The 110054-nt window shown below is 56.1% G+C and carries 120 protein-coding genes, 2 tRNA genes and 1 riboswitch (1 of these 123 running past the window's edge); of the genes, 60 read left to right on the top strand and 62 right to left on the bottom strand.

Features of this window, described 5'->3' with window-relative positions:
- Positions 1-301, bottom strand: partial view of a L,D-transpeptidase gene (locus ACR0CW_RS16945; protein ID WP_155146689.1) — the 5' portion only. 299 nt of this gene lie to the left of the window's left edge; 301 of the gene's 600 nt are visible here — the first part of the coding sequence; the start codon lies at positions 299-301; its stop codon lies off the left edge, out of view.
- A gap of 159 nt (positions 302-460) precedes the next feature.
- On the opposite strand from ACR0CW_RS16945, the gene dalA reads away from it, so the two are divergent.
- Entirely contained in the window at positions 461-976 is a 516-nt protein-coding gene (gene dalA / locus ACR0CW_RS16940; protein ID WP_155146690.1) for a divisome-associated lipoprotein DalA, read from the top strand.
- 72 nt (positions 977-1048) lie between these two features.
- On the opposite strand, the gene ACR0CW_RS16935 is transcribed toward dalA, so the two are convergent.
- The 7 genes from ACR0CW_RS16935 to ACR0CW_RS16905 all read right to left on the bottom strand — a co-directional run bounded on the left by ACR0CW_RS16935 (position 1049) and on the right by ACR0CW_RS16905 (position 5834).
- Positions 1049-1513 (bottom strand): PTS sugar transporter subunit IIA, encoded by a 465-nt coding sequence (locus ACR0CW_RS16935; protein ID WP_170336670.1) that lies wholly within the window; start codon positions 1511-1513, stop codon positions 1049-1051.
- A 60-nt stretch (positions 1514-1573) separates the two neighbouring features.
- Positions 1574-2137: a ribosome hibernation-promoting factor, HPF/YfiA family gene (hpf, locus tag ACR0CW_RS16930; protein WP_039541074.1), complete on the bottom strand. Its 564-nt coding sequence runs from the start codon at positions 2135-2137 to the stop codon at positions 1574-1576.
- A 252-nt stretch (positions 2138-2389) separates the two neighbouring features.
- Positions 2390-3148 (bottom strand): LPS export ABC transporter ATP-binding protein, encoded by a 759-nt coding sequence (lptB, locus tag ACR0CW_RS16925; RefSeq protein WP_155146694.1) that lies wholly within the window; start codon positions 3146-3148, stop codon positions 2390-2392.
- Positions 3148-3639 carry an LptA/OstA family protein gene (locus ACR0CW_RS16920; RefSeq protein ID WP_480788683.1) on the bottom strand — a complete coding sequence of 164 codons (492 nt, stop codon included), beginning with the start codon at positions 3637-3639 and terminating at the stop codon, positions 3148-3150. The genes lptB and ACR0CW_RS16920 overlap by 1 nt, the downstream gene beginning before the upstream one ends.
- 3 nt (positions 3640-3642) lie before the next feature.
- On the bottom strand, positions 3643-4242 hold the full coding sequence (gene lptC / locus ACR0CW_RS16915; RefSeq protein WP_170336666.1) for an LPS export ABC transporter periplasmic protein LptC: 600 nt from the start codon (positions 4240-4242) through the stop codon (positions 3643-3645).
- A gap of 12 nt (positions 4243-4254) precedes the next feature.
- Positions 4255-5223: a KpsF/GutQ family sugar-phosphate isomerase gene (locus ACR0CW_RS16910; RefSeq protein WP_480788682.1), complete on the bottom strand. Its 969-nt coding sequence runs from the start codon at positions 5221-5223 to the stop codon at positions 4255-4257.
- A complete protein-coding gene (locus tag ACR0CW_RS16905; RefSeq protein WP_368669799.1) occupies positions 5220-5834 on the bottom strand; it encodes a ribonuclease D in 615 nt (204 codons plus the stop codon). Before ACR0CW_RS16905 ends, ACR0CW_RS16910 begins: the two co-directional genes overlap by 4 nt.
- A 132-nt stretch (positions 5835-5966) precedes the next feature.
- On the opposite strand from ACR0CW_RS16905, the gene ACR0CW_RS16900 reads away from it, so the two are divergent.
- From ACR0CW_RS16900 to ACR0CW_RS16865, 8 genes are all read left to right on the top strand, one after another.
- Positions 5967-6230 (top strand): metal-sensing transcriptional repressor, encoded by a 264-nt coding sequence (locus ACR0CW_RS16900; RefSeq protein WP_155146697.1) that lies wholly within the window; start codon positions 5967-5969, stop codon positions 6228-6230.
- Positions 6231-6233: 3 nt separating this feature from the next.
- Complete coding sequence (locus ACR0CW_RS16895) at positions 6234-7553, top strand: MFS transporter (RefSeq protein ID WP_480788681.1); 1320 nt, start codon at positions 6234-6236, stop codon at positions 7551-7553.
- Positions 7554-7609: 56 nt separating this feature from the next.
- Positions 7610-8038 (top strand): Lrp/AsnC family transcriptional regulator, encoded by a 429-nt coding sequence (locus ACR0CW_RS16890; protein ID WP_155146700.1) that lies wholly within the window; start codon positions 7610-7612, stop codon positions 8036-8038.
- Positions 8039-8110: 72 nt separating this feature from the next.
- Positions 8111-8815 carry a lytic transglycosylase domain-containing protein gene (locus ACR0CW_RS16885; protein WP_480788680.1) on the top strand — a complete coding sequence of 235 codons (705 nt, stop codon included), beginning with the start codon at positions 8111-8113 and terminating at the stop codon, positions 8813-8815.
- A gap of 69 nt (positions 8816-8884) precedes the next feature.
- Entirely contained in the window at positions 8885-10912 is a 2028-nt protein-coding gene (flhA, locus tag ACR0CW_RS16880) for a flagellar biosynthesis protein FlhA (protein ID WP_480788726.1), read from the top strand.
- On the top strand, positions 10909-11679 hold the full coding sequence (locus ACR0CW_RS16875) for a flagellar biosynthetic protein FliR (RefSeq protein ID WP_480788679.1): 771 nt from the start codon (positions 10909-10911) through the stop codon (positions 11677-11679). The genes flhA and ACR0CW_RS16875 overlap by 4 nt, the downstream gene beginning before the upstream one ends.
- Positions 11676-12764, top strand: coding sequence for a flagellar type III secretion system protein FlhB (gene flhB, locus ACR0CW_RS16870; protein WP_480788678.1), 1089 nt, complete (start codon positions 11676-11678; stop codon positions 12762-12764). Before ACR0CW_RS16875 ends, flhB begins: the two co-directional genes overlap by 4 nt.
- Positions 12761-13156 (top strand): hypothetical protein, encoded by a 396-nt coding sequence (locus ACR0CW_RS16865; RefSeq protein ID WP_480788677.1) that lies wholly within the window; start codon positions 12761-12763, stop codon positions 13154-13156. The genes flhB and ACR0CW_RS16865 overlap by 4 nt, the downstream gene beginning before the upstream one ends.
- Positions 13157-13198: 42 nt before the next feature.
- Here ACR0CW_RS16865 and ACR0CW_RS16860 read toward each other — a convergent pair whose 3' ends face one another.
- From ACR0CW_RS16860 to ACR0CW_RS16820, 9 genes are read right to left on the bottom strand one after another with little or no spacing between them, the layout of a single operon-like run.
- Complete coding sequence (locus ACR0CW_RS16860; protein ID WP_170336650.1) at positions 13199-13732, bottom strand: flagellar basal body-associated protein FliL; 534 nt, start codon at positions 13730-13732, stop codon at positions 13199-13201.
- A gap of 9 nt (positions 13733-13741) precedes the next feature.
- On the bottom strand, positions 13742-14470 hold the full coding sequence (flgH, locus tag ACR0CW_RS16855) for a flagellar basal body L-ring protein FlgH (RefSeq protein ID WP_155146708.1): 729 nt from the start codon (positions 14468-14470) through the stop codon (positions 13742-13744).
- A 2-nt stretch (positions 14471-14472) separates the two neighbouring features.
- Positions 14473-14889 (bottom strand): flagellar basal body P-ring formation chaperone FlgA, encoded by a 417-nt coding sequence (flgA, locus tag ACR0CW_RS16850; protein WP_480788676.1) that lies wholly within the window; start codon positions 14887-14889, stop codon positions 14473-14475.
- Positions 14889-15674 (bottom strand): flagellar basal-body rod protein FlgG, encoded by a 786-nt coding sequence (flgG, locus tag ACR0CW_RS16845; RefSeq protein WP_480788675.1) that lies wholly within the window; start codon positions 15672-15674, stop codon positions 14889-14891. The genes flgA and flgG overlap by 1 nt, the downstream gene beginning before the upstream one ends.
- 24 nt (positions 15675-15698) lie before the next feature.
- Positions 15699-16409, bottom strand: a complete 711-nt coding sequence (locus ACR0CW_RS16840; protein WP_480788674.1) for a flagellar hook-basal body complex protein — start codon at positions 16407-16409, stop codon at positions 15699-15701.
- Complete coding sequence (locus tag ACR0CW_RS16835) at positions 16409-16681, bottom strand: flagellar biosynthetic protein FliQ (RefSeq protein WP_155146712.1); 273 nt, start codon at positions 16679-16681, stop codon at positions 16409-16411. Before ACR0CW_RS16835 ends, ACR0CW_RS16840 begins: the two co-directional genes overlap by 1 nt.
- 3 nt (positions 16682-16684) lie before the next feature.
- Entirely contained in the window at positions 16685-16975 is a 291-nt protein-coding gene (fliE, locus tag ACR0CW_RS16830; RefSeq protein ID WP_480788673.1) for a flagellar hook-basal body complex protein FliE, read from the bottom strand.
- Between the two features lie 12 nt (positions 16976-16987).
- Positions 16988-17374 carry a flagellar basal body rod protein FlgC gene (gene flgC, locus ACR0CW_RS16825; RefSeq protein WP_170336642.1) on the bottom strand — a complete coding sequence of 129 codons (387 nt, stop codon included), beginning with the start codon at positions 17372-17374 and terminating at the stop codon, positions 16988-16990.
- A 10-nt stretch (positions 17375-17384) separates the two neighbouring features.
- Positions 17385-17774 (bottom strand): FlgB family protein, encoded by a 390-nt coding sequence (locus ACR0CW_RS16820; RefSeq protein WP_480788672.1) that lies wholly within the window; start codon positions 17772-17774, stop codon positions 17385-17387.
- A gap of 86 nt (positions 17775-17860) precedes the next feature.
- On the opposite strand from ACR0CW_RS16820, the gene ACR0CW_RS16815 reads away from it, so the two are divergent.
- From ACR0CW_RS16815 to ACR0CW_RS16790, 6 genes are all read left to right on the top strand, one after another.
- On the top strand, positions 17861-19198 hold the full coding sequence (locus ACR0CW_RS16815; RefSeq protein ID WP_480788671.1) for a FliI/YscN family ATPase: 1338 nt from the start codon (positions 17861-17863) through the stop codon (positions 19196-19198).
- Positions 19199-19291: 93 nt separating this feature from the next.
- On the top strand, positions 19292-20131 hold the full coding sequence (locus ACR0CW_RS16810; protein WP_480788670.1) for a flagellar motor protein MotB: 840 nt from the start codon (positions 19292-19294) through the stop codon (positions 20129-20131).
- 97 nt (positions 20132-20228) lie between these two features.
- Positions 20229-21524, top strand: a complete 1296-nt coding sequence (locus ACR0CW_RS16805; protein WP_480788669.1) for a flagellar hook protein FlgE — start codon at positions 20229-20231, stop codon at positions 21522-21524.
- Between the two features lie 33 nt (positions 21525-21557).
- A complete protein-coding gene (gene flgK / locus ACR0CW_RS16800) occupies positions 21558-23009 on the top strand; it encodes a flagellar hook-associated protein FlgK (protein ID WP_480788668.1) in 1452 nt (483 codons plus the stop codon).
- A gap of 2 nt (positions 23010-23011) precedes the next feature.
- Positions 23012-24019 (top strand): flagellin, encoded by a 1008-nt coding sequence (locus ACR0CW_RS16795; protein ID WP_480788667.1) that lies wholly within the window; start codon positions 23012-23014, stop codon positions 24017-24019.
- Positions 24016-25110, top strand: coding sequence for a flagellar basal body P-ring protein FlgI (locus tag ACR0CW_RS16790; protein ID WP_170336630.1), 1095 nt, complete (start codon positions 24016-24018; stop codon positions 25108-25110). The genes ACR0CW_RS16795 and ACR0CW_RS16790 overlap by 4 nt, the downstream gene beginning before the upstream one ends.
- 69 nt (positions 25111-25179) lie before the next feature.
- On the opposite strand, the gene ACR0CW_RS16785 is transcribed toward ACR0CW_RS16790, so the two are convergent.
- From ACR0CW_RS16785 to ACR0CW_RS16750, 8 genes are read right to left on the bottom strand one after another with little or no spacing between them, the layout of a single operon-like run.
- On the bottom strand, positions 25180-25824 hold the full coding sequence (locus ACR0CW_RS16785; protein WP_155146729.1) for a DUF1523 family protein: 645 nt from the start codon (positions 25822-25824) through the stop codon (positions 25180-25182).
- Between the two features lie 10 nt (positions 25825-25834).
- Positions 25835-26101 carry a hypothetical protein gene (locus tag ACR0CW_RS16780; protein ID WP_155146731.1) on the bottom strand — a complete coding sequence of 89 codons (267 nt, stop codon included), beginning with the start codon at positions 26099-26101 and terminating at the stop codon, positions 25835-25837.
- Position 26102: 1 nt separating this feature from the next.
- Positions 26103-27440: a DUF6638 family protein gene (locus ACR0CW_RS16775; RefSeq protein WP_480788666.1), complete on the bottom strand. Its 1338-nt coding sequence runs from the start codon at positions 27438-27440 to the stop codon at positions 26103-26105.
- Positions 27437-28273: a hypothetical protein gene (locus ACR0CW_RS16770; protein WP_170336623.1), complete on the bottom strand. Its 837-nt coding sequence runs from the start codon at positions 28271-28273 to the stop codon at positions 27437-27439. The genes ACR0CW_RS16775 and ACR0CW_RS16770 overlap by 4 nt, the downstream gene beginning before the upstream one ends.
- Entirely contained in the window at positions 28274-30205 is a 1932-nt protein-coding gene (locus ACR0CW_RS16765; protein WP_480788665.1) for an AAA family ATPase, read from the bottom strand.
- A gap of 22 nt (positions 30206-30227) precedes the next feature.
- Positions 30228-31346, bottom strand: a complete 1119-nt coding sequence (locus ACR0CW_RS16760; RefSeq protein ID WP_170336619.1) for a hypothetical protein — start codon at positions 31344-31346, stop codon at positions 30228-30230.
- Complete coding sequence (locus ACR0CW_RS16755; RefSeq protein WP_480788664.1) at positions 31339-31620, bottom strand: hypothetical protein; 282 nt, start codon at positions 31618-31620, stop codon at positions 31339-31341. Before ACR0CW_RS16755 ends, ACR0CW_RS16760 begins: the two co-directional genes overlap by 8 nt.
- Complete coding sequence (locus ACR0CW_RS16750; protein WP_480788663.1) at positions 31617-32696, bottom strand: hypothetical protein; 1080 nt, start codon at positions 32694-32696, stop codon at positions 31617-31619. Before ACR0CW_RS16750 ends, ACR0CW_RS16755 begins: the two co-directional genes overlap by 4 nt.
- Positions 32697-32981: 285 nt before the next feature.
- Between ACR0CW_RS16750 and ACR0CW_RS16745 the strand changes: the two genes are divergently transcribed.
- The 3 genes from ACR0CW_RS16745 to ACR0CW_RS16735 all read left to right on the top strand — a co-directional run bounded on the left by ACR0CW_RS16745 (position 32982) and on the right by ACR0CW_RS16735 (position 38118).
- Positions 32982-34457 (top strand): NAD-dependent succinate-semialdehyde dehydrogenase, encoded by a 1476-nt coding sequence (locus ACR0CW_RS16745; RefSeq protein WP_480788662.1) that lies wholly within the window; start codon positions 32982-32984, stop codon positions 34455-34457.
- A gap of 128 nt (positions 34458-34585) precedes the next feature.
- On the top strand, positions 34586-36769 hold the full coding sequence (locus ACR0CW_RS16740) for an esterase-like activity of phytase family protein (protein WP_480788661.1): 2184 nt from the start codon (positions 34586-34588) through the stop codon (positions 36767-36769).
- Positions 36770-36870: 101 nt separating this feature from the next.
- Entirely contained in the window at positions 36871-38118 is a 1248-nt protein-coding gene (locus ACR0CW_RS16735) for an Hsp70 family protein (RefSeq protein ID WP_480788660.1), read from the top strand.
- A gap of 95 nt (positions 38119-38213) precedes the next feature.
- Here ACR0CW_RS16735 and ACR0CW_RS16730 read toward each other — a convergent pair whose 3' ends face one another.
- From ACR0CW_RS16730 to ACR0CW_RS16705, 6 genes are all read right to left on the bottom strand, one after another.
- The gene (locus tag ACR0CW_RS16730; protein WP_170336612.1) at positions 38214-38681 is read right to left on the bottom strand and encodes an Hsp20 family protein; all 468 of its coding nucleotides are present in this window, start codon (positions 38679-38681) and stop codon (positions 38214-38216) included.
- Positions 38682-38806: 125 nt separating this feature from the next.
- Complete coding sequence (locus tag ACR0CW_RS16725) at positions 38807-39541, bottom strand: trypsin-like serine peptidase (RefSeq protein ID WP_480788659.1); 735 nt, start codon at positions 39539-39541, stop codon at positions 38807-38809.
- An 80-nt stretch (positions 39542-39621) separates the two neighbouring features.
- Complete coding sequence (locus ACR0CW_RS16720; protein ID WP_480788658.1) at positions 39622-40413, bottom strand: trypsin-like serine peptidase; 792 nt, start codon at positions 40411-40413, stop codon at positions 39622-39624.
- 119 nt (positions 40414-40532) lie between these two features.
- Complete coding sequence (glcF, locus tag ACR0CW_RS16715) at positions 40533-41855, bottom strand: glycolate oxidase subunit GlcF (protein ID WP_480788657.1); 1323 nt, start codon at positions 41853-41855, stop codon at positions 40533-40535.
- A 4-nt stretch (positions 41856-41859) separates the two neighbouring features.
- Complete coding sequence (locus ACR0CW_RS16710) at positions 41860-42960, bottom strand: FAD-binding protein (protein WP_480788656.1); 1101 nt, start codon at positions 42958-42960, stop codon at positions 41860-41862.
- Positions 42961-43001: 41 nt separating this feature from the next.
- A complete protein-coding gene (locus ACR0CW_RS16705) occupies positions 43002-44450 on the bottom strand; it encodes an FAD-linked oxidase C-terminal domain-containing protein (RefSeq protein ID WP_480788655.1) in 1449 nt (482 codons plus the stop codon).
- 81 nt (positions 44451-44531) lie between these two features.
- Here ACR0CW_RS16705 and ACR0CW_RS16700 point away from each other — a divergent pair, with 81 nt between their 5' ends.
- Together ACR0CW_RS16700 and ACR0CW_RS16695 are read left to right on the top strand one after the other, a co-directional pair.
- A complete protein-coding gene (locus tag ACR0CW_RS16700; RefSeq protein ID WP_480788654.1) occupies positions 44532-45242 on the top strand; it encodes a DUF599 domain-containing protein in 711 nt (236 codons plus the stop codon).
- Between the two features lie 36 nt (positions 45243-45278).
- The gene (locus ACR0CW_RS16695) at positions 45279-45626 is read left to right on the top strand and encodes a hypothetical protein (RefSeq protein WP_480788653.1); all 348 of its coding nucleotides are present in this window, start codon (positions 45279-45281) and stop codon (positions 45624-45626) included.
- 3 nt (positions 45627-45629) lie between these two features.
- On the opposite strand, the gene ACR0CW_RS16690 is transcribed toward ACR0CW_RS16695, so the two are convergent.
- The 4 genes from ACR0CW_RS16690 to ACR0CW_RS16675 all read right to left on the bottom strand — a co-directional run bounded on the left by ACR0CW_RS16690 (position 45630) and on the right by ACR0CW_RS16675 (position 48508).
- Positions 45630-46115, bottom strand: coding sequence for an NAD(P)H-dependent oxidoreductase (locus ACR0CW_RS16690; protein ID WP_155146760.1), 486 nt, complete (start codon positions 46113-46115; stop codon positions 45630-45632).
- A gap of 1 nt (position 46116) precedes the next feature.
- Positions 46117-46587, bottom strand: a complete 471-nt coding sequence (gene rlmH / locus ACR0CW_RS16685) for a 23S rRNA (pseudouridine(1915)-N(3))-methyltransferase RlmH (protein ID WP_480788652.1) — start codon at positions 46585-46587, stop codon at positions 46117-46119.
- Positions 46588-46631: 44 nt separating this feature from the next.
- The gene (gene rsfS / locus ACR0CW_RS16680; protein ID WP_058276550.1) at positions 46632-46991 is read right to left on the bottom strand and encodes a ribosome silencing factor; all 360 of its coding nucleotides are present in this window, start codon (positions 46989-46991) and stop codon (positions 46632-46634) included.
- A 164-nt stretch (positions 46992-47155) separates the two neighbouring features.
- Entirely contained in the window at positions 47156-48508 is a 1353-nt protein-coding gene (locus ACR0CW_RS16675) for a mechanosensitive ion channel family protein (protein ID WP_480788651.1), read from the bottom strand.
- Positions 48509-48628: 120 nt separating this feature from the next.
- On the opposite strand from ACR0CW_RS16675, the gene ACR0CW_RS16670 reads away from it, so the two are divergent.
- The 7 genes from ACR0CW_RS16670 to ACR0CW_RS16640 all read left to right on the top strand — a co-directional run bounded on the left by ACR0CW_RS16670 (position 48629) and on the right by ACR0CW_RS16640 (position 54449).
- Positions 48629-48736 carry an isopropylmalate isomerase gene (locus tag ACR0CW_RS16670; RefSeq protein WP_155146764.1) on the top strand — a complete coding sequence of 36 codons (108 nt, stop codon included), beginning with the start codon at positions 48629-48631 and terminating at the stop codon, positions 48734-48736.
- A 43-nt stretch (positions 48737-48779) separates the two neighbouring features.
- The gene (gene leuC, locus ACR0CW_RS16665) at positions 48780-50183 is read left to right on the top strand and encodes a 3-isopropylmalate dehydratase large subunit (RefSeq protein ID WP_170336592.1); all 1404 of its coding nucleotides are present in this window, start codon (positions 48780-48782) and stop codon (positions 50181-50183) included.
- A gap of 104 nt (positions 50184-50287) precedes the next feature.
- Complete coding sequence (locus ACR0CW_RS16660) at positions 50288-50935, top strand: class I SAM-dependent methyltransferase (RefSeq protein ID WP_480788650.1); 648 nt, start codon at positions 50288-50290, stop codon at positions 50933-50935.
- A 142-nt stretch (positions 50936-51077) separates the two neighbouring features.
- A complete protein-coding gene (locus ACR0CW_RS16655) occupies positions 51078-51629 on the top strand; it encodes an HdeD family acid-resistance protein (protein WP_155146770.1) in 552 nt (183 codons plus the stop codon).
- A gap of 42 nt (positions 51630-51671) precedes the next feature.
- Positions 51672-52277, top strand: a complete 606-nt coding sequence (gene leuD, locus ACR0CW_RS16650; RefSeq protein ID WP_480788649.1) for a 3-isopropylmalate dehydratase small subunit — start codon at positions 51672-51674, stop codon at positions 52275-52277.
- Positions 52278-52587: 310 nt separating this feature from the next.
- Positions 52588-53418: a hypothetical protein gene (locus ACR0CW_RS16645; protein ID WP_480788648.1), complete on the top strand. Its 831-nt coding sequence runs from the start codon at positions 52588-52590 to the stop codon at positions 53416-53418.
- Positions 53415-54449, top strand: a complete 1035-nt coding sequence (locus ACR0CW_RS16640; protein WP_480788647.1) for an endonuclease/exonuclease/phosphatase family protein — start codon at positions 53415-53417, stop codon at positions 54447-54449. The genes ACR0CW_RS16645 and ACR0CW_RS16640 overlap by 4 nt, the downstream gene beginning before the upstream one ends.
- On the opposite strand, the gene ACR0CW_RS16635 is transcribed toward ACR0CW_RS16640, so the two are convergent.
- Positions 54446-55372 carry a Rossmann-fold NAD(P)-binding domain-containing protein gene (locus tag ACR0CW_RS16635; RefSeq protein WP_480788646.1) on the bottom strand — a complete coding sequence of 309 codons (927 nt, stop codon included), beginning with the start codon at positions 55370-55372 and terminating at the stop codon, positions 54446-54448. The genes ACR0CW_RS16640 and ACR0CW_RS16635 overlap by 4 nt on opposite strands.
- Before the next feature lie 83 nt (positions 55373-55455).
- On the opposite strand from ACR0CW_RS16635, the gene ACR0CW_RS16630 reads away from it, so the two are divergent.
- Entirely contained in the window at positions 55456-56349 is an 894-nt protein-coding gene (locus ACR0CW_RS16630) for a LysR family transcriptional regulator (protein ID WP_480788645.1), read from the top strand.
- A gap of 6 nt (positions 56350-56355) precedes the next feature.
- On the opposite strand, the gene ACR0CW_RS16625 is transcribed toward ACR0CW_RS16630, so the two are convergent.
- Positions 56356-56883 carry a redoxin domain-containing protein gene (locus ACR0CW_RS16625; RefSeq protein ID WP_155146778.1) on the bottom strand — a complete coding sequence of 176 codons (528 nt, stop codon included), beginning with the start codon at positions 56881-56883 and terminating at the stop codon, positions 56356-56358.
- Positions 56884-56974: 91 nt separating this feature from the next.
- Between ACR0CW_RS16625 and leuB the strand changes: the two genes are divergently transcribed.
- A complete protein-coding gene (gene leuB, locus ACR0CW_RS16620; protein WP_480743429.1) occupies positions 56975-58078 on the top strand; it encodes a 3-isopropylmalate dehydrogenase in 1104 nt (367 codons plus the stop codon).
- Positions 58079-58129: 51 nt separating this feature from the next.
- On the opposite strand, the gene ACR0CW_RS16615 is transcribed toward leuB, so the two are convergent.
- The gene (locus ACR0CW_RS16615) at positions 58130-60322 is read right to left on the bottom strand and encodes a transglycosylase domain-containing protein (protein WP_480788644.1); all 2193 of its coding nucleotides are present in this window, start codon (positions 60320-60322) and stop codon (positions 58130-58132) included.
- Positions 60323-60579: 257 nt separating this feature from the next.
- On the opposite strand from ACR0CW_RS16615, the gene ACR0CW_RS16610 reads away from it, so the two are divergent.
- Positions 60580-60918, top strand: a complete 339-nt coding sequence (locus tag ACR0CW_RS16610) for a P-II family nitrogen regulator (RefSeq protein WP_170336579.1) — start codon at positions 60580-60582, stop codon at positions 60916-60918.
- 32 nt (positions 60919-60950) lie between these two features.
- Positions 60951-62276 carry an ammonium transporter gene (locus ACR0CW_RS16605; RefSeq protein ID WP_170336577.1) on the top strand — a complete coding sequence of 442 codons (1326 nt, stop codon included), beginning with the start codon at positions 60951-60953 and terminating at the stop codon, positions 62274-62276.
- Positions 62277-62328: 52 nt separating this feature from the next.
- On the opposite strand, the gene ACR0CW_RS16600 is transcribed toward ACR0CW_RS16605, so the two are convergent.
- The 5 genes from ACR0CW_RS16600 to ACR0CW_RS16580 all read right to left on the bottom strand — a co-directional run bounded on the left by ACR0CW_RS16600 (position 62329) and on the right by ACR0CW_RS16580 (position 66599).
- Entirely contained in the window at positions 62329-63507 is a 1179-nt protein-coding gene (locus ACR0CW_RS16600; protein WP_480788643.1) for a patatin-like phospholipase family protein, read from the bottom strand.
- Between the two features lie 90 nt (positions 63508-63597).
- Positions 63598-64782 carry an amino acid aminotransferase gene (locus ACR0CW_RS16595; RefSeq protein WP_480788642.1) on the bottom strand — a complete coding sequence of 395 codons (1185 nt, stop codon included), beginning with the start codon at positions 64780-64782 and terminating at the stop codon, positions 63598-63600.
- A complete protein-coding gene (gene sseA / locus ACR0CW_RS16590; protein WP_480788641.1) occupies positions 64782-65636 on the bottom strand; it encodes a 3-mercaptopyruvate sulfurtransferase in 855 nt (284 codons plus the stop codon). Before sseA ends, ACR0CW_RS16595 begins: the two co-directional genes overlap by 1 nt.
- Before the next feature lie 94 nt (positions 65637-65730).
- A complete protein-coding gene (locus ACR0CW_RS16585; RefSeq protein WP_170336569.1) occupies positions 65731-66000 on the bottom strand; it encodes a CBU_0592 family membrane protein in 270 nt (89 codons plus the stop codon).
- A 35-nt stretch (positions 66001-66035) separates the two neighbouring features.
- Complete coding sequence (locus ACR0CW_RS16580; protein WP_155146794.1) at positions 66036-66599, bottom strand: helix-turn-helix domain-containing protein; 564 nt, start codon at positions 66597-66599, stop codon at positions 66036-66038.
- A gap of 106 nt (positions 66600-66705) precedes the next feature.
- Between ACR0CW_RS16580 and ilvD the strand changes: the two genes are divergently transcribed.
- Both ilvD and ACR0CW_RS16570 read left to right on the top strand, forming a co-directional pair.
- Complete coding sequence (gene ilvD, locus ACR0CW_RS16575; protein ID WP_170565237.1) at positions 66706-68538, top strand: dihydroxy-acid dehydratase; 1833 nt, start codon at positions 66706-66708, stop codon at positions 68536-68538.
- A 115-nt stretch (positions 68539-68653) separates the two neighbouring features.
- Positions 68654-69100, top strand: a complete 447-nt coding sequence (locus tag ACR0CW_RS16570) for an NUDIX hydrolase (protein ID WP_480788640.1) — start codon at positions 68654-68656, stop codon at positions 69098-69100.
- A gap of 1 nt (position 69101) precedes the next feature.
- Here ACR0CW_RS16570 and ACR0CW_RS16565 read toward each other — a convergent pair whose 3' ends face one another.
- Positions 69102-69920 carry a sulfotransferase family protein gene (locus tag ACR0CW_RS16565; protein WP_480788639.1) on the bottom strand — a complete coding sequence of 273 codons (819 nt, stop codon included), beginning with the start codon at positions 69918-69920 and terminating at the stop codon, positions 69102-69104.
- A 143-nt stretch (positions 69921-70063) separates the two neighbouring features.
- Here ACR0CW_RS16565 and ACR0CW_RS16560 point away from each other — a divergent pair, with 143 nt between their 5' ends.
- A complete protein-coding gene (locus ACR0CW_RS16560; protein WP_480788638.1) occupies positions 70064-71641 on the top strand; it encodes a DUF5928 domain-containing protein in 1578 nt (525 codons plus the stop codon).
- Between the two features lie 47 nt (positions 71642-71688).
- On the opposite strand, the gene amaB is transcribed toward ACR0CW_RS16560, so the two are convergent.
- From amaB to ACR0CW_RS16545, 3 genes are all read right to left on the bottom strand, one after another.
- Entirely contained in the window at positions 71689-73185 is a 1497-nt protein-coding gene (gene amaB, locus ACR0CW_RS16555; RefSeq protein ID WP_480788725.1) for an L-piperidine-6-carboxylate dehydrogenase, read from the bottom strand.
- A gap of 18 nt (positions 73186-73203) precedes the next feature.
- Positions 73204-74310, bottom strand: a complete 1107-nt coding sequence (locus ACR0CW_RS16550) for a saccharopine dehydrogenase family protein (RefSeq protein ID WP_480788637.1) — start codon at positions 74308-74310, stop codon at positions 73204-73206.
- Between the two features lie 253 nt (positions 74311-74563).
- Positions 74564-75676, bottom strand: coding sequence for an S-(hydroxymethyl)glutathione dehydrogenase/class III alcohol dehydrogenase (locus ACR0CW_RS16545; protein WP_480788636.1), 1113 nt, complete (start codon positions 75674-75676; stop codon positions 74564-74566).
- Between the two features lie 130 nt (positions 75677-75806).
- Here ACR0CW_RS16545 and ACR0CW_RS16540 point away from each other — a divergent pair, with 130 nt between their 5' ends.
- On the top strand, positions 75807-76094 hold the full coding sequence (locus tag ACR0CW_RS16540; protein ID WP_155146808.1) for an I78 family peptidase inhibitor: 288 nt from the start codon (positions 75807-75809) through the stop codon (positions 76092-76094).
- Between the two features lie 39 nt (positions 76095-76133).
- Here the strand turns inward: ACR0CW_RS16540 and ACR0CW_RS16535 are convergent, their stop codons facing one another.
- Positions 76134-76859 (bottom strand): SDR family NAD(P)-dependent oxidoreductase, encoded by a 726-nt coding sequence (locus ACR0CW_RS16535; RefSeq protein ID WP_480788635.1) that lies wholly within the window; start codon positions 76857-76859, stop codon positions 76134-76136.
- Between the two features lie 229 nt (positions 76860-77088).
- Here ACR0CW_RS16535 and ACR0CW_RS16530 point away from each other — a divergent pair, with 229 nt between their 5' ends.
- Genes ACR0CW_RS16530 through ACR0CW_RS16510 form a run of 5 tightly spaced genes read left to right on the top strand, consistent with a single transcriptional unit; the run spans position 77089 to position 81295 of the window.
- Complete coding sequence (locus ACR0CW_RS16530) at positions 77089-78423, top strand: NAD(P)/FAD-dependent oxidoreductase (protein ID WP_480788634.1); 1335 nt, start codon at positions 77089-77091, stop codon at positions 78421-78423.
- Positions 78374-78919: a hypothetical protein gene (locus tag ACR0CW_RS16525; RefSeq protein ID WP_480788633.1), complete on the top strand. Its 546-nt coding sequence runs from the start codon at positions 78374-78376 to the stop codon at positions 78917-78919. The genes ACR0CW_RS16530 and ACR0CW_RS16525 overlap by 50 nt, the downstream gene beginning before the upstream one ends.
- Positions 78919-80142: an MFS transporter gene (locus tag ACR0CW_RS16520; protein ID WP_480788632.1), complete on the top strand. Its 1224-nt coding sequence runs from the start codon at positions 78919-78921 to the stop codon at positions 80140-80142. Before ACR0CW_RS16525 ends, ACR0CW_RS16520 begins: the two co-directional genes overlap by 1 nt.
- The gene (locus ACR0CW_RS16515) at positions 80139-80756 is read left to right on the top strand and encodes a DUF3833 domain-containing protein (protein WP_480788631.1); all 618 of its coding nucleotides are present in this window, start codon (positions 80139-80141) and stop codon (positions 80754-80756) included. Before ACR0CW_RS16520 ends, ACR0CW_RS16515 begins: the two co-directional genes overlap by 4 nt.
- Complete coding sequence (locus ACR0CW_RS16510) at positions 80753-81295, top strand: DUF3833 domain-containing protein (RefSeq protein ID WP_480788630.1); 543 nt, start codon at positions 80753-80755, stop codon at positions 81293-81295. The genes ACR0CW_RS16515 and ACR0CW_RS16510 overlap by 4 nt, the downstream gene beginning before the upstream one ends.
- Positions 81296-81509: 214 nt before the next feature.
- Here ACR0CW_RS16510 and ACR0CW_RS16505 read toward each other — a convergent pair whose 3' ends face one another.
- Positions 81510-81998: a MarR family winged helix-turn-helix transcriptional regulator gene (locus tag ACR0CW_RS16505; protein ID WP_480788629.1), complete on the bottom strand. Its 489-nt coding sequence runs from the start codon at positions 81996-81998 to the stop codon at positions 81510-81512.
- Between the two features lie 102 nt (positions 81999-82100).
- Between ACR0CW_RS16505 and ACR0CW_RS16500 the strand changes: the two genes are divergently transcribed.
- From ACR0CW_RS16500 to ACR0CW_RS16485, 4 genes are all read left to right on the top strand, one after another.
- Complete coding sequence (locus ACR0CW_RS16500; RefSeq protein WP_480788628.1) at positions 82101-82469, top strand: antibiotic biosynthesis monooxygenase family protein; 369 nt, start codon at positions 82101-82103, stop codon at positions 82467-82469.
- A gap of 37 nt (positions 82470-82506) precedes the next feature.
- Positions 82507-82950 carry a hypothetical protein gene (locus ACR0CW_RS16495; protein ID WP_480788627.1) on the top strand — a complete coding sequence of 148 codons (444 nt, stop codon included), beginning with the start codon at positions 82507-82509 and terminating at the stop codon, positions 82948-82950.
- 2 nt (positions 82951-82952) lie between these two features.
- Positions 82953-83261, top strand: coding sequence for a GNAT family N-acetyltransferase (locus ACR0CW_RS16490; RefSeq protein ID WP_480788626.1), 309 nt, complete (start codon positions 82953-82955; stop codon positions 83259-83261).
- Between the two features lie 903 nt (positions 83262-84164).
- Complete coding sequence (locus ACR0CW_RS16485; protein WP_480788625.1) at positions 84165-84920, top strand: SDR family oxidoreductase; 756 nt, start codon at positions 84165-84167, stop codon at positions 84918-84920.
- Between the two features lie 178 nt (positions 84921-85098).
- Here the strand turns inward: ACR0CW_RS16485 and ACR0CW_RS16480 are convergent.
- A tRNA-Lys gene (locus tag ACR0CW_RS16480) sits at positions 85099-85174 on the bottom strand.
- Between the two features lie 211 nt (positions 85175-85385).
- On the opposite strand from ACR0CW_RS16480, the gene dapF reads away from it, so the two are divergent.
- Both dapF and mtaB read left to right on the top strand, forming a co-directional pair.
- Complete coding sequence (gene dapF, locus ACR0CW_RS16475; RefSeq protein ID WP_480788624.1) at positions 85386-86228, top strand: diaminopimelate epimerase; 843 nt, start codon at positions 85386-85388, stop codon at positions 86226-86228.
- Complete coding sequence (gene mtaB, locus ACR0CW_RS16470) at positions 86225-87481, top strand: tRNA (N(6)-L-threonylcarbamoyladenosine(37)-C(2))-methylthiotransferase MtaB (protein WP_480788623.1); 1257 nt, start codon at positions 86225-86227, stop codon at positions 87479-87481. Before dapF ends, mtaB begins: the two co-directional genes overlap by 4 nt.
- Before the next feature lie 167 nt (positions 87482-87648).
- Here mtaB and ACR0CW_RS16465 read toward each other — a convergent pair whose 3' ends face one another.
- Genes ACR0CW_RS16465 through petA form a run of 3 tightly spaced genes read right to left on the bottom strand, consistent with a single transcriptional unit; the run spans position 87649 to position 90383 of the window.
- Positions 87649-88437 carry a cytochrome c1 gene (locus ACR0CW_RS16465; protein ID WP_155146833.1) on the bottom strand — a complete coding sequence of 263 codons (789 nt, stop codon included), beginning with the start codon at positions 88435-88437 and terminating at the stop codon, positions 87649-87651.
- A 17-nt stretch (positions 88438-88454) separates the two neighbouring features.
- Positions 88455-89786: a cytochrome b gene (gene petB / locus ACR0CW_RS16460; protein ID WP_480743484.1), complete on the bottom strand. Its 1332-nt coding sequence runs from the start codon at positions 89784-89786 to the stop codon at positions 88455-88457.
- A gap of 12 nt (positions 89787-89798) precedes the next feature.
- Positions 89799-90383, bottom strand: coding sequence for a ubiquinol-cytochrome c reductase iron-sulfur subunit (petA, locus tag ACR0CW_RS16455; protein WP_170336531.1), 585 nt, complete (start codon positions 90381-90383; stop codon positions 89799-89801).
- 483 nt (positions 90384-90866) lie between these two features.
- Here petA and ACR0CW_RS16450 point away from each other — a divergent pair, with 483 nt between their 5' ends.
- Positions 90867-91313 carry a c-type cytochrome gene (locus ACR0CW_RS16450; RefSeq protein WP_480788622.1) on the top strand — a complete coding sequence of 149 codons (447 nt, stop codon included), beginning with the start codon at positions 90867-90869 and terminating at the stop codon, positions 91311-91313.
- 24 nt (positions 91314-91337) lie between these two features.
- Here ACR0CW_RS16450 and ACR0CW_RS16445 read toward each other — a convergent pair whose 3' ends face one another.
- Entirely contained in the window at positions 91338-91952 is a 615-nt protein-coding gene (locus ACR0CW_RS16445; protein WP_480788621.1) for an FMN-binding negative transcriptional regulator, read from the bottom strand.
- A gap of 55 nt (positions 91953-92007) precedes the next feature.
- Positions 92008-92155: riboswitch (FMN riboswitch) on the top strand.
- Positions 92156-92227: 72 nt separating this feature from the next.
- Between ACR0CW_RS16445 and ACR0CW_RS16440 the strand changes: the two genes are divergently transcribed.
- From ACR0CW_RS16440 to cobO, 5 genes are all read left to right on the top strand, one after another.
- Positions 92228-92668, top strand: coding sequence for a 6,7-dimethyl-8-ribityllumazine synthase (locus ACR0CW_RS16440; RefSeq protein WP_480788620.1), 441 nt, complete (start codon positions 92228-92230; stop codon positions 92666-92668).
- A 94-nt stretch (positions 92669-92762) separates the two neighbouring features.
- Positions 92763-93863 (top strand): chorismate synthase, encoded by a 1101-nt coding sequence (gene aroC / locus ACR0CW_RS16435; protein WP_480788619.1) that lies wholly within the window; start codon positions 92763-92765, stop codon positions 93861-93863.
- Positions 93847-94509, top strand: a complete 663-nt coding sequence (locus tag ACR0CW_RS16430) for an HD domain-containing protein (RefSeq protein WP_480788618.1) — start codon at positions 93847-93849, stop codon at positions 94507-94509. The genes aroC and ACR0CW_RS16430 overlap by 17 nt, the downstream gene beginning before the upstream one ends.
- 52 nt (positions 94510-94561) lie before the next feature.
- Positions 94562-95497 carry a DMT family transporter gene (locus ACR0CW_RS16425; protein WP_155146844.1) on the top strand — a complete coding sequence of 312 codons (936 nt, stop codon included), beginning with the start codon at positions 94562-94564 and terminating at the stop codon, positions 95495-95497.
- Positions 95498-95553: 56 nt separating this feature from the next.
- Entirely contained in the window at positions 95554-96153 is a 600-nt protein-coding gene (gene cobO, locus ACR0CW_RS16420; protein WP_155146846.1) for a cob(I)yrinic acid a,c-diamide adenosyltransferase, read from the top strand.
- Between the two features lie 21 nt (positions 96154-96174).
- On the opposite strand, the gene ACR0CW_RS16415 is transcribed toward cobO, so the two are convergent.
- From ACR0CW_RS16415 to ACR0CW_RS16400, 4 genes are all read right to left on the bottom strand, one after another.
- Positions 96175-96384: a hypothetical protein gene (locus ACR0CW_RS16415; RefSeq protein ID WP_480788617.1), complete on the bottom strand. Its 210-nt coding sequence runs from the start codon at positions 96382-96384 to the stop codon at positions 96175-96177.
- 316 nt (positions 96385-96700) lie between these two features.
- Positions 96701-97066: an SPW repeat domain-containing protein gene (locus ACR0CW_RS16410; RefSeq protein ID WP_480788616.1), complete on the bottom strand. Its 366-nt coding sequence runs from the start codon at positions 97064-97066 to the stop codon at positions 96701-96703.
- A gap of 111 nt (positions 97067-97177) precedes the next feature.
- Positions 97178-98128 (bottom strand): AraC family transcriptional regulator, encoded by a 951-nt coding sequence (locus ACR0CW_RS16405; protein ID WP_155146851.1) that lies wholly within the window; start codon positions 98126-98128, stop codon positions 97178-97180.
- A 123-nt stretch (positions 98129-98251) separates the two neighbouring features.
- Positions 98252-99118: a branched-chain amino acid aminotransferase gene (locus ACR0CW_RS16400; RefSeq protein WP_155146853.1), complete on the bottom strand. Its 867-nt coding sequence runs from the start codon at positions 99116-99118 to the stop codon at positions 98252-98254.
- A 158-nt stretch (positions 99119-99276) separates the two neighbouring features.
- Here ACR0CW_RS16400 and ACR0CW_RS16395 point away from each other — a divergent pair, with 158 nt between their 5' ends.
- Genes ACR0CW_RS16395 through dxs form a run of 6 tightly spaced genes read left to right on the top strand, consistent with a single transcriptional unit; the run spans position 99277 to position 104504 of the window.
- On the top strand, positions 99277-99789 hold the full coding sequence (locus ACR0CW_RS16395; RefSeq protein WP_480788615.1) for a MarR family winged helix-turn-helix transcriptional regulator: 513 nt from the start codon (positions 99277-99279) through the stop codon (positions 99787-99789).
- Positions 99786-100487: a response regulator gene (locus ACR0CW_RS16390; protein ID WP_155146856.1), complete on the top strand. Its 702-nt coding sequence runs from the start codon at positions 99786-99788 to the stop codon at positions 100485-100487. The genes ACR0CW_RS16395 and ACR0CW_RS16390 overlap by 4 nt, the downstream gene beginning before the upstream one ends.
- Positions 100488-100526: 39 nt before the next feature.
- A complete protein-coding gene (locus tag ACR0CW_RS16385) occupies positions 100527-101453 on the top strand; it encodes a histone deacetylase family protein (RefSeq protein WP_480788614.1) in 927 nt (308 codons plus the stop codon).
- The gene (locus ACR0CW_RS16380) at positions 101450-101692 is read left to right on the top strand and encodes an exodeoxyribonuclease VII small subunit (protein ID WP_155146860.1); all 243 of its coding nucleotides are present in this window, start codon (positions 101450-101452) and stop codon (positions 101690-101692) included. Before ACR0CW_RS16385 ends, ACR0CW_RS16380 begins: the two co-directional genes overlap by 4 nt.
- A complete protein-coding gene (locus ACR0CW_RS16375; RefSeq protein WP_480788613.1) occupies positions 101693-102559 on the top strand; it encodes a polyprenyl synthetase family protein in 867 nt (288 codons plus the stop codon). It abuts the gene before it with no gap.
- A 16-nt stretch (positions 102560-102575) separates the two neighbouring features.
- Positions 102576-104504, top strand: coding sequence for a 1-deoxy-D-xylulose-5-phosphate synthase (dxs, locus tag ACR0CW_RS16370; protein WP_155146864.1), 1929 nt, complete (start codon positions 102576-102578; stop codon positions 104502-104504).
- Positions 104505-104557: 53 nt separating this feature from the next.
- On the opposite strand, the gene ACR0CW_RS16365 is transcribed toward dxs, so the two are convergent.
- The 3 genes from ACR0CW_RS16365 to ACR0CW_RS16355 form a co-directional block, all read right to left on the bottom strand.
- Positions 104558-104633 (bottom strand) — tRNA-Thr (locus tag ACR0CW_RS16365).
- A gap of 378 nt (positions 104634-105011) precedes the next feature.
- Positions 105012-105305 (bottom strand): hypothetical protein, encoded by a 294-nt coding sequence (locus ACR0CW_RS16360; RefSeq protein ID WP_480788612.1) that lies wholly within the window; start codon positions 105303-105305, stop codon positions 105012-105014.
- A gap of 149 nt (positions 105306-105454) precedes the next feature.
- Positions 105455-106462 (bottom strand): helix-turn-helix domain-containing protein, encoded by a 1008-nt coding sequence (locus ACR0CW_RS16355; protein ID WP_155146868.1) that lies wholly within the window; start codon positions 106460-106462, stop codon positions 105455-105457.
- A 394-nt stretch (positions 106463-106856) separates the two neighbouring features.
- On the opposite strand from ACR0CW_RS16355, the gene ACR0CW_RS16350 reads away from it, so the two are divergent.
- Both ACR0CW_RS16350 and ACR0CW_RS16345 read left to right on the top strand, forming a co-directional pair.
- Positions 106857-107237, top strand: a complete 381-nt coding sequence (locus ACR0CW_RS16350) for a hypothetical protein (RefSeq protein ID WP_480743519.1) — start codon at positions 106857-106859, stop codon at positions 107235-107237.
- Entirely contained in the window at positions 107234-108451 is a 1218-nt protein-coding gene (locus tag ACR0CW_RS16345) for an HlyD family secretion protein (protein WP_480788611.1), read from the top strand. The genes ACR0CW_RS16350 and ACR0CW_RS16345 overlap by 4 nt, the downstream gene beginning before the upstream one ends.
- A gap of 314 nt (positions 108452-108765) precedes the next feature.
- Here the strand turns inward: ACR0CW_RS16345 and ACR0CW_RS16340 are convergent, their stop codons facing one another.
- On the bottom strand, positions 108766-109689 hold the full coding sequence (locus ACR0CW_RS16340) for a formylglycine-generating enzyme family protein (RefSeq protein WP_480788610.1): 924 nt from the start codon (positions 109687-109689) through the stop codon (positions 108766-108768).
- Between the last annotated feature and the right edge of the window lie 365 nt (positions 109690-110054).

The following is a 110054-nucleotide window of genomic DNA, read 5'->3' as shown; positions in this document are numbered from 1 at the left end:
CCTCGGTCAAAGGCACCGATGAAGGGTAAAGTTTATAGGTCGATTGGTCTGCTGACCAATAGTGCAGAGCCCGCGACACGGTATCGACCAGAATTGCACCATTGTTGGTGTTCGAGAAGTAAGGCTGCCAATCCAGCGCCCTGAACCCCGATACATTACGGCGAACCGCTGGCTCTGCTTCCGGCGCGGGTCGCAGAGGATCTCCGGGAATATATTGGGCTACGGCAGGCGTCGCCAGGGCGGCAGACGCGCCAGCGAGAAAACCACGGCGGGTTGTCGAACGAATATTCTTTTTGACCATGGCAAGCGGTCCTTTGTTATAAAATCTGATGTATTTTATTGCCAGAATGCTTCAGTCGCAAATCAAACCGGCAGAATCACGCACGATTCAGGCACTGCGCGTTTGCTCCGAACGTTAAGGCAGGCTATTCCCCTTGTCGAAACAATTATCAGGCCCATCATGACGCGTATCGTTTCTTTACTGTTTATTTGCTTTGTCGCGCTGGCGGCATGTACGGACACCGGAACCACCGCATTGGGGGCAGATGGTCGTCCTCTGCCCACCGTTTACAAGATTCGCGGCAACCCGGACAAAATCCAGTTCCGCATGCTCGATTCGGTCAACGCGCTACGTCAGGCCTCCGGTCTGCAGTCCGTACAGCTGAATTCACAACTGAACGCCGCCGCAGCAACCCATGCCAAAGATATGTCACGACAAAACCGGCCCTGGCACTTTGGATCGGATGGTTCATCCCCGATCGATCGCGCCGCCCGCGCCGGATATTATGGCACTTTCCTGGGTGAAGCGATTTCGGAGACTTATGAGACCGAAACCGAAACACTGGCCGCCTGGATGCAGGAGCCCGGACCGCGTGCAGTCATCATGGATCCCAAAGCCACGCAGATGGGTTTCGCATGGCATCAGGAAAGCGGCGGAAAAATCTGGTGGACGCTGGAAATGGGAAGCGGCGGCTGATCTGAATTCATATCCTAAAACAAAAAAAAGACCCCCATAAAACAGGGGGTCTTTTTTTGTATTTGGCAGTGATTAAGCAGCTTGCATAGACTGCGCGGCCGTCAGAATCGCGTAGAGCTTCACCGGATCGGGATTGGCCCTGAGTTTTGCACAAACTGCAGTATCTCTGAGTGTGCGTGATACCAATGCAAGCGCCTTCAGATGGTCCACACCCGCATCTTCGGGAGCAAACAGGGAAAATGCCAAATCAACAGGCTGGCGATCGACCGAGCCAAAATCGATTGGCTTTTCCAGCATCACGAAGACACCGGCTACCGACTCCAAACCCGGCAGACGGGCGTGCGGCAGCGCCACCCCATGCCCAACACCAGTCGGGCCGAGGCTTTCGCGCTCAAGCAGATTGTCCACAACTTCCTGTGCCTCAAGCCCAAGCGTGCCTGCTGCGACATCGCCGATTTCCTGAAACAACCGCTTCTTGCTGGAAGCGGCCGACAGAACACGCACTGCCTCGGGCTTCAGAATGCTCGAAAGCTCCATGATAACGCTCCATGGCGACGCCCCCGCTGATATGCGGGGGTTCGCCGCTATCCTTGCCTCTTAAGGATCGATCCAGCCGATGTTTCCGTCTTCCCGACGGTACACGACATTCAATCCGTCCTTATTCTCGTTCCGGAACACAAGTACAGGTGCACCTGCAAGTTCCATTTGCATGACAGCCTCACCCACACTCAGCGATGGAATCTTCGTTTCCATCTCAGCCACGATCATTGGCTGCAGGGATTCGGGTTCGTCGGCCGTCTCCGATTCGTCAGAGGCGAGGATATATGACGAGGCCCCGAAGAGTTCAACAGGCTCAGAACGATCCTTATGATGGTCCTTCAGCCGACGTTTGTAGCGCCGAAGCTGTGTTTCCATCTTGTCGCAGCACCCTTCGAAAGCTGCGTAGATTTCGGTTGCGTGAGCCTTGGCCTGAGCCGTCAGGCCAGTGGAAAGATGCACTGTGGTTTCGCATACATATTCATGCGCTGAACGGGAAAAGACGACGTTGGCGTCCGTTGGCCGCTGGGCATACTTGCCTACGACCTCGCCCAGCTCGGTCTGCACGTGGGTCTGCAGGGCCGCGCCGATGTCGATCTGTTTTCCGCTGATTTGGTAACGCATGTGATCTCCTTCACAATTCACACCCATTCTGACGTCACGTTACGTGACGAACTTGTTTTTATCGGGTGGGGGGTAGCGACATTTTTTGTGGTAGTCTCCGGACCTGCCCTTCGAAGAAGGGACATCGAGATCCAGACTGGAACCGAAAAAATGCCATGCACCAATTGAGCCAAGAGGCGAGGGAAGAGTCAATCAAAACAGGTGTGTATATACGCGATTTCCGCCATGCAACCGGCGCAATTCCGCGCAAGCCTATGAGATTCTGAAGTTTTCACCCAGATAAACTCGGCGCACATTCTCGTTTTCGACCACCTCATCCGGTGTGCCAGACATGAGAACCTGACCGTCATGCAGGATATAAGCGCGATCCACAATTTCCAGCGTTTCCCGCACGTTATGATCCGTAATCAGAACACCAATTCCGCGCTTTTTAAGATCAGCCACCAGATGCCGGATGTCGCCGACACTGATGGGATCAACACCGGCAAAAGGTTCATCCAAAAGCAGGTATTTAGGATCTGCAGCAAGACAGCGTGCAATTTCAACGCGACGGCGTTCACCACCAGACAAAGCCAGCGCCGGAGCACGACGCAGATGTTCGATTGAAAAGTCCGAAAGCAGTTCTTCCAGACGCTCTTTGCGCCGATGCGCATGATTGACCGTGATATCAAGAACCGCTGCAATGTTGTCTTCGACGCTCATGCCGCGAAAGATCGACATTTCCTGCGGCAGGTATCCGATTCCCATGCGGGCGCGACGGTACATCGGCAGGGTAGTCACATTCTGTCCGTCGATCGTGACGGTACCAGCTTCGGGAAAGACCAGGCCGGCCACGGAATAAAAGGTCGTTGTCTTGCCGGAGCCATTCGGCCCAAGCAGCGCGACGACTTCAGACCGGTCGAGCGTCATGGTCACGTCGCGGATTACCGTCTTTTTACGATAGGACTTGCGCAGCTTTTCAATGCGCAGACCGGATGATCCTTCAGCGACAGACAGTTTCGGCTGGTTCATCAATTCCCACCCGGTTGAAGAATTGTCTTCACGCGACCAGACATGGTTGCGGTTCCCGACGTCAGATTCGCAACCATCTCATCGCCACTGATTACGCTCGGCCCCTGCGTCAGCAACACGTTGCCTTTCATAACAATCACACCTGAATCGATGGTGTATTCGGCCCAGTCACCTTCAGCAGCGTCCGGTGGGCTGACCAGAACCACATTCTCGGTGGCCTCCATGCGTTCGATCGCAGATCGGCCTTCGTTGTAGATCACCAGCACCCGCTCTGCCGTCAGGCGCATTTCACCCTGAATAACGATGACGTCGCCGATGAATTCGGCTGAACCGTCTTCCTGGTTTACGTTGAGCGTCTCAGAGGTGACTTCGACCGGCAGTGTAGGGTCGGCCTTGGCCGAACCAAACGCAACCTGCGTTTCCTGGGCGGTCGCTGATACCGCGCCAAAGGCCAGGGCAATGCAAACTGGGACTACACGTAAATCAAACACAGGTTATCTTTCTGCTTTTTCCGGCTCATATACCAACTTAACGCCATCTGTAAAAAGAATATGGACCGGACCGTCTTTTTTTTCTGTCCCGAAGGTCATGCGACCTGCCGTAAAATTGCCGATCGGACCGGTTCCATCGACCTGACCCGGTGTGTCGCCGCGGATTTCATCAAGCGAAGTGTTCAGCAAATCAGTCGTCACCCGGATACCGTCGGTTGTGGTAATGACCACATCCCCGACAAAAGTAGCGGTCCCCTTGTCCGGACGGATCGAGCCGGTATTGGAATCCAGAGTGATTACTCCACCATTCAGTAACCCAAAGCGGCCGGTGAACTCAGTGGCTGTCGGAACATCACCATTGGTGCCCTGTGTTGCCTGAATAGCCTCGACCTGAATGTCCTCGCCCTTGCGGGTTGTTCCCCGATAGTGGGGGCGTGTCACCAACTGGTCCGCGAGGCGCGCGTCGATATCCTGCTGGGTGAAGGGCACAGAGACATTAGTCTCGATACTTCTGGACAGCAGAAAAACAGTGGACAGCAACAGGATTGCCGCCAGAGGCAGCAAAACCTTGAGGAGTTGCACCATACGTGAATAACGGTCCACCTCAGCCTCCCGTCAGCCCAAACCGACCCGCAGACAGTCATGGATGTGCAGGATGCCCTCAGCCCGACCACCAGACGCGGGATCAACAACAAACAGACATGTGATTTTCGGTTTTTGCATGGTCATCAATGCCACCGCACCTTCAGCCAGCTCGTCGGGACCGATTGTGCGGGGATCAGTTGTCATGACCTCATCGACAGTCAAATCCAGAAGCCCCTGCATATGGCGGCGAAGGTCCCCGTCAGTGACGATGCCCAACAAGCGGTCATTCTCGCCGGTCACACCAACAACACCAAACCCCTTCTGGCTCATGACCAACAGGGCTTCGCTCATCTGCGTACCAGCCGGAACGACAGGAATATCGGTGTGCATCAAATCACGCACTTTGCTGAGCTGTGCGCCCAGTTTGCCGCCCGGATGAAAATCCCGGAAATTCTCGGGCTTGAAGTCACGATACTTCATCAACGCGATGGCCAAGGCGTCGCCCATAGCCAACGTCAGTGTTGTCGATATGGATGGCACCATGCCAAACCCACAGGCCTCGCCCATCGATGGGATCAGCAGATGCACATCCGCCTGTTTCATCAATGTGCTTTCGGGCTTGCTGGACAATCCGATCAACGGAATTCCGAAACGCCGTGTAAAGGCCAGCAGATTTGCCAGTTCAGGCGCTTCTCCCGAATTCGAAATCGCGAGGACAACATCGCCCTTGGACAACATGCCCAAATCGCCATGGCTGGCCTCGGCCGGATGCACGAAATAGGCAGGCGTGCCGGTGCTGGCCAGCGTTGCAGCAATCTTGTGACCAATGTGGCCAGACTTGCCGATACCGCTGACGATGATGCGGCCCGTAGCCTGTAGGATCATCTGCACCGCTTCGGCAAAATCCTGATCGAGGCTGCCCGCAAGAGCATCAAGCGCGCGGGCCTCGTCAGTGACGACCTGCTTTGCGGTTTTCAGAAAAGACTCGTTGTCGGTCATGAGTGCGCAAAAATATCCGTTTCGGGCCAGCCAGCGAGATCAAGTTTCGCACGCATCGGCAGAAAATCAAAACAGGCTTGGGCCATCTCAGCCCGATCCTCGCGATCCAGACGTTTGTTCAACTCGTCCCGCAGGCGGTGCAGATAAAGAACGTCTGATGCGGCATATTCCAGCTGGGCATCTGTCAGTGTTTCAGCTCCCCAGTCGCTCATTTGCTGTTGTTTCGAGATGTCGATACCCAGCAATTCCTGACACAGGTTCTTCAAACCGTGACGGTCGGTATAGGTGCGTACAAGCCGGCTTGCGATCTTGGTGCAATAAACCGGGGCCGCCAACGCGCCGAACGCATGATACATCGCGGCGATGTCGAAACGTCCGAAATGAAACAATTTCAACACGTTGGGGTTTTCAAGCATGGCACAAAGGTTTGGTGCTGCAGCTTGCCCCTTTTCGACCTGAACGATGTGGCTGTTGCCATCACCGCCCGACATCTGGATCACACACAGGCGATCCCGATGCGGGTTCAGCCCCATGGTTTCACAATCGATCGCTACGACGGGACCCAGATCCAGCCCATCCGGCAGGTCATTCTTGTACAGGTGGTTGGCCACGAAAAATTCCTTTGTGCGGTATCGACCCCGAGATAGGAGGTTTGGCCCATAAACTCAACGCTCTCGGTACAAGCCCGCCGACTGAGCGTGCCCGAATTGACAATATCCCCATGGGGGGGATAAGGATAACCCATGACGAACCACACACACGAATCTCATCCACAGATCACGGCGCGTCTGAAACGTGCACATGGGCATCTGGCCAAGGTTATTGCCATGCTCGAAGATCACGCACCCTGTGCCGACATTGCGCAGCAGCTGTTTGCGGTCGAAAAAGCCATAACCAATGCCAAGCGTGTTCTGATCCATGATCATATCGATCACTGCCTCTCGCCCGAGACCAACAGTGACCGCTCCGGCATCGACGATTTCAAAACCATCACAAAGTACCTGTAACCAATGCTGAGCATTCTCAGAAATCGCACTTACCGCCATCTGTTCGCGGCACAGATTGTCGCCCTGACGGGAACCGGACTGGCCACGATTGCGCTGGGCCTGCTGGCTTATGATCTGGCCGGAAATGCTGCGGGTATGGTTCTAGGGACAGCTTTGACCATCAAAATGGTGGCTTATGTCACAATCGCCCCATTAGCGGCGGCTTTCGCAGAACAACTGGATCGACGTAAGATGTTGGTCGCGCTGGATCTTGTGCGTGCAGCGGTTGCTGTCTGCCTGCCGTTCGTCACTGAGGTCTGGCAGGTCTATGTTCTGATTTTCGTACTGCAATCGGCTTCTGCAGGATTTACCCCCGCCTTTCAGGCGACGATTCCCGATGTTCTGCCGGATGAGCAGGATTATACCAAAGCGCTGTCCCTGTCCCGCCTGGCCGTTGATATGGAAAGCCTGCTCAGCCCAATGCTGGCCGCTGCGCTGCTTTTGCTGGTCAGCTTTGACAGCCTGTTCTGGGGCACCAGCATTGGTTTTGTCGCCTCGGCGCTGCTGGTTGTATCGGTCACACTCCCCTCGCCAAAACCAAAAGAGCGTCGTGGGATATACGACCGCACGACGCGCGGCATTCGCATTTATCTGAAAACGCCGCGGCTGCGCGGTTTGCTGGCCCTCAGCTGGAGTGCTGCAGCGCTGAGTTCGATGGTCATCGTCAACACAGTCGTGATCGTGCGCACTGATCTAGGCCTCTCCGAAAGCGCCGTCGCCGTCGCACTTGCCGGATTTGGTGGAGGTTCCATGTTGGCGGCCTTTGCACTGCCCCCACTGCTGCAAAAAATCGAAGATCGCAAGGTTATGCTGACCGGTGCAGCTCTGGGAACTGCGGCGATGGCAATTGCGGCCCTGCTTGCGGCTGCAATTCCTGTTTCTTTGATGCTGCTAACGTTGATCTGGGCCTTTGTGGGCTTCGGATACTCTACAACCCTGACACCATCTGGGCGTTTGCTTACCCGCTCGGCCCATGCAGAAGATCGTCCGGCGGTGTTTGCCGCGCAGTTCACCCTGTCTCACGCCTGCTGGCTGGTGCTCTATCCGATGGCTGGGTGGCTCATGACCAGTTATGGCGCAACTGTTGCTTTGGCCTGGATGGCGACCGCCGCAGTCTTTGGGGTTCTTGGCGCGCTGATCGCGTGGCCGCGCACTGATCATGGTCCGGTCCAGCATGACCACCCCGATCTTCCAAAGGATCACCCACATGTGGCCGGTTCAGCCACCCACGAACACCCTATCATTATCGATGATCTGCACCCCAGCTATCCGCGCAAATCTTGAGCATGGGCGCCAAACTGCCATAAACCGGGTTACGCCCTGCCCGACTCGGAGCTTTCATGGATCAGCTAGACCGTCGCATCATTGCCGCCCTGCAACATAACGCGCGCGACTCGACCACCCGCATCGCCGCGACGCTTGGGGTTGCCCGAACAACCGTTCATGAGCGCATCAGCCGTATGGAAGAGCGCGGCGTGATCGCTGGCTATTCGGTAAAGCTGCGTCAGGCCGAGGATACACCAAAGGTTCAGGTCATCGTTTTGCTGGAAGTCCAGCAGAAAGAAACCACCCGCATCATCAAACGGCTTGAGGCCTACCCGGAAGTCAAGCTGTGCCTCTCGATCAATGGCGAGTTTGACCTGCTGCTGTCGGCAGAAGCGCCTCGGATCGAAGATCTGGACATTCTGGTCGACGACCTGGCCAAAATCCCAGGCGTCCTGCGCACGAATACCAGCGTCGTATTCGGTCGTCGCATCGATCGAAGCTGAGACGCGATAACCGTCTGTAAACCGATAGTTTGCTAGTTTGTTCGGGATCGATCAGAATCCCGGACCGGCAGAATGCCAGATATCAAATTCCCACTTCTCCTGATTTTCTCGCAAGCGTTGGTGGCACATGTGGCCTTTGCCATGCCAGATGCCCGAACTGGCGGGATCTGTGATCAGGCCGCCCAGCGCGCTGCACGCTCAGAAGGTGTACCACTCGAAATCCTGCAGGCGATCACCCGGGTCGAAACCGGGCGTATGCGGGATGATCATCTGCAACCCTGGCCCTGGACAATCAATCTGAACGGCAGGGGCTTCTGGTTCAACTCCGAGATCGAAGCCAAGTCCTATCTCTTTGAGGTCTTCAAATCCGGTGCGCGCAGTTTCGATGTTGGTTGCTTCCAGATCAACTACCGCTGGCATGGCAAAGCATTCCGTTCGATTGATGCGATGTTCGATCCGGATAAGAATGCAACTTATGCAGCGCGGTTCCTCAAGGAGCTTTATATCGAGCTTGGATCTTGGCCCGCCGCTGCAGGAGCCTATCACTCCCGAACACCAGAACTTGCCGATGCATATTCGGCCCGTTTTCAGACTATTCTGGCGCAATTGGATGGCACGTTGCCAACGTACGTTAGGGGCAGCAGTCGCGATCCGTTCACGGCTGCTGCTGCACCCCTGATCCCTCTTCACCCAGTGCAGTCTCAATCACAGCAGCGCCCGCTTGGGTCTTTGGTACCGACCGCCGGATCGACCTCCGCCTTTATCGCTTTCAACTAGGAGCTTTACGTGCCTCGCATCGACGCCCGTTCCCTGTTCTCGCCCACTGTTTTATTGGCACTGGCATTGATGACGATCATCGTCATGATGATTCTGCCGATGCCCGCCTGGGTTCTGGACGTTGGCCTTGCGGCCTCATTCGCGCTGGCAATCCTGATCTTTACGCTGACCTTGTTCATTGAACGGCCACTGGATTTTTCCTCCTTTCCGACGATCCTGTTGGCGTCCCTGATGCTGCGTCTGTCGTTGAATGTTTCTTCTACCAAACTGATCATAGGTCAGGGACATACCGGACCAAATGCAGCTGGCGACGTCATCGAAGGTTTTGCTCAGTTTGTCATGAGCGGCAGCATCTTTCTGGGGCTGGTTGTATTCGGCGTGCTGCTGATCGTGAATTTCATGGTCATAACCAAGGGCGCGGCCCGTATGGCCGAGGTTGGTGCCCGTTTTGCGCTGGATGGTATGCCCGGCAAACAGCTGGCCATCGACAGCGATATGTCTGCGGGGGCCATTGACCATCAACAGGCCAAGGAACGTCGGGAACGCGAGCAGCAGGAAACCACGTTCTTCGGCTCATTGGATGGCGCATCGAAATTTGTCAAAGGTGATGCAATCGCAGGACTGTTGATCACGCTGCTCAATCTGGTGATGGGGCTGGTGATGGGCGTGATCGCGCACGGAATGCCGGTCACTTCAGCCTTTGAAACCTACGCTATTCTAACAGTGGGTGACGGTCTGGTTTCTCAAATTCCGGCGGTGATTATATCAATCGCATCCGCATTGCTGCTGGCGCGAGGTGGCACCCAGGGGGCAACAGACAATGCCATCTTTTCGCAACTGGGCAAACATCCCGCTGCGCTGGGGACTGTTGCGGTCCTGATGGTGCTGTTTGCGCTGGTACCCGGTTTGCCGTTTCTGCCGTTCATCCTTGGCGCAAGCGTATTGGGATACGCTGCCTATAACGTCTATCAGAAACAGAGAACCGCTCAGGCTATGGCCGAGACCCCGTCGCCGGAAGCGGACGCGCCCGTCTCTCAGGCGATAGGTGACATTCTGGATCTGGATGATGTGCATCTGGAATTCGCACCTGATCTGGTCAGCATGGTTCTGAATCCCGGCACCGGTCTGGACGCACGTATCGCCAACATGCGCACCTATGTTGCCTCAAGTTTTGGCCTGATCCTGCCCGAGATACGCCTGACGGATCGCGCGGATCTGCCAATGGGCACTTATGTGGTCCGGGTGCAGGGAGTTGAACAGGCACGAGGAGTTCTGAATCCTGATCTTGTGTTGGCGCTGGTTCAGGATGATCTGGATCTGTTGCCGGAAGGAAATGATGTAACTGAACCGGTCTACGGCGCCCCCGCCCGCTGGATTCTGCCCAAAGACCAAGAGGCGGCAGCAATGAGCGGTGCAACCATTGTCACCCCGCCCGAGATATTGGCCACCCACCTGCTTGAGATCATCAAACAGAATTTCCCGCGTCTGCTAACCCTGAAATCGTTGCGCAAGCTTTTGTCGGAAATGACACGTCTCAGTGACCCGATCCGCGCCGAGGCCAATCGCAAACTTCTGGATGAACTTATCCCGGACAAGGTTCCAATCGATACCCTGCACGCGGTTCTGCGACTGCTGCTTGAGGAGAGGGTGTCCATACGAAACATGGCGCTGATTCTGGAAAGCATCGCCGAAGCCCGCCTGACTGCAACGCAACCCGAAGCAATCTGTGAATTGGTGAGGCAACGACTGGGCTTTCAGTTGGTGTCTGACATGAAGCGCGAAGATGGATCGATCCCCCTGATCCAGCTGGCCCCGGAATGGGAGGATACATTTGCCAGTTATCAGATCGATGCGCCAAATGCCGGGCTGGACGTAGCCCTGCCGCCGAACCTGTTTAACAAACTCGCAGATGGCGTTGTTAGCAGCGTCGCTCAATCGGCTGACAACGGGCTGTTTCCTGCGCTGGTGACGTCGACCCGACGCCGAAGATTGCTACGCACTATCATGCACGCTCGGGGTGTTTCAAACCCGGTCCTCTCATTTGAAGAGATCGGCCTCGAAGCGCGACCCGCCCTGGTTGGAACCGTTCCTGCATGATCGCCATACCACCTGAGTTACTTGCGCATTTGGGCGAAGGTTTATGGCAGATGTTTGCCGTTTTTCTGCGCGTCTCGGCTCTGGTTTCGCTCCTGCCGACATTTGGCGAACGAAGCATCCCTGTGCGCGTCAAACTCGGCATCGCTGCGGCTTTTACCATTATCGTTGCGCCTGCTCTGCAGACCCCAGAGATCGCGCCTGCATTTTGGTCCATGATCACTTTGATCGGGAGCGAGATATTGACCGGTCTGGCATTAGGCATGGGTTTGCGGCTGTTCGTTCTGGCCCTGCAAACCGCCGGCTCCATTGCAGCTCAGGCAACATCTCTGTCCCAGATCCTTGGTGGGGCGGCAGTCGAACCCGTACCAGCCATGGGATATCTGTTGACGATCGCGGGACTGGCGCTGGCAGCTTTGCTGGGTATACATATTCGCGCAGCTCAGTTCCTGATCCATAGCTATACGCTGTTCCCCATGGGCACAGTGCTACCTGCACCCGATCTGTCTGGTTGGGGAGTGATGCAAGTTTCGCGCAGCTTCGGACTGGCCTTTGCTCTGGCAACACCATTTGTCATCGCTTCGCTGATCTACAATCTTGCGCTCGGCGTGATTAACCGGGCCATGCCACAACTCATGGTCGCCTTTGTCGGTGCTCCAGCAATTACGTTCGCGGGACTGTTTTTGCTGTTTGCCGGAACACCGCTGATCCTTTCAGTCTGGTCCCATGCCTTGTTCGACTTTTTGGGCAACCCAATAGGTGTTCCATGAGCGATGCAGACGACGACAGCGACAAGTCATTCGAACCCACCCCGCAAAAGCTGCAGAAAGCCCGCGAAAAGGGTGAGGTTGCCAAATCCAATGACCTGTCTGTTGTTGCCAGCTATGCTGGATTGCTGATTGCCCTGCTGACCGCCGGATCATATGCAGCCCAGGAATTGGGCACGGTGTTTGTGGTCTTAATTGATCAATCGCATCAAATATCATCGCTCATCACGACGGGTCCTGCAGCAGGGCCCGTCGCTGGACTGTTGTCGGCGGCTCTGCTTCCGGTTTCGGTGTTGTTCGCCCTACCGGCCACCGCAGTTTTACTAAGCCTGATCGCACAGCGCGCCCTGATCTTCGCGCCGAGCAAACTCAAACCACGTCTGTCCCGCATATCAATCACCTCGAATGCCAAAAACAAATTTGGACGCGGCGGTCTTTTCGAATTCACCAAGAGTTTCGTCAAACTGCTTATCTACGGCACCTGCCTGACGCTTTTTCTTCGATCCAACCTTACGGACATATTGTCTGCCTCTGCCGCACCGGCAAAATCCTCGATCCTGCTGATGATGAACCTGCTGTTCCGGTTCTTATTCATTGTGATTGCAGTCGCTCTGATTATCGGTGTGGTAGATTATCTATGGCAATACTCGGAACACATGCGGAAGAACCGTATGTCCCGAAAAGAGCTTCAGGATGAATCCAAGGATGCCGAAGGTGATCCGCATATGAAGCAACAACGACGCCAACGAGCCCAGGACATCGCGACGAACCAGATGATGGCCGATGTGCCAAAGGCCGATGTGATTATCGTCAATCCAATTCACTACGCGGTCGCGCTGAAATGGTCACGAGCAACTGGGTCTGCGCCTGTTTGTGTAGCCAAGGGCGTAGACGAAGTCGCGGCATCGATACGTGCTGTGGCCGGAGAAGCGGGTGTTCCGATCCATTCCGATCCCCCTACCGCGCGGGCGATACACGCGACCGTCGAGATCGGGCAAGAGATCGCGGAGGAGCACTATCGCCCAGTCGCTGCCGCCATTCGGTTTGCCGAAGCGATGCGTAAACGGGCCAAAGGTCAAATCAGATGACACAGGTGCACATCACGAACCTTGCAGCCGTGACGGATGCTGCGTTTCAGAGAGAATATCAGAAGCTTCGACCGCTTTTCGAAGCCGAAGCTCACATACAGAAACAGCTCTCGAATCTAGACGCTCAGGTAGCAGAGGTGCGCGCAGGCAGCTCTGACACTGATGGTTACCGGGTCACAGGAACTGATGTTCTTTGGGGTAGTTGGGAGTCCGCCACACGGCGGCAGCTCAATATGGAGTTGGCCCGAATCCGTTCCCAAAAAATTACAGCAATGGAGGAACTAAAACTGGCGTTTGGTAAGAAGCAGGCGGTTGCCAGCCTTTCCCAGCGGCTTCGAAAGAAACACCAGAGCCTGCAACAGAGGGCTCTATTGGAGCAACTGGACCTCTGAAATCTGCAGTCGGCGCATTATGATAATCCGCCAACTATAGTTTCATGTGTCCTGCCGACTAACACTCATGATCAGAACACGTGACACGTCATCGCCCAAGTCCTTTTGCGCGACTTCCAGCAAGGATTTTCGCAGAACAGACAGATTGTCCGAATGGGTGAAATTGCCGTCAAACCCGCCCGTATTTGCATGATCAAACAGCACCTGCAGAAAGCTGTCCCGCAATTTTGGTTCCACGGCATAAAACGCTTCGGAAATACCCGGACGAGTTTCCAGGCTGACCGACATTGTCACAAGAGCCGATATCTCTTCGCTGTTCACCACCGGGACAACAAACTGCTTGGTAAGCTTTAGATACTCAAAATCCTCAGTCTTTGACTTTTCCATCGATTTTTTGGGGTCGGAATCCAGCTTTTTGGCGTTGGACTTATCTTCGCCCTTGGCCTCTTTGTACTCTGAATCTTGTGACCCTTTTTCAGCATCGGCTTTCTGAGCAGGCGTTAAAAACACTCCGACCCCAACACCAACGGCCAAACCAACCAGAAGGAAAGCTACGGGAACTAGTTTCTTGATCACATCAGCACCTTAGAACGGCAACACGGTATCAAGTATCTGCTGCCCATAGCGCGGTTGCTGGACATCTGTGATCTGTCCACGACCGCCATAGGACACCCGGGCAGACGCGATCTTGTCATAGGTGATTTCATTTTGACGCGAGATGTCCTCGGGCCGGACGTAACCCGAGACCAACAACTCCCTAAGCTCGAAATTCACTCGCAACTCCTGCGATCCGGCGATCGACAGGACCCCATTGGGCAGTACATCAATCACAGTGGCTGCCACTCGGAGCGTCAGCTTTTCTTTGCGTTTGACTGATCCCTTGCCCTTGCTGACCGAAGCAGAATCAATCGAAACCGCCTCGTCCAGTGATGCCCCGTTTGGTAACTGATCAGCCGCACGTTGCGGCAAACCAAACAGCTCAGGTACAGCGAGGCTTTCTGACCCGGTGCGCGACCGGTTTGTATCATTCGTGATCTCAGCCTTTTCATCCAACTCGATCACGACCGTCATGATGTCCCCTTTTTTGATTGCCCTCTGATCACCAAGGAGCGAGTGTTGCCCCCCACTCCAAAGCGATGACCGGTCGACTGTACGCTGAGGTTGCGTGTGCAATGGCAGCCCGGGCCAGAGCATTGCAACATGTTCGGGTGAATCCGTGTTCGGCGTCAGGCTGGGGGGTTTGCCAAGGTGATCCAGACGACCACAAGCAGAGACAGCTAGCACGGCGCATATCGTAAGTTTGGTAAATCTCATTTTCAGTTAACCTCAATTTGCCCGTCAGGCCGAATGCGACCTGTGATTGTAGTTCGGGATGAAAGATTCATGACCCGGATACGATCGCCCACTGCGCCGCGACCAAGGGCGCGACCTTCGGCCGTGATCGATAGCGCCGCCCGGCCAAAAACAAGAGTGACCAGATCGTTGCGATCCACGATTGCTGGCGGACCGACATCCGCTGCCCGAATGGGCCGACCGGGATACAAAGCAATCCGGGCCTCCTTCCCTACCAAGATGCCCGGATCCGCCACCGCCCCCTCTACATCTATTGATTTGATTTCCAGATCAGACGCCAAAATCACTTCCTTGGCGCGAATGGTACGGACCGAGACGACTATGTCAGCGTGAGCCATCATCGGTACAAGAAGCAGAGCTATCAGGAACAGGATTCGCATCATCTTACCTGCGTTGTGGCACCCATCATCTGGTCGACGGCTGAAATGATCTTTGAGTTCATTTCGTAACCGCGCTGCGCTTCGATCAGCTCTGTCAATTCGCGCACAGCATCAACGGAACTGCCTTCCAGGTAACCCTGTCGCAACGTACCCAACCCGTCCTCACCCGGAGTACCGACCACCGGCGCACCGGATGCCTCGGTCTCTTTGAACAGATTGCTGCCGACCGCCTCCAGACCCTTGGCGTTCGAGAAACTGGCCAGTGTCAGCTCGCCCAACAGCTGTCCTTCAGCGGCGTCGGCGAAATATGCGTAGACCTCACCCGAGGCATTGATCGAGATGGATCGGGCGTCATCCGGAATCGTGATTTCCGGTGCAACAGCATATCCATCGGACGTCACGATCAACCCCTCAGCTGATCGTTTCAGACTGCCATCGCGGGTATATCCGGGCTGCCCATTGGGCATACTGACCTCCAGATATCCACGGCCTTCGATCGCAATGTCCAGATCGCTCCCGGTCGCGGTCAGCGCACCCTGAGCCAGCTGTACCGTTACCGCAGCAGGCCGGACGCCAAGCCCCAATTGAATGCCCGTCGGCAAAACCGTCCCGTCGTTGGCGTTGACAGTTCCGGCTCGGGACATCTGCTGATAGTGCAGATCTGCAAATTCAGCGCGCCGGGCGTTGTAGCCTGTGGTGCTCATATTCGCGAGGTTGTTCGAGATGGTTTCGACCTGCATCTGCTGCGCGGTCATGCCGGTCGCGGCAATTTTCAAGGCACGCATATGGTGTACTCCTGTGTTTTCTGATCAGCGCATCAGGGCCTTGAATGCTCCCCGAACCCGGTCGTCTTCGGATTTCAGAAAGCTCTGCCCCAGTTCGTAGGCGCGCTGTATTTCGACGAGGCGGGTCACTTGCTCGATGGCGTTGACGTTCGATCCTTCGAGGAACCGGTGAAGAACGACCGGCTGCTCGACAGGCTCCACATCACCCTGCGGCCGAAACAGGGTGCTGCCTTCACGCACCAGTTCGTTGAGATTGGCCACTTGGTACACACCGATTTGGCCCAACAACTGGCCGTCCACACTCAACGTCCCATCGCTGCCGACATCGATTGATGCCGCATCAGGTGGAATGAAAACCGGGGCTCCATTGCTGTCCAGCACACGGTGACCGTCCATTGTCACCAGATCGCCCTCGGCGTTCGGGGAAAAGCTGCCGGCCCGCGACAGGCGGTTCCCAGAGGGTGTTTCGATCATGAAGAAACCATCTCCTTCGATCGCGAAATCGAATTGTCCGCCGGTCTCGGTCAAAACGCCCTGCTGAAACGAAGTATTGCGCGCCTCTGCTCGGCTCATGGACAGTGAGGGGTTATCGGGCATGTCCCGGATAAATTCCGAGAAAACCAGCCCCTGCTGCCGGTAACCGGTCGTATTTGCGTTGGCGATGTTGTTCGCCACCAGCCGCATTTCATTCATGAGACCCGATTGTCGGGACAAGGTGACATAGGCGGTGTCCATCAGCGCCCTCCTGCGATGAGTGGGATGATTGTCGATGTGAAGAAAGTGACGAGGGTCTGGGTCATGAAGCCCATCGAAATCCAGAACACGATCACGATGGCGATCAGCTTTGGCACGAAGGTCAGTGTCATTTCCTGAACTGAGGTCAGAGCCTGAAACAGACCCACGACCAATCCCGAGACCAGTGCGACCGCCAGGATCGGGACCGACGTTATAACCGCAACCCACAACGCCTGGCGCACGATGTCATAGAACAGACCCTCGCTCAGCATTGATCAGACCGGCATCCTCAGGATTTCCTGATAGGCCTCGACCACTTTGTTGCGGACTATGACGGCTGTTTCGACTGCCAGTTCCGTCTGCGCCAAGGCCTGCACCAGCGCATGCGGATCTGCCTGACCCACCATAGAAGACTGTGCGACTTGTTCGCCGTGCTTCAATGTTGCTGCAAAATCCTGAAACGTGGATCGCAGTCCCTGCGCGATGTCGCCGTGATCGGGGTCGGCCTGTGTAGCGGGGCGCGCAAATGCATAGCTTTGCGCGGCATTCAGTGATCGGATATCCATTCTGGCTTTCCTTTATTTACGTAACAGATCCATCAGACTCGCCGACATCTGACGGGTCTGGTCGAACATCTTGAGATTGGCTTCGTAGCTGCGCTGCGCCTCGCGTGCGTCCGCGATCTCGATCATCAGATCGACATTCGAACCACGATAATGGCCGGTATCATCTGCCATCGGATGGCTGGGGTCATAGATGCGGCTCAGGTCCCGGCGATCGAGTTTGACGCGCCCAGCCTGCACCAACTGCTTGCCATCCTGATCAATCGCTTCGAAGGGGACCGTCTTGCGGCGGTACCCGGGCGTATCGGCGTTAGAGATGTTTTCGGACACGTGCCGCAACCTTGCGGCTTGTGCACGCAAGGCACTGGCCGAAGCACTGAGGGAATGCGAAAAATCACTCATGATCTACCCCTCAGGCCCGGCCAAGACTGGTGCGCAGAACGCCGATGGATGAACGGTATATGGCCAGGGCGCGATCATGTTGCCGTTTGACCTCGACCGCCTTCAGCATCTCTGCCTCCAACGAAACGCCGTTGCCGTTGGGATCAGACGATGCCTTCGCCGTGTGTTCGGCCCATGTTTGTCCGACCAGGCCACCACCGTGCAGATGGCTGGGCCGGGTTGCGGCCATTGCGGTTTCGCGACCGGAGTTTTCAAAAGCTGTCTGAAAGGCCTCGATATCGCGTGGCTGGTAGCCCGGCGTATCCGCATTAGCCATGTTGCGTGAGATGACAGCCTGCCGTTGCCCTGCATGGGTTGCCATAGCGTACGCTGTTTTAAAGACGTTCAGGTCATAGAACATCGGGGCTTCTCCCTCGATCGATTTCAACCAAGGCTTAACTCCGATTCCTTTAGAAACCGTTTTCAACAAACGTTGGAGAATCCACGATGACCGATCTCGACCCGATACTTCTGAAACATGAGTTCGACAGAATGACAGCTGTCCGACATGTCGGGCTCGTTTCAGGCGTTGCGAACGGAGTGATCGAGGTCGCTGGCCTGAACAAGCAGGCCCGAACAGGAGATCGCCTGACATTGCAGCGGCGTGAGGGACCAGATCTTTCTGGCGAAGTTCTCCACGTCGCTTCCGACCAAATTCATATGCTGCCGGGCGCCGCACCCGATGGGGTCAGCCTCGGTGACCGGGTTTGTCTGGAGCAATCACCAGCCTTCGCCCCGGGACTGCACTGGCTGGGCCGGGTGATCGACCCGTTTGGTAAGCCACTGGACGGAAAACCGCTGCTGGCCGGGGTGCACAGTCGCGACATCATGCAATCACCACCACCTGCTGTCGCGCGTAAACCACTTGGAGAACGGATGGCGACCGGACTGGCAATACTCAACACGGTTCTTCCAATTGTTCAGGGTCAGCGAGTCGGATTGTTTGCGGGATCGGGCGTTGGAAAATCTTCGTTACTGGCAGCGCTGGCCCGCTCGATGCAGGCAGATGCGGTGGTTATCGCGCTGGTGGGCGAGCGTGGGCGCGAAATCAACGAATTTGTAGGTTCTGCTCTGGGGCCTGACGCGATGAAGCGGTCAGTTGTCGTCGCGGCCACATCCGATCAGTCGGCTTTGGCGCGCAGACGTTGTGCCTGGTCAGCGATGTCTGTCGCAGAGTTTCTGCGCGATCAGGGGCTGAATGTTCTGTTCCTGGCAGACTCGGTTACCCGATTCGCTGAAGCCCACCGTGAAATCGCAGTCGCAATGGGCGAATCCCCTTCTCTGCGCGGATACCCCCCATCCGTAACCCCTCTGATCGCCAACCTGTGTGAGCGCGCCGGACCCGGAACGTCGGACCAGGGTGATATCACAGCTGTCTTCAGTGTTCTGGTCGCCGGGTCGGACATGGATGAACCAGTCGCCGATATTCTGCGCGGCGTGCTGGATGGGCATGTCGTCCTCAGCCGCGAAATAGCGGAGCGTGGCCGATTCCCCGCAATCGATCTCAGTCGGTCAGTCTCGCGCAGTCTGCCAAGGGCAGCCACTGATGAGGAGAACCAACTCATCTCGGAAACGCGAAAACTTGTCGGCAGCTACGAACAGTCCGAGGTTATGATCAAGGCAGGTCTCTATGCCGAAGGCGCCGACCCGCTGTTGGACCAGGCTGTTCGGGTCCATGAAGAACTGGATGGTTTTTTCGCAAAGACCGATCCGGATGGTATAAATAACAGCTTTAATCGGCTGGCTCTGATCCTGCGGCGCGCCACAGCAGGTCTTCCCAGATAGGGATCGGCTCAAATCCAGACAGTTTTAAGTGTTAAGTCCACCTTAAGACCTGCGCTGCTACCTCGGAAGCGGGTGATAAAAAAGGTGGTGGAGATGGGTGCGCAATCCAATGCGGCGCCAATCATCATCAAGAAGAAACGTGTGTCCGGTGGCGATGGTCACCATGGTGGCGCGTGGAAAGTCGCATATGCCGACTTTGTCACGGCCATGATGGCGTTCTTCATGTTGATGTGGCTGTTGAACGCAACGACTGAAAAACAACGCAAGGGGCTGGCGGACTATTTCTCGCCGACGATCCCGGTCAATCCGGTTTCAGGCGGAGGTGACGGGGCCTTTGGCGGCAACAACATGTTCTCTGAGAAGACTATGGTCATGGATGGCTCGGGCGCGAGCAATCGCAATCCGACCGAGGCCAAACAGGCACGCGGGTCTACTGGCGTTGATGCCAAAGGGGGCGGCAAAGGCGCATTCGAAGATTTCTCTTCGCTTGAGGCGCAATTGCTGGGTCGTACGGGCGAAAGCTTGGTGTCAGATAAGGTTCTCAAGCACATAGTTACGCGCGTCACTGATGAAGGGCTGGTCGTGGAGCTGTTCGATACCGACGATCAACCGCTGTTCGAATCGGGAACGGATGATCCTACCGACATGATGCGGGCGCTGGCTCTATTGGTTGCCCGATCCTCGGATCTTGTGACCAACGCGGTCGCCGTGGATGGGCATGTTCGTTCATCCCCGATCGTTTTGGCGCGTAATCCGGTATGGGATCTGTCCACATCACGGGCACAGGTCGTGCGTCAGCTGCTGCAGGATAAAGGCGTTGATACAGAACGATTAAACCGCGTCACGGGCCATGCGGATCGAAAACTCGTGGCTGAGAATCCCATGGCAACCCGAAACAACAGGATCGAAATCATCTTCCTGCGGAACATTTAGTCGATCAGGATAGGGCGCATTTTACATGTTAGCGCGGTGTTAAGGGCTGGCACGTTACCAGTTGCTGCGACGATTGACGCAACAGAAGGGCGTGCCGATGACAATTTCCTCTTCGCTGAATGCTGGTGTGGCGGCTCTGAAAGCCAACGCCAACAGGTTGGCCACCATTTCCGATAACATCGCCAACTCATCGACATTTGGCTACAAGCGGGTCGAGACGGATTTCCACTCGATGGTCAATTCCGGTCAGGGCGGCGCCTATTCGGCCGGGGGAGTTCGGGCCACCAGCCAGCGTCTGATAGATCAACGTGGCTCGCTGATTACCACCAACAATTCAACGGATCTGGCCGTACGCGGGCGCGGGATGCTCCCGGTTATGTCCAGCTCTCAGATCGGTTCAAGTTCCAAAGAAATGTTGCTGACGACCACAGGCTCGTTCCGCGCCAATTCCGAAGGGTATCTGGTGACTGAATCCGGGCTAGTGCTGCTTGGCTGGCCTGCGGCCCCAGACGGATCGTTCCCAAGTGTCCCGCGTGACACTCCGGCAGCGTTGGAGCCCGTTCAGTTCAGCCGCAACAAACTCTCAGGCTCTCCGACGACCAAGATGGATCTGCGCTTCAACCTGCCCGCAACAGCAACTGATGCGGGTGCACCAGGTGACAACCAACCTTTGTCAGTCGAGTATTTTGACAATCTTGGTAAGTCAGAAAGTGTAAACATTGAGCTGAGCCCAACTGTCCCTGCAACCGGGTCGAGCAACGAATGGACCATGACCCTTCGCGATTCAGCATCGGGCGGGACGATCATCGGAGAATACACGTTGACCTTCACCGACAGCCGCACGGCGGGGGGAACACTGGCAAGCGTTACCACGGTGTCCGGTGGTGCATATGATCCAGCCACCGGCAGTCTCGTCGTGAATGTGGATGGCGGGCCGATGGAGATCAATATTGGTCAGATCGGTGATTCCAACGGCATCACCCAACTGTCGGACACTTTTGCCCCGGTATCCATCACCCGTGACGGCTCTGCCGTGGGAACGATGACAAGCGTGAAGGTCGACGAAAGCGGCTATGTTTATGCGCTTTATGACACAGGCGAAAGCCGACGCATGTTCCAGATCCCGCTTGCGGACGTGCCCAATCCCAACGGCCTGAACGCCCTGGACAGCCAGACATATTCCCCATCGCGGGACAGCGGCAAATTCTTCCTGTGGGACGCTGGCAAAGGCCCGACCGGAGACCTTGTTTCATTTGCACGCGAGGAATCGACGACCGACGTGGCAACTGAACTGACATCGATGATCCAGACACAGCGCGCCTATTCTTCGAGCGCCAAAGTCATACAGACAGTCGATGAAATGCTGCAGGAAACCACCAACATCAAACGCTGATCAGCTTAGCGATCAACCGAAAGGAATTGTTCCATGAGCATGTCAACGGCCCTGAACAACGCGTTAAGTGGTCTGACTGCGGCCAGCCGGGGCGCGGCAGTCGTTTCCGGAAACATCGCCAATGCACTGACACCGGGATACGCCCGCAGATCGCTGGAACTGGCAACCAGCCCGATTTCCGGAAATGGGGTAAGGGTCGTTGGCGTGACCCGACATCAGAATCCGGTTTTGATGGCCAATCTCCGAACCGCTGATGCAGAACTGGCTGCCAATTCTGCGACCTCGGATTTTTACAATCGCTTTGAGAAACTTGTTGGAACCGCTGATGATGCCGCGTCTCTCGCCTCCCGCCTCGCCAAATTCGAAAGCAGCCTGACCACAGCCGCCAGTCTTCCGGAATCGGTTGAACGGCTTGATCAGGCAGCGCGCAGCGCTCGAGATCTGGCTGCCAAGCTGAATTCTGCCTCCGAAGGGTTGCGGCAGATGCGGTCAGATGCAGACAGAACGATCGGCAAACAGGTTCAAACACTGAACACCACCTTAAAAGACATCGAGGCGCTGAATGCACGTATCCCATCGATACGCAATTCAGGAGGTGACATAGGTGCCCTGCTGGATCAAAGGCAGGAACTGATCAGTCAGGTCAACGATCTTGTACCGGTCAACGTCGTTGAACGAGAAAACGACCGCGTTTCACTTTATGCCGATGGCGGGTTGATCCTGCTCGAAGGGCAGGCGGTAGAGTTTTCCTTTTCGACCACCGGTGAAACAAAACCCCACATGACCATCGGGAACGGTCTGCTGTCCGGCCTTGAGGCCAATGGGCAACCTGTCAGAACCAGTGGGAGTTCTGCGCAGATACGCGGCGGCGCCTTGATGGCTCAGTTTGAAATCCGGGATGAGCTTGCTGTTGAAGCTCAGACGAACCTCGACATCGTCGCGCGTGACCTTATCGAGCGGTATGAAACCGTGGGCCTGGATCCGACGGCCACCGCAACAGATCCCGGTCTTTTCACGGATGAAGGCAACCGGTTCGATCCAACTGCTCCAGCCGGCCTGGCCTCTCGTATCGGTTTGAACACTGTTGTGGATCCTGACGCGGGCGGCGATAGCTGGAAACTTCGCACTGGATTGGGTGCAGCAGCACCCGGAGAACCGGGTGACGCAGCCCAAATCAAAGCCTTTCGCGCGGCTCTCACCAATGCTCGCCCGGTCTCAGGATCAGTTTTCGGGACCGGTGACATGCGCGCGGCAGAAATCACCGAGGCACTGCTGTCGAAAGCAGGTGCAAATGCGCATACCGCAGATGAGCGAAAGGTATTTGCCGCCAGTGCACAGCTAGAGATGGAGAAGCTCGTTGCCGAGCAGGGCGTGGACAGCGATGCAGAACTGCAGCGGATGATGCAGATCGAAAAAGTCTATGCCGCAAATGCCCGGATCATTTCGGTTGTTGACGAACTGATGGACACTTTGCTGAGGCTTTGATCATGACCCTGACCTCTATTGGTGACCTCGCACGCGGTCTGACCCTGCGGACGCGGAGCACCGAAATCAAATCACAGATTGAAACGCTGTCATATGAGATGTCCACCGGCAAGGTGCAGGATGTCTCTGGCCGGCTCGACGGAGATTATTCTCACCTACTGGATTTGGATCACAAGCTGTCGCAGCTAGACGCTTATTCAGTTGTCACGAGCGAGGCGCGTTTGTTTACGGACACGATGCAGTTGAGTCTCGAAACCTTCAACAGCTCGATCAGCAATTTGTCTACGTCACTGCTTTCCTTTGGGACCGCAAATCAGGCTGTCACACACGACCAAGCTTCGGTTCAGGCACGCAATGAGCTGGACACGATGATTTCCGCGCTAAACACGCGGGCAGGCGGACGTAGCCTGTATTCGGGAACGGCGACCGATGTTTCACCTCTGGCATCCGCTGAAACTTTGCTGACGGCATTGAAGGCCGAATTGACCGGTCTGACCACCCCAACAGATATCCGCAACGCAGCCAGAGATTGGTTTAATGACCCAACCGGGTTCGAGGCCGTAATCTATCAGGGATCGGACAAGACACTCGCGCCAATGGAAATTGCCGAGAATGAAAACATCTCGGTCCCGATAACCGCAAATGACCCTGCGCTTCGATCTGCCCTGCGAGATGTCGCGGTTGCCGCATTGGCAACGGATAGCGCCCTTGGCCTGACGCCTGATCAGAGGACGGTGCTATTTAAAGAACTGGGCGTCGAACTGGCCAACACCAAAGATGAGACCATCAAGCTACGTGCGCAAGTCGGAGCATCCGAGGCGCGAATAGAACAGGCTGCAACGCGCAATTCAGCCGCAAAAACCAGCATGGAATACGCGCGAAACACTTTGATCGCGGCGGACCCCTACGAAACTGCATCCAAGCTGAAAACCGTGCAGTTTCAACTGGAGAGCCTTTATTCCGTAACTGTTCGCAATGCGAACCTGTCACTGGTGAACTTCCTGAGATGAGAATCCTTGTTTTTCTTCTGGTTATGATCCCGGGCATCGCCAGCGCTGGCGCGATCCGGCTCAAGGATCTTGTGGAGTTCGATGGTGTTCGCGGCAACGATCTGGTGGGTTACGGCCTTGTCGTCGGGCTGAACGGAACCGGTGATGGCCTGCGCAATTCGCCATTTACCGAAGAGATCATGTCCAACATTCTGGAGCGTCTGGGCGTTAATGTGAACGGTGAGGATTTTCGCCCAAAGAATGTCGCCGCCGTTCTGGTGACAGCCAGCCTGCCGCCTTTTTCGCGGGTCGGCGGCCAGATTGATGTAACGGTTTCAGCCATCGGAGACTCGAAAAGTTTGCTGGGTGGCACGCTCATCATGACCCCACTCAACGCGGCGGACGGGCAGATTTATGCGGTGGCCCAGGGTACGGTTCTGGCAGGCGGAGCTGTGGCCGAGGGTGAAGCAGCCACAGTTGTGCGCGGTGTCCCGACATCCGGGGTCATACCCTCAGGTGCACGGGTTGAACGGGAAATCGACTTTGAATTGTCCGCACTGACCCAGTTGCGGCTAGCCCTTCGGGAGCCTGATTTCACAACGGCCGGGCGCATCGAAACCGCAATCAATACCGAGTTTAATCGCGCCGTGGCCATAATGCGGGATTCGGGCACAGTTGAGTTGAACATCGCCGCCACCCAGGCCCTATCGACAGCACATGCTATCGGGCGCATCGAGAATATTCTCGTCCAACCTGAATCCAAAGCGCGGGTTGTGGTTGATCAGAGATCCGGCACCATTGTTATGGGGCAGGAAGTCCGGATTTCCCGCGTTGCTGTCTCTCAGGGCAACCTGACTCTGAGAGTCGAGGAAGCGCCAATCGCAGTCCAGCCTAACCCCTTTGCCAGAGGCGAAACCGTCGTGGTCCCCAGAACATTCGCGGACATAGAAGAAGATGAAGGGACTGGCCTTGCGGAAATTCCGGAGGCGACGACCTTGTCAGAAGTTGTCGCGGGCCTGAACGCTCTGGGCGTTTCACCTCGGGACATGATCGACATACTAAAAACGATCAAGGCCGCAGGCGCACTTCATGCCGAGTTCATTGTCAGATGACGCAAACAAGGCACCGCTCTGTCGCGCGGCGCCTTGTTTGCGTCATCTTAAAAGGCCTCTGTGGTCACCTTACCTCGACTTCCAACTATCCAGCCAACGACGGAACCTGCCGCGTTTCTCTTCAATCGCGTCACCAGCGGCATAGAACCCATCCTCGACACTCTCCAGCATCGGATCGATTTTCGCTTGTCGAAACCGGCGCCAGCGCACCCAAATCGCCCAGACAACTGCAGCAAAAATGGTCAGGAAAATGATGTTGAACCAAGGTATTATCCGCACATCGGGGCCGTCGACATGTTTGATGAACACAGCGTTGGGAAAGATCGACATGAACTCATTGCGCCAGCCGTAATGCGTGACAACCACCCAGTCCGGATTGTCCTTGGTCGATTTCGCATCATTGGCTTCGGTGTAAAGGTTCGCAGTATCGAACTTGAAATAGGGCGGCCAGCCCCAGCCGGTGTCTTCATTGCGATAAACGATGGGTTTCCCGTTAGCACGGACCGCCTGGATGAATTGAACATCCCGGTTCGACAGGCTGGTCGACTGATCCTCAGGTTCGGACCAAAATATCCGGGTCCAGTCGTTGAGGTCCTGGCGCTCTTCGTAGGTATTCACGATCCGCACGATATCGTGCTGCGGCAGCGAATACTGCAGTATCACCGCTATCGTACCCCAGAAAATGATGATGAACGCCCATTTCACATAGGCCATGCCGTAACCCTCACATGTAATTCACGATATAGATCAGCGCGCCAATCGCCACCCAAGGCACGATATAGACACCCAGGATCAGTTTGCGCCGGAACGAGTTGTCATACACATGCAACCCCCGTTCAACAAAAGCGTCCTTGTCGCCTGTTTTGCCCTTTTCATCCCACCATGTTTCCAGCTTGCGCCGCCGAACTCCGCGCGAATAGAATGACAGGGCGAAATAGGCAATCGTCTGAACCACCAGCAGGATCAGAAACAGGCGCATTGCTCCGAACATCTCAACCCTTCCTTATCGCACCCCAAGGCCCGACACGGGCAATGACGGCCTCGCTTGCGCGGTCTTGGCCGCTCATATCGGGCTCATGACCAAATAGTGCGTCGCGCGCACCGGCTTTGTCCACCTGATACTCGCGTGCAAGGAAGTCAGCAACAAAGGCTTTTTTGGTTTCGGGCCACGTGGCGTAAGTACTGTAGAACAAGGGCTTGTGGCAGATGAACAACTGGCGGGGGTCCAACGGAGCCAACTCGGCCAGCAGCATGTTTACCAAATCGCGGTGTGGGGTATTGGCGGCGCGCAAGGTATAAAAATAGGCCGGGTGATCGGATGTAATGCGCGGCCATGGCCCACCATCCGTTGCCCAGCGCAGCATTTGCGCCAACCCGTGATAGGCTTCTGGCAGGCGATCCGCGTGATTGCGGGCCAGACGGCGCATATCACTGCGGTCAAGTCCGGTCAGATCCACGTCCGCGTTTGCTGCAGCATCGATCGTCAGGAAATCCATCTTCTGTTGCAGGATCGCGGCGGCATCCACGCCGCGCGCTTTGACGATGGGTTCGACCAGATCGTTGTAGTTGAGAAATTTGGCTATCTGGTTTCGCTGCGACGGGCCAAAGACATATTTGATCTGCATATCGTCAGGCTTTTCACCCATGCAAATCGCAGCCGGGTGATCCAGATCCGGGAACAGGTACAAGCCACCGAAATGCGCCGTCCAAAAGTTGCGCTGCTCGAATGCGGTGTGACGCAGGCGAACAGGGTTTCGTGTGACGTCGCCGGTTTCCTTGGCTGTCTCGATCATTTTCGCGATCAGCACATCGTCGAACCAGGCATCCTCTTTGGTCTTGAACCGCTCGACCATCCCTGCCAGTTGCTCGGCCTTGCGTAGGGTTCCGCCTGCAGTGTCGGCCTCAATCTCAATCTTGCGCAGGTTCAGAAGGTCGCGCGGCGTGGTGAGTTTGAAGACCGAGTTCACCAACTCTCCGGCCACCGCATCGGTGGCGGTCAGGGCGAACAACTGCGCCTCGTTCATCTCAATGAATTCGCGCAGGATATCACGCGAGGTCGAGAATTTGACGTTCAGCAGCGGCGCGCGTTTCTGCTCGGTCGTCAGCAGGATGAACTGCCGGTTGACCCCGTTGGGATTGAGGTAAAGCTCGTCCTCCAGCTCAATCCCAACCTCCGGCGAGTACCCCGAGATATCGACATGGAAATCCGTCAGCGCCGTGGTCTTGCCCGCCAGATGTTGCAACGCGCGGTTATAACGCTCGACCAGAGCCGGGCTGGAGATGTGGACGAGGTTGCCAAACATCAGGCCTTTTTCGATGAGGCGGATCATAGTTTTGGCCTCACGTGTTCTTCCTTGAAACGGCTATATTTGAGTGTCACATTTTGAGTGCATTTTATTAGAGTCCCTAAGTTCATATTTGTGACAAGCTGACGATCTGCCAATGAGAGACTTTGATCTAACAAAAGAATTTCTGAAGCAACTTTTGTTACGCTTTCAGCTTGCTCGTAAAAATATGTTTTTGTTTCCATCCAATCATCGATTGAAAGTAGTGAAATCCTGTCGGGCAGAAATGAGAAAAAATTGAGCAGACCTTCAGATACGTCGGCCAGTTCTTTCGCACTATCTAACTCTCTGCATAGATCATAGATGTCATTATCTTCGCTAAACTCAATTTCGAGACTGTTCCAATCTACTATGCTACGTGAAATCCTACGCAGCGCGTCGACTTTAGCTAACAAAAGCTGATGACTTCGAGCTTCATTTCTATAAAGCTTTTCGTCTTCAAAAATCTGCGACTGCACACCCATCGCCGCAGCCATATCTTGGGTAGCTTTTCGCTGCTCCTCCATTTCTTCTTTTTGCAACGCGAGTACGCGCCTTTGCTCGCCAAGCTCAACGGATTGCAGCAATACAGTCGCAATCAACCAAATGAACGCAAGTACTCCCGCTAAACCTGCAAGCGTATCTCCCACCTCATTTGGTGGGGCAGCGTAGAGGTGTCGCCATTTCGGAGGGCAATCGCCTTTCGGAAACAGGTCGCCATTGCAAGTCGGAGCCAACCCAAACCAAACGATCAATGCAACGAAACCCATCGTAGTAATGCAGGCCCACATGATGGGATTGCCAAAACGCCAGAAGTTGGGTCGCTCTACAGCGTCCATTTACCCCTTCCCCTCCAAATACCGCCGCTTGGCCTCTTCCATCCGGCCCATCTCGCGGACGGCGTTTTCGATGGCGACCTCGTCGCTCTTGTCGGCATAGCGGAACTCGCTGTCGGCGTAGCGGTTGATCTCTTGGATCACCATCTCGACCGTGATCGGCTGGCGCAGGTCCTCGATCATCGCCTTCTTGGTGTCGTAGTCGCGGAACAGGAACAGGTCGGGGTTCTCCATCCATTCGTCGGGCAGTTCGAAATCCATCGCGCGAACCTTGACCGCGTCGGTGATGTTCTTGATCGCGCGGCCGGTGAAACGCTCATCAGCCTGCTGGATCGCCTTGAGGTAGGTGCCCAGCTTGGCGATGGTGTCCATCTGGCCGATCTCGCCGGACACTCGGTCATAGACCTGCAGCAGAGCGTCCTCATGCGGGCGGGCGTGGCTTTCGAAACTGGCGGCGACGGCCTTTTTGATTTCCTGCGCGGCATAGGCTTCGTGTTCACCCAGCGGAATGTCGTGGTTGCGGCCCATCAGCAGGTGCAGGATGTCGATGTAGTCCTCGCGCGTTTGCGGCCCGTCCACCAGGAACCGCGCACCTGCGCGCTGACGCAGGGCGTCGTCCACATTCTCGGGGTAGTTCGAGAACATGCCAAAGGTGCAGTTGCCGCGCACGACGGTGTTGGCGCCCGCAAAGCTCTCCATCAGCACGGCGGTGATTTCGAGCTGCCCGGCCGAGGACTGCCGGTCACCGCGTTTGCCCGCCAGCTGGTCGATATCGTCGATGGTCCCGAAGCCGATGACCGAAGGGTCGATGATCGTGTTGATAAAAGCCTTGGCGTTCTGGCCGGATTTGCCCTGATAGCTGTCGATGTTGTCGGTGCTGAGGTTCTGATAGCGGAACGGATAACCAGCATTCTGGCAATAGTCGTTGATCAGCCCGGCCATCATCTGGATCAGGGTCGTCTTGCCCGTGCCCGGTTTGCCGTCGCCCATAAAGGTGAAGATGAACCCGCCGAGTTCCGCGAACGGATTCAGGCGGCGGTCGAAGTCATAGGCCATGACCATCTTGGCCAGCTTCATGGCCTGATACTTGGCGATATGGTTGCCCACCACCTCGTTCGGTTTCTTGAACGTCATGGTTAGCGTGGTGGATTTGGCTTTGGACGCTGGTTCGAACCCCCGGATTGTCAGGTCATCCGCTTCGATATGCCAAGCTGCGTTCTGGAACGGGGCCAGATGGCCAGACGATTGCGCGCGCAGGGCCGCTTTCTCCATCAATTGCTCGGCATAGGCGCTGGTGGCCGCAATCAGATGCACATCGTCGGGCGCGTGTTTGGCCAGCGTTTGGTCCAACTCCCACAGCGCGCCGTGCAGGGCGAGTTGGCCATTGTCGGTCAGAACTTCTTCGATCTCACCGATATCGGCGGTCGTCTCACCAAGATGCGAGGACATCAGATAGGCCAGTGCGTTGCCGAACGTGTGAGAGGTGATCAGAGCCTCAGCCGTTAGCAGTTCCGAAAACTCGGTCTTGCGCGCAGCAGGTAGATCACCTGCAAGGTTAGCACGTTTCAGATCGGCCAGTGGGGTTTGCTCCGCATATGCCTCGGCTACGGCCAGAGCAATGGCTATAGCCCGCCGAATAGCCTGCTGCGTCGTGGCCTGCGGCGGCGAGACCAATGCATCGCCATCGTCCGAGGCCTCGATCCTCTCAACCAGATGCACCCCATCCGCCCGCGCGGTACGGCGTGTCACCAACCCCGGCGTGGTGGAACGAAACCGTCGCCCGGTCGAAACCCCCGGAGACCGTTCAACGGCGACCTCAACCGCCTTGGCAATCCGCGGTGCATGTTCGAACCCATTCAGCAAGGCGGTCGCTGCGGGGTAATGCTTGCGAATGTCGTCTTCGCGCAATTCCATCTGATCTGACGTCAAACTCATTTCAAAATCGCCTTTGCTGTCTTCAATATCTCAACACCTGTCCGGTCTTGCTGACGACGAACTTGCGTACGTCGGCAAAACCCGGCGGGTTGCGTTCGGCCAGCACCTGAAACGGGCGCTGGGGCAGGATGATCGACCGCTGGGTACGGGTGGCGCCGGTTTCGGCCCCTTGCCCGCCGAACGGGTCCAACGCAAACACCTCGCGCTCAACGGTCGAGAACCACCCGGCGCGCTCTTCGATCACCTCTTCGCTTTCCAGCTCTTCGGTGGTCCAGGCCAGTGCCCAGTCCTGCCCCTCGGGCGCTTGCGCGTCTTCCAACACCTGACGCAGGGGGCCGGATTGCTCAGTGTAGGCCGAGGAATACATCGGACCCACATGGATGCGGCGCAGGTGCTTGGGGTGCAGGTCGTCAAAATCCTGATCGAAGCCTTTGGCGATTGTCACCAGTTTCAACCCGCCCAAGCTTTGTGCCATCAGATGCGCCTGCACCTCGGGCCAGCGACGTTGGTCCTTGGGCAGGGCGGTTTTACCGCTGTCCTCAAGCTGCATCAGGTAAATGACCGGCAGGTTGATCTGGCTGTCATAGACCGCCCAGTGGATCAGAAACTTGCGCCGGTCTCCCTCATTGCCGATCCAATGGCATTCAGGATCATTGCGGGCCCAAAACAACTCACCCTTTAGCAATTCCTCGTAATAGAGCCGCTGGGACAGCGCAAATTGCAGCTTGGTGGGGATTTCCCGGTCGCTAATGATGGTGCGCACCATGTCGGTTTTCAGGTCGTCTTCCGAAGGCATGTTCGCCAGATGCACTTGCGCCTGCTGTGCGTCATTGGCCATGGTCAGTAACTCAGCCGCCACCGGAAATCCGCTGTCGCGCTTGTCCATCGCAAGGCTGCCAAAGAACCGCCCCGTATCGCGCCCGACCAGCAGATATTTCATGGACAGAGCGCGGAAAGTGTAGAGCAGCCCCGAGAGGTAGCGCGACACGATCCGCACCTCTTGTTTGCTAATCGCGCCCTCTGCCTCCATCGTTGCGGCCACGCGCAGGAGGTGGACCGAGATCAGCTCGAATTTGCGGAAATAGCGGCGCGAAGCGAAAGTGTCGGTCAGGCCAACATGGTCTTGGGTGGGGTCAGTCATTAGGGGATTTTCTATCACCTGTTCCACAGCATTGGTCGAGCCGCCAAGGCAGGAGAAAAACTTCTGAGATCAGATACAACGCGAAAATGATAAGCCCGAAGATCATGCTGCCCGGCCCGACATAAAGGGTGAGGAAGCCGAGCAGTTTGTAAGCTCCGCCTTCAACACCAAATTTGTGCAAAAGGGCAGTTAGACCATAAATCGGCATCGGCCAAACTACGAGAAGGAAGCCAATCCTTAGCAGCCTTACGTCTTTTCGGCTAAAGCGCTTCATCCGCCATACAAATTCTTATCATGCTTCTCGACAATCGAAGCGAACCGGCGGGCAAAGCGTTCATCCGCCTTGGCCTTTTTCTCCAACACGTCGCGGGCAAAGACCATGTGGTCTTCATGTGCCTCAAGCATGTCAGCCATTTTCTGGTTGGTCGCGGTGCCGATAGCGGCCATTGCCGTCTGCGCCTCTTGGTCGGTCTGCACACCGATCTCGTTGATGCGGTGGGCCACGTCCTGCTGCTGCGCGGTTTTCAGCGATTTGGTCAGGGCGTCATACAGCACGACGCGCTGTTGCGTGTCTGTCTGCAGCTTATTGATCAGAACCATCTGCGTCGCTGCCTGGTTTTGCAATGAGTCGACCCAGGTCTTGCCCTTTTCGATATAGCGTTCCAGCGTCTGGGATTTGGCCAGCTTGACCTGCTCTTCCTGAACCTTGGCGTTGTATTGCTTGTTCAGCTCGGCCAGTTCGGTTTCCAGCTGAGTACGCGCGGCGGCGTCCTGTTCCACGCTGATCTTGTTCTCCAAAGCGATGATCGTCGGATCCATACCCTGAATCTCGGCCCGCAGAGCCTCAAGTTCGGCCACGGTCGCCTCACGGTCGTCCAGCGTGACGGTCAGGTTTTCCTCAACCTTCACGCGTTGCTCCTCCAGAACCGCCAACTGTCCTTCGAGCAGCTTCACGATCACATCGGATTTGGCGATCAGGTCCTGAAGCTTGTCGTCGATATTGGCCGTGCGCATACGTTCCTGCCGCATCGACTCGGATTTGCCTTTCGAGAAAATGCCGACAAACGTCTCCCAACCCGATTTCGAACGCATCTCGTCAAAATCCTTGGAAAAGGCGCTGGTGACGTCGTCCAAACCCATGATCAGCTCGGCGATATTGGCATTCATCACCTCAGTATGGGCATGCACGTCTTCCAGCGTAGCATTTTCGATGTCGATATCGGCCTCGGCGGTGCCGATCTTGGAGCGCGCGGCCTCAATCCGGGATGTCAGCCCCTCGATCTGCGACTGGCTTTCGCGCACTTTTTGCTGCGTTTCCTGAATCAACGCGTCAAACTGTTGGTTCGACATCTGTCCTATCCCTTTTTTTATTTATGTACCCAATAAGATAGGGAATGTTACGTGGATTTACATCCCCTTGGGCATCAAATACGAACAGGACTTTGGCAAACTCCGGAGAAAAAAGATAGGCGGGTTGACACTTTGGCCTCAGATCGCGTGAATGCGCGCGGTAGGCAAAACATCGTCACGTTTACCATACGAAAACTGGATTGATCTGACCGCACGGGTGGCCATAGACAATCCAAAGGGCATCTGTTTGAGTGCTAACAATTCCATACTGCCGGAGGCTGACCCATGCTGGACGCGACAACCGATCTGAAATCGATCCTAAAAAACCCCGATCTGCTGGTGACCAAGGCCTATATTGGCGGTCAGTGGGTGGATGGCGATAACGGCACTTTTGCCGTAACCAACCCGGCACGCGGGGATGTCGTGGCCGAAGTCGCAGACCTGAGCCGCGCGCAGGTTGCCGGCGCAATCGCACAGGCCGAAGCGGCGCAAAAAGAATGGGCCAAGTTGACTGGCAAGGAACGCGCCGTGATCCTGCGCCGCTGGTACGACCTGATGATGGAGAACGCCGAAGATCTAGGTAAAATCCTGACCGCCGAGCAAGGCAAACCACTGGCCGAAGCCGTTGGAGAGATCGGCTATGGTGCCTCGTTCATCGAGTTTTTCGGCGAAGAGGCCAAGCGGGTTTATGGCGAGACCATACCCGGCCACCAACGCGACAAGCGGATCATGGTGTTGAAACAGCCAATCGGCGTTGCAGCTTCGATCACGCCGTGGAACTTTCCCAATGCGATGATCACCCGCAAGGCGGCTCCGGCACTGGCTGCCGGGTGTGCATTCGTCGCCCGTCCCGCTAAAGAGACTCCATTGTCGGCACTAGTGATGGGCGTCTTGGCCGAGCAGGCCGGCATCCCGGCCGGTGTGTTTAACGTCCTTCCATCCTCCAGCGCGAGCGAAATCGGCAAGGAATTCTGCGAAAACCCCGGTGTACGCAAGCTGACATTTACCGGCTCGACCGAAGTGGGCCGCATCCTGCTGAAACAGGCCGCCGACCAGGTCATGAAATGCTCAATGGAGCTGGGCGGCAACGCGCCGTTCATCGTGTTCGACGATGCCGATCTGGATGCAGCCGTCGAAGGCGCGATGCTGTGCAAATTCCGCAATAACGGCCAGACCTGCGTCTGCGCCAACCGCATCTATGTACAGGCAGGCGTTTACGATGAATTCGCTGCCAAGCTGAAAGCCGCTGTTGAAGCGTTGAAAATCGGTGACGGTTTGGCCGAGGGCACAACCACCGGCCCGCTGATCAACGAAGAGGCGGTCGCCAAGGTCGAGGAACACATCAAGGACGTCACCGACAGGGGCGGCGCAATTCTGACTGGCGGTCTGCCACATGATCTGGGTGGTACTTTCTTCCAGCCCACCATCGTGACCGGTGTGACGCAGGACATGATGGTTGCGCAGGACGAGACCTTTGGCCCGCTTGCCCCACTGTTCAAGTTCGAAGACGAAGATGACGTGATCGCGATGGCCAATGACACCATTTTTGGTCTCGCGTCCTATTTCTACGCCAAGGACCTCAGCCGGGTCTACAAGGTGGCCGAGGCGCTGGAATACGGCATCGTGGGCGTGAACACTGGCATCATCTCAACTGAGCTTGGCCCGTTCGGTGGCGTCAAACAGTCCGGCCTAGGCCGCGAAGGCAGCCATCACGGCATGGAAGACTATCTTGAGATGAAATACGTCTGCCTGTCGGTCTGATCTGAAATGGCCCCGGTGCACAGCACCGGGGCCTTTTGGTTTGTCACAAAACTGCAAACAAACCGTCACATCCCTGCAATGACCCGCGTTCATCCCCCTCTCATCCAAGTGAGAGAGGATACCATCCGATGTCGTTGCGCTTTGTCTGCCTGACATCTGCCCTTGCCCTGACTGCTGGTCAGGCTGCGGCAGAAATGAATTTCAACCGAATTGCGTCTTTCCCTGTCGTCAAAAACATGGCTGAGGGAGCTGATACCGAACGTGAGACCTCGCCCGAGATCATCGCGGCATCCGCGGACGGTATGACGCTGGTTTATACCGACAGCCCGTTGGGTGTAATTGGCATGGTCGACATCACCGATCCTGCAAACCCGACCCCTCTGGGCGCGATGGAGGTGGGCGGTGAGCCGACCTCGGTTGGGATCGTTGGTGCGACGGCGTTTGTCGGCGTGAACACATCGGAAAGCTATACAGCCCCGTCGGGCAAGCTGATCTCGGTCGATATCGCAGGCAAGACCGAAACCGGTACCTGCGATCTGGGCGGTCAGCCTGACAGCGTCGCCATCGCCCCTGACGGCAGCTTTGTTGCTGTTGCGATCGAGAACGAGCGAGACGAAGACCTCAACGACGGCGTCATCCCGCAGCTGCCAGCCGGCTCGCTGGCGCTGGTGCCGTTGAAAGAAGGCGCGTTGGATTGCGCGGGCATGAAGATGGCCTCGCTGACTGGACTTGCGGAGGTTGCCCCGACCGACCCCGAGCCGGAATTCGTTGACATCAACAGCCTGGGTGAAACCGTCATCACCCTGCAGGAAAATAACCACATCGCGGTTGTCGACAAGGACGGCAACGTGGTCAGCCACTTCTCAGCGGGCGCGGTCGATCTGGAAGGCATCGATGCCACCGACGAACGCGGTGCGCTGATCTTTACCGAAAGCCAAAAGAGCCGTTTGCGTGAGCCGGACGCGGTGAAATGGATCGACGACAACCACTTCGCCACCGCCAACGAAGGCGACTACGAGGGCGGGTCGCGCGGCTGGACGATCTTCCACAAGGACGGCACCGTTGTTTACGAAAACGGCACCGATTTCGAGAAAGCGATAATCCAGATCGGCCACTACCCCGACAAACGCTCGGACGCCAAAGGCGTAGAGCCTGAAAGCGTGACCGCGGCGACCTTCGGCGATACACCAATGATCTTCGTGGGAGCCGAGCGCGCTTCGGTCGTGGGTGTTTATGACGCCACCGATCCGGCCAACCCGGTTCTGAAACAGCTGCTGCCCTCAGGGGTTGGGCCGGAAGGTTATGTTGCAATCCCCGAGCGCAATCTGCTGGTCTCGGCAAACGAAAAAGACCTGATCGAAGATGGAGGCCCGCGTGCGCATGTCTCGATTTTTGAGTATCAGGACGCCCCCGCCAACTATCCGCATTTGACCTCGGAACGCGCGGATGAGCTGATCGGATGGGGTGCTCTGTCAGGTCTGGTCGCGGATGAGGACGGCATGATCTATGCGGTCAATGACAGCTTCTACGGCTTCCAGCCGTCGATCTTCAAGATCGACCCCAGCCAGCAACCGGCCCGCATCGTGGACGTGATCCGCATTCACCGTCAGGACGGCAATCCCGCGCAAAAGCTGGACCTTGAGGGCATCACGCTGGATGGCAAGGGGGGCTTCTACGTCGCTTCCGAAGGCCGCACCGATCGCGTCATCCCGCACGCGATCTACCATGTCTCGGCCGATGGCCTGATCAAAGACCGCAAGGGTGAAATCGGCCTGCCGCCGGAACTAACGGCCGTCGAAAAGCGCTTTGGCTTTGAGGGCATCACCAAGGTCGGCGACACCCTGTGGATGGCCGTTCAGCGCGAATGGAAGGACGACCCCAAGAACCATGTGAAACTGGTCGCCTACAATCTGGACACCAAGGAGTGGGGTGCCGTGCACTATCCCAAGGCGGACCCAGAGAAGGGTTGGGTTGGATTGTCGGAAATCGTGGCCTTCGGTGACTATGTCTATGTCATCGAACGCGACAATCAGCACGACCACCGCGCGGTGACCAAAAAGATCTACCGCATCCCGCTGTCAGAAATGACCCCAGCCCCGCTTGGTGGTGAACTGCCAGTGGTCACCAAGGAAGAGGTCCGCGACCTGCTGCCAGACCTGACCTCGACGGGCGGCTATGTGCTGGACAAGATCGAAGGTTTGGCCATCCTGCCTTCGGGCGAGGCATTCGTTATGACCGACAATGACGGCGTCGACGATGCTTCGGGCGAGACTATGTTCTGGTCCATCGGGTCGGTGACCGCCGGAAACTGATCCACAACACATCTGAAGGGCGTCGAGTGTTCCCGCTTGACGCCTTTTTTACATGCCCATAAACAGGCGCCTTTCGCAAAATTCATCGGGAGGATTCGGGCATGGCACATCATGACCCCGTATTGGGCATTGATTTTGGAACCTCCAACTCGGCAGCGGGTTATCTGGTCGATGGAAAACCGCAACTTGTTGAAATGGAAGCTGGGCAATTCACTCTGCCCACCACATTCTTCTTTGATTTTGAAACCCGGAATACGCTGATTGGAGAGCCTGCAAACGCGGCATTGCTTGATGGCGCCGAAGGACGTTTCATGCGTGCGCTCAAACGCGTCTTGGGCACCAGCCTGATGCATGAAAAGCGTCAGATACTGAATGAGCGCGTGACATTCGTCGATATCATTTCGCGCTTTTTGAAGCAGATCAAAACCCGCGCTGAAACCCAGACCGGCCGCCCAATCGACGCAGTGCTATCGGGACGCCCGGTTGTTTTTCATGGCACCGGCGATCCCCGCGAAGATCAGGCCGAAGCAGATTTGCGGGCGTGTTATCTTGCGGCAGGCTTCAAGCATATCGACTTCATGCCCGAACCCGTTGCGGCAGCCATTTCCAGCGGCGCATTAGATCACCCGGACCAGATCGGACTAATCGCAGATATCGGAGGTGGTACATCCGACTTCTCCCTGTTTCGCTCACGCCCCGAGGGCATTGAAATTCTCGCCAATCACGGTGTTCGCATTGGTGGCACGGATTTCGACCGGTCGATCAGCGTTGATCTGGTCATGCCCCTGCTGGGCAAAGGAACGCTTCTGCGCAAGGTGATCGGCCCGGGTACAACACCTGCCCCTGCCGCGATCTTCGGGGATCTTGCCACCTGGGAGAAGATTCCATTTCTCTACACGCCGCAGAACCAGCGCATGGCGGATGAGATGGTTCGGCTGGCCGAAGAACCCGGAAAGCTGGCGCGCCTCTCCACCGTCCTCAGGGACGAATTGGGCCACGAGCTTGCCTTTGCTGTCGAGCACGGCAAGATCGCGGCCAACAACCACGACTCCCGCCCGATGATTGAACTGGACCAGATCGAGCGAAATCTGACTGTACCCGTCGCACCAGAGGCACTGGACCAAATACTCGAAACACATTCAAAGAAGCTGACCGAAGGTGTTTCAGAAACCCTGCAGCTTGCAGGTGTAAACGCTGCACAGGTCGATCGTATCGTCTATGTCGGCGGATCCAGCCTGATGTCGACTGTCGCAGGAACGCTCAGAACCGTTTTTCCCGAAGCGCAGCATACATTTTCGGAGGTGTTCACCGCCGTCACGGATGGGTTGTCCATCGCGGCCAACCGCTAGCAGCCGAAACGAATTTCGCCCCGCGCCTGGAGGAGCACGGGGCGTTGCGGTAACCTTGGGAGGAAGCGATTACCGCAGCTTCTGCGTTTGCCGCCTTAGTTGACGGCTTTGGCGTCGACGACGTCCTTTTCAATCGCCTTTTCCGAAGAAATCTCGATCCGGCGCGGCTTTAGTGCTTCGGGCACTTCACGCTTCAGATCGATGTGCAGCATGCCGTTCTCATGGCTGGCGCCGGTGACGCGCACATGATCGGCCAGTGCGAAACGACGCTCGAACGCGCGGGTGGCGATGCCACGGTGCAGATAGCTGCGCTCTTTGTCTTCGGCGGCTTTCTTACCTGAAACGACGAGGGAGTTTTCCTTCACCTCGACCGACAGATCGGATTCCGAAAAACCGGCGACCGCAACCGAGATACGGTAGGTGTCAGCATCGGTTTTTTCGATGTTATATGGGGGATAGCTGGGCTGAGCCACGTCATTGGTCAGAACACGGTCCATCATGTCGGCGATCTGGTCAAAACCGATAGTGGCGCGGTGCAGCGGTGCAAAATCAAAACTACGCATGTTTCGTATCCTCATTCTTGAGCGATTAACGATGTCTTGCCCTCCATTCGGACGGGCGGTGATGAATACCGGACCCCGTTTGTGGCGATCCGGTACAATTCACATGGGTAGCAATCTGACTGAGTTCAAGACCCGCCGGAACTGATGAATTTTGCCCCGGAACTGGACTTTCCCGATCCCACCTGCAGCCGGCGGATCGAGGCCTTGGGTTTGGGCGCATCACGTCGCATATCCGCCTTGAGGCCGGAAACGATGTCGGCCAACTCCATACCAAAACCAACCTTGCGACGCCCATCCGAATAGACTGCCGAAACAACCGACAGAATCTGCCAGCGAGGTCCGTTCTTGGCCAGAATAGCCGACCCCGAGGATCCAAAGGTGATGTCGCAATCGAAAGTGATCAGTCCCTGTCGCCTTTCAAGAATTCGGCAGGACCGCTGGCGGGTGATCGCCTCGGACCGCCCACGCCCGTATGAGGCAATGCTGATTTCGTTTCCGGCTACCCTGCCACTGTGCAACGCAAACGGGTTGGCGATTGAATATGGAATCGGTTGTTCCAACCGCATCAACGCCACATCTGCCCGAATGCTCTCGGGCGACAGCGGCGCGTTAGCTGCATAATCCGGATGAGCTGCTATTTGCACGACCTTGCGCTCTGCCAGCGCCTCTCCGTCACTGAGACCGGCCCGGAAAGTCACCTCACCGGGGACATAGGGCTTACCGGTTTTTTTGTCCAAGGCGCAATGCGCGGCGGTCAGCACCAGATCCTGTGCAATCAGTGTGCCGGTACAAAAGGATTGCTTGCCGATATCAAGTCGGCCAATCGCTTCCCAGCCATACAGATCATCCCGGTCGGTCAATCTGCGTTTGTTACCGGTTTGGGCTAGGGACGCAGTGGCCAGCAATGAAATGCAAAGAAAAAAGCTAAAAACAAAACGGATCATGGCTTGATAAATCTCGCCCCTATATTCTTGCGTGGCTCGCCTGAGCTTGAAGACGCTCCAAAACCTCGTCCTGCGGACAGTTCTGACTTGAGTATCTGCAGCGAATCCTCCAGTGCGGTACCAAGGGACACGCGCTGCCCTTCCATCCGCGCCATCGCTGCAACGACTGACACTATGCGCGGACGCTCACCAGACAGCGAAAAAACCGGAGCGCCGGAGGAGCCAAAGTTCACGTTGCACGACATCACCAGAACACCCGCCTGCCGTGTCACAACCGAACATACTTCCTGCAGAGACGGCGCTTCGGCCCGGTCTTCAGCATAAGAGACGACACCAACCTCTTCGCCCCGACGGGGCCAGTCCCCCGTTTCAAACGGAATAACCGTGGTGTTCCTGATCGGTTGCCAGAGCTCGATCAACGCAATGTCGTTGCGAACGCGCATGGTCGAGGTTTCCTGATCGTAGTGATACTCCGGGTGAATAACAGCCTGACGCGCGGCCCTGTAAGCCGAAGCACGACCAAAGCGCCAACCTGCCCGAAACTCGATCTGTTCCGGATCGATCCGCTGACGGGTAGATTTGTCGAACAAACAATGTGCTGCAGTCAGAACCAGCGTTGGCGAAATCAATGCTCCGGTACAAAATCCGATTCCATCAATCTCAAGCCGTCCGACAGCCATCCACGCCCGCCCGGAATCGGTGGTTTCAAGGCTTTTCAGCCCCGTGTCCTGCGCCATCGCTGCCATGGGCAGCATACTCAGCGCGAAGGCCCTGATCCAGTTACGCACGCGGTTCTCCGGCCATTCAATGCAAGCCATTTTTCATATGCGCTGCGTTGGGCGAAAATAGGGCGAAGGAAACATGGGCTGTTTTGGCAAACAACTGATGCGCGACTGCATCAGCTATGTCAGCGCAGGATTGGCACCTCTGATGCGCTGTCATTTCCTTGCCGTAAGGCACTTGGCGTGGGCCCGCCGAATGCCCAGTCCAGCAATTCAACAGTGTGCAGGATCGGCACATCGGTGCCCGAGCCGATCTGCATCATGCACCCAATGTTGCCTGCCGCTATGACATCCGGGTTTTTCGCCTCCAGCGTCTTTACTTTTCGCTGTTTGAGCTTCGATGAAATCTCTGGCTGCATCAGATTGTAGGTGCCTGCACTGCCACAGCAGAGATGGCTATCCGCAGGCTCTACTACCATGAAACCCGCACGTTTCAGGAGATCTTTGGGGTGGGATTTGATCTTTTGACCATGTTGCAGCGAACAGGCCGCGTGATATGCGACGGTCATGTTCTTGTCGCTACTTTGTGGCATTTCCAGCTGCATCAACAACTCGCTGACATCCATCGCAATAGCGGAAACCCGTGCCGCGTCTTGGGCGAGGGGATCGTTCCGAAACATGTGGCCGTAATCCTTGACCGTGGTTCCGCAGCCCGAGGTGTTAATAACAATCGCATCCAGTCCGGCACTATCCATTTCCCTTGCCCAGGCCTTGATATTGGCCGCGGCTGCCGCATGACTGTCGTCGGTTTTACCCATGTGGTGTGTCAGCGCCCCACAACACCCGGCTCCTTCGGCGACCACCACTTCGCACCCCAGTCGAGTCAGCAATCGGATCGTTGCATCATTGATGTCGGTATTTAATGCCTTTTGTGCACACCCCGTCATCAGAGCAACGCGTTTGATGCGCGGTCCGTCAGCTGCAAAACTCTGCGGATCGTCGTTTCGACTTACCGGAGGGATAGTCTTTGGCGCCATATCCAGCATTGCCCGCAAGCGCGCATCCGGCATCAGAAACCGGAAGGGGCGCCCCAGTTTGGCTCCGATCAGCGCCCACCGAAACCGCATCGGATAAGGCAGGATCTGCGCCAGAACCCAACGCAGTACGCGATCCGTAAACGGGCGTTTGTAGTTCGCCTCAATGTACTCGCGCGCGTGATCGACCAGATGCATATAGTGCACGCCGGATGGGCATGTCGTCATGCAAGACAGGCAAGACAGACAACGATCGATATGTTTCACCGTCTTTTCATCCGGCACACGCTCGTTTTCCAGCATATCCTTGATCAGATAGATGCGGCCACGTGGGCTGTCTAATTCGTCTCCCAGCACCTGATAGGTGGGACAGGTGGCTGTGCAAAACCCACAATGCACACAATTGCGCAATATCTCGTTGGACCGCTGAATGGCGGGATCTTGCAACTGCTCTTCGGTAAAGGTCGTCTGCATTGCCCTATCCCATCAGCCCCGGATTAAAGAGACCACGCGGATCAAAGCGCTGCCGCAATCCTTTTGACAAAGCCGCGACTCCAGCAGTCTCTGGTTGAAAGCGCCCTAGCCTTTCAATGGTTTGATCATCGGCCCGTACAATCGTTGCATGCCCGTCGAACGTCCCCAGCCGGCTACGCAGATCACTGCCTTTCGGCACCAGTACCCAAATCAGCCCGCCACCCCAATCAAACAGTGTTTTCTCAGCCTCGATCCGGGCAACAATTTCAGGGGCGTCACCGGGCTTGACTGAAATTCGCCAGACGTCTTCATCAGCACCCTGAAAAGACTCAACATTCCGAAATGCACGCCAGAGATCATCGGAAGCCTCAACTGGTGCCACTTCACCAATATCGGATAGCTCCGCCTGCAACTGTCCGACCCTATAGGCGACCGAGTCCGAGAATCCCTCGACTCGCAAGTAGGCGAACCCGGCTTTCGGATCATAGGCTGCGCCGTTCACTTCGTAAGGGGATTTCAGGGCGGTTGATAAAGCGCGCACAGCGGTCATGGCATCGGTGACCCGGATCGCAATAGTCGCTGCGGCCTCAGGTTTCGGCAAAACCTTCAGTGAAACTTCGGACAATACACCCAGCGTACCCCAAGACCCCGCCATGAGCTTGACCAGATCATAGCCGGTGACGTTTTTCATCACCCGGCCACCATTCTTGATCACCTGCCCCATTCCATCGACATACCGAACGCCGAGCAGGAAGTCCCGGCAGGCCCCCGCCTGTATTCTGCGTGGGCCAGAGATATTCGCTGCAACGACACCACCAATAGTTGGCTCGCCTGCCGCATCCAGTAACCCGCGATGATCCATCGGTTCAAAGGCTAGCTGCTGACCTTCAGCCGCAAGCGCGTCTTCAATCTCGACCACCGGAGTGCCTGCCTTTGCAACCAGCGTCAGCGCCCCGGGTTCGTAGAGAGTGATGCCGCTCAGGCCTGTGGTGTTGATTGCTGTTTCGGGACCGCCAATACCACGCGTTCCACCCCCGACGATCCGCACCGGTTCGTTCTGCCCGGCCACCAGCTCGGCCAATTCGGCCTCAGTATCAGGTCTCATATCTGTTCATCTTTTCCAAAACGCTCTGGGAGAGGGAGAGACTATTCCGCAGCGATCCGCGTAGCGCGGCGCGTCTCAGATGCATCCAGCGGAAACACCTTGGCCGGGTTCAACAACCACTTCGGATCAAACACGTCCTTGACTACCATTTGAGCCTCAAGGTCTTGCTGAGTGTACTGGTGGGACATCAGATCCCGCTTTTCGATGCCGACGCCATGCTCACCCGTAAGGCATCCGCCCTCATCAACGCAAAGCTTGAGGATTTCGGCGCCAAAGGCTTCGCATTTTTCCAGATCGCCAGGCTTGTTGGCATCAAACAGGATCAGTGGATGCATATTGCCATCACCTGCGTGGAACACGTTACCCACTGCAAGGCCATACTCTTCGCTCAATTCACCGATACGGCGCAGGACTGCTGGCAACGAGGACACCGGGATCGTGCCGTCCAGACACATGTAGTCATTGATCTGCCCCATGGCGCCAAAGGCGGATTTCCGGCCCAACCAGATACGTGCACTTTCCTCGGCCGACTGACTTTCCCGCAGCTCGACAGGATTGTGCCGCCTGGCGATCTCGACGATTTTTGCCAGTTGGCTGTCAATCTCAGCCTCTGACCCTTCGACCTCTACAATCAACAGTGCTTCGCAATCCGGATAACCGGCATGCGCAAAATTCTCGCAGGACTGGATACACAAACGATCCATGAACTCGATTGCCACAGGCAGGATACCCGATTTGATGATGTCAGAGACACATTGCCCTGCCACCTCATTGTCATCGAAACCCATAAGGACAGGTCTGGCCCCTTCGGGTTTACGCAGAATGCGCAGCGTTGCTTCGGTTACGACGCCCAACTGTCCTTCAGAACCGCAAATCACTCCCAGCAGATCCAACCCACCCGCATCCAGATGTGCGCCACCGATTTCGACCACACTGCCATCCATCATGACCATTGTGACACCCATCAGGTTGTTGGTCGTCACACCATACTTCAGGCAATGTGCGCCACCTGAGTTCATGGCGATGTTCCCCGCAATCGCACAGGCAAGCTGCGATGACGGATCAGGGGCATAAAAGAAGTCCTCTTCTTCAACCGCCCCGGTCACGCTGAGGTTGGTGCGTCCGGTTTGAATCCGGATGAAGCGATTGTCATAATCCACTTCCAGCACCTCATTCATGCGAGCGACGCCCAAAATCACGCAATCCACCGTTGGCAAAGCACCGCCGGCCAATGAAGTACCCGCACCTCGCGGTACGACTGGTACCCCCTCTTCATGGCAAATACGCAGCACATCCGAGACTTCCTGCGTGGTCGAAGGCAAAACCGCGATCATTGGCGCGCATTTGTAAGCTGTCAGCGCATCACACTCATAAGCCCGCGTCTCGGCCTCGTCATGGATCACCGCGCCAACTGGTAAAACCTTTTGAAGACGCGCGATCACCCCGCTTTTACGCGAGATCACGTCAGGATTTGGCTGCGGCATTTCCATGGCTGATCCTCCATTTGGTAAAATAATATTACCAATTTCTTCATCTGGCAAGTTCTCACATCAGGACGTACTGTCGCGCTCATGACCTGGATCGACCGCGCCCTGTTGTTTTCACCACTCGATTATCTGGCCATCCTGCTGCTTTTGCTGGCATGGCAGGGAATTGGCTGGCGTATCGAGAACCCGACCGCACAAAAACCCTCGGTTTCCATGATGATGGACGACTTCCGCAGGGGCTGGATGCAAGAGATGGTCACCCGGCAACCGCGGATGTTTGATGCTCAGGTTGTTGCGGCAATGCGTCAGGGCAGCACGTTCTTTGCATCGACAACAATGATTGCGATTGGTGGTGGCCTCGCACTGCTGGGCAATACCGAGCGCCTCGCCGGGGTTGCGCAAGACCTTGCAATTGGCAGCGCCCCGGCAATGGTCTGGGAAATAAAGATCCTGATTGTGGTGCTGTTTCTGTCCAACGCATTTCTCAAATACGTATGGGCGCATCGGCTGTTCGGTTATTGCGCAGTAATTATGGCTGCTGTTCCAAATGATCCCGAAGATCCGCAGGCCTATCCCCGTGCAGCACAGGCAGCCGAAATCTGTGTGACAGCTGCCCGCAGCTTTAATCGTGCCCTGCGTGTCACTTATTTTGCCCTAGCTGCCATCGCTTGGATTTTGGGGCCTCTTGCTTTGATACTCACGACACTCATCACGCTTGGTGTGCTTTATCGACGCGAATTTGCCTCTCATTCCCGCGGCATTCTGATGAGCATGCCTCCGAACACAGAGACGTGATCGCCATTTCGCACCTGAATCCGTAGGTTGCAGACTATGCGTTATCTGATTCTCAGCGCCTTGCTCGCGACCCCCGCCCTTGCCGATCCGTCCGTGATCGAAAACGTTTCAGCCAGCCGTAGTGGAGACACCTGGCGTTTCGATGTCACGATCCGCCATCCCGATACGGGTTGGGATCACTATGCCGACGGCTGGCGGGTACTGGACATGGATGGGAATGAACTAGGTATGCGTGTCCTGCATCATCCGCATGAGAATGAGCAGCCCTTTACGCGTTCGTTGGGTGGAGTCACCATTCCGGACGGCATAACTCAGGTACAGATTCAAGCCCGTTGCAGTGTCGACGGATGGGATACCGAAACAACGCTGGTGCAGCTTAACTGATCTTCAAAACACGCCCAGACTGAGACCCGCAGCTAAGGCTGCTCCGATCTCTGCGCATTTCTCAAGCTCGTCGTTCCGGATTTTCTTTTCCGCCAGAATCGCCTCCGGCGTTTGTGCATGTGTGCAAATGATCAGCGGTGGCTGTACTTCTTTCAACCTCCAGCCTGTCGCAATCCGCGCAATCTGACGGGCCGCATTCTCGCCGTCTGAACCTGCGCAGACCATTTGCGCGTAGGGTTTGCCTTCGATCTTGCCCAAAACGGGATAGTAGCTGCGGTCAAAGAATTCCTTCATCAAACCGGAAATGGCAGCAAGATTTTCGGGTGCACAGAAGATGTACCCATCCGCCAACAGCAAATCTTCTGGTCCGGCCTGATCCGCAGGCTTTAGAACAGTATCCGCTTCTTCTTGCGCAGCTTTGGCCGCTGCTTCAGCCATTTGCCGACTGCCGCCCGTACGTGAGTGATAAACAATCAAAAGCTGCGACATGTCAGACCCGGTGGTAGGGACCGCCGGAAAGGATGGTTGCGGCCCGGTAAAGTTGCTCGGCCAGCATCACACGGACCAACATGTGGGGCCAGACCATGGATCCGAATGAGATGGAAAAATCCGCCTCTGCCCGCAGACTAGGGTCTATTCCGTCCGCGCCACCGATGATCAGCGCCAAATCCTGACGCCCGGCATCACGCCAGCCACCCAGTTTCTTGGCAAAATCCGGCGAGGACATCACCTGCCCTCGTTCATCTAACGTACAAATCACTGCACCCTTGGGCAGCGCCTTGCGCAGCAACGCGGCCTCGGCACCCATACCTGCATTTTTCTTGTCTTCAACCTCGATCACCCGCGCAGGACCAAGGCCCAGCGCACGGCCGGTCCGGTCAAATCGGGTCAGATAATCATCAAGCAGGGTCTTCTCCGGTCCGGCACGCAATCGCCCGACCGCACAAATGCTGATACGCATATTTCTCTCGCCGCCGGCCTGTTAATGCAGGCCGGGATGACGCCTCAGTTGGCTGAGGCGCTGCCGCCCTGAGGCAGCCACATCTTTTCCAGCTGGTAGAATTCACGCACTTCGGGGCGGAAGATATGGACGATCACGTCGCCCGTATCGATCAGCACCCAGTCGCCGGCATCCTTGCCTTCGACCTTCGAGGTGAAACCGAATTCCTGCTTGATGCGATCCGTCAGCTTTTCCGCCATGGCCGAGACCTGACGGGTCGACCGACCCGAGGCAATCACCATGTGATCCGCAACAGAAGACTTACCTTGCAGGTTGATCTGCACGACGTCTTCGGCCTTGTCATCGGAAAGTGAGGAAAGGATGCGTTCAAGCAGCTTGTCGCTGATTGACTGAGAGTGGGCCATTACACCGGCCCCATCTTCGGCGGGCAAACCCGCCTGTGTATGTAGAGACAGGACATAGTCCTCCTTTGCTGCGCGCCATGAAACCCCGGCGCCGGGGTACTAATAAGGTAACAAGGGGAATGCAACATTTCAATGAACGGACGCTTCTGGGTCCGCACGCGCAGTCACTCTTTGGCGATCTGTTGCGCGACTGCGTCGTCGGACAACAGCCGAACCTCTCGCTGCGGGAAGGGGATAGAGATACCTTCTTCTTTGAAAGCGTCCCAGAGGGCGAGATAGACATTGCCGCGGATATTGGTCAGCCCTTTGGTTGGATCGCTGATCCAGAACCGCAGAACATAGTCCACGCTGCTATCGCCAAATCCGGTGATGTGGCAGACCGGCTCATGCGTTCCACCGCTCAGCACGCGCGTGACGGCTTTTACCGACCGGATCGCGGTTGCACGCACCTGATGCGGATCGTCGTCATAGCTGGTCCCGAAATCCAAATCGAGCCGCACAAAACGGTCTGAATGCGACCAGTTCACAACCTGATTTGTGATCAGATCCTCATTCGGGATCAGATACTCCCGCCCGTCCCGCGTCACCACTGAGACATAGCGCGCGCCCAGCGCATTTATCCAGCCAAACGTGTCGCCCAGCGAGATCACGTCGCCCGGCTTGATCGACCGATCCATCAGGATGATGATCCCGGAAATCAGGTTCGACACCACTTTTTGCAAGCCAAAACCGATGCCCACACCGATCGCACCGGACAACAACGCAATACCGGTCAGGTCAAACCCAAGGGTGCGAATTGCAGCCAGAAAAACCGCGCCATACAGAAGCACCTGAATGCCCTTGGCCAGCAAAACCTGCATAGATGGGGTGATGTCGTCATTGCCCTTCAATCCGCGTTCTGCAGCGCGCGTGCCCAGCCGGGCAAGCGTCAGCAGTATTCCGATCAGCAGTACTGCCTTGATGATGCCGAGTGCTGAAATGTGCAGGTCGCCAACCGAAATCGCCACTCCATCCAAAAAGTCGGCCACATCGTCCGTCAGATTCAACGCAACCAGCGTTGCATAGATCCACATCGACCACTTGAATATCCGTCTGAGTGTTCGGTTGCGCACCAGCCGAGCCACCATTGCAATGACAAGCCAGGCCACCGCCAAGGTTGCAAACACGCCGATCAGATAGCTGCGTGACGGCCAGGTGACTTGCTGCATCACCAGATACAGCCCCCAGGACAGGATCACGAAATAGACAAGTGTCAGGCGACGCATCAGTTGGACCAGTGTCCGCAACCGCCATTTCGGCCAGCCCGTGCGCGCGCGCGCCCAGGCCTCCCATCGTTTTTGCGTCAGCAGTCTCAGGATGAATGCCAGCGCCCATAAGAACAGGATGATGATCAACTGGTACTGTCGCCACCCCGGTGTCACGACCAGTTCAATCAGGTTCTCAAACTGCGAGGAAAAGGCCAAAGCCATGTTTTCATAAAGATCAGACAGCGATTCCGGCAACAGATCCTGGTTCATGCGCATCTCCTGCTGGTTAGCTTGGAGACCGATGCGCCCTGATGCAAGCCCAAGCTACCGGTCTACACGTATGCGGGATTGATCCTTGATTGACGCGAAGCTGCGATATATCTGAGGCGCATGAGACTCAATGTGGCCCAACTCCAGAATCTGGAAGACCGCGCGCGGTTGCGTGAACGGTTCTTTGGGGCTGCCCGCACGGTCCTGGCCCGCCTATCGGCGGCCTGAGCCACCTCGCCAGCTATTTCTCATTACATACGGGAGAGGACCTATGTCCCCCAAAACGCTCTATGACAAGATCTGGGATGCCCATGTCGCGCACGAAGCCGATGATGGCACCTGCCTGCTTTATATCGACCGCCACCTGGTGCACGAAGTCACCAGCCCACAGGCCTTTGAAGGCCTGCGCATGGCGGGTCGTAAAGTACGTGCACCGGAAAAGACCATCGCCGTCCCGGATCACAACGTGCCCACCACACCTGACCGGGTGAACGGGATCGAAAACCCGGAATCGCGCATTCAGGTCGAAGCGCTGGATAAGAACGCCAAGGATTTTGGCATTCACTACTACCCTGTGCATGATGTGCGTCAGGGCATCGTCCACATCGTCGGCCCCGAGCAAGGCTGGACCCTGCCCGGCATGACCGTTGTGTGTGGCGACAGCCACACCGCCACCCACGGCGCGTTTGGTGCGCTGGCCCATGGTATCGGTACGTCCGAGGTTGAACACGTTCTGGCCACGCAGACTCTGATCCAGAAGAAGTCCAAAAACATGAAGGTGGAAATCACCGGCAAACTGCAGCCGGGCGTGACCGCCAAGGACATCACTCTGGCCGTTATAGGCGAGACCGGTACTGCTGGCGGCACCGGCTACGTCATCGAATATTGCGGCGAAGCGATCCGCGATCTGTCGATGGAAGGCCGCATGACCGTCTGCAACATGGCGATCGAAGGCGGCGCACGCGCGGGCCTGATCGCCCCTGACGAGACCACCTTTGAATATGTCAAAGGCCGTCCCCATGCACCGAAAGGTGCCCAGTGGGAAGCGGCGATGGATTGGTGGAAAACGCTCTATACCGACGAAGACGCGCATTTCGACAAGGTCATCACCTTGCGCGGCGAAGACATCGCACCCGTCGTCACCTGGGGTACCAGCCCCGAGGACGTGCTGCCGATCACCGCAACCGTGCCTCATCCAGATGATTTCGAAGGCGGCAAGGTCGACGCGGCCCGCCGTTCCATCGAGTACATGGGTCTGGAAGCCGGTCAGAAGCTGAGCGATGTCGAGATCGACACCGTCTTTATCGGGTCCTGCACCAACGGTCGTATCGAAGACCTGCGCGCTGCGGCTGAAATCCTTAAGGGCAAAAAGATCAAGGACGGTCTGCGCGCCATGGTCGTGCCGGGCTCGGGTCTTGTTCGCGCTCAGGCCGAAGAAGAAGGCCTTGCCGAAATCTTCAAAGAGGCCGGATTCGAATGGCGTCTGGCGGGATGCTCGATGTGTCTGGCGATGAACCCCGATCAGTTGCAACCGGGCGAGCGCTGTGCCGCGACCTCGAACCGCAACTTCGAAGGCCGTCAGGGCCGGGGCGGACGCACCCATCTGCTGAGCCCCGCGATGGCTGCCGCTGCGGCAATCACAGGACGGCTGACAGACGTACGGACTCTGATATGACGCACGTGTTTGCAGGGACGTGCCCGATCTGCGAGCAACCGTCAAAATTTCGTTCAGAACACGATTGGCTGCGCGATTTTCTTCTGTGCTCAAATTGCGGATCCTTGCCGAGAGAACGTGCGCTGGCCTGGTGCCTTCACCACTTCATTCCGGACTGGCGTTCCATGGTGATCCATGAATGCTCACCTGCCGAACGAGGCATTTCAGTTCGGATGATGAAAGAAGCCCCCGGCTATATCGGCTCGCACTATTATTCGGATGTGCCGCGCGGTCAGAAGAATGGTCGGTATCAGTCGGAAAATCTTGAGCAACTGACCTTTGAGGACAACTCGATCGACATTCACTGCCATTTGGACGTTTTGGAGCATGTGAATGATCCCGGTGCATGTTTTACCGAAATGATGCGAACGCTGAAGCCTGGAGGGTTCATAATTTTCACCACCCCGGTTTATGAAACCAAAGCCACGACAGAGAGGCGCGCCTGGATCAGGGAAGATGGTGTGGAGCATCTGTTCGAGCCAGAGTACCACGGCAATCCGATCGACAATGAAGGCGCCGCGGTGACGTTCCACTTTGGCAACGACCTGTCCAGCCTGATCCTGAACTGGGCGCCGGGTGCATCGGTGCGTCAGGTCAGGTTGAACGACGCCAGAATCGGCGTACTGGGGGAGTTTCGGGATGTTTTTGTCGTGCAAAAACCCGACCCGAACCCTCCGGGATTTGTGACCCGAGTGCGCAATTGGCTCAGGTGAAGATGTGCTAAGTCACTCCAATCGACATTGCAGCCCGCGTGATGGCGCGAGACGATACAAGAGAGAGTTAAGGATGGTTGGCAGAAACATCGAATCTAACGTAAGCTACCCTCATATCTAGATATTTGAGGGAGAGACTGAAATGAGTGATTGGGTCAAATGGCTCCTGCTGGGGCTACTATCCATAGCGTTTGGCATCTTTGTGCTGGGCGCACCTGTTGTTGCATCCATTGCAGTAACAGTGGTGACTGGCGTGCTGCTGCTGATATCAGGCGTGCTGCAGGTTGTTGGCGGCTTCACCGTTGAAGGTACGGGAAATAAGATCCTGTCCTTCATCATGGGTGCCGTAATGCTGTTTCTCGGGTGGTCGTTCCTCGATAACCCACTGGAAGGCACACTGACGCTGGCGACGGTGGTTCTGATCCTGTTCATGGCAGGCGGTATTGCCCGGATCTTCCTCTCATTTCAGATGCGCGGAACGTCTTTTTTCTGGCCCACACTGATCTCGGGCATCTTGTCGATCATCCTCGCAGGTATCATCTGGAGTTATGCCGCAGAAGAACCTGCGGTACTGTTCCAGCTTCTTGGTATTTTGCTGGGCATCGAGATGCTGTTCAACGGGTTCGGTTTGGTCTTCATGGCGTTCTTCGTCAAAAACGCACCTAACGAAACGACAGAAGCGAAAGAAGCTTAAACGCGGGGCATGGGCGCGGCCCTCTCCCGCAGGAGTGTGAATATGGAAAAGTTTGACAAAGTCCACGGGGTGGCCGCCCCAATGCCGCTGATCAATATCGACACAGATATGATCATTCCGAAAGTACACCTGAAAACGATCAAACGGTCCGGCCTTGGCGTCGTGCTGTTTGACGAGATGCGCTATCACGATCATGGCGGCGAGAATGAGGAGTTTGTTCTGAACAAACCCGCTTATCGCAATACCGAGATTCTGGTGGCCGGCGACAATTTTGGGTGTGGTTCATCACGGGAACACGCCCCTTGGGCAATCAAGGACTTTGGCATCAAGGTCGTAATCTCGACCAGCTTTGCTGACATCTTCTTCAACAACTGCTTCAAGAACGGCATCCTGCCCATCGTGGTCGAGGAAGAGCACCATGTGATCCTGATGGACGACGCCCACAAGGGCGAGAACGCCCGCATGACCGTGCATCTGGAAGATCAGCAGATCACTACATCAGATGGCGTCGTGATCGAGTTTGAGATCGACCCGCATCGCAAACACTGCCTGCTGAATGGTCTGGATGATATCGGCCTGACGATGGAAAAAGATCACCACATCGACAAGTTTGAAGATCATGCAAGTCAGGCCCGTCCCTGGGTTTGATTCTTGGCATATACAACTTAAGAGGGTCGCTTAGGCGGCCCTTTTCTTATTCTTGGGTGTAAAATATAAGCAACCACAACATGTAGCGGTGCATTCTGAATACACGTCATCTATGCGTCATCAATGATGCAAAGCCGCACCAGTTTTGCCATCATTTTGCCCGAAATCAGGTGTTTCCTGCCGCTTGGCTTGAGGTTTGAGCGGATAACCGCCAGTGTTGGCGCTAAATTGGCAACCGTCGAAATGATGGGCACAAGTTGGAACGAAGTCGGCGAAGAATCGACTAGTCCAGTTTGAAAGGGTTCGGATAGTGATTGCACGCACCACGGGGGCGGCGATACGCGGATTATTGGTGGCACTTCTTGTGCTCACCCCTGCGTTGTATCTCCCGACATCGACGTCGAATGGGACCGAGATTGTTGTCTTTCTCGCCATCCTCGCGTTTATCCTGACTTTTGCTGAATACAATTCGGCCTTTCCCAGCTTTATTGAATTCCGTGATGCGCCCCCGGTGAATCGCCTGCGTTTTGTCGGGCTGATGTCGATGGTGTCGTTCCTGACGCTCATCTGTAAAAACGCCTACGCTCCGACAGATTTGACCAGTTCGATTTATTCCGTTGGCCTGGCCGTCGCTGCCGTGGTCGACTTTCCGTATTCACCCGTTCGATTGGTGGTATTGATGTTGCCCGCAGGTGCAAGTCAGCCGTTGATTGAATTGGTCCGGATTTCTGCCAGCGTCGCTTATGTGGCTGCTTTGGTGACGATCGCCAGCTTTGCATACGCGGTAAAAATGCGCGGTTGGCCAGTTGGAAATGGCGCGTTCAATGTCTGGACCAATCTACCGCTTTTCGACCCGACCAAAGGTGGAGACGTGGTCACGCGTCTGCGCAGGGATGGAAAACTGAACATTTCGCTTGGCGTTCTGCTGCCTTTCCTGATTCCGGCGCTGATCAAGATTACAACCGACTATGTAGACCCCCTGTCGCTAAGTAATCCACAAACACTGATCTGGACATTAAGCGCCTGGGCCTTCCTGCCCGCCAGCATGATCATGCGCGGCATGGCAACGCTCCGTATTGCGGGTTTGATCGTCGAAAAGCGCCGCGCCTATTCTACTGCCGAGACAACTCAGACTGCATGATCCGGTACCTGATCCTGTTGCTGCTGCCCCTGGCGGCACAGGCGGACCCCCTGCGCGTAGCAAGCTTTAACACTGAACTCAGCCGCGATGGGCCTGGTGTGCTACTGCGCGATATTGAACGTGATGATCCGCAGGTCATAGCTGTTGTCGGTGTCCTTGCAGCAATGCAGCCCGATGTAGTCGCGTTGCAGGGTATAGACTGGGACTACAACAATCTCGCCCTCACAGCGCTAACTGCAAAACTCAAAGCTGCGGGACTGGATTATGCCTACAGCTTTTCAGCGCAGCCAAATTCGGGATCAGCCACAGGCGTTGATCTGGATGGTGATAGCAAATCCGAGGGACCGGGTGACGCGCAGGGTTGGGGGCGGTTTACCGGCCAAGGTGGTTTGGCTGTACTCTCGCGCTTCCCAATCCTGACAGACGATATCGCTGATTATTCAACGACCCTTTGGAGGGATGTGCCTGGCGCCCGGCTTCCGGTCTCAGACGGATTGCCGTTTCCATCTGAACAGGCGCAATCGATCCAGCGGCTCTCATCAACAGCGCATTGGGTAATACCAATTGATGCGCCCGGGGGCAGGTTTGACTTGATGACCTTTCACGCCAGCCCACCGGTCTTTGACGGACCTGAGGATAGAAACGGCTTGCGCAACCGGGATGAGATCCGGTTTTGGTCGCTTTTGCTTGATGGCGATATTGGTACAGCCCCAGCCGGCCGGTTTGTGATCGCCGGGGATGCGAATCTCGACCCCAACCAAGGTGATGGTCACAAAGGCGCAATCCGGAATCTCTTGGCCGATCCGCGATTGCAGGATCCTGAACCCCGAGATTCAAAGGGGTCTGCAACAACGGTGATCTGGAAAGGCGTTGGCGAAATGCGCGTTGATTATGTACTGCCTTCAGCCGATTGGCAGGTGGAGCGTTCGGGGATCTACTGGACTGATGAGACAGGGAAACAGGTCGAGACTGCCGCCACTGCAAGCAGACATCGCCTGATCTGGGTCGACCTATCAATCCGACAAAACTAGTGCGCCTGCTTCACCACCTCTGCTTTCAGGGGCCTGTTCGGTGACAAACCATCTGCTGGTTGCAGAATGGGGGGGATTGAGGTCGACAAGGCGACCTCCAGATCCGTCGATTGAAAATCGCCAACCAGCTCGTCAAAAAAACTCCCGTCCAGTCGATGCGGAACATCCCAAAGATAGCGCATCTCAAGCAGATGCGGAGCTAACCGCCAGAATGGGCGGGCAAGCCGAAGAGGCCACCATTGCATGCGCTTCAATGTTAGCTCTTTACCGGTGGCCCGTGAAAGCCCACGCATCAAGTCGTTCCCTGTCAGTGTGTAACCCGCAAATGGAACGTCACTGAACCGTGGCAGTTCCGCCCTCATCTCAGCCAGTGCAGCAGCCGCACGCGCAAGATCGGGCAGGTAGGCCCAGGCATGAGGAATTTCGGGGTTACCGGGATACACAAACCGGCCACGTGCAAGCTGCTTGATCATGACCTGATCGAACCAGTTTCCCGATGCTGTAGTGTCGATGAAGTCTCCGGCCCTCAAAACAATGGTGCGAACCGACGAGGCGCGGTAGGCTTCCTCCATATCGATCCTGATCCGCCCAAGGGGGTTGGTGGCCATATGGGGTGTAGATGCCGACCATGGTCCGGGCGTCTCGGCCCCGAAGACATAGACATTCCCCGGAACGATCACTGTGGAGCCACTGGCTGAGGCAGCCTCGATCACCTGCCGGTGCAGGTCCGGCACCATTTTGGCCCAATCGGGGTAAAGCGGGTTCCAGCCATTCACGATCACATCCACACCTTGCGCGGACATCATCAGATTGTCGGTCTTGCGATCAAAACGGCGTACGTCCCAACCGGCGCTGCGAAATGCGTCTTCGGCATTCCGGCCAAACCGGCCAGAGGCCCCCAGAATAAGAACTGATTGAGTCATGACGCCCTCCTTTTGCCTCGAACTTAGGCATTCATCAGGTTTGGGGAATTGTCGAATTTCGCAGATCATGTATTCATCTGTGTATGGACAGAACACTTACTCTCTCAGACTGGTCATTGATCCAAAGTTTTCTTGCGGTTGCAGATTCCGGATCGCTGTCAGCAGCTGCCCGAGAGCTTGGGCGCAGCCAGCCCACGCTGGGTCGCCAGATTCAAATCCTTGAAAGCGAGTTGGGTGTTTCTCTCTTTGACCGCCATGCCCGGGGCTTGAAACTCAGTCAGGTGGGTACGCAGCTATTGCCAATGGCGCAGCAAATGCACGAAGCAATGAGCGCTTTCAGCCTGACCGCCGCCGGGCAATCCCAACAACTCGAAGGGTCTGTCAGGATCACAGCTTCGGTTTTCGCCTCGCATCATTTGCTTCCCCCGATTCTGGCCGAGATCCGTAAACAAGAACCCGCGATACAGTTAGAACTTGTCGCGACAGATGTGACAGAGAACCTGCTTTATCGCGAAGCGGACATCGCCGTGCGTATGTATCGTCCGGAACAGATGGATATCATCTCTCGCTATCTTGGGGATGTTCCTTTGTGTTTTTGTGCTGCTATATCCTATCTGGACCGCGCCGGGCGCCCGACGACACCTCAGGAACTGTTTGACCATGATCTCGTCGGATTCGACGCCAACGAAGAGATCATTTCAAAGATGCGCGAAAAGGGATGGCCTGTTGGCAAGGACAGCTTTGCCACGCGATGCGATCTGCAAAGCGCATATTGGGAACTGGTCCGGGCAGGCTGCGGTATTGGCTTCAGTCAGGTAAAGGTCGCCCAGGCTGATCCGGACGTAGAAATCCTGCAACTGGATGTCGATATCCCTATTCTGCCCGTTTGGCTTGCTGCGCCTCAGGCGATGCGCCAGACCCCACGCATACGCAGGGTCTGGGATCTACTGGCTGAAGGGTTGAAGGCCAGCCTCTGAGCGTATTCAGAGCGCGCCTGTGTACGTGCCACGCGGGGGATACTTGTTGTCCAGCGCGTATTTAATTCCACCCTTGATGTCGGCGATGGATGGGCGGCCAAACGGGGTCGATTGCTGCCACGCAAAATAAAGCGACCGGTCAGGTGCGATATAGAAATGTCCCGGCTCCGCAAAGAATGGCGCCTCAGCCGTACCTTCACGACCCTTGGACAAGTACAGGCCCCAGTCATCTCGCGCCGCCGCTAATGGCAGGCTGTGCCCGACACGCAAACGCGAAGTGCCCGCCTTCTCGACTGTTTCGGCCGCGCGCTCGGCAGTGTCGGTGCTCAGCACGATCACTTCGATGCCCAGATCCGCGAAGTCATCCAACGCCGCTTCGACCTCACCCATCTGGCGGATACAGATCGGGCAATGCAGGCCGCGATACTGAATCACCAGCGTCCCGTTTTCACCTTTGTCCGCATCCAGATCAAAGCTGCCATGTGCCACGGTTTCGATTTTCAGTTCAGGAACGGGATTTCCCGGTATCAACATGTGTTTTCCTCGTGTTTTGGCCGGATCGTCTCATTGACCCGATGCGGCGCAGACGCTAGGGCCTTTGCTGTAAAACGCAAGGAGACCCTTCATGTCCAACCCCTCGCTCCTCATCCTGCCCGGAGACGGAATTGGCCCGGAAGTTATGGCCGAAGTGCGCAAAATCATCGATTGGTTCGGCGCCAATCGCGGACTTCAATTTGACGTGAGCGAGGACCTCGTAGGCGGTGCAGCCTATGATGCCCATGGTAAGCCACTATCGGACGAGACCATGGCCAAGGCGCAAGAGGCAGATGCTGTTCTGCTGGGTGCCGTAGGTGGACCGAAGTATGACGATCTGGACTTCAGCCTCAAGCCCGAGCGCGGACTGCTGCGCCTGCGCAAGGAAATGGACCTGTATTCGAACCTGCGTCCGGCTCAGTGCTTTGACGCGCTTGCCGATTTCTCGTCGCTGAAAAAGGATGTGGTGGCCGGTCTGGACATCATGATCGTGCGCGAACTGACTTCGGGTGTTTATTTCGGCGAGCCGCGTGGCATCTTCGAAGAAGGCAACGAGCGTGTGGGCATCAATACCCAGCGTTACACCGAATCCGAGATCGAGCGCGCAGCACGTTCGGCTTTCGAACTAGCCATGCGCCGGGGCAAAAAGCTCTGCTCGATGGAAAAAGCCAATGTGATGGAATCAGGTATCCTGTGGCGCGAAGTCGTGAATCGTGTCGCGGCTGATTATCCTGAGGTCGAGCTGTCTCACATGTATGCCGACAACGGCGCGATGCAACTGGTTCGCGCACCCAAGCAGTTCGACGTGATCCTGACCGACAACTTGTTCGGTGACATCCTGTCTGACTGCGCCGCGATGCTGACCGGATCGCTGGGCATGCTGCCATCCGCCTCGCTGGGCGCACCGATGGCCAATGGTCGACCAAAGGCGCTGTATGAGCCCGTACACGGTTCCGCTCCGGACATTGCTGGTCAAGGCAAGGCGAACCCAATCGCCTGTATCCTCAGCTTTGCGATGGCGCTGCGCTATAGCTTTGATCAGGGTGAAGAGGCAGATCGCCTAGAAGCCGCCGTCGAGAAAGTTCTGGCTGATGGCGTTCGCACCGGTGACCTGCTGGCGGATGAGGGTGTCGAGCCTGTTTCAACCACAGAGATGGGCGATGCGATCGTTGATGCGCTGAACGAAAGTCTCTGACCCAATAGGCAGGCAGCGCAACACGCGCTGCCTGCCTTTCAGGCGTGAACATCAGTTCCCGCCGAAAATATCCTTCAACAGATTATCGACCGCCTTGGCAAATCCGCCGCCACCTTGCCGGCGCCGTTGCTGTGTTGGTTGTGCCACTTGAACCGGCGGCTCTGGAGCCAGCATGGGCAGTGGTGTCGGGGTCATCCCTTCAGTCACGCGCAGCATGGTCTCTCTCCAGATTTCAGCTGGCAATCCGCCACCGGTCACGCCCGACAAGGGTGTGTTATCGTCATAGCCCATCCAGACACCGGCCACGTAATCCGCCGTAAAGCCGATGAACCAAGCATCCCGTGCAGCCTGTGTTGTCCCAGTTTTACCTGCCACCTGCCATCCAGGCAGCTTCGCCCGTTGTCCGGTGCCCTGAGACACGACGCGCTCCATCATCCATGTCAGCTGTTTGGCGGCATCATCCCGGATCACACGCTCTCCGATCCCGGTTGTCGTCACCATGACCGGTGTCTCATCTCCCAGCAATTTCAGCTCGGTCAGACCGTAGGGTTCCACCGATGAGCCACCATTCAGGATACCGGCATACGCCCCCGTCATCTCGATCAGAGTGCTTTCTGACGCGCCCAGCGCCAACGCCGGCCCCTCGGCCAGATCGCTGGCAATTCCGAACTGACTGGCGACAGTCCGGACATTGTCCAGACCCGAGATATCGGCCACCTTCACCGCTGGAATATTCAGCGAGTTCTTCAACGCATCGGCCAGTGTCACACGCCCATAATATTTGTTGGTGTAGTTCTTTGGGCACCACTGACCCGATCCGGGGATGTTCCAACAAGTGGGCTCATCCATCACTGTATCCAATGGCGAATACCCCAGTTCCAGCGCTGTCGCGTAAACAAATGGTTTGAAGGAAGAACCGGTCTGGCGCAAAGCTTGCGTGGCCCGGTTGAATGCGCCTGAGACGCGGGTCTTTCGACCGCCAACCATGGCGCGCACGGCACCGTCGGCCGACATTACAACAATTGCAGCCTGCGCCTTGGACCCTTCGCGAACCTTCTCCTGAAATATGAACTGCAGGGCCTCTTCAGCAGATTTCTGCAGGCGCTGGTCCAGAGTGGTCCGGATCACCACATCTTCGGTTGTATTGCGGGTAAAGAACTCGGGCCCGCTGGCCATGACCCAGTCGGCAAAATAGCCGCCAGCCCTTGCAGCTGCGGCCTCTGACAACTGCGCCGGGTTACTACGCGCTGTGCTGGCCTGAGAGGCGGTCAGATATCCCTGATCCTCCATCAGTCCAATCACAAGGCGTGCGCGATCCTGTGACCGCTGCAAGTTATTGGTGGGGGCATAGCGCGTCGGTGCTACAAGAAGCCCGGCCAGCATCGCAGCCTCAGACGGATTAACCTCGGCCGCCGATTTACCAAAGTAACGCTGGCTTGCAGCTTCGAAGCCACGGGCGCCCGCACCAAGGAATGCGCGGTTCAGATAAACAGTCAGAACCTCATCCTTAGAGTATTTGACCTCCATCGCCATCGCATAGATGGCTTCTTTGGCTTTACGCCACAGCGATCCCTGACGGCAGTCTGCCTCATAGGCTGCCTCGGATTCCCATTGATCCGGCTCATATGGCACACCCAAGCACAGCAACTTGGCTGTCTGTTGCGTGATGGTCGAGCCGCCATGCCCTGACAGAGGTCCACGCCCTTCGCTCAGGTTGATGCGAACGGCGCTGGCAACACCACGCGGACTGACGCCAAAGTGCCGATAGAAACGCTTATCTTCGGTCGCAATCACCGCGTTCTTTAAGTGGGGCGAAACCGTATCCGCAGTAATTACACCGCCGAACTGGTCCCCGCGCCATGCAAAGACCTTGCCATCGCGATCCAGCAACGTAACCGATCCGCGCGCACGTCCATCCAACAGGGCATCCACATCCGGCAGAGATGAGTAAACGATCCCCACCGCGAGCGCGATGAGCAGTGCTGCAATCGCCCCGACACGCCAGGTCAGGCCCCAGATCAGTCGCCAGATCCAGCGGAACAGACGGCGGAAGATCCCTCCGCCATTCCCACCAGAGCCCTTACTGGTTTTCTTGCGTGCGGTCTTGCGCGTTGTTGTTTTGCGCGCAGTCGCTTTCTTGCCCGCCGGTTTGGCAGCACGTTTGGACGCCGTGGGCTTGCGCCCTTTCGACGGGTATCTTTTGTCCGCGACCAGTGTCGCTTTGCGGCGCTTGGACTCAGTCATGCTCAACTCTGCCCGATTATGCTTTTGCGTCACCATACCGTGGCTGCGCGGGCATGTAGAGGTGTGATTTTCCGGTATTTCCCCTCTCACATGCGCCTAATTTTTGAACATATCACACGTTTTGTGCAAAAATTGTGCAACTTCACGCTGTTTTACCCGGCGTCGAATGGCTGAGTCCGTTCCTTACGACGTCAGGTCGCGCTCTTTTTCTGCAGGTGCAAACAAACCGGCCTGCCCGGAAAGCAGAGGGGAAAGACGTGAAACTGATCATTGCGACAATCAAGCCGTTCAAGCTGGAGGAGGTGCGCGAGGCACTGACCGATGCAGGGGTGCGCGGCATGATGGTGACCGAGATCAAGGGCTTTGGCTCGCAATCGGGACACACGGAAATCTATCGCGGGGCTGAATACGCCGTGAACTTCGTACCCAAGATCAAACTCGAGATCGTGGTGCCCGCCACCATGGCTGACCAGATCGTCGAGACCATCACCAAAACCGCCAAAACCGGCAAGATCGGTGACGGCAAGATTTTCGTCCTTGATGTCGAGCAGGCCCTGCGCGTGCGGACCGGGGAAACGAACGAAGAGGCGCTGTAAGCGCCGCCACTCAAATCATTCGAGGAAGTCACATGAACCTGATGAAATCTCTCATCCCTGCCGCCGCGATCGTCGCGTTGCCGCAGATGGGCCTTGCGCAAGAGGCTGCCGCTGGCGAGACCGCACAGCATACGCAATACATCCTGACCTCGCTGCTGTTTCTGGTCGGCGGCTTTCTGGTGTTCTGGATGGCCGCAGGCTTCGCCATGCTCGAAGCCGGTCTGGTACGCTCCAAGAACGTGGCCATGCAGCTGATCAAGAACATGGGCCTGTTTTCGTTTGCGGCCATCATGTACTGGCTGGTTGGCTTCAACCTGATGTATCCGGGCGATGGCTGGACCATCACAGGCGTTCTTGGCGCGTTTTCGCCAACATCTCTGGAACCCGTTGGTCTCGACGGTGTCGAGACCGATCTGTCCTACGCTTCAGTAGGCTCGGATTTCTTCTTTCAGCTGATGTTCTGCGCCACCACCGCATCGATCGTTTCGGGCACCGTGGCCGAGCGGATTAAACTGTGGCCCTTCTTCATCTTCGTGATCGTCCTGACCGGCATCATCTATCCGATCGAAGCGTCCTGGCAGTGGGGTGGCGGCTGGCTGTCCGAGATGGGCTTTAGCGATTTCGCAGGCTCAACCCTGGTGCATGCCGCAGGTGGTTTCGCAGCGCTGGCGGGTGCCATTGTGCTTGGCCCTCGTATCGGCAAGTACAACAAGGATGGCAAAGTGGTTCCGATCCCCGGCTCGAACCTCGCGCTGGCAACCCTGGGTACGTTCATCCTGTGGCTGGGCTGGTTCGGCTTTAATGGCGGCTCGCAGCTTGCGATGGGCACCATTGGTGACATGGCCGACATCAGCCGCATCTTCGCGAACACCAACATGGCCGCCGCAGCGGGTGCCGTTGCAGCGCTGATCCTGACACAGCTGATGTATGGCAAGGTCGACCTCACCATGGTTCTGAACGGCGCACTGGCCGGTCTGGTCTCGATCACCGCCGAACCTCTGGCTCCGTCGCTGTTCCAGGCGCTGATCATCGGTGCCGTCGGTGGCGTAATCGTTGTCCTGACCGTTCCAATGCTGGACCGCATGAAGATCGACGACGTCGTTGGCGCAATTCCGGTTCACCTGATCGCGGGCTTCTGGGGCACTTTCATCGTGGCGTGGACCAATGGTGATGCATCCTTTGTGACCCAGATCATCGGCTTCGCTGCCATCGGTGTCTTCGTCTTCGTTGTCAGCTTCATCCTGTTCTCGATCCTCAAGGCAACCGTTGGCCTGCGGGTTGGCGAGGAAGAAGAGATCAACGGTCTGGATATGGGCGAGTTGGGTATGGAAGCGTACCCTGAGTTCTCGAGAAGCTAAAGCCATCTCAACTTGAGCAAATGAGTACGCCGGGCCTCAAGGTCCGGCGTTTTCAGTAAAGCGAACTCACGTCATACAGCCAGGCGTCTTTTTTCTGTCCGGCGAACCGGCCCAGAGCAAACAGTTTCGTCATATAGTCCTTATCGAAGGCTTCTTCGGGCTGAACATCAAACTCGACCGGTATCCACGTCAGGTTTGTCACCAAACCGTCCCTCGCGCCCTGTTCAACGATCCGCTCGATATCTCCAATGCTCTGCGCCCTGATCAGCAATTCGAACGCGCGCTGAGCAACGGCAGTGGCATTTTCAGCCTGCGGCGTGTAGTGCGCCTCAAGCTTCTTGTTGTGAATTACCCAAATGCGATTCTGACGCCCGCTCAGGCCTGAACGCCTGAGCAGTTTGCGCATTTCTATCCCATGTGGATAGGCAAACACCTCGCGCGTGAGACCGCCATCGACATGCAGTTCTTCGCGCAGGATGTCACCATCGGTGACCGGGATGGAAACGGGCTCAAACACAACAGGGATAGAGGCAGAAGCCAGCACGACCTGACGAATTAGCTGGCGCGATTCTTCGGTACCGATCATCGCGATAGCGCCGATGTCCCAGGTTACCGGACGTTCGGCGTCGATGTTTGTCGTTCCGACAAAAAGACGGCGACCTTTGGCATGTTCCTGCGCAATCTTGTTGATCACGTCATCTGAAAGCTCACGCTCGATTGCCGCCCGCAGAGGGGTCGTTTTCGCAAGAAACCCCTTGCCGAACAAGGCACCACCAAGGTCAAGGCGCACAACATCCCGCGTCGTGGATTGCGTATAGAACCGTTCGATCCGATCGTCGTACTCAGGTCCGAGAAAGGCAAATGGTGCAATCAACGCACCCGTAGAAATTCCCGTGACAATGTCAAATTTTGGTCTGTTTCCCGAGGTGGTCCAACCGTTCAGCACACCGGCCCCATACGCCCCGTGCTGCCCCCCACCCGAGAGGGCAAGGATGTTCACGCCGCGGGTTCGGGGAACCTGTGTCAGAGCAGCGCGATAGCTGGCGATGCGGGCCGGGTTGGATTGCGAGAATTCATCTTCGTATTCTCGGACGTCCTGATCTGCGCTGGCGGGATAGAATTGCTCGTACCGGTCGGCAGGCGGAGCAATCTCATCCCTTGGATATGAAGCTTCACAGGCCGCAACAGCAAGTATTGAGGCGACCAGACATATAGAACGGAGCGACTGCAAGACAGAGATCCTATCCGGAGTTTGTGACAACGGCTTCCGGACAGGACCGTCTGCCTTTACGTGCGCTTTTGTTCCACCGTGACGGAGTTGTTATGCTCCAACATCAACAATCGCCTGAGCCAGAATTGGGACCGTCGTCGCGTTCAGCCCGGCAATGTTCATGCGGCTGTCACCGACCATGTAAATACCGTGCTCAACGCGCAGCTTCTCGACCAGTTCAGGCGACGCACCAAGACGCGAGAACATGCCGCGATGCTGTGCAAGAAATCCGAAACGGTCCGAGCCGCTCAGCCGCTGCAGCTCATCGGCCAGTTGCTGGCGCAGACCCAGCATTGACAACCGCACCTCTTCCAGCTCGGTCGCCCAGTCTTCGCGCAGTGCCTCGTCCATCAGGATCGTGGTGACAACACGCGCGCCGTGGTCCGGTGGGAACGAATAGTTCTGCCGGTTCAGGAAAGCCAGCGTTCCCTGATTCAGAGCTGTTTGCCCTGCATCCGCACTGACAGCCATCAGCAGACCGGTCCGTTCACGATAGACACCAAAGTTCTTGGAACATGAGGCGGCGATCAGGCATTCCTTGACCGACGAGGCCACCAGACGCGTGGCTTGAGCGTCTTCAGTCAGACCATCACCGAAGCCTTGATAGGCAATGTCGATCATTGCAACGAGGCCGCGCTCGTTGATCAGGTTAACCACTTCCTGCCATTGCACCATGTTCAGGTTTGCACCTGTCGGGTTGTGGCAGCATCCATGCAGCAGGACCACGTCACCTGCATTGGCAGTTTTGAGGTCTTCGATCATGCCATCGAAATCAACACCGCGGGTTTCACCATCGAAATAGCGGTACTGCACTGTTTCGATGCCCAGATAGTTCAGGATCGACAGGTGGTTTGGCCATGTTGGGTTCGAAACGAAAACACGTGCCGAAGGATTGGCCATACGGATCAGTTCGAACGCCTGACGACATGCACCTGTCCCGCCCGGTGTTGCCACAGCAGCGATATTGCCGCGCGGAACTGATGTACCCAAAATCAGGCCAATCATCACGTCGGCAAAAGCCGGATCGCCCGCAAGCCCGGTATAGGCCTTGGTTTCCTGTTCTTCCCAAATGCGTTTCTCGGCTGCCTTCACCGCACGCTTGATCGGTGTCAGGCCATCAGCGTTCTTGTAAACACCGACACCCAGGTCGATCTTCTGGTCGCGCGGATCCTCGCGATACATTTGCATCAGCGCCAGAATCTTGTCAGCTGGCTGCGGCTTGAGAAATTCGAACATCAGTTCTCTCCGGTTGCGACGGGCAGGGTCGGGAAGGCACCCCATTCGGCCCAGGAGCCGTCATAAAGCGAATGGTCTTTTTTGCCGATGCGCTCAAACGCAAGGCTGAGGATGGCAGCAGTCACGCCTGATCCGCAGGACGTGATGGCCGGTTTGGTCAGGTCTACGCCCGCGGCTTCGAACACTGCACGGCAATCCTCGGGCGATTTCATCGTACCGTTCTTGTTCAGCAAATTGCCAAAGGGTACATTGCGCGACCCCGGGATGTGGCCCGAACGCAGACCTTCGCGCGGCTCAACCCCGGTTCCGGCAAAGCGGTCGGCAGAACGCGCGTCAATAATTTCATGATCCGCCAGCTTGGCTGCAGCCGATACCTGAGTCACATCGCGCACCAGATGGTTTTGAACCCGAACGGTCATGTGGCGATCCCGGATCACCGGGGGCAAATCCTCGATCTCACGTCCTTCGGCCTGCCACTTGGGAATGCCCCCATCCAAGACAGCAATGTTCTCTTGCCCCATTAGGCGAAACAGCCACCAGACCCGTGCAGCAGACATCAGCCCGGCGCCATCATAGACCACCACCTGATGTCCGTCGCCCACACCCATGGCCCGCAGGCGTGACATGAATTTCTCGACCGGAGGCGCCATGTGCGGCAGGTCCGAACGGTGATCGGAAATGTCATCGATATCGAAAAACCGTGCACCGGGGATGTGACCGGCCTCATACTCGGCCTTTGCGTCTCGCCCCTGCTGCGGCAAATACCAAGACCCGTCCAGAATCCGCAGATCCGGGTCCTTGAGATGAGCGGCAAGCCATTCGGTAGAAACGAGGGTTTTCGGATCGTCCTGCATCAAAGCCTCCCCTAAGCGAGCTTGAGTTGTCCCTATACGCGCGTTGATGCGGGTTCAAGACTGGATGGCGCTACCAATCCAGATCATGTCGCATTCAATTGGCGCGGCGCAATCTGATGAACTGAACTATCCCGATGATGCTGATCACGATCCAAAAGCATTCGATGAGCATCGAAGCCAGATTGAAGTTCTGCAACAGCGAGTAAACGATCAGAACGGACCCGGCCAGATTGAGGATCGGAAAGGCCAGATCATCGGAATTCATCATCCGCATCTGTGTCGCAAAGTAAGCGGCCACAACGACCATGGCGCCAAATGAGCCGACAGCGTCGGCCAAAGTCAGACTGTCAAGAAAAGCGGCCATCGCCTGCCTCCGGATGGAATTGATGTTTTATGGGATCAGGCGACCGGCGCTGCTGTAGCCGGTTGCCCATAGTGGTGCATGTTCAGAAAGGCTGCACCGGTGGCCCCGGCCCGGTAGCCGTGTGGCAAATCAGCGGCAAACCGCAGACCCTGCCCAGCCTGTAGCGGAACCCAATCACCGTCGCGCAGAACGTCCAGCGTTCCGTTCAGAACAAACACTTCTTCGGTTACCCCCGTCGCATGGGCAGCCGATTCATGGCTCTGGTTTGGGGAAAGCTCGACATGAAAGGTTTCGGCCCCGAGCGCGGGATCATAGGGAAAGACGATCTTGACTTCGATACTGCCCGGGAAGGTTACCGTGCGGAAAACATCGGCATCAGCCGGATCGCGCATCGCAGCAGGCCCGATCAGGGCGCTCAGCGGCATCTGGAACCCTTTTGCGATCTTCCAAAGTGTCGCAATCGTCGGGCTCGATTCGCCGCGTTCGATCTGGCCAAGCATGGCCTTGCTGACCCCGGTCATGTCAGCGACCTTGGACAGGCTCAGCCCCGAGGCCGCCCGCACGTCCCTTAGTTTCAGCGTAATTTCATCCGGTGCCATCTTGTCGTCTCTCGAATCCTCTTGTGCGTTATAGCGCACATGTGGTACGTGCGCTATAACGTACGCACCCCGAGTATCGCAACCGGGGCAAAAGGGAAACAGCATCATGCCAATGTACCGATCCAGAACCTCAACCCATGGCCGCAACATGGCCGGTGCCCGTGGCCTGTGGCGCGCCACCGGTATGCAGGATGACGATTTCGGCAAACCGATCATCGCCATCGTCAACTCGTTCACCCAGTTTGTGCCCGGCCACGTGCACCTGAAGGATCTGGGCCAGATGGTCGCGCGCGAGGTTGAGGCCGCAGGCGGTGTTGCGAAAGAATTCAACACCATCGCGGTGGATGACGGTATCGCCATGGGCCATGACGGGATGCTGTATTCGCTGCCCTCGCGAGAGGTCATCGCGGATTCGGTTGAATACATGGTCAACGCACACTGCGCCGATGCGATGGTGTGTATCTCGAACTGTGACAAGATCACCCCCGGCATGCTGATGGCCGCCATGCGCCTGAACATCCCGGCGATCTTCGTTTCAGGCGGCCCGATGGAAGCCGGCAAGATCGACATCGCCGATTTGGACGTCAAAAAAATCGACCTCGTAGATGCGATGGTTGCGGCGGCCAACGAAAACTACACCGATGAGCAGGTCCAGCACATCGAAGAAAACGCCTGCCCGACCTGTGGTTCGTGCTCGGGCATGTTCACCGCCAACTCGATGAACTGTCTGGCCGAAGCTCTGGGTCTGGCGTTGCCGGGCAACGGCTCGACCCTGGCCACGCATGCTGACCGCAAGAACCTGTTCCTTGAAGCCGGGCGCCGGATCGTCGAAATCACCAAACGGCACTACGATCTGGATGAAAAAGGCTTCCTTCCCCGCGAAATCGCCACGTTCGACGCGTTTGAAAACGCAATGAGCCTTGATATCGCCATGGGCGGATCGACCAATACGGTTCTGCACCTGCTGGCGATCGCGCATGAGGGCGAAGTGCACTTCACCATGTCCGACATGGATCGCCTCAGCCGCAAGGTGCCATGCCTGTGTAAGGTCGCACCCAATACCGAGAACGTTCACATGGAGGACGTGCACCGCGCCGGTGGTATCTTCTCGATCCTCGGCGAGCTTAGCCGGGCCGGACTGCTGCATGAACATTGCAGCACCGTGCATTCGGCCACGATGGGTGAGGCAATTGCCAATTGGGACATCAAGATTGCCAACAACCCGGCGGCGCAGGACTTGTTCAAGGCCGCGCCGGGTGGCGTGCGCACGACACAGGCCTTCAGCCAGTCGAACCGGTACAAAGAACTGGACACCGACCGCGAAGGCGGCGTGATCCGGTCCAAGGAGCACGCGTTCAGCCAAGACGGCGGTCTGGCGGTTCTGTTCGGCAACATCGCGCGCGACGGCTGCATTGTGAAAACCGCGGGTGTGGATGCGAATATCCTGCAGTTCACCGGCTCGGCCTATGTCTGCGAAAGCCAAGATCAGGCGGTTAACGACATCCTGACGGGCAAGGTCAAAGAAGGTGACGTGGTGGTGATCCGCTATGAAGGCCCGCGTGGCGGACCGGGTATGCAGGAAATGCTATATCCGACGTCCTACCTGAAATCCAAAGGTCTGGGCAAAGCCTGTGCGCTGCTGACAGACGGTCGCTTCTCAGGCGGTACATCGGGCCTTTCGATTGGTCACGTTTCGCCCGAAGCGGCAGAAGGTGGTGAGATCGGACTGGTCAAGAACGGCGACAAGATCGAGATCGACATTCCAAACCGCACAATCCATCTGGCCGTGTCAGACGAAGAACTGGCCGCGCGACGCGAAGAGCAGGATGAAAAAGGCTGGGTGCCCGCCGAACCGCGCAAGCGCAAAGTGTCCACCGCGCTCAAAGCTTACGCCAAGCTGACGACAAGCGCTGCAAAAGGTGCTGTGCGTCAAGTGTAACGAAGCGGTTTCCAACCCACCAAAACTGCAATAGCTTGAAAGGCCTCGCTAACACAAATAGCGAGGCCTTTCTCTTTTGCATTCAATGATATCCATAGAAAGCTCGGTGAAAACCATGACATTCTGGCGCCCGCATAACGGTATCCGCGTCAAAGCCATAGGCTTGCATTGGCGGGAGGACAGGCTCCTCGCTGCCGAAGTTCCGGATGACGCCGGCCGTATCAAGGGCGTGCGTCCCTTAGGTGGATCGGTCGAATTCGGCGAAACATGGCACGACGCGCTGAAACGTGAGTTCAGGGAAGAGCTTAATGTGGCGATAGAGATCAGTGGACAACCGCTGGTGATCGAGAATCTCTACCAGCACGAAGGCCATCAGGGGCATGAGATTATCTTTGTGGCCGAGATCCAGTGCCCGGAACTTTTGAATTTGCCCGACGCGCCGATTTCATTCGCGGAAGACGATGGTCAGAGCTGGACGGCAGGCTGGTTCAGTCTGGATACCTTGGATATCGGCGGTCCAGAGCTTTACCCCACAGGCCTGAAAGATCACCTGCTCCGTTAACTCAGTCGCCAAGTTTGGCGTGAACCTCATCCAGATCAATCTCACCAATCGGCATCTTGTTGGCAGGGTTTTCGAAATCGTATTTGAACAGCTCGAAATCATGTTTGTAGATTTCGTAGACCAAGTGCATCGACAGATCGTCAAAATAGTCTTCGACCGGATGTGCGCGTTTTGGCCCGTGACCTTCGGATTCGTTAAAGCGCGGAATTTCCGACAAGGTCACGGTGTTGGGTGTTTCGACTTGGCTGAGCACGTCCTGCATCCCATCGTTGAATTTCTCGGTCCAGAAAATTCGATCGTAGCGCCCGCCATTCACAATGAAGGTCGATACGTGCCCGGACATGGCTGACCAGTGAATGTCCGGGTCCATCGGACGACGCCAGCGGATGGTATCACGTGCAAACAGCAAAAAACGGCGAAAGCTGGCGATCTGATCGAATTCACCTTTACCGTCGTCCCCGCCGACTTCGATCCCGTAGTTGTAGATCAACGTTGGAACCAGATTCCCGCGATACCGCTTACCGTTACGCTGAATGCCGCAGATCTTGTCAAAAAACGAACTCAGAATGCGGGTATAGGGATTGCGGACACAGGTGAAGGCATATGAGGTATGAGATCGCACGTTGCTGGAAATCGAATCCTGACTGGAGTCGAACGCCCATTTGTGCATCCCGTCCTTAGCGTCGTGGATATCACCGTCAAAAAACTGACCATGATCAGAGTAATACATGATCTGGCCGATGGTTGAGCAGGCGCATTTAGGCACAACACGGTAGACCATGCTCTCACTCTCGGTCATCCATGTACCGGGAAAACCCATCTGCAATGCCTCCTGAGCTGTCCGGGTCTCAAGTTGACGCGTCAGCGTTTGGCCCCAAACAAGCAAAATTATTCTGTTTATTCAATCGCTCATCCTCAGTATCACGGTTGGAAACGGGCAGAAACAGGAATTACGTTCGACTTATGGCAAAGATTGCCTACATTTTGCTGTGTCACAAAGACCCTGATGCGATCATCTCGCAGGCCGAGCAGCTGACCGCAGCTGGCGATTGCATGGCCATCCATTTCGATGCGCGCTCAAGTGATGCTGATTACGACCGCATCCGCACTGCCCTGAAGGACAATCCAAACGTGACCTTCGCGACCCGGCGCATCAAATGCGGTTGGGGGGAATGGTCACTGGTCCAAGCGACCTTGTATGCATTGCAGGCCGCGGTCGATGCTTTCCCTCGCGCGACGCATTTCTACATGCTGTCGGGCGACTGCATGGCGATCAAGACAGCCGAGTATGCTCACCGTTTTCTTGATAAAAACGACAGGGATTTCATCGAAAGTCACGATTTCTTCGAAAGCGACTGGATTAAGACCGGTATGAAAGAAGACCGGCTGATCTACAGGCACTACTTCAATGAACGCACGCAAAGCGGGCGGTTCTATGCCTCGTTCGAATTGCAAAAGCGCTTTGGCCTGACGCGGGATATTCCGCATGACATTCAGGTCATGATCGGCAGCCAATGGTGGTGTCTGCGCAGGCGCACCGTTGAAATGATCCTTGATTTCCTGCGTCAACGCCGTGATGTCATCAAGTTCTTCTCGACCACCTGGATACCGGATGAGACCTTTTTTCAAACCCTTGTCCGCCACTTGATCCCAAAGCATGAGATCGACAATCGCACACTGACATTCCTGATGTTCTCGGACTACGGAATGCCCGTGACGTTCTACAACGATCACTACGATATGCTGCTGGGACAGGATTACCTGTTCGCGCGCAAGATCAGCCCCGAGGCTCATGATCTGAAAGAAAAGCTGGGCCAGCTGTACTCAAGTGAAGGGGTCGATTTTCAGATCTCGGACGAAGGGCGTAACCTTTACAGCTTTCTTGCCGGACGTGGGCGTGTTGGCCGAAGGTTTGGGCAACGATTCTGGGAAACCGGGAACACATTGGGGGCCGAGCGTGAACTGTTTTTGATTGTCTGCAAGAAATGGCACGTGGCCAAGCGTCTGGTTGATCAGATTGCATCCGAGACGGATATTCCATGTGTCGAGTATCTGTTCAATGAGCAGGATACACCGCTGCCCGATCTGGGGGGTATCGAAACCACGTTGCTCAAGCGATCACGGCACAGGCGCGCTGTAATTCAGATGCTGTTTGATCACTTTGAAACGGATCAGTTGGTGGTGTGTGTTGATCCCTCGAACGCAGACATCGTTCAGGACTTCTGCGCGGACCAGTCCAAAACCCACGTGCTGGAGATCGAGTGCGAATATTCCGACGAGTATCTGGTTGGACATGCGCGCCGCGTCGGGCTGGCTGGAGAGAGCACACCAGCCGAAACGGTTGAGCGGCTATTGCCGACTATACGCAACGATATGGCCTACGAATCCGAACAAATCCGTAATGCCGGTACCGAACAGTACCTGCGCATTCGCGAAACAGCGGATCGTACTGAGAACGAAGCCACAATCGCTGAATTTCTGGATGTATCAGAAGAAAAAGCTCAGGCCGTCATGCGGCTTGATTACCTGTTTGTGGATTGAATTCCCATAAAACCCGGCGGCGCACATAAGCGCCGCCGGATAATTGTTCAGATGTCAAACTTGACGCCCTGGGCCAGCGGCAATTCGGCCGAATAGTTCACCGTATTGGTTTGACGGCGCATATAGGCCTTCCACGCATCCGAGCCGCTTTCACGACCGCCGCCGGTTTCCTTTTCACCGCCGAACGCACCGCCAATTTCGGCTCCTGAAGGACCGATATTGACGTTTGCGATGCCACAGTCCGAACCAGCAGCCGTCAGGAATTGCTCGGCCTCACGCATGTTCAGCGTGAATACGCACGACGATAGACCCTGAGGAACATCGTTCTGGATCTCCAGAGCATCTTCAAAGCCCTCATAACCCATGACATAAAGGATCGGCGCAAAGGTCTCGGTCTTAACCGTCGCTGTCTGACCGGGCATCTCAACAATGGCCGGCTCCATGTAGACACCTGCGGGCACGCCTTCGGTTACACGATTGCCGCCAAAGACCGTGCCGCCCTCGGATTTTGCAGACTCCAGCGCTGCGGTCATCGCCTTGCCGGATGCCTCGTCCACCAGTGGACCAATCAGTGTGCCGTCCGTCAGCGGATTACCGATAGGCAGCCCGGCATAGGCTTTCTTCAACCGCGCAACCAGTTCGTTCTTGATCGAGTTGTGTACGATCAGACGACGGAGCGTGGTGCAGCGCTGTCCGGCGGTGCCAACCGCAGAAAACACGATCGCACGAACCGCCATTTCCAGATCGGCAGACGGGCCAACGATCATGGCGTTGTTGCCACCAAGCTCCAGAATGCACTTCCCGAAACGCTGCGCCACGATCGGAGCAACCGCCCGACCCATGCGGGTTGAACCCGTGGCAGAGATGACAGGCACGTCTTCACTGGCCACCAAAGCCTCTCCAAGATCCGCACCACCGATCAGTGTTTGCAACAGGCCATCAGGTGCATCACCAAACCGCGCAAGTGCGCGTCCAAAGATTTTCTGACAGGCCATCGCGGTCAGAGGGGTCTTTTCGGATGGCTTCCAGATCACTGGATCGCCACACACCAAGGCCAGCGCTGCGTTCCATGACCATACTGCGACCGGGAAATTGAAGGCTGAGATCACGCCAACAGGACCGGCTGGATGCCAGGTTTCCATCATCCGATGCCCGGGGCGTTCGGATGCGATGGTCAGACCATAGAGCTGGCGCGACAGTCCAACGGCAAAGTCGCAGATGTCGATCATCTCCTGCACTTCACCCAGACCTTCAGAGGTGATCTTGCCCGCCTCCCAGCTGACCAATGCACCCAGATCATCCTTGGCTGCACGCAGTTCTTCGCCCAGCAGTCGGATCAACTCACCCCGTCGCGGAGCTGGCACAACACGCCATTCCCGGAACGCTGTTTTTGCCCGGGCAAAGATCGCGTTCATTTCAGAGGCCGGTGTTTCATGGACCTCAGCCAGAACTCTGCCGTCAATCGGAGATGTTACGGTAAGCGTGCCTCCGGTCAGGTCCGCCGAAGTCAGATCCAGATTTGCGAGTGTGGTTTCTGCTGTCATGACAACGTCTTTCATGTCTCAAGCCGCCTTGTGTTGTTCGGTTACGTCGCCAGCGCGATACAGCCGGCCGAATTCTGTGTTCAGGAAATCCTGCAGATTTACTTGCTCTTGTCGGATGAAGCCTTTGGAAGGCAGTGCCCCGGTTCGCATCAGATCGACGACGCCAAGCACACCTGCAGCCGTGGTGATCTGAATTGCGCTCCAGACTTGTCCATCGATGACACGCGCAAAAGACTTGTTTATCAGGGATTTCTCCCGCAACTGACCATCGATCATGCCCTTGGCCGTGCAATAGACAAGAACCACATCCTGATCGGTGCGTGGCAGAGCCGCCTCAAATATTTCCTTCAGCAAATCACGACGGCACTCCAGACCAAGGTCTGACAGCAAAAGCTTGAGGATATCGCGATGACCCGGGTAGCGGATGGAACGATAGGACACCGCTCGCGCCTTGCCTTCCAGCGTCTCAGGCAGGGTACCAAGGCCGCCGGACGTGTTGAAGCACTCATACTCGACGCCGTCATGACCAAGGATTTCATAGTCCTCAAGGGGTGCGGTCTTGACCAGCTTACCGTTCACGATGGCATCGCAGGGATTGCAGTATTCATTGATCAGGCCGTCAGTTGACCATGTCAGATTGTACTTCAGCGCATTGGTCGGATAGAGCGGCAACGCACCGACCCGCATATGAAGACTGTCGATTTCATCAAACTCTGATGCAAGCGCGGTACCGGCGATACCTACAAACCCCGGGGCCAGACCGCATTGCGGCATGAATGCGGTTTCGCTGTCCTTTGCCAGTTCACGCACTGCATTGGTTGCCGCAACATCTTCGGTCAGATCAAAGTAATGTGCGCCTGCTGCCTTGGCAGCCTTGGCAATCGCGGGTGTCAGAAAGAAGGGCGCTGCAGAGATAACCGCATCAAACTCCACAAGACCTTTGGCCAGTGCCTGTTCATCACCCGCATCTATTTGCCTTGTGGCAATACCAAGCTTGTTCAATGCCGAGAGTGCGTTCAGATCGTGATCCGCAACCGTCACTGAATAATGTGGTGAGCCTTTCAGCAAGGTAGCGATCATCTGACCGATCTTCCCTGCCCCGACAATGCAAACATTCCAGCCCAAGATTTGCCTCCTCCATTCATTGATTAATAAGAATTATGGAGCGGAGGTTGTCCGGCACACAGCATGCGTGTTGACGAAATAGCGGGTAATTTCGTCATTATGTCGGAAATTCCTGCGTTTTGTCGACGCCGGTAAGTCGCCGAAATGTTTAGCTAAACCAGCAAAGAAAAGCCTGATCTCGTGCACACAAAGAATAACGGCGCGCCTTTTGGGCACGCCGTCAAAACTTTGGATCAGATGGATTGTCGTTGTCTTAGTAAACAACCACCGACCGGATGCTCTCGCCTTTGTGCATCAGGTCAAACCCTTTGTTGGTGTCATCCAGACCCATGGTGTGGGTGATCATCGGATCGATCTCGATCTTACCTTCCATGTACCAGTCAACGATCTTCGGCACATCGGTCCGGCCACGCGCGCCACCAAAGGCGGTGCCGCGCCACGAACGGCCGGTGACCAGCTGGAACGGACGGGTCGAAATCTCGGCACCTGCGGGCGCGACGCCGATGATGATCGATTCACCCCAGCCCTTATGCGCCGATTCCAATGCCGCGCGCATCACGCCGACATTGCCGGTGGCGTCAAAGGTGTAGTCACCGCCGCCTTTGGTCAGATCAACCAGATAGGGTACCAGATCGCCTTCGACTTCGTTCGGGTTCACGAAATCGGTCATGCCGAACTTGGTCGCCATCTCAACTTTCGACGGGTTCAGGTCAACGCCGACGATCTGATCGGCCCCGGCCAGACGCAGGCCCTGAATCACGTTCAGACCGATACCGCCCAGACCGAAGACGATGGCACGGCTGCCGATTTCTACCTTGGCGGTGTTGATTACCGCGCCAATACCGGTGGTTACGCCGCAACCGATGTAGCAGATCTTGTCGAAAGGCGCGTCTTCACGCACTTTGGCCAGCGCAATCTCGGGCAGAACCGTGTGGTTCGAGAAGGTCGAGCAGCCCATGTAGTGCAGGATCGGGTCACCATCCAACGTCGAGAAGCGCGATGTGCCATCGGGCATCAGACCCTGGCCCTGAGTCGAACGGATTGCCTGACACAGGTTGGTTTTGGGATGCAGACAATACTCACATTCCCGGCATTCCGGGGTGTAAAGCGGGATAACGTGATCGCCCGGCTTCAGGCTGGTCACACCCGGGCCGACTTCGACCACCACGCCAGCACCTTCGTGGCCCAGAATGGCAGGGAACAGGCCTTCGGGATCAGCACCCGACAGGGTAAATTCATCAGTGTGGCAGATGCCGGTGGCCTTGATTTCGACCAGAACCTCGCCCGCTTTGGGCCCTTCAAGGTTCACGTCCATCACTTCCAAAGGTTTGCCCGCCTGAAGGGCAACCGCTGCACGGGTACGCATGTTGCTATTCTCCCTGTCAAATTTGACCCGACCCTGCGTCAAATACAGGGTGTTTTCAACTGCGCTTTCGTGACAGGTTAGCTAAATAATTGATATTACAGAAACGACATTGCCAGAAAAAGGAGCGCCAATGCACCGTTTTATCCCGATCCTGTTCGTTCTGGCCGCCTGTGCGGAAACAACTGTGACTGAGGAAAGCGCTTCTACATCCGAGGCTGCAGCCGTTGATCTGGCATTCTGCAAGGGTGAGCCCTTTGCCGATTCTGTGGGCCAGCCGGTATCAACGATTCAGGCCAGTTTGCCCGAAAGATCACGTGTATTGGGGCCTGATGACATCGCAACGCAGGATTATCGCATTGATCGGCTGAACGTTTATGTAAACGGCGCAGGGGTAATTCAGCGGCTGACCTGTGGGTAGACTTGGCTAAGTTTCCCGACTTTCACCCGCAACACTGGTCTATTTTCCACGGTAAACCAGAAAGTCCGGCACATAGTCCAAAAACCTGATGGCCCAGGAAAACGGAGCAGGGAAATCGGTACGAAAACGACGCCGGGACATGGCGCGCAGAACCCGATTGGCCGCGTCTTCGGGCGTCATCAGCATCGGCATCTTGAAGTTGTTCTTTTCGGTCAGCCGCGTCTTGATAAAGCCGGGATTGACGATCCGAACCGTAACGCCGGTGCCTGCCAAATCGTGCCGCATCGTTTCTGCCAGAGAAATCAGCGCAGCCTTGCTGGAACCATATCCGATCGCGGCCGGTAACCCGTGATACCCCGCAAGCGATCCGATCAGCGTAATATCTCCGCGTGTAGCGCGGACAAAACCGGGCACGGTCTCGCCCAACACCCTGAGTGCCCCGGTGAAGTTGACGTCGCTCATTGCCAGCGCGGCTTCGGTATCCCAGTCCGCCGCCTTCATAGGCTCATAAGCTCCGGCGTTATAGACCAGACCATCGATTTCCCCGGCCTCAGAAACCGCATCCCGAACTGCATTCAGGTCGGTTACATCAACTGGCACGGCACGCGCTTGGGGCAGGGTTTCGCAAATCTCAGACAGACGATCGGCATTGCGCGCCGACAGTATCAGGCGTGCACCCTGACGGCTCAGCGCCTTGGCCAGAGCAAGACCCAATCCTTCGCTCGCGCCGATGATCCAATAGGTTTTACCTTCGAACTTACTCATGATCGGGTCTTTCTATTCGCACGAAAACGCGTGGCCTTTGAGGGAGGTGGACGCCATTCCGGTCATTTTAGAGAGAATACGAACCCGCGATACCGTCGGATCACACCAAATCGGCCGCTCATAGCCCAGAGACATGACTTAGCGCGTCTAAAATATTTTTCTAACATGAATGATCCGCAAACGATCACCCAGCGTATCCCCTTGTAAAATGTCACACAAAGAGGATGACATGTTCGACGAAACTCGGGGCGTACGCAAAAAGATCGCGATTGTTGGTGCAGGCATTTCAGGTCTATCCGCAGCCTATTATCTATCCAAATCTCATGATGTAACACTGTACGAGGCTGAGCCCCGACTGGGCGGTCACGCCCGCACGGTGCTTGCCGGACGAAACGGAGACCAGCCTGTCGACACCGGATTCATCGTGTTCAACTACGCGACCTACCCTTATCTGACCCGTCTGTTCGAAGAACTGAATGTCCCGGTCACCAAAAGCGAAATGAGCTTTGGTGCCACGATCGATAACGGTCGCATCGAGTACGGGCTGAACAATCTCCGTACCCTGACGGCCCAAAAACGTAATCTTGCCCGGCCGGCCTACTATAAAATGATCGCCGACATCCTGCGTTTCAGCAAAGAGGCCCCCGCTGCCGCGCAGGATGATGACACCACAATCGGTGAGCTTGTTGATCAACTGCGGTTGGGCCACTGGTTCAGGCACAACTACCTGATGCCCATGTGCGGAGCGATCTGGTCTACGCCTGTCGAATTCGTTGACCGCTTCCCCGCACGCTCATTGGTTCAGTTTTTCCGCAACCACGCGTTGCTCGCCAGTGGCCGTGCCAAACAGCACCAATGGTGGACCGTTAAAGGCGGCAGTGTCGAATATGTTCGCCGAATTGAAACCGCCTTGCGCACCCGTGGCTGCGATATCCGCGTGGCCACCCCGGTTGAGGGCATCCAAAGGGATTCTCTGGGTGTGAGTGTGCACAACCATGGGCAGGCAGATCTGTTTGATGAGATCATCCTGGCTACACATTCCGATCAGTCGCTGTCCATACTTGGAGACAACGCGACCCGGGATGAAGCAGACGCACTGGGTGCCATTCGCTATCAACCCAACAAGGCAGTTCTGCACTGTGATCCAAGCCAGATGCCGCGCCGACGTGCTTGCTGGTCCAGTTGGACCTATCGCTCGCAGGCAGGAAATGTGGGTGTCACCTATTGGATGAACCGCCTTCAGGACATCCCCGACAGCGATCCGCTGTTTGTGACCCTGAACGCTTCGTCAGAAATCCATGAAGACAAGATTTATGACGAGGTCGAATTCGCCCACCCTGTATTCGACAAAGCTGCCCTTAGGGCACAAGGCAAAATCCGCGAAATGCAGGGACAAAACAGGACCTGGTTTGCCGGGGCGTATAACCGGCACGGTTTTCACGAAGACGGGATCGCCAGCGCCATGCATGTTGTTGAGCGCATCGAAGGTATCCCGCAGACCATCGGAGCTGAAAATGGCATTCTTGAAAGAGACCCGGCCATACCCGTTGCGGCTGATCTTTGATAACATTCGCGCAGCGCTTCTGGTGATTGCACTGCTGGTCCCGTCGGGTCTGGCAGCTTCGGTCGTATCAAAGGAACTGAACAATGCGCAGCTGCTTGGCAGCGGCACGTTCCGATTTCTCGGGCTGCCCCTTTATGATGCAAAACTATACACACCCGGCGGTGCGCCCTTCAGTTGGAATGAAGACTTCGGGCTGGAATTGACCTACCGGAAAAACCTAACCCAGAAGGCACTGGTTAATTCCACACTGGAAGAGATTGCGCGCCAGGGTAACAACGCACCCACGCGCGCTCAGTTGGAACAATGTTTTCAAGCGGTCAGTAAAGGCGATACCTATCTGGCGATCTCGCAAGGACCCAATGCCATTGGGTTCTGGCGGAACGGGCGCAAGACCTGCACATTGTCGTATTCGGGTGCCAAACGTGGATTTATGTCGATCTTTCTGGGCTCAAACACCCGATCTGCATCGTTTACCAGCCAACTCAAGGGGCAGTGATGCTGTATCCCAGGGTCAGCTTGTATGCTCTGATGCTCGCCGCTGCTGGCATCCCGCTTTACATCCACCTCCCACGATTTGCAGCGGTAAACTTGGGTATCGGCCTGGGTGTTATCGGAACAGTCCTTTTGATTATCCGGCTGGTTGATCTGGTACAGGATCCTTTGATCGGCTGGGCAATTGACCGATGGCCGGATGCACAAATTCTGTTTGCTGCAGCTGCCGCGATCGGGTTAGCCGTCGGCTTTCCACTGCTTTTCATGCTCTCTGACGGCGCCGCTCTCGGCACGCTGATTGCCATTCTCGTTCTACTCTTTTCGGCCTACAGCCTTGGCACAATCCTGCTTTATGGACGCAGCGCCACTCTGGCGAAACGTCCAGATCCCGAAGAGCTGATGACACTCGCCGCCTACCGCGAAGGTGGGCAGTTGACCGGAGTTATTCTTGCAGCCAGTGCGCCTGCCCTGTTCGTGACTTTGGGCGCCAGTGCACAGGGTTACCCTGCGTTTGGTCTGTTCTTGGGCGTGCTGTCAGTCATCACAATCGTGCTGACATTTCCAATCTGGCGGCGTCCACCGATCACCGGAGAGGGGCTGTCTTTCGCGGGCCTTGGCAAATCTGGCGGGCTCAGGCTCCTTGCCCTTGCGCTGGTCAACAGCTTACCGGTTGCGATCACCTCAACCTTGTTTCTGTTTTTTGTAGAAGATCGGCTGCAACTGCCGGGCAAGGCTGGTCCTTTGCTGATTCTTTTCTTTCTGAGCGCAGGAGCAAGTGTTCCTCTGTGGGCCCGCCTGAGCAACCGGATTGGCCCTAAACAGACACTGATTATTGCAATGCCGCTGTCGATCGCTGGGTTCATTGGCGCAGCGACTCTGTCGGCAGGCAACCTGTCCGGTTTCGCCGTCATCTGCATCGCATCCGGTGCGGCACTTGGGGCCGATATGGTCGTTTTGCCCGCCATGTTCTCGGTCGTACTGACCCGCGCGGGACTAAACGCATCAGCCGCATTCGGCATCTGGTCATTCGCAGGCAAACTAGGCCTCGCATTGGCCGCCTTTTTCACACTGCCACTGCTTGAACGCAGCGGTTTTTTCCCGGGGCAACCTAACTCGGCTCAGGCATTGGAAACGCTCAACTTTGCCTATGCTGTCCTTCCCTGCATTCTCAAACTCGGCGCGTTCGGGATGGTTTTGACGCTGCCGTCAGAGGTATCAGCCAAATGAAACTCATCGCAGTCATCCTGTTTGCCACCCTCGCCCTGATCGTAGCAAAGGGCAGATTTTTGAGTTTTCGTGCTCAGGCACCTGCCGACTACGAAAACACAGGCCCCCAGTTTTCACTTAAAAAGCATCTAAACGGAGAAATCCTGTCAGAGGGTCTGATCTATGGTCCCAATGGCAAGATGTCGAACAGCTTCGTCGCGCGTATGGTTGGCGAATGGGAGGGTAATACCGGGACATTGTCCGAGTATTTCACCTATTCCAACGGTAAACAGATGACCCGAAAATGGTACCTGACGCTGGGCACCGGTAATACGTTCACCGCAACGGCCGATGACATCGTGGGCGAGGGCAAGGGTGTGATTTCCGGCGCAACCGTCAAGCTGACCTATCGGATCGTCCTGCCCAAAGACGCCGGTGGGCATACGCTGGATGTGACCGACTGGATGTACCTGACCGAGAACGGTGCGATCATGAATCGCTCTGAGATGCGGAAATTCGGCATCAAGGTGGCCGAGTTGGTTGCCACGATGCGCCCGTCGCCCGAGATAAAATCGACCCATCTGCATGGCGCTAATGGTCATGATACAGACTCTGAACTGAGGCCGTTGCAATGATCGCCCGCCGCACCCTTGTAGCAATCGTCGCCCTTGCAGGGTTGGCAATACTCGCCGCCTGTTCAGCCAAACCACGCGTTCCAAAGACATTTCTATCGGACCGTCAGCTGAACCTTGAGGAGTTCTTTGAGGGTAAAACTGTGGCCTATGGCCAGTTCCAGGACGTTCTGGGCAATGTCCCGCGCCGGTTCACGGTCGACATCGACGGTACCTGGGATGGTGAGACGCTGACTCTGGTAGAGGATTTCATCTATGATGACGGCGCAACCGAGCAGCGGGTCTGGACACTGAAAAAAACTGGCGAGGACACGTGGACCGGGACCGCGCCGGGTGTTCTTGGAACCGCCAGCGGGGTCGAACGGGGTGATACCTTTAACTGGAAGTACAAGATAGATTTGCCTGTAAAAGATGGCACGATGCGCGTGAACTTTGACGATTGGATGTGGCTATTGGAAGACGACAGACTGCTCAACCGCGCCTACGTCTCACGCTTCGGTATTCGTCTTGGTGAGGTGATTTTGTTTTTCGAGAAGAAATAGAACCTCGTGTTGGTAGCGGTATGTTGGCCAGATATTGGGCGCTGCCAAAGCTGGAAACGTTTCGCATTCTGAGGGTACCCTCACAAGCTGCTGAAAGAACGAAAGATGGAAGTGGGAGCAACGGCAGCCCTGAGCATTTACCACCAATTCAAGCTAACCGCAGAGAACGGTGGCAAGAAGCCCAGAAAGACCGATGCTGAACCCTGTACGAGCGTCAGCTTTGGTTCTGGCTCTGGTCTTGTTGCGATGAGGTTTCTTCGAGACGCGTCTTGAGACGGCCGACAATGTTTTGCGCTGTCGCAATATCATCTGGCGACAGGCCTTCCGAGAGTTCATTCACCCAAGGGATTTGCCTCGCAATCGCGGCTTCGTACAACTCCAGCCCCTTTCGAGTCATAACGACCAAGTGCGCCCGCTTGTGGTGTGGGTTTGGCTGAAACTTGACGACACCTTCTTTATTCAACTCGTTGACGATCCGTTGAACGCCTTGCCGGTGAACACCCATCGTCCGTGCATGCCATGCGACGGATTCCGGCTGTTCAGCATAGGCAATGGCGCCAAGGACCTGCCACCGAGCACTTGTCAGACCGAGTTCTGATACGAGGCGGTCACCGGCAAGCTGCAATCGACCGTTCAACCGAAACACATCCAGTATCAGCGCTGTCACGGCTTCTCCTTCTTCGGTCCTTCGGTCATCCGACATGTCGATTCCTCATTTATTTGACAACATATTGTCATTTTGCTTGATGCTTCCTAAATATGACAACATGGCACCAAACTGAAATGACTTTCAAGGAGTACCGAAATGGTGAGTTTCAAACCCCTCGACCCTGAGTTTCCCATTGAACAACAATTGAGCATCGACGCTGGACCCGTCGTTCTCGTCAACCTCTTCAAAGTCGATCCCGTTGACCAAGACGCCTTGGTTGAAGCCTGGAAAAGCGATGCTCAATGGATGAAAAAGCAACCGGGTTACATCAGCACGCAGCTGCATAAAGCTATTGGTGATGGCAGCATGTACCTGAACTACGCGGTCTGGGATTCCGTTGCGGACTTCCGCGCCGCGTTTTCAAACCCCGAGTTTCAGCAGCAGCTCAGCAACTATCCTTCAAGCGCTGTGACAGCACCCCACCTGTTCGAGAAGGTTGCGGTGCCAAATTGCTGCACGGCATGACGAAACCCTTTGAAAAAGCCAATTTGAGGGAACCGCAATGAAAACAAAGATTCACGCCATCGCGGGCGGCATCGGCTTTGTGATGATCCTCCTCTTCTGGACATCAACGGTCACCAGCGAACTCTTTGCGAGCCATGAAACAATCGCAGCTGTCAAAGCGTTGATCCTAAAGGGCATGTTCATTCTCATTCCGGCAATGGCCATTGCTGGCGGATCGGGTATGGCAATAGGCCGGAAACGCAAAGATGCGCTGACAAGAGCAAAGAAGACTCGTATGCCGATCATTGCGCTGAATGGATTGCTGGTCCTCGTACCCGCCGCTTGGTTTCTGGCTGGAAAAGCTGCCGCTGGCGAATTCGACAGCACATTCTATACGGTTCAGGCGATTGAACTAATCGCTGGCGCAGCCAACCTCACGATGATGGGACTGAACATTCGGGATGGTTTACGAATGACAGGCAAAATTCGGAGGCCTCGCTGAAGATGCAGTACCAACCAAAGCATGGCCAAATTGACGACATCCGAGCAAACGCAGCGAATTGGCGCTATGTCCGCAACTTCTCTACGTCTCATGATCTAGGATTCTTCAAAACCAGGCCGATCATCGTCGTTTTGTCTGATGAAGAGGTCATTAGCACAGGCTCGCCGCAAGGCTCGAAATTAAAAACTGTATTTGTCGCATCTGACCTGCGCCGCAAAAGGATTGGAAGTAACTTGGTGGGAAAGCTTGAAAAGGTTGCTTTCGAACGAGGTTTGCGAGAATTCACAGTATCGTCTTCCTCATCGCGATAAAACTCCACTCATCACTAGGCTACATTGAGCAAGGCCGTAAGTTCTTTGGGGATGAAGAGACAGCAGTAATGGTCAAGACAACTATCTCGCCATAAGTCGTAAGCCAGCATTGTCCTGTACCGCCGAACAATGTGCGATTAGGAAAGCAAGGGCATAGATCTGCCCTTGCTGGATCGCCTGCTCAAAACGGGAACCGATGGTGCGAAGGAGGTGGGTGTTCAACCTCGGGCGGGAGGCCCACGTCTTTCCTCAGATATTCCGGCAGATCGGCTCTCCTGAGCAGAACGGGCTGATCTCCGCTGGGCCGCCGGGTGAAAACGGCCACTAACTGTAGCAATAGGCTGCGCGACCGGCTGAGGGGGATGTAAAGTGATAAACTTGGCATTGTACTCTCCATAAATTGATGGAAAGCCGCCACGTGAGGAAAACATAAAAAAGGCCGCTCACGAGGCGGCCTTCAGATTGGAAACCTGTCAGACCGCTTTAACGGGCTACTGCGCCTGGCGCGCAAAGCATTGAGGTCTGACGATTCAGCATATCTATTCTCTCCTAAATCAGGGTTTCCAGTGCCACTAACTATCAGAGTGATATCTCTGACTCAACAACCTAAACGGTTTTTGGTCGATTTTTACTCGACTACGGTCTCTCGCGCACTCGCGGACCTTGCCTGCAGTGCCGCCCTCGTTGCCTCGATCTCAGCTCATCATGCGTGTGCAAGCTAGCCCTGAATACAATTGAACCGATGCTACAATGGACACAAATGCCCGCTTACGGCCGTAAGTTGTGAACCGACCCGTTTCTTGCGCATCCACTTCAAGTTTCTCAAGACCCGCAAGATGCGGGTCGCACGTTGCTCACGACATTCCCTAGTTGATTGGCATGCAACTAAGGAAAGGCATAGCCATGGAACTGAGAAACAAAACCATAATCGTTACGGGGGCAAGCAGTGGAATAGGTGCTGCTGCCGCACTTCTGTTTGCCTCAGAAGGAGCAAATGTTGTGTTGGGTGCACGCCGTGAACTCCGCTTGAACACAATTGCAGAGCAGATCGCACAGAGCAATGGGCGTGCCATTTGTCTAGCGGGTGACGTGATTGACGAAGCCTACTCCAAAGAGCTTGTCGATCTTGCCGAACGTCAATTTGGCGGCCTTGATGGCGCATTTAACAACGCGGGCTTGATGGGTGAGATGGGGCCGGTTCCGGAGATGGCATCAGACAACTGGCAATCAGTTCTTGCGACAAACCTGACCAGCGCTTTTTTTGCAGCAAAAGCTCAGCTGCCGGCGATAGAGCAGCGTGGCGGTGGGTCCATCGTATTCACCGGAACTTTTGTTGGCTTCAGCAACGGGGGAATGCCTGGCATGGGGGCCTATGCCGCATCCAAAGCCGGGTTAATTGGGCTCACACAGTCTTTGGCATCTGATCACGCAGCGAACGGTGTTCGTGTTAACACTATTTTGCCGGGTGGTACAAAAACCGACATGGCCGGAGATGACCCCGCCACACATGACTTTATTGCTGATCTGCACCCTGTGAAACGCATGGCAGAGCCAGAGGAGATTGCGCAGGCTGCGTTGTTCTTGTTGTCAGACAGGTCAAAATTTGTGACCGGTTCACCACTAGCCGTGGATGGCGGCATGGCGACCCGATTGCTTTGAATAGTCGCAACAAAGTTTGCAGCGCATGGTCGTTAGGCGAGCTAACACATACGAAACCTGCCTCACCGAGAAGCTATTAATTAGGATGTTGAATTTGCAGACGCCAAGTGGACACGGAGCGACCGAACTTCAACGCCACTACTGGCGTCTACGCAAATACTTGTTTTTATTTAAAAAGTGGTGAGCCGTGCAGGATTCGAACCTGCGACCCACTGATTAAAAGTCAGTTGCTCTACCAACTGAGCTAACGGCCCACTCTTTTGTTGGATCTTGTCGATCCGTGGCGCTCTCTAAGGCATTTTACCGATCAGGTTCAAGCCCTTATTTTGCGCCTCGTTTCGCCGGTGTTTAACTTGTTTCCGGCGTCCCGATAGGCGGCCTAATTAGGCAGGTGGCGCAGGGGGGTCAACCCCTTTTTTCAGGAATCTGCGTGACAGGGTGGATTCATTTTGTGACCATCGCTATATGCCCGCCATGCAACACTCACACGATACCGGTTTGTCCTTTATGAAGATGCACGGGCTGGGCAATGACTTTGTCATTGTCGATGCGCGCGCTCATTCTGCGGCCATTACTCCGGCTCTGGCCAAAGGAATCGGACATCGACAGTTTGGTGTTGGTTTCGATCAGCTAGCCGTCATCGAAAGCGGCGAATCAGACGCGCATCTGGTGTTCTATAATGCGGACGGCTCTACATCGGCGGCCTGCGGGAACGCCACCCGCTGTATTGCACGGTTTCTGATGGAGGAAACCGGGAAATCCGAACTTACGCTGACGACTGAACGCGGGACACTCTTCGCCCGCGATGCGGGAAACGGTCTGACATCCGTTAACATGGGGCAGCCTCAGCTAAACTGGCAGGAAATTCCGTTGTCCGAGGAGATGGATACATTGGAGCTGCCGATCGAAGGCGCACCGACCGCGACCGGTATGGGCAATCCGCATTGCACGTTTTTCGTTGAGAATGCCGAGGCAATACCGCTTGAGGAATTTGGCGCGCGATATGAGTACCACCCACTTTATCCCGAACGCACCAATGTACAGGTCGCCCAGATCATCGGGACCGACCATATCCGGATGCGCGTCTGGGAACGGGGTGTCGGAATCACGCTCGCCTCAGGCTCTTCTTCCTGCGCGACTGCGGTTGCGGCGGCTCGGCGTGGCCTGACAGGGCGTAAGGTACAGATAGAACTGGACGGTGGCACCATCTGGATTGACTGGCGCGACGACGGTGTCTGGATGACCGGGCCAACTCGCCATGTCTTCTCTGGCACTTTGACGCCAGAGTTTCTGGAGTCGCTGGGATGAGCGCACCAAAATTCACAACACTGGGCTGTCGGCTCAACGCCTATGAAACCGAGGCGATGAAAGAGCTGTCGCAGCAAGCCGGGTTGCAGGATGCGGTGATCATAAACACCTGTGCCGTGACCGCCGAAGCCGTGCGCAAAGCCCGGCAGGAGATTCGCAAGCTGCGGCGTGAAAACCCAGATGCGCGCCTGATCGTGACGGGCTGCGCTGCGCAGACCGAGCCTGAGACATTTGTACAGATGGATGAGGTCGATGCGGTCATCGGCAACACCGAGAAAATGCAGCCCGAAACCTGGAAAGGTATGGCCGCTGATTTCATAGGTGAGACCGAAGCGGTGCAGGTCGATGACATCATGTCGGTGACTGAAACAGCTGGCCATCTGATTGACGGTTTTGGGACCCGATCCCGCGCTTATGTACAGGTCCAGAATGGCTGTGACCATCGCTGTACCTTTTGCATCATTCCCTATGGCCGCGGCAACTCACGCAGCGTCCCAGCGGGCGTTGTAGTGGATCAGATCAAGCGATTGGTGGACAAAGGCTATAACGAGGTTGTTCTGACCGGCGTCGACCTGACTTCATGGGGGGCAGATCTGCCCGCGCAACCCAAGCTGGGCGATCTGGTCATGCGCATCCTGAAGCTGGTGCCCGACCTCCCGCGCCTGCGGATCAGCTCGATCGATTCGATTGAGGTTGATGAGAACCTGATGCAGGCAATCGCAACTGAACCGCGACTGATGCCGCATCTGCATCTGTCCCTGCAGCATGGCGATGACCTGATCCTGAAACGGATGAAACGCCGTCACCTGCGTGATGATGCAATCCGCTTTACGGAAGAGGCGCGTAGGTTGCGCCCTGAAATGACCTTTGGCGCAGACATTATCGCCGGTTTCCCGACCGAGACAGATACCCATTTCGAAAACTCATTAAAATTGGTGACGGAATGCGATTTGACCTGGTTGCATGTCTTCCCATATTCCAAACGTGAAGGCACACCAGCCGCACGCATTCCGCAACAAGTGAACGGAAACACGATCAAGGAACGCGCAGCCAGGCTTCGTCAGGCCGGCGAGAATCAGGTTGTCCGCCACCTTGAGGCTCAGATTGGCAAGACCCATCAGGTCCTCATGGAAAACGCGCATATGGGCCGCACAGAACAGTTTACCGAGGTGACGTTCGACCAAGCGCAAATCGAAGGTACGATTGTGAGCGGTGTGATTACCGGCAAATCTGCTTCGCAATTGCGGGCATAGCTCCGCAGCCGCATCAGCAGAATCGGCCTCTGAACGCTTGATGGATCAGGCTGTGGTCCCATTCGCATTCGCCATCCGGATAACCATCGTGCGAATTTGGGTATCACCAAAGAAAACCCCCGCGACCATCCGGTGCGGGGGTTTTGAATTTACGATCAGTTAAGACCTTAGTCCTTACGGATCTTACCTTTGTGAGGTGCCCAAAGGCGCTTGTTCACAAGATAAAGCAATACCGACATAATCGTCAGGAAGATTACGCCAACGAAGCCTGCATTCTTGCGGTCCATCATCTTGGGCTCAGCCGCCCACATCAGGAACGCAGAAACATCTTCGGACATCGCTTCAACACTGGCCGGGTGACCATCGGCGAACTCGACCTGATCTTCAGCCAGAGGCGGAGCCATCGAGATCCAGCCACCGGGGAATGCGGTGTTTTCGTACAGGATCGTACCCGCTTCTTCCTTTTCCTTACCGGTATAGCCATCCAGCAAAGAGGCGATGTATTCCGCGCCACCCATGCCTTTGACCAGCTGGTTGATACCCAGACCATAAGGACCATGGAAACCGGCACGCGCCTTTGCCATCAGGCTCAGGTCAGGTGCGCCAACGGCGTCGTTGGCCGGGAAGTGGTCGGTCGGGATGGCCGGGCGGAAATCGTCCAGCTCGGGATCGAACACTTCGAAGTTGTCAGCCGAATAAGTGATGACCTGCTCTTCGGTGTACCCAAGATCCTCAAGGGTACGAAGAGGCACGTATCTCAGGCCGTGGCAGGCCGCGCAGACTTCGGTGTAAACCTGAAGGCCGCGCTGAAGCTGATGTTCATCATAGGTGCCGAACGGACCTTCGAATGAAAAGTCAAAGTCCTCGATGTGCTGCTCACCGCCACCTGCCGCAAAGGTCGAGGCGGGTGCAAGGGCCAGAGCAAACGCGGCACCGATTGCAAGTTTCTTGAACATGATTCCGGTCCCTCTTCTTACTCGGCCGGCGTGGCGTCGGCGTTAGCCTTGCCATAATGCGCGTTGAAGTCTTCTTCGATGGTTTCCGGCGGTACATCGGGTTTTTCGATGACACCCAGGATCGGAAGGATCACGAAGAAATAGGCGAACCAGTAGGCAGACGCGATCAGCGAGAAGGTCGCATAAGGCTCTTCTGCGGGCATCGCACCCAGCCACATCAGGGCAAAGAAGTCGACGATCAGCAGGTAGAACCACCATTTGAACATCGGACGATACTTGCCCGAACGCACGGTCGAAGTGTCCAGCCAGGGCGCCAGAGCCATGGCCAGGATCGCACCGAACATCGCAATCACACCAAAGAACTTGGCGTCGATGATGCCGCCGGTGATGAAGCTGGCGAACTGAACGACCCAGACCTCACCGGTGAAGGCCCGCAGGATCGCGTAGAACGGCAGGAAATACCATTCAGGGACGATGTGTGCAGGTGTGACCAGCGGGTTGGCTTCGATGTAGTTGTCCGGGTGACCCAGATAGTTCGGCATGTAGCCAACAATGGCCCAGAACACGACCAGAATGACGGCCAGTGCGAACAGATCCTTGATCACGAAGTAGGGCCAGAACGGCAGGGTGTCTTTCTCGGCCTCGGCCTTTGAACCGCGACGCACTTCAACACCTGTGGGGTTGTTGTTGCCTGTGGTGTGGAAAGCCCAGATGTGCACGATAACCAGCGCCGCAATGATGAACGGCAGCAGGTAGTGCAGCGAGAAGAAGCGGTTCAGCGTAGCGTTGTCCACTGCGGGTCCGCCCAGCAGCCAGGTCTGGATTGCGTCGCCAACAAATGGGATCGCGCCAAACAGGCCGGTGATCACGGTTGCACCCCAGAAGGACATCTGACCCCAAGGCAGAACGTAGCCCATGAACGCAGTACCCATCATCATCAGGTAGATGAGCATACCGATGATCCACGTGATCTCACGCGGGGCTTTGTACGAGCCGTAGAACAGGCCGCGGAACATGTGAATGTAGACTGCAACAAAGAACAGCGACGCGCCGTTCATGTGCAGATAGCGAATCATGTAGCCGCCATTCACGTTACGCATGATGTGCTCGACGCTGGCGAAGGCCAGGTCGACATGCGGGGTGTAGTGCATCACCAGAACAATGCCGGTAACGATTTGCAACGCCAGGCAGAATGCCAGAACGATGCCCCAGATCCACCACCAGTTCAGGTTCTTGGGGGTTGGGATCATGAGGGTGTCATAAAGCAGGCCGACGATCGGCAGACGGCTGTTCAGCCACTTCTCGCCTTTGGTCTTTGGCTCATAGTGGTCGTGGGGAATTCCTGACATTCTGGGTCTCCCTTAGCCGAGTTTGATTGTGCTGTTGTCCACCCATTCTGCGGGCGGGACAGGAAGGTTCTCGGGCGCGGGGCCCTTACGGATACGACCGGCAAGGTCATAGTGCGACCCGTGGCAGGGGCAGAACCAGCCACCAAAGTCGCCAGCGTCGCCCAGCGGCACACAGCCGAGGTGCGTACAAACGCCCATCTGAACAATCCATGCACCCGGCGCTTCGCCTTCGGGCGACGGCATCACGCGGTTGGCGTCCGTCGCAGGAGCATCAGGGTTCAGGTTGAAGTTACGGGCCAGCGGATCAGGCAGCGCGTCAACGCCTTCTGCATCCTGTTCCTGGGCTTCGGTGATCTCGGCACCCGTGCGGTGACGGATAAAGACCGGTTTACCCAGCCATTTCACGGTCAGCTGCGTTCCAGGCTCGACCCCGCTTACGTCAACGCGGATCGAGGACAGAGCCTGTACATCTGCCGAAGGATTCATCTGGTTGACCAGGGGCCAAACAACAGCCCCCGTTGCTACGACACCTGCGCCGCCAGCGACGTAGTAGAGGAAGTCTCTGCGGGTGCCTTCGTGGTCTTCTGCGTGGGACACGAGGTTTTCTCCGATTATCTGGCGCCCGCGTACGGGCATATAGCTCGCGCACCGCACGAATGCGGTGTCTTAAACGGGGTATCTATCGGGGAGAAATCGGTTCGTCCAGCGGTCATAGGCGCGCATTACGCCGCATCCGGGCTTTCATGTCACAACGAAGGCCAATTATTTCAAGATATGAAGCAGATTAAATCTGATTCATCACTTGGAGCACTCGGCAACAAACTTGCTGATTCGGCGGAATCCACTTGCTCTGCGAGCGGTGGCTGAAGATCCGACCAACATTCAGACGCCGTTTCGAACGGGTGGATTGGATAGCAATCAGAAACGAAATTGCGCAACCATAGCGGTATTGTGTTTAGTTTAAATTATTAATTTAAAATAGACATTTCCAGATCCGCTCCGAGAGGCAAATTTCTATTGCACCCCAAACGAGAATGTCCGAAAGGCCAAATCGCGCGAACTCCTTACAGGAGATAACTCATGTCAAAGGTCACTGTGACCACGGTGTTGTTAACGATTGCGATTTCAACTCAGGCCTCGGCTGCCGGTGATCCGGAAAAAGGTGAAAAACTCTACAATAGGTGCTCATCCTGCCACGCGATCATCAAGGATGGCGAAGTTCTGGTCAAAGGTGGCATCACCGGACCGAATCTCTATGGGGTGGTCGGGCGCGTTGCCGGATCCGAAAACGATTATCGCTATGGTAGCGAGCGTTTGCCCATCGGTATGTTCACCGATGATATGATCCGTGCGGGTGATGAAGGTCTGGTCTGGACTGAAGAAAACATCGCGGCTTACTCCGAAAACCCAATCGTTTTCATTCAGGAGTATCTGGATGACGAATCAGCCCGCCCCAACATGAGCGTTAAGCTGAAGAAAGGGGCCGACGATGTCGCGGCCTATCTTGCCACCTTCAACGATCAGTAAAAAGTTCCCGTTTCCCGGCGCTGGTCACGTCGTCCGCATCAACGCGGCCAGCCGTCCGGTTTCAACACCAAAGCCCGCAGCCTCAACCTGATCAGCAGCGCCCAGTCGAGCATCTTCTGTCTTGTTTTGGTTTAGTTTCCAAGTGCCCTGAACATCTTCGACCTGCATGCGGCACGGCACGATCATCCGCATCATTCGCTCCAATGCGCCCTCGGACATTTTACTTGTGACCCAAGGCGGTTTTGGCAACAGGCGTGTTTCATAAAACTCTGATTGGCGGTCCAGAAGATCAGGCAATGCGTCCTGCGGCATCAGCTCAAGTTGGCCGGTCAAATGCACCGCGACATAATTCCAGGTCGGCACCTGATCTTCGACTACATACCAATCCGGAGAAATGTAGCCATCTGGCCCGGAAACTGCGATCCGCACAGTCTGAGGCTGCTTCAACAACCGGACAATGGGATTTGAACGCACAAGATGAAGCTCTGCCACCTGTCCATCTTCATCCAGAAGGAATGGGACATGGCTTAGCAACGGCGCATCCTGCGTCGACAGGGCAAGAATACCAAACGCGCGATCCCGGGCGAAGGTAACATGGCGCGCGCGATCTTCGGCGCGAAAGGCTGGGTTGGGGTGCATACCTGTCCTCCTGTCAACAGCACTTGCAGAACCGGGCTGTCCTTGGCAAGCTCAGCGATGTTCTCAGGGCGGGGTGAAATTCCCCACCGGCGGTATGCGGGCTGCGACCCGTAAGCCCGCGAGCGGCCCCGGTTAACGGGGTGTCAGCAGATCTGGTGAAAAGCCAGAGCCGACGGTTACAGTCCGGATGAAAGAGAACGTGCAGCACGCCGGCCTTGCCGCGTGTCTGCCCGTGATCGCCTTGGGTGACGTGTCTGTTGCGAAAGGAGATCATGATGACACACACCCGCTATGCTTTTGTGAAAGCCAACTGGCATTCCGATATTGTTGATCAGGCCCTAGAAGGGTTTCTGGAACTTATCCCCGCCGATCAGGTTGACGTATTCGACGTCCCCGGCGCGTTTGAGATGCCGCTGCTGGCCCGCGATCTGGCCCAGACCGGCCGCTACGCAGCCGTCGCCTGCGCAGCGTTTGTTGTGGATGGCGGTATTTACCGGCACGATTTTGTCGCACAGGCCGTTGTTGATGGGTTGATGCGCGCTGGCATGGATACAGGCGTACCGGTCCTGTCCGTTTCCCTGACGCCGCATCAGTATCAGGAGACCGATCACCACAACGCCATCTACCGCGCACATTTTGTCGAAAAAGGCCGCGAAGCCGCACAAGCTGCGCTGAGAATCAACGCGACGCGCGCAAAACTGGCCACCGCTGCGTAAGCTCATTGGGTTGGGGCAAGAACGCCCCAACCGCAAATCCGCTTGAGGCCAAGGGCCTTGCCCGCTAATCACGACGCTCAAAGGAGCATGCCCCATGTCGATGAACAGTTTTGGCCACCTCTTCCGCGTTACCACCTGGGGTGAAAGCCACGGGCCCGCTCTGGGTGCAACCGTCGATGGCTGTCCTCCGGGCGTTGCGATCGATGAGGGCATGATCCAGCATTGGCTGGACAAGCGCAAACCAGGTCAGAACAAGTTCACCACCCAGCGGCGCGAACCCGATCAGGTGAAAATCCTGTCCGGCGTGTTTGAAGGCCAGACAACGGGTACGCCGGTGCAGCTGATGATTGAGAACACCGATCAGCGCTCAAAAGACTACGGCGATATCATGGACAAGTTCCGTCCGGGTCACGCCGACATCACCTATTGGCAGAAGTACGGCATCCGCGACTATCGCGGCGGCGGGCGCAGTTCGGCGCGTGAAACCGCATCTCGCGTTGCGGCAGGCGGTCTGGCGCGCGAGGCGATCAAACAGATCGCTCCCAACGTTCAGATCACCGGCTATATGACTCAGATTGGGCCGCACAAGATCGACCGGGACAACTTCGACTGGTCCCAGATCGAACAGAACCCGTTCTGGACCCCCGATGCTCAAGCGGCCGAGGATTGGGCAGCTTACCTGGACGATCTGCGCAAGTCTGGAAACTCAGTTGGCGCGATTGTTGAGGTTGTGGCACGCGGCGTACCTGCTGGGATCGGTGCGCCGGTTTATGCCAAGTTAGACACTGATCTGGCCGCTGCGATGATGTCTATCAACGCGGTGAAAGGCGTTGAGATCGGTGAAGGTATGGCCGCCGCCGAACTGACGGGTGAGGCCAACGCAGATGAGATATTCATGGGCCAGAACGGCCCCCAATACAGCTCGAACCACTCGGGCGGTATTCTCGGCGGGATTTCGACTGGTCAGGACCTCGTCGTACGGTTCGCAGTCAAGCCGACTTCGTCGATCCTGACGACTCGTAAAACCATCACCAAATCCGGTGAAGAGACCGAGATCATCACCAAGGGCCGACACGACCCCTGCGTTGGTATTCGCGCCGTGCCTGTGGGTGAGGCAATGATGGCCTGCGTGATCCTAGACCACCTGCTGTTGCATCGCGGCCAAATCGGCGAGAACCGTGGCCGGATTGGCTGAACTTCGCGACAGCCTGCGCGGTATCGTACAGGCCCGCATGGCAACAGATCCAGCCCATGATCTGGCCCATCTGGACCGGGTCTGGGTAAATGTGCAGGCCATTGCGAATGACCAAAACGATATGCGCGTGCTACTTGCTGCGAGTTACCTTCACGATCTGGTCAATCTGGCAAAAGACGATCCGATCCGCCATCTGGCCTCACGGCAATCCGCCGAGGAATCAGAGTCTATTCTTAGGAATCTGGGCTTTTGCGTAAGCGAAATTCAAAACATTCAACATGCAATTGTTGCCCACAGCTACTCTGCAGGGGTTCCTCCGGAAACGGACGAAGCATGCATTCTGCGTGACGCCGACCGTTTGGATGCTCTGGGTGCCATCGGTATAGCCCGTACTTTTTCAGTTGCTGGTGCGTTGGACCGCCCACTTTACGATCCTTTTGATCCTTTCGCAGAAAAGCGACCCCTGGACGATCTGCAATTCTCGATTGATCACTGGAAGGTCAAACTCCTGAAGTTGCCGGACGATATGCTGACGGAAGCAGGCAAAGAAATTGCACTTACCAGAACCGCGCGCATGATCCGGTTTCTCGAAGACTTTGCGGATGAGATTGACAGCACGCTGCCACGAAACTGGGTGAATCGATAATCCCGACCAGCAGACATTGATCTTTGCCAAACAAAGGCGCAGGGTCGCGCCGATGGCAAAATCCTTAACATCGCATCGACCTGTTCTTGCCGTGACGCTGAAGCTCAGCGCCCTGTTTTTGTTCACGGCTATGTCGGCGCTGGTCAAAGCTCTGTCAGAAGACTTTCCGCCCGGCGAACTGGTGTTCTTTCGCTCACTTTTTGCCATCCCGGTCATCATTATCTGGCTGATATCACGCGGAGAATTGGCACAGGGTTTTGTCGTGAAGAAACCAATGGGCCACTTCTGGCGCGGAGTGCTAGGCACGATGGCGATGGGCCTGACCTTTACGGGGCTTAGCCTGCTGCCGCTGCCCGAAGTCACGGCAATTGGCTACGCCACTCCGATCTTCACTCTGATTCTTGCCGCAGTCATGCTGGGTGAGCGCATCCGAATGATACGCATCGGCGCGGTCGCCATCGGGCTGCTGGGTGTCTTGATCATGATCTGGCCTCGCCTCGGCAGTAGCGAACTGGAAGTGGCGGCCACCATCGGAGCTCTGTGCGTTCTTGGTGCAACCATCGCCCGTGCCTTTGTTCAGATTCACATTCGGCAGCTGGTTCAGGTCGATCATCCAGCGGCGATCGTATTCTATTTCTCGATGACAGCGACCCTGCTGTCCGGGCTGACCGTTTTCTGGGGATGGACCATGCCCACGTGGGAACAGGCCGCTATCCTGATCGCGATGGGTCTGACAGGTGGCGTTGCCCAGATACTTGTCACCTCGTCTTACAGGTTCGGGCAGGCCTCGATGCTGGCGCCATATGACTATACCAGCATGCTGTTTGCCATAATCATCGGATATCTCTGGTTTGACGAACTCCCGACACTTGCAATCCTGATCGGTGCAGCGCTCGTCATTGCTGGCAATGTGGTGGTGATCTGGCGCGAACATCAGCTTGGGTTGGAGCGTGGCAAAGCCCGATCGGTGACAGACCCGAAAGCGTGACTTTACCTTTTCCGTACTTCCCCTAGTTTGGGCCCGACAATTGACGAGGTATCCCCATGAGCGACGCACAGGATCACAAAGAAAAGATGCAGGAGGTGCAGGCCAAGCACCGTAAGAAAGTATCCGAGGCGGTCGACCCCGGGCGCGGTCTGGTTCTGATCAATACCGGCAAGGGCAAAGGCAAATCCTCTGCCGCTTTTGGTGTCGTAATCCGCGCACTGGGGTGGGGCCAAAAAGTTGCCGTGGTGCAATTCATCAAAGGCAAGTGGAAAACAGGCGAACGCCGTTTCTTTGAAGAGCGGGATCTGGTGACCTGGCACACGATGGGTGAGGGCTTTACCTGGGACACCCAAGATCGCGAACGCGACATAGCCGCAGCAACCGCTGCCTTCGACAAAGCATGTGCGCTGATGGCAAGTGGAGACTATGATCTGGTCGTGCTGGACGAAATCAACATTGCGTTGCGCTATGAGTATCTTTCGGTCGAGACCGTTATCGAAGGTCTCAAAGCCCGGTCAGACAAAACCAGCGTTTTCCTGACAGGCCGTGATGCACCCCAGGAACTGCGGGAATATGCGGATCTGGTGACTGAAATGACCGAAGAGAAGCACCCGTTTCAGGCTGGCATCAAAGCTCAGCGCGGCGTGGACTTTTGATATTCTAAGCCCCGTTCGAGCTTATGTTTTCGGGCGGGGATCGCTGTTTTCGTACAGCCTGCGAACGGATTGGCGTGGTTTTTCGCGATCTTCGGGATGCGGATCACAGCAACCTTTAGGATTTTCACAACACTTTTGATCCAGATAGGCGGCAATATCGTCGTCCAGAGAACATCCGCCAATCGCGGATGAGCCCTGCAATGAGACCAACTTGTCGATCGGATCGCGCATATTGCCACCCCTTGGTTCGTTTCCGAGACGGTGGCGCGCCCTCACAATGGAATTCGCTAAGCGCGCAAACCGCCTCGAAACTTAAGGCTTGATCATCTCGTATCTGGCGTTGCGCTATATCTGATTAATTTAGTCAGATTTATCAAGCCCTGAATCGAAAATTTTTGACTCAACACCTGCCCGCTCTTTCTCGCTGTTTCGAAAATTCAAACAGAGGTGATCACCATTTCCACGGTCTGAGCCGCCGGTACTTAATACCTGCGGCTCAGATTTGCGAGCGTAGCGCTCAGATGTGGTGACACAGGCGCATGCTCTGTCAGGCGGTTACGCCCTGTTCGGGAGCGCTGAGTGAGATCACAGCAACGACGGCAGCGCCGTTCAGCCAGTAGTAGATCGCATCCAATCCCGAGAAACCAAACAGGCTGGGCGCAAACAAAAAGGTGATACCCGCAATCAGATCAACCGCGAGATGGAATTTGTACGGCAGTACCCGCCAGATCCCCAGATGATGATCGGTCAACACGGTCAGAACAAAAGCCGCGGCACCGGTAACAACAGACAACCAAATCGCCATTGGATTCGACTGCCCCAGTCCCAGGACAAAAGGCAGGACCATCAACGCAATGGCCACCGGATAGTCCAGATATGCGTGGACCGAACGGGTTACGAAACGAAGAGACATCTGAATTTCCTTTCCTTGATGAGATATGACCAAAGAATAGGAAGCGCAGGGCGGACGGTGCAGCCCAGATCGTCTCATAAACATTGCCGATCGTTCAGAATTTTCGGATTATCAGTGCATCGCCCTGTAAGCTGCCGGGGACAGGCCAACCTGCTTCTTGAACACCCGCGAGAACGCGGCCTCCGAGGCATATCCGACCTCGGCCGCAGCATCCGCCACGTTCCAGCGGCTTTCCGTCAATCCATGACAGGCGATCTGCATGCGCCAATCCGTCAGGTACTGCATTGGCGTCGTGTGCATCTTTTCCGCAAACAGTTGCGCAAAAGCGGTGCGTGACATGCCTGCCTCTTTCGCCAAGGTGGCGACGCTCCATTCCTGAGCAGGGGATTGGTGAAAAGCTGTCAGAGCGCGGGAAATGCGCTGATCGGCGAAACCTGCCAAAGCTGCATCACTTGTGCTTTGACGCTCCAGATATGCGCGGATGGCCTGCGCGAACAGAACCTCTGACAATTTCAGCGCGATCAGATCGCCCCCGATCCGCGCTCCGGCCACTTCGGAACCGATCATGCGCAAAGTAGCCTCGACCCAGGCACCCGCGTCCTCACCATAGTTTTCGATCAGAATATATGGCGGCAACCGGTCTATCAGCATATGGCCGGTTCCACGGCGACCGGCGGGTCCGGTGAATGAGAAATGCCCGCAGATCAGCTGCGTATCCCTGTCCTCATCCGCACCACCATACACAAGAACACCGTCGCCCTTGTAACCCGAAGCCTCCAGAACCTGTTCCAACGGCAGCGCGTCCATCGGCTTGACCTCGTTACACAGCAGTGCGTGTGCCGCACCATGAGGGATCAGGATCAGATCACCTTGCCGCAGACGAATGGTTTCGCCGGTGGAAGAAACGTAGACCTTCAGCTCACCCCGCTGAACAAAATGGAATCGTGCCACGTTTTCAAAGCTCGGCACCTGAATCCCGAAAGGCGGAGTGAAAGACGTGCGAAAGTAGAATGTTCCCCGCAAAGACAAACGGGTGAGAATATCGCTGAGCAAATCCAACATGGCCCGAACCTATCTCAATTAGAGCGTTCGTCCACCTGTCTGAACGATTGGCATGGAATTCCGCACGCACCGCAACAAAAAACCCCCGCATAAGCGAGGGTTTCAAGGATTCCTATCGTGAGATCAGGAGCGAACCAGCTTTTCGTAGTCTTCCGCAATCTCACGCGTCAGATCGCCTACTTCAAATGTGTAGTCACCGATCTGACCAACAGGCGTGACTTCGGCCGCAGTTCCGGTCAGCCAGCACTGTTCGAAATCAGACATCTCTTCGGGCATGATGTGACGCTCATGTACGGTGATGCCTTTGTCTTTCAGCATCTGGATGACCGTCTGCCGGGTAATCCCGTTCAGGAAGCAATCTGCCAGCGGCGTGTGAACCTCACCATCCTTGACGAAGAATACATTTGCGCCGGTCGCCTCGGCCACATAGCCGCGATAGTCCATGAACAGCGCATCCGAGCAACCCTTGGCCTCAGCCTTGTGCTTTGAAATGGTGCAGATCATGTAAAGCCCCGCCGCCTTGGCGTGAACCGGGATGGTTTCCGGGCTGGGGCGTTTCCATTCTGCGATATCCAGCTTGGCACCCTGCATCTTGGCATCACCGTAATACGCACCCCATGGCCAGACAGCGATGGCCATGCGCACAGGGTTCTTGGCCGATGCAACGCCCATGTCTTCTCCGGAACCACGCCAGACCAAAGCCCGTACATAGGCATCCTGTAGACCGCTTGCCTTCAGCGCCTCTTCCTTTGCCGCTTCGATTTCATCAACCGAATAGGGCATCGGCATATCCAGTGCCTCGGCCGAGGCAATCAGGCGCTCGGAATGTTCCCGGCTTTTGAAAATCTTGCCGTTATAGGCCCGCTCACCTTCAAAAACCGAAGAGGCATAGTGCATCGCGTGGGACAGAATATGCACATTGGCCTCGCGCCAGGGCACCAGTTCGCCATCCAACCAGATGACACCATCACGATCGTCATACCCCGCCATACGAAACCTCCTGAACCGGGCTGAATTTTCGATTGTTGCGCTATTTAAGACCGAAGTGGACATAATGTTGCGCAAAAACTGCGATTCGATACCTGTACGCACTTGGAATGTCAATAACGCTGACATAAAGTCAGCCTGAGTAACGAATGAGGCATGATATGTCCGAAATCCGCCCCGCGCCTGTCTTTGGCGGAGAAAGCCTGTTGTTTCTGACCGATGAGCAATTGCGGCAGGGAATCGAGGCGATGTTCTTTGCTTATCGAGGGTTTACCGCAGATCCGGATCGAATTCTGACCCAGATGGCCTATGGGCGCGCCCATCACCGGGCCATCCATTTTATCAACCGCGCCCCCGGAACAACGGTAAACAACCTGTTAGCTATCCTTGGCGTGACGAAACAATCTCTAAATAGGGTACTGAGAACCCTGATTGACGATGGTCTGGTCGAAAGCCGCGTCGGGACCGTAGACAAGCGGGAACGCCATTTGTTTCTGACGGAGAAAGGCAAGGCATTGGAAGCCAAGCTATCGGATGCACAGCGCGCCCGGATGCGCGCCGCCTACAAGGATGCAGGCCCCGAGGCCGTGGCAGGATTTCGCAAAGTGCTTGAAGCGATGATGGATGCTGATATGCGTCGTGCATATACGAAACTGCGGGATACAACCTCATGAGCGATATGGACGCCCATCTGCTGATCGTCGACGATGACGAGCGTATTCGCGATCTGCTCAAGAAGTTTTTGATGCGTAATGGCTTTCTTGTCACCGCAGCCCGCGATGCCGCCCATGCGCGCCGGGTTCTGTCCGGTTTGGATTTCGACCTGATCGTTCTGGATGTGATGATGCCCGGCGAGGATGGGGTCAGTTTAACCCGCGCCCTGCGGGAAACACATACAACACCGATCCTGTTGCTGACCGCGCGTGGTGAAACCGAACATCGGATTGCAGGTCTTGAGGCTGGCGCGGATGACTATTTGGCCAAGCCGTTCGAACCCAAGGAACTGTTGCTGCGCATAAATGCGATCCTGCGCCGGATGCCGGAAACGCCCGCTCAGGATGCAGTGTCGAAAATTCTGCATCTGGGACCGATACGCTATGACATCGAACGTGGTGAGATGTGGCAGGGTGAGGATCCGGTGCGTCTGACCGCCACTGAAAGCCAGTTGATGAAGATCTTTTCGGGCCAGCCCGGCGAGCCGATCAGCCGTGCCAAACTGGTTGAGGATCTGGGCCGCGACAAAGGTCAGGCTCAGGAACGCGCCGTGGACGTTCAGATCACACGCCTGCGCCGCAAGATCGAGCAGGATCCAAAACAGCCGCGTTATCTGCAGACCGTGCGCGGTGCCGGCTACATGCTGGCGCCCGATTAATTCGCAGCCTCGGCCATAACAAGAAAACAGGAAAACAGTATGAAAACCGCCCTGATCACTCATGCTGATTGCCTCGGCCACGTCACGCCGCAGGGACATCCCGAACGCGTGGAGCGGCTGGAACACATCCTTCATGCGCTCGAGCCGCTGGATCTGCAACGGGTTACTGCGCCGCTCGCGGCAGATGATGATCTGTTGCGCATTCACCCGGAAAGCCACATTCGGGATATCCGCAGCAACCGGCCCAATGAAGGCTTTAGGCAGATTGACGGAGACACGTTCATGTCGCCAGGGTCAGTCGATGCTGCCTATCGCGCGGCCGGGGCGGTTGTTCGGGCGGTCGATCTGGTTCTGAGAGGTGAAGCCCCAAACGCATTCTGCGCCATCCGCCCACCCGGACATCACGCAGAACGCGAAACCGCCATGGGGTTCTGCCTGTTCGGGAATGCCGCACTGGCTGCAAAGCACGCACTGGATCATCACGGACTAAAACGCGTGGCTGTGGTCGATTTCGATGTACACCACGGTAATGGGACACAGGATCTGCTGTGGGATGAACCGCGCGCACTGGTGATCACCAGCCAACAGATGCCACTTTGGCCCGGATCGGGGCGGCCCGACGAGACCGGTGCCTATGACACCGTATTGAACATTCCACTTGCACCCGGATCTGGCGGGGCCGAGATGCGCGCAGCCTACGAAACGCAGGCATTCCCGCGTTTGCGCGCCTTCAAACCTGAACTGATCATCATTTCAGCGGGTTTCGATGCACATCAGGACGATCCGCTGGCCAATTTGAATTGGTCGACCGGAGATTTCGCGTGGGTCACGGCCGAGTTGTGCAAGATCGCCAAAGAAATCTGCGATGGTCGTATCGTCTCGACTCTTGAAGGTGGTTATGATCTGAACGCACTGGCCGAGGCGACACGCGCCCATGTGCAGGAACTGATGAAGGCAGCCCCATGACAGATACTCCCGTAGATCAAATGACGTTCGAACAGGCGATGAAAGAGCTTGAAGCCGTTGTTGGCCAGCTGGAGCGTGGTGATGTGGCTTTGGATCAGTCCATCGCGCTTTATGAACGTGGCGCCGCGCTGAAAAAGCGCTGCGAGGACGAGCTGAAGCGGGCCGAAGAAAAGGTGGCTGCCATCACGCTGGACGCCAATGGTCAGCCGACCGGGACGACACCTGTCGAAGGGCTCTGAATGTTTCGCGAAATTCTTGCGCAGGATGCAGACCGCATTCAGACGCAGTTCGATCTGGTTCTCGGCGTACTGGACGATCTCGATGTAACCCGCGCGATGGCCTATGCCACGCAGGGCGGCAAACGCCTGCGCGGTTTTCTGGTTCTGGAAAGCGCCCGTCTGCATGGGATTGATGAATCACACGCGATCTGGCCTGCGACGGGTATTGAGGCGCTACACGCATATTCTCTGGTACATGACGACTTGCCGTGCATGGACGACGATGACTTGCGGCGCGGACGTCCGACGGTTCACGTTAAATGGAACGATGGCATTGCCGTTCTGGCTGGCGATGCGCTGCAGACCCTTGCATTTGAACTCTGTGCACGAGCGGAAACAGGAAGTGCTGAAGTGCGCGCCGAATTGGCTCTGACACTGGCCAAGGCGAGCGGGGCAAAAGGTATGGTGCTGGGGCAAGCGCTGGACATTGCCGCTGAAACAGCCCCTGATCCTCTGACGCTGGAGGAAATCACGCGACTGCAGGCAGGAAAGACCGGGGCCCTGATCGAGTGGTCCGCCTGCGCCGGAGCCCGGTTGGCACAGGCCGATCCTGCGCCATTGCGCCGATATGCCCAAGCATTGGGGCTTGCCTTTCAGATCGCCGATGACATCCTTGATGTAGAGGGCGATGCCAAGAAAGCCGGAAAACGCCTGCAAAAGGATGCCGATGCAGGCAAGGCAACCTTTGTTTCGCTGTTGGGACTGGACGCAGCCAAGACCCGTGCAACCGATCTGATTGATCAGGCCTGCGCGGCATTGGATGGTTACGGTCCTAAAGCCGAAACCTTGAAGGAAGCCGCACGCTTCGTTATTGCCCGGGACAGCTAAGCCAGGAACGCGCCAAATGTCTGACCGCCCGAATACGCCCCTGCTGGACCTTGTGAACCGCCCGGCGGATCTCAAGCAGTTCTCGGATGCGCAGCTGCACCAACTGGCCAGCGAATTGCGGGCCGAGACGATTTCTGCCGTATCTGTTACAGGTGGGCATCTAGGCGCAGGTCTGGGTGTTGTGGAGCTGACAACTGCGCTGCACGCTGTTTTTGACACACCCCGGGACAAGATCATTTGGGACGTAGGCCACCAGTGCTACCCGCATAAAATCCTGACCGAACGGCGCGACCGGATTCGCACGCTGCGCCAAAAGGACGGGTTAAGCGGTTTCACCAAGCGCAGCGAAAGCCCCTATGACCCGTTTGGCGCGGCGCATAGTTCTACTTCGATCAGCGCAGCGCTTGGATTTGCCGTCGCGCGGGATCTGGGTGGTGTCACGCCCGAAGGGCTGGGTGATGCAATTGCGGTGATTGGCGACGGATCGCTGTCTGCGGGCATGGCATTCGAGGCCATGAACAATGCCGGCCATTTGAAAAAGCGCCTGATCGTCATTCTGAACGACAATGAGATGAGCATCGCTCCACCGGTTGGTGCACTATCGAACTATTTGTCCCGCATCTACGCCGAAGAGCCGTTCCACGACCTGAAGGCTGCGGCCAAAGGTGCCGTGTCCTTGCTGCCTGAACCATTCCGCGAGGGCGCAAAACGCGCCAAGGAAATGCTCAAGGGTATGGCGGTCGGCGGAACCCTGTTTGAAGAACTGGGCTTTTCATACCTCGGTCCGATCGACGGTCACGACCTGGATCAGCTTCTGCCCGTGCTGCGTACGGTCAAGGCTCGGGCAACCGGCCCAATCCTGATCCATGTGCTGACGAAAAAGGGCAAAGGCTACGCTCCGGCAGAGCAGGCACGCGATAAAGGCCATGCAACAGCAAAATTCGATGTTGTTACCGGCAAGCAGAAAAAGACCCCTTCGAACGCGCCCTCTTACACGTCGGTTTTTGGAAAAACGCTGGTTGAAGAAGCCGCACGGGACGACAAAATCGTCGCTGTCACCGCCGCCATGCCGGATGGCACCGGGCTGAACCTGTTTGCGGAACGCTACCCGTCACGTTGCTTTGATGTGGCCATCGCCGAACAGCATGGGGTTACCTTCTCAGCTGCATTGGCTGCCGGAGGAATGAAGCCGTTCTGTGCGATGTATTCCACATTCCTGCAGCGCGGGTACGACCAGGTCGTGCATGACGTGGCCATTCAGCGCTTGCCCGTTCGATTTGCCATCGATCGTGCGGGATTGGTCGGTGCCGACGGTGCTACCCACGCCGGATCGTTTGACATCGCATACCTTGCGAATTTGCCGGGTATGGTTGTCATGGCCGCAGCAGATGAAGCCGAGCTGATGCATATGGTGGCCACGGCGGCCGCACACAACGATGGCCCCATCGCATTCCGTTATCCGCGTGGTGAGGGTGTTGGAGTGGATCTGCCTGAGCGAGGTGAGGTTCTTGAAATCGGCAAGGGTCGGTTGATTCAATCCGGTTCTCGCGTTGCCCTGCTGTCCTTCGGCACGCGTCTGGCTGAGGTCCAGTCAGCGGCTGAAATGCTATCGGCCAAGGGCATAACGCCAACAATCGCAGATGCCCGGTTCGCCAAACCATTGGATCGCGAATTGATCCTTGAACTGGCTGAGAACCACGAAGCCCTGATCACCATTGAAGAAGGTGCCGTGGGAGGCTTTGGCAGTCATGTCGCACAGTTGTTGGCGGAAGAGGGCGTCTTTGATCACGGCCTGAAATACCGCTCAATGGTATTGCCGGATATCTTCATCGACCAATCCAGCCCGGCAGATATGTACGCTGTTGCAGGCATGAACGCTGAGCAGATCGAGGCCAAAGTGCTATCGACTCTTGGCGTTGCATCCATTGGCGAAAAGCGGGCGTAAAACGGGATTGCAGTAGACCAGACCAGCGATACTGGCTGCTTGTCCGTCAAATATGGTGCCTCAAGAGGGACTCGAACCCCCGACCTTGTCCTTACGAAGGACCTGCTCTACCAGCTGAGCTATTGAGGCAATAACAGCAGCAGTGTTTAGACACTCGCCAATTGTCCCGCAAGTCAGAAATCTCGTGGATTGATGGATGGCTGTTACGTCCAAATAGACTCAGCTCACATGCGGCAAGCAAGGTGCATAACACCAATCTCGCCATCGGGGATAGAGTGCCGGAAATTTAGACAGCGACTTTTGGATACTCTTGGTGTTCTTTGCCCAAAACAAAATTGCCACCCGGTCCCATCGGACCTGGGTGGCAACCTATCAGAAACTGTGCGAGTTCTGTGTGGGGTGGTCAGTCAGGCTGCATCTGGATGCTAACAGCGCGGACCTCATACTGACCATCTAAGTGTGTTCGGCTGTGTTTCCTCCTTTTTCTGTAGTGCCCCCGGGCACATCTCAGTCTTCATTCCAGTGCTTGTGGCCTTCTTTGAAATCGTCGCGACGTTCTTGTGCTTCGTCCTGCGCGTCTTCGAAATTGTCCTTCTGGATCGCACCGCCCACGGCACCGACCGCGGCGCCAGCGGCAGCGCCGCCCACGATGCTTTCGCCGGCAATACCGGCGACCGTTGCGCCGACAACTGCGCCTTTGATGGCTTTATCGGTGACGTAATCAGCGTGAGCTGTGGCCGCCATGGTGATCAGAAGCGCGCCTGAGATCGGGGCGATAAAGAATTTCTTCGAGGTCTTCATAGGGTTCATCCTTGTTCTGGGTCAGCAACCACCTCGGCTGCTGTGTGCCATTGAACTAGGTGACCCGATGGCAGGCTTTCTTTTGGAGACGGGACAAGGTTTTGTGGATCTTGGACATCCTTCGGCCCCGCGCGCTGCAGGGTTCAGGCCTAGCGGCCAGTTCTACGGAACCTGGCAGGCGTTTCACCTGTCCATCGCTTGAACGCCACCGAAAAGGCGGCCTGATCCGCGAATCCAAGCATGAAGGCAACACGAGCCACACCCTCACCACTACGAAGCATCCGTTTGGACAGGTCACACAGCACACCTTCCAAGAGTGCTTTGTAGCTAGTTCCTTCGGCCGACAGGTGCCGGGTCATGGTGCGTCGCGTCAGGCCCAGCTCTGCGGCTATATCGTCGCCGTTAGGTATCGGTCCGGGAAGACGCTCTCCAAGCATATCCACAATTCGGTCGGACAGGCTTCGGACCGCATCGGGCTGAGCCTTCAGTTGCTCTTCGCCATGCCGACGCAAGTGCCCCAACAAAGTCGGGTCTGCGGTCGGGATCCGAAAGCTCATGCCATTTGTGGGTAAGCCCAACGCGTATCCGGCTTTGAACCCTACGACTTCGCATCCCGCCAATTCAGAGAGCTTTTTGCAATGCTCGCTGTCGTCCGTTTCCAACTCGATTGAGATCGGAGCAAGCCCGCCCGAGGTGATCTGTTGAACGCGCTTATAAAGACCAAATATCAGCATCTCGCGATGGCGAGGATATTGATGTGCCGGGATCACATTGCTTTCCAGCGTAATCTTGGGCTCATCGGGCGCTCCTACAACGTCCAGACGCAGGTCGGGGTCTTGCATCGCATAAAAGCGCTGTGTCAATGCCAGCGCATCCTCGACCGTTTCAGCTGCCCTTACAATGTACGCCAAAAGCGTTCCCGGGCCTTGCGCAGAAAGCCCTACCCGCGCAGCAAAGGTTTTGTCTTCGAGAACACGGCACACAGTTTCAACGGTGCCCGCTTCATGCAGCAGTTCGACAGTGGCATCCGGGCCGTCGACGACATCTGAAGGTGCACCTGCCATTTCCAGAATTTCTGTAAACGGAATGCGTGCGCCGGGTTCTTGCGCATAGCGCAGCCCAACACTTTGCAATCTGTAAGCGCTGATGCGTGGCACTTTTGCATCCTCCCCTGACTGGCACGCAACCCCTTGCAGTCACTGCAATTGTCCAGAAGACAACAACAAATGTCCAGAACCCTAAGGATCGGGGGCGTGACGACGGTTAGGTCCGGGTCATCAGAAAGGACAAGGCAATGATCTACTTCGCAAGGTACTACCGCGTTTTCAAAACAATCCACGACTGCGCCAGACAGGAATGGTCCGGCGGCAAAGGTCAAGGCCTGCAGGCTTCGTCACTGGGCGAGAAAACACCGAACGGGCGTCGCTGGGATCCCCCCTACGCTCCAGCGGAACAGCCTTCAGAACCATCACAACAACCTACCGGGAACTGAAGTTTACCAAACCTAAAACTTGCTTCCGCAGCGTGACTGCGAACAAAAGGACCTGAATCATGAAACCACCCGCGTTCCTGATGGCGCCCATACTCGGCGTCATCTCAACTCCTGCCCTCGCCGCTGGCGGCGACCCCAGATGGTGGGTCTCACCCAATCAAACCGACACCTATGCCTGGGTCGGCCTGATCGTTCTCTTCCTGGCGATCCTATTGGTCGTACACCTTTATGCGCGCTTTGAGCGCTACACCGAGCGCAAATCAATCGGCACTCCGCTGCGCACAACTGTTCCGGTAATGCTTACCATAGCCTTGGCGTACGAATTGATGCCCGCACTCAGCCACTTCAGCATTCTGTTACCAGGCGCGTTGATCCTGACCGCGATCGCCCGCGACTTCATGTTGTGGTGGCGTCCTTCGAAAGAGGAATTGGTAAAATGATTGAGCTGCTCGTCACATCTTTTCCGTTTGTCCTGCGCGTGATCTACCTGAAATGGCGTGGGCTGCCGGTCACCCTCTACAATGTTCACCGGGCGCTCTTCATGTGGTTCGTCCTGGCCCTGATCGTGTTCTTTGCCGTGTTCTACTATTACCCCAAATCCTACACCGGCCTTGTGCCCTTCAGAACCGTTCCGGTCGTCGCCGAAAATGGCGGAACGGTCACAGATATCTATGTAAAGGGCGGTGATCACGTCGCACCCGGCGATCCGCTGTTTGCCGTCGAGAACGCGTCTGAACAGGCCGCTGTAGATTTTGCGACACGCAAAGTTGAGGAGATCGAAAGCGCAAAACTCGCAGCTGAGTTGCAAGTTCAGACTGCGCAAGCCGTGCTGGATGCCGCAACTACTGCCAGAGAGCAGGCCGAGCTGGTGCTTATGGATCACAAGTCGCTTCAAGCAAAGGGCTCTGCAGCATTTCAGGTGAGTCAGCTGGAGCGCGCGCAGGCAACCTTGAGCACACGGGAAGCAGAGGTTGAGGCTGCCGAAACGCAACTTGGTGTAGCGCAAGTCCATGCGACTGCTGTTCTTCCTGCTCAACTTGCATCGGCGCGCGCGTCGTTGAAGCAAGCTCAAGTGGAGCTGTCAAAAACTCTGACGCTCAGCTCGGTCGATGGTGTAGTTGAACAAGTCACCCTGAATGTCGGATCGCGCGCAGCACAAGCCGCAATGAGCCCCGCTATGCTGATCGTACCCGACCGGAAAGATGCCGAGCGGGGACGTATCGTTGCTGGCTTCTCGCAGGTTTCGCGTACGGAATTGTACGAAGGAATGGCGGCAGAAGTGGCGTGTGAAAGCAACTTCAACATCTCAATGCGCAACACCGTTCTTCCGGCTAGGATCGTACGCATTCAAGACTCGATTTCCTCCGGTCAGCTTGCGCCCAGTGGTCGCCTGATCGAGCCCAGTGAAAAGGCAAAGCGGGGTCAGATCGTTGTACATCTTGACCTTGTACACCCAGAGCATCGGGATCTTTTGGTGCCAGGTAGTGGTTGCATCGTCCAATCCTACACCACCAATTTCGAGGGTGACATGGAAGGAACAATTGTCGCTCACGGGATCCAGGCTATGGGCATCATCAAGGCGGTCGGTCTTCGGGTTAAAGCCTGGTTCGGTCTGACCTCGGGTATCGGCCTGATCGGTGGTGGGCACGCTTAGTCTTATAAGCAGCCTCTCTCCCAAAGATGCGCGGCTTCCAACGAAAGTTGGGAGCCGTTTCAGCACCAGGACGGCAGAAAACTCTGCCAAATATCGTATGCTGTTGGAACTCCGGCACAATTTTCAGCTTTAATCTCAAGGGTCGTTACGCTGCAATAGCAGTCGTTCTCGGGAGCATGCAGAATATACACAGATATCCTGAGTGACGGCTTTGACTTCTCACCTGCCATTTTCTGCCTGGTTCTGATCGTCATGAATGTACGATAAGAGCACTACAGGTAACCAAGTATTGGGTAGCTATGACAAGGCGTCGATTATTGCTTTTGTTCCTCAAATGACAGTTCTCTCAAAACGCGAAAACCAGCTACAGACGACCTGCTAATTGGATCAGGGCCTGCTCGGGCGCCCAATCTCGAATAGTCCATACCTGCCGGATACGCGCCGCCCTTCGCCACACGCCGTTCACAAAAAGGGTTGAGCGCGTGTTTGAGATGCTCACTGGACGTTCGCCAACCTTCATGCCGCTCGGTCCAACATGACATTGTCTGTTCGACAACATTCCCCGACATGTGTCTCAAACCCCACCCATTTGCTGCATCCATTTCGTCTACGGGCACTGGCTTGCCTCGTGATATGAGGTCCGGGCGTTTTTCATTCAGCATGATCTCTGTCGCACTGCCCAGAAAATTCACCTGGTCTGTCGTGACTTCCTCACCTTGCGCAAAGGGTGTTTGGGTCCCAGACCGTGCCGCATATTCCCACTCTGCCTCAGTTGGTAAGCGATATACATCTGCGCCAATTTTTTTGTTCAGCCATTCGATGTAGGTCAGTGCATCCGCATACGAAACAGTTATCACGGGGTGTTTTCCCCTGATTATTGCTCGCGGTGCATTTTCTTGAAGTACATAGTCTCGAGGGATGTAACCACCACATCCAGCATCTTGAACACAAGCCATCCACTGATCGTAGGTGACTTCATTCTGCCCCATAGCTACTGGGATATCGATCTCTACCCGATGTGAGGGGCCCTCATGATATGCAATATATGGATCTTCGGGAGTGACGTAGCGAATCTCCCTCTCCCCCCAATGCACATTCTCCCGCGACTCACCCGGCGGACCTCCCATGGTGAACTCACCCAGCGGGAGAACAATCATCTCAGGACAAACATCGCACTCCTGAAACATCTCGAGATCGGTAACTTCGGAGCCATCCTCAAGTAAGTACTGCGCCTTCACGGTTACGGCTAAAGCACACAGAACGCCTGACAAGACTAAACACTTTGATACCAATAGTCCTGAACCCATCGCCTACATATGAGGTACTAAAATCAATTCCGCGCTGAACTTCGTCCAAGCGCCGTGGTGTCGCAACTAAAATATGAGACTTGGTCGTATTTATGACAACATCTGCCTCCCTTATTGCTTCCACAGTGCTTGCATCGGCGATGGTGTGAACGCAAAAAACCTCGCGTTGTGCGAGGTTAAGTGTTTGATATCCGGCTTTAAAGTTTGGTTTCGGGAGTAGGGTTTGAAGCTACGACCTTCAGGTTATGAGCCTGACGATGTGAAGCCGTCAAGCAATTGATCCAGTGGATCAATTG

The organism is Ruegeria sp. CH6 (assembly GCF_056537005.1).
The sequence above is the reverse complement of the archived record's forward strand: the minus strand, read 5'-3'. Positions and strand labels throughout refer to the sequence as shown.

What these genes read in the sequence shown, in the direction of transcription:
- dalA (WP_155146690.1), top strand. Translation starts at nt 461, where the DNA reads ATGACGCGTATCGTTTCTTTACTGTTTATTTGCTTTGTCGCGCTGGCG.
- ACR0CW_RS16935 (WP_170336670.1), bottom strand. Translation starts at nt 1,513, where the DNA reads ATGGAGCTTTCGAGCATTCTGAAGCCCGAGGCAGTGCGTGTTCTGTCG.
- hpf (WP_039541074.1), bottom strand. Translation starts at nt 2,137, where the DNA reads ATGCGTTACCAAATCAGCGGAAAACAGATCGACATCGGCGCGGCCCTG.
- lptB (WP_155146694.1), bottom strand. Translation starts at nt 3,148, where the DNA reads ATGAACCAGCCGAAACTGTCTGTCGCTGAAGGATCATCCGGTCTGCGC.
- ACR0CW_RS16910 (WP_480788682.1), bottom strand. Translation starts at nt 5,223, where the DNA reads ATGACCGACAACGAGTCTTTTCTGAAAACCGCAAAGCAGGTCGTCACT.
- ACR0CW_RS16900 (WP_155146697.1), top strand. Translation starts at nt 5,967, where the DNA reads ATGACGAACCACACACACGAATCTCATCCACAGATCACGGCGCGTCTG.
- ACR0CW_RS16895 (WP_480788681.1), top strand. Translation starts at nt 6,234, where the DNA reads ATGCTGAGCATTCTCAGAAATCGCACTTACCGCCATCTGTTCGCGGCA.
- ACR0CW_RS16890 (WP_155146700.1), top strand. Translation starts at nt 7,610, where the DNA reads ATGGATCAGCTAGACCGTCGCATCATTGCCGCCCTGCAACATAACGCG.
- ACR0CW_RS16885 (WP_480788680.1), top strand. Translation starts at nt 8,111, where the DNA reads ATGCCAGATATCAAATTCCCACTTCTCCTGATTTTCTCGCAAGCGTTG.
- flhA (WP_480788726.1), top strand. Translation starts at nt 8,885, where the DNA reads ATGACGATCATCGTCATGATGATTCTGCCGATGCCCGCCTGGGTTCTG.
- ACR0CW_RS16875 (WP_480788679.1), top strand. Translation starts at nt 10,909, where the DNA reads ATGATCGCCATACCACCTGAGTTACTTGCGCATTTGGGCGAAGGTTTA.
- flhB (WP_480788678.1), top strand. Translation starts at nt 11,676, where the DNA reads ATGAGCGATGCAGACGACGACAGCGACAAGTCATTCGAACCCACCCCG.
- ACR0CW_RS16865 (WP_480788677.1), top strand. Translation starts at nt 12,761, where the DNA reads ATGACACAGGTGCACATCACGAACCTTGCAGCCGTGACGGATGCTGCG.
- flgH (WP_155146708.1), bottom strand. Translation starts at nt 14,470, where the DNA reads ATGAGATTTACCAAACTTACGATATGCGCCGTGCTAGCTGTCTCTGCT.
- flgA (WP_480788676.1), bottom strand. Translation starts at nt 14,889, where the DNA reads ATGCGAATCCTGTTCCTGATAGCTCTGCTTCTTGTACCGATGATGGCT.
- flgG (WP_480788675.1), bottom strand. Translation starts at nt 15,674, where the DNA reads ATGCGTGCCTTGAAAATTGCCGCGACCGGCATGACCGCGCAGCAGATG.
- ACR0CW_RS16840 (WP_480788674.1), bottom strand. Translation starts at nt 16,409, where the DNA reads ATGGACACCGCCTATGTCACCTTGTCCCGACAATCGGGTCTCATGAAT.
- ACR0CW_RS16835 (WP_155146712.1), bottom strand. Translation starts at nt 16,681, where the DNA reads ATGCTGAGCGAGGGTCTGTTCTATGACATCGTGCGCCAGGCGTTGTGG.
- fliE (WP_480788673.1), bottom strand. Translation starts at nt 16,975, where the DNA reads ATGGATATCCGATCACTGAATGCCGCGCAAAGCTATGCATTTGCGCGC.
- flgC (WP_170336642.1), bottom strand. Translation starts at nt 17,374, where the DNA reads ATGAGTGATTTTTCGCATTCCCTCAGTGCTTCGGCCAGTGCCTTGCGT.
- ACR0CW_RS16820 (WP_480788672.1), bottom strand. Translation starts at nt 17,774, where the DNA reads ATGTTCTATGACCTGAACGTCTTTAAAACAGCGTACGCTATGGCAACC.
- ACR0CW_RS16815 (WP_480788671.1), top strand. Translation starts at nt 17,861, where the DNA reads ATGACCGATCTCGACCCGATACTTCTGAAACATGAGTTCGACAGAATG.
- ACR0CW_RS16810 (WP_480788670.1), top strand. Translation starts at nt 19,292, where the DNA reads ATGGGTGCGCAATCCAATGCGGCGCCAATCATCATCAAGAAGAAACGT.
- ACR0CW_RS16805 (WP_480788669.1), top strand. Translation starts at nt 20,229, where the DNA reads ATGACAATTTCCTCTTCGCTGAATGCTGGTGTGGCGGCTCTGAAAGCC.
- flgK (WP_480788668.1), top strand. Translation starts at nt 21,558, where the DNA reads ATGAGCATGTCAACGGCCCTGAACAACGCGTTAAGTGGTCTGACTGCG.
- ACR0CW_RS16795 (WP_480788667.1), top strand. Translation starts at nt 23,012, where the DNA reads ATGACCCTGACCTCTATTGGTGACCTCGCACGCGGTCTGACCCTGCGG.
- ACR0CW_RS16790 (WP_170336630.1), top strand. Translation starts at nt 24,016, where the DNA reads ATGAGAATCCTTGTTTTTCTTCTGGTTATGATCCCGGGCATCGCCAGC.
- ACR0CW_RS16785 (WP_155146729.1), bottom strand. Translation starts at nt 25,824, where the DNA reads ATGGCCTATGTGAAATGGGCGTTCATCATCATTTTCTGGGGTACGATA.
- ACR0CW_RS16780 (WP_155146731.1), bottom strand. Translation starts at nt 26,101, where the DNA reads ATGTTCGGAGCAATGCGCCTGTTTCTGATCCTGCTGGTGGTTCAGACG.
- ACR0CW_RS16775 (WP_480788666.1), bottom strand. Translation starts at nt 27,440, where the DNA reads ATGATCCGCCTCATCGAAAAAGGCCTGATGTTTGGCAACCTCGTCCAC.
- ACR0CW_RS16770 (WP_170336623.1), bottom strand. Translation starts at nt 28,273, where the DNA reads ATGGACGCTGTAGAGCGACCCAACTTCTGGCGTTTTGGCAATCCCATC.
- ACR0CW_RS16765 (WP_480788665.1), bottom strand. Translation starts at nt 30,205, where the DNA reads ATGAGTTTGACGTCAGATCAGATGGAATTGCGCGAAGACGACATTCGC.
- ACR0CW_RS16760 (WP_170336619.1), bottom strand. Translation starts at nt 31,346, where the DNA reads ATGACTGACCCCACCCAAGACCATGTTGGCCTGACCGACACTTTCGCT.
- ACR0CW_RS16755 (WP_480788664.1), bottom strand. Translation starts at nt 31,620, where the DNA reads ATGAAGCGCTTTAGCCGAAAAGACGTAAGGCTGCTAAGGATTGGCTTC.
- ACR0CW_RS16750 (WP_480788663.1), bottom strand. Translation starts at nt 32,696, where the DNA reads ATGTCGAACCAACAGTTTGACGCGTTGATTCAGGAAACGCAGCAAAAA.
- ACR0CW_RS16745 (WP_480788662.1), top strand. Translation starts at nt 32,982, where the DNA reads ATGCTGGACGCGACAACCGATCTGAAATCGATCCTAAAAAACCCCGAT.
- ACR0CW_RS16740 (WP_480788661.1), top strand. Translation starts at nt 34,586, where the DNA reads ATGTCGTTGCGCTTTGTCTGCCTGACATCTGCCCTTGCCCTGACTGCT.
- ACR0CW_RS16735 (WP_480788660.1), top strand. Translation starts at nt 36,871, where the DNA reads ATGGCACATCATGACCCCGTATTGGGCATTGATTTTGGAACCTCCAAC.
- ACR0CW_RS16730 (WP_170336612.1), bottom strand. Translation starts at nt 38,681, where the DNA reads ATGCGTAGTTTTGATTTTGCACCGCTGCACCGCGCCACTATCGGTTTT.
- glcF (WP_480788657.1), bottom strand. Translation starts at nt 41,855, where the DNA reads ATGCAGACGACCTTTACCGAAGAGCAGTTGCAAGATCCCGCCATTCAG.
- ACR0CW_RS16710 (WP_480788656.1), bottom strand. Translation starts at nt 42,960, where the DNA reads ATGAGACCTGATACTGAGGCCGAATTGGCCGAGCTGGTGGCCGGGCAG.
- ACR0CW_RS16705 (WP_480788655.1), bottom strand. Translation starts at nt 44,450, where the DNA reads ATGGAAATGCCGCAGCCAAATCCTGACGTGATCTCGCGTAAAAGCGGG.
- ACR0CW_RS16700 (WP_480788654.1), top strand. Translation starts at nt 44,532, where the DNA reads ATGACCTGGATCGACCGCGCCCTGTTGTTTTCACCACTCGATTATCTG.
- ACR0CW_RS16695 (WP_480788653.1), top strand. Translation starts at nt 45,279, where the DNA reads ATGCGTTATCTGATTCTCAGCGCCTTGCTCGCGACCCCCGCCCTTGCC.
- ACR0CW_RS16690 (WP_155146760.1), bottom strand. Translation starts at nt 46,115, where the DNA reads ATGTCGCAGCTTTTGATTGTTTATCACTCACGTACGGGCGGCAGTCGG.
- rlmH (WP_480788652.1), bottom strand. Translation starts at nt 46,587, where the DNA reads ATGCGTATCAGCATTTGTGCGGTCGGGCGATTGCGTGCCGGACCGGAG.
- rsfS (WP_058276550.1), bottom strand. Translation starts at nt 46,991, where the DNA reads ATGGCCCACTCTCAGTCAATCAGCGACAAGCTGCTTGAACGCATCCTT.
- ACR0CW_RS16675 (WP_480788651.1), bottom strand. Translation starts at nt 48,508, where the DNA reads ATGAACCAGGATCTGTTGCCGGAATCGCTGTCTGATCTTTATGAAAAC.
- ACR0CW_RS16670 (WP_155146764.1), top strand. Translation starts at nt 48,629, where the DNA reads ATGAGACTCAATGTGGCCCAACTCCAGAATCTGGAAGACCGCGCGCGG.
- leuC (WP_170336592.1), top strand. Translation starts at nt 48,780, where the DNA reads ATGTCCCCCAAAACGCTCTATGACAAGATCTGGGATGCCCATGTCGCG.
- ACR0CW_RS16655 (WP_155146770.1), top strand. Translation starts at nt 51,078, where the DNA reads ATGAGTGATTGGGTCAAATGGCTCCTGCTGGGGCTACTATCCATAGCG.
- leuD (WP_480788649.1), top strand. Translation starts at nt 51,672, where the DNA reads ATGGAAAAGTTTGACAAAGTCCACGGGGTGGCCGCCCCAATGCCGCTG.
- ACR0CW_RS16640 (WP_480788647.1), top strand. Translation starts at nt 53,415, where the DNA reads ATGATCCGGTACCTGATCCTGTTGCTGCTGCCCCTGGCGGCACAGGCG.
- ACR0CW_RS16635 (WP_480788646.1), bottom strand. Translation starts at nt 55,372, where the DNA reads ATGACTCAATCAGTTCTTATTCTGGGGGCCTCTGGCCGGTTTGGCCGG.
- ACR0CW_RS16630 (WP_480788645.1), top strand. Translation starts at nt 55,456, where the DNA reads ATGGACAGAACACTTACTCTCTCAGACTGGTCATTGATCCAAAGTTTT.
- ACR0CW_RS16625 (WP_155146778.1), bottom strand. Translation starts at nt 56,883, where the DNA reads ATGTTGATACCGGGAAATCCCGTTCCTGAACTGAAAATCGAAACCGTG.
- leuB (WP_480743429.1), top strand. Translation starts at nt 56,975, where the DNA reads ATGTCCAACCCCTCGCTCCTCATCCTGCCCGGAGACGGAATTGGCCCG.
- ACR0CW_RS16615 (WP_480788644.1), bottom strand. Translation starts at nt 60,322, where the DNA reads ATGACTGAGTCCAAGCGCCGCAAAGCGACACTGGTCGCGGACAAAAGA.
- ACR0CW_RS16605 (WP_170336577.1), top strand. Translation starts at nt 60,951, where the DNA reads ATGAACCTGATGAAATCTCTCATCCCTGCCGCCGCGATCGTCGCGTTG.
- ACR0CW_RS16595 (WP_480788642.1), bottom strand. Translation starts at nt 64,782, where the DNA reads ATGTTCGAATTTCTCAAGCCGCAGCCAGCTGACAAGATTCTGGCGCTG.
- sseA (WP_480788641.1), bottom strand. Translation starts at nt 65,636, where the DNA reads ATGCAGGACGATCCGAAAACCCTCGTTTCTACCGAATGGCTTGCCGCT.
- ACR0CW_RS16585 (WP_170336569.1), bottom strand. Translation starts at nt 66,000, where the DNA reads ATGGCCGCTTTTCTTGACAGTCTGACTTTGGCCGACGCTGTCGGCTCA.
- ACR0CW_RS16580 (WP_155146794.1), bottom strand. Translation starts at nt 66,599, where the DNA reads ATGGCACCGGATGAAATTACGCTGAAACTAAGGGACGTGCGGGCGGCC.
- ilvD (WP_170565237.1), top strand. Translation starts at nt 66,706, where the DNA reads ATGCCAATGTACCGATCCAGAACCTCAACCCATGGCCGCAACATGGCC.
- ACR0CW_RS16570 (WP_480788640.1), top strand. Translation starts at nt 68,654, where the DNA reads ATGACATTCTGGCGCCCGCATAACGGTATCCGCGTCAAAGCCATAGGC.
- ACR0CW_RS16565 (WP_480788639.1), bottom strand. Translation starts at nt 69,920, where the DNA reads ATGGGTTTTCCCGGTACATGGATGACCGAGAGTGAGAGCATGGTCTAC.
- ACR0CW_RS16560 (WP_480788638.1), top strand. Translation starts at nt 70,064, where the DNA reads ATGGCAAAGATTGCCTACATTTTGCTGTGTCACAAAGACCCTGATGCG.
- amaB (WP_480788725.1), bottom strand. Translation starts at nt 73,185, where the DNA reads ATGACAGCAGAAACCACACTCGCAAATCTGGATCTGACTTCGGCGGAC.
- ACR0CW_RS16545 (WP_480788636.1), bottom strand. Translation starts at nt 75,676, where the DNA reads ATGCGTACCCGTGCAGCGGTTGCCCTTCAGGCGGGCAAACCTTTGGAA.
- ACR0CW_RS16540 (WP_155146808.1), top strand. Translation starts at nt 75,807, where the DNA reads ATGCACCGTTTTATCCCGATCCTGTTCGTTCTGGCCGCCTGTGCGGAA.
- ACR0CW_RS16535 (WP_480788635.1), bottom strand. Translation starts at nt 76,859, where the DNA reads ATGAGTAAGTTCGAAGGTAAAACCTATTGGATCATCGGCGCGAGCGAA.
- ACR0CW_RS16530 (WP_480788634.1), top strand. Translation starts at nt 77,089, where the DNA reads ATGTTCGACGAAACTCGGGGCGTACGCAAAAAGATCGCGATTGTTGGT.
- ACR0CW_RS16525 (WP_480788633.1), top strand. Translation starts at nt 78,374, where the DNA reads ATGGCATTCTTGAAAGAGACCCGGCCATACCCGTTGCGGCTGATCTTT.
- ACR0CW_RS16520 (WP_480788632.1), top strand. Translation starts at nt 78,919, where the DNA reads ATGCTGTATCCCAGGGTCAGCTTGTATGCTCTGATGCTCGCCGCTGCT.
- ACR0CW_RS16515 (WP_480788631.1), top strand. Translation starts at nt 80,139, where the DNA reads ATGAAACTCATCGCAGTCATCCTGTTTGCCACCCTCGCCCTGATCGTA.
- ACR0CW_RS16510 (WP_480788630.1), top strand. Translation starts at nt 80,753, where the DNA reads ATGATCGCCCGCCGCACCCTTGTAGCAATCGTCGCCCTTGCAGGGTTG.
- ACR0CW_RS16505 (WP_480788629.1), bottom strand. Translation starts at nt 81,998, where the DNA reads ATGTCGGATGACCGAAGGACCGAAGAAGGAGAAGCCGTGACAGCGCTG.
- ACR0CW_RS16500 (WP_480788628.1), top strand. Translation starts at nt 82,101, where the DNA reads ATGGTGAGTTTCAAACCCCTCGACCCTGAGTTTCCCATTGAACAACAA.
- ACR0CW_RS16495 (WP_480788627.1), top strand. Translation starts at nt 82,507, where the DNA reads ATGAAAACAAAGATTCACGCCATCGCGGGCGGCATCGGCTTTGTGATG.
- ACR0CW_RS16490 (WP_480788626.1), top strand. Translation starts at nt 82,953, where the DNA reads ATGCAGTACCAACCAAAGCATGGCCAAATTGACGACATCCGAGCAAAC.
- ACR0CW_RS16485 (WP_480788625.1), top strand. Translation starts at nt 84,165, where the DNA reads ATGGAACTGAGAAACAAAACCATAATCGTTACGGGGGCAAGCAGTGGA.
- dapF (WP_480788624.1), top strand. Translation starts at nt 85,386, where the DNA reads ATGCCCGCCATGCAACACTCACACGATACCGGTTTGTCCTTTATGAAG.
- mtaB (WP_480788623.1), top strand. Translation starts at nt 86,225, where the DNA reads ATGAGCGCACCAAAATTCACAACACTGGGCTGTCGGCTCAACGCCTAT.
- ACR0CW_RS16465 (WP_155146833.1), bottom strand. Translation starts at nt 88,437, where the DNA reads ATGTTCAAGAAACTTGCAATCGGTGCCGCGTTTGCTCTGGCCCTTGCA.
- petB (WP_480743484.1), bottom strand. Translation starts at nt 89,786, where the DNA reads ATGTCAGGAATTCCCCACGACCACTATGAGCCAAAGACCAAAGGCGAG.
- ACR0CW_RS16450 (WP_480788622.1), top strand. Translation starts at nt 90,867, where the DNA reads ATGTCAAAGGTCACTGTGACCACGGTGTTGTTAACGATTGCGATTTCA.
- ACR0CW_RS16445 (WP_480788621.1), bottom strand. Translation starts at nt 91,952, where the DNA reads ATGCACCCCAACCCAGCCTTTCGCGCCGAAGATCGCGCGCGCCATGTT.
- ACR0CW_RS16440 (WP_480788620.1), top strand. Translation starts at nt 92,228, where the DNA reads ATGACACACACCCGCTATGCTTTTGTGAAAGCCAACTGGCATTCCGAT.
- aroC (WP_480788619.1), top strand. Translation starts at nt 92,763, where the DNA reads ATGTCGATGAACAGTTTTGGCCACCTCTTCCGCGTTACCACCTGGGGT.
- ACR0CW_RS16425 (WP_155146844.1), top strand. Translation starts at nt 94,562, where the DNA reads ATGGCAAAATCCTTAACATCGCATCGACCTGTTCTTGCCGTGACGCTG.
- cobO (WP_155146846.1), top strand. Translation starts at nt 95,554, where the DNA reads ATGAGCGACGCACAGGATCACAAAGAAAAGATGCAGGAGGTGCAGGCC.
- ACR0CW_RS16415 (WP_480788617.1), bottom strand. Translation starts at nt 96,384, where the DNA reads ATGCGCGATCCGATCGACAAGTTGGTCTCATTGCAGGGCTCATCCGCG.
- ACR0CW_RS16410 (WP_480788616.1), bottom strand. Translation starts at nt 97,066, where the DNA reads ATGTCTCTTCGTTTCGTAACCCGTTCGGTCCACGCATATCTGGACTAT.
- ACR0CW_RS16405 (WP_155146851.1), bottom strand. Translation starts at nt 98,128, where the DNA reads ATGTTGGATTTGCTCAGCGATATTCTCACCCGTTTGTCTTTGCGGGGA.
- ACR0CW_RS16400 (WP_155146853.1), bottom strand. Translation starts at nt 99,118, where the DNA reads ATGGCGGGGTATGACGATCGTGATGGTGTCATCTGGTTGGATGGCGAA.
- ACR0CW_RS16395 (WP_480788615.1), top strand. Translation starts at nt 99,277, where the DNA reads ATGTCCGAAATCCGCCCCGCGCCTGTCTTTGGCGGAGAAAGCCTGTTG.
- ACR0CW_RS16390 (WP_155146856.1), top strand. Translation starts at nt 99,786, where the DNA reads ATGAGCGATATGGACGCCCATCTGCTGATCGTCGACGATGACGAGCGT.
- ACR0CW_RS16385 (WP_480788614.1), top strand. Translation starts at nt 100,527, where the DNA reads ATGAAAACCGCCCTGATCACTCATGCTGATTGCCTCGGCCACGTCACG.
- ACR0CW_RS16380 (WP_155146860.1), top strand. Translation starts at nt 101,450, where the DNA reads ATGACAGATACTCCCGTAGATCAAATGACGTTCGAACAGGCGATGAAA.
- ACR0CW_RS16375 (WP_480788613.1), top strand. Translation starts at nt 101,693, where the DNA reads ATGTTTCGCGAAATTCTTGCGCAGGATGCAGACCGCATTCAGACGCAG.
- dxs (WP_155146864.1), top strand. Translation starts at nt 102,576, where the DNA reads ATGTCTGACCGCCCGAATACGCCCCTGCTGGACCTTGTGAACCGCCCG.
- ACR0CW_RS16360 (WP_480788612.1), bottom strand. Translation starts at nt 105,305, where the DNA reads ATGAAGACCTCGAAGAAATTCTTTATCGCCCCGATCTCAGGCGCGCTT.
- ACR0CW_RS16350 (WP_480743519.1), top strand. Translation starts at nt 106,857, where the DNA reads ATGAAACCACCCGCGTTCCTGATGGCGCCCATACTCGGCGTCATCTCA.
- ACR0CW_RS16345 (WP_480788611.1), top strand. Translation starts at nt 107,234, where the DNA reads ATGATTGAGCTGCTCGTCACATCTTTTCCGTTTGTCCTGCGCGTGATC.